The following is a 110,657-nucleotide window of genomic DNA, read 5'->3' on the forward strand; positions in this document are numbered from 1 at the left end:
AAGCCCAGCGCCACGGCGGTGGAGCGATAGATGCCCACCTTCTCCTTCAGCAGGATAACGGAGAGGATCACCGCGAAGATCGGCGCGGTGAAGCCGAAGGTGGTCGCTTCCGCCAGCGGCAGCATGATGAAGGCGCTGAAATTCAGCACCATGCCGATGGTGCCGTAAATGCCGCGCACGGCGTGGGTTCCGGGGCGATGAGTGCCCAGTTGGGCCAGCCCGCCGGTCGCCATGGCCCATGCCAGAATGATGGGAATGGTCAGCCCCTGCCGCCAGAACATGATTTCGGCGAGATGGACGCCATGCGCGGAGGCGAGCTTCACCAGCGCGGTCATGGTGGAGATCGCCGCGATCGCACCCAGCCTGATGAGCAGCGCCAGCAGCGGGCGATGCGGCGGAAGGGATGCTGGGCTGGCGGGGGCAGAGGGCATGTGCATCCGCCTTAGCCGCACTGGGCCGCCGATCAAGCCCGCGTTGCGGCTTGCCGCAGGGCAGACCCGCGCCCATATGGCCCGCACCATGCTGCATGAGCCTGATGCCCTGCGTTTCGCCAGCGACGCCACCCTGTTCGCCCTGTGGGGCGGGGCCTTGCTGTTGCTGGCGCTTGTCGCGATGTGGGCAGACATCCGTCGCGCCAAGCGCAAGCACATCGACAAGGTCGGCTGGATGCCGTGGACCAAGCTGTTCTTCGTCTGCGCACTGGTGGGCCTGACCCTGATCGGGCTGGCAGTGAAGGGCGGATAGGGCCGAGGAATGGCAGGGCGGCTTGTCTGGAGTGCTGGAAAGCCTATATTCTGAGTGAGCGCGGCGCTTGCCTGTCGCTCACCCATGGAGTGTGGATGTCCGAGCTTGTGTGATTTGGCTCTCTGAATTTCAGAGAGCCTTGTGAAACCGGAACCGCCGGATGTCGTGCATCCGGGCGTTTTTTCACGCCTTTCACACGAGACTTCCATGAATATCTCACGAAACGAACAGCGTGCGCTGCACGTTCTGGCCCTTGGCGGCCATATTCTGCATGAGCGGGGCGATGGCCCCAAGATCACTTCCGTCACCTGCTTCACCCGCGAGGGGTTGGTCCTGGCCGATTTCGACCTGACCCTCTTCAATCGGCTGCGGCGCAGGCGCCTGATCGTATCGCGATCCGGCAGCCCCTATCGCATATCGAAACGCGGCCTCGCCTCCGTGCGGGCACAACTCGACAATCGGGGGGCATGACATGCTGATCCGCAATGAAGCGCCGGGCGATGCCCCGGCCATCGCACAGGTGGTGACGGAGGCGATGCGCCTGCTGCCGCAAGCCACCGGCACCGAGGCCCGCATAGTGGACAGGCTGCGCCAAAGCGGCGCGCTCACCCTCTCGCTCGTCGCGGAGGATGGGGGCGTGGTCGTGGGCTATCTCGCTGCATCGGCGGCACGGATCGGGGAGCAAGGTGGCTGGGGGCTGATCGGCCCGCTGGCCGTTGCGCCTGAACGGCACCGGCAGGGGATCGGCTCGGCCCTGATGGCAGAAGCCATCCGCCGCTTGCGAGCGGACAGCCGGGGCGCGGCTCTGGTGGGCGATCCGGGCTATTACGGCCGGTTCGGCTTCCGGGCATTTCCCGGCCTGTTCGTGCCCGGCTGCCCGCCGGAAGTGGTGCAGGCCTTGCCCTTCGATGGAGAAGCGCCGCAGGGGGAACTGATCCACCATCCCGCCTTCGGGCTCGACCAGAAGGAATAAGGGATCAGGGCCGGGCCGCACCTTGCACGGGGCGGCCCGGCTTCGCCCCTTGCCAATCCGATCCACTCGCTGTAACTGCGCCCCGTCATCTGGGGAGTAGCCAGCCGCCGCAAGGCGGGCCTGCATGTCAACATACTTGGTCGAGAGGCCATGGTGTGCAGGGAACGGGGAACCACCGTTCGGGCGAGACCAATGGCACCGTTCCTCCGCTCGGCCGGGCGTGGGGAAGGGTGCTGTTGCTGTCTTGCTTACGCCCGGCCCCGGAGTTCTGCCTTGGAAGCCCTGCTTACATCCACCGCAGTGGTCGCTCTCGCCGAGATCGGCGACAAGACCCAATTGCTCGCCATCGTATTGGCCACCCGTTTCAGGCGGCCCGTGCCCATCATCATGGGCATTCTGGTGGCCACGCTGGCCAACCACTTCCTTGCCGCGCTGATCGGCGGGCAGGTTGCCTCGCTGCTTGACGGGCAGTGGTTCCGCTATGTCATCGCCGCATCCTTCATCGCCATGGCCGCATGGACACTGGTGCCTGACAAGCTGGACGAAGCCGAACAGAAGCCCCCGCGCTTCGGGGCATTCGTCTCCACCACCATTGCCTTCTTCCTGGTGGAAATGGGCGACAAGACGCAGGTGGCCACCATCGCCCTTGGCGCGCAGTACCAGAACGCGGTGCTCGTCACGCTCGGCACCACCATGGGCATGATGATCGCCAATGTCCCGGCGGTGTTGCTGGGCAACCAGCTGATCAAGCGCATTCCGCTGGCCACCGTGCGCATGATCGCGGCGCTGCTGTTCCTCGTGATCGGCGTCTGGGTGCTGTTGCAGACCGCGGGTTGGGTGTGATGCGGAACGCTTCATCGGGCGGACAGTTGGGGGGCTTTATGCCCCCCGCTGGAACGAGAAAGGTGATCCCCATGAAATCGCTCGCTTTGGCCAGCCTGTCGGCGCTTGCGGCCCCCTTCGGCGTCGCCGCTGCGGAGCCTTCGGAAGAACGCGGCGCCTATCGCTGCAAGGTGGAAACCATGCGCAATGTCAGCATGGCCAAGAACCTGCCGATTGCCGAGCCCGAGCGGGTGTTCGCGCTGGATCGCCTTGAGGATCGCGGCGGCCAGCTGGTGCTGGAAGAAGTGGTTGTGGACCCGCATAGCGAAAGCCTCGTCACTCACAGGATCGACCCGGCGACGGGGCATTATGAAGCGAGCGCCATGCTGTCCGACCATGCGATGGGCGAGCAGTATCAGATCGAGTCCACCGGAACCTGCGAGCGGGTTCCGGCCAGCGTGGAGAGTGAGCAATGAAGGCTTTGCCACTGGCCGCACTGGCGGGATTGCTGGCGTTGGGTGGCATTGCCCATGCCGAAGGCCAGGACGAATCCGCACTGGACGAAGGCCGCCAGATATTCCGCGATACGGGCTGCAACCAGTGCCACAAGCTGGCCGATGCCAATTCCGCTGCGACCTATGCCCCGTCACTGGATGGAAATCCGCATATGTCGCGCGAACTGGTGCTGGACCGGTTGACCAATGGGCGCGGGGACATGCCCAGCTTCACTGGCATCCTTACCGACGAACAGATCGCAACTCTGGCCGATTATGTCAGCCGCGTTGCCGTGCCTGCCGCCGGTGCCGGTAGCGATACGGGTGGCGCAGCCGCCCATTGATAGGGCATGATCGGTGCAGCCTTCGTTTGAGGAACCTGCACCGATGCCCGTGATGACCGCCATGCAGATCGACGGCCCCGGCCATCCGCCCCACCGGGTGGAACGGCCTGTGCCAAGCCCCGGCGCGGGCGAGATATTGGTGGAAGTATCGGCCTGCGGCGTGTGCCGCACGGACCTCCACGTGCTCGACGGCGAGGTGGAGGCGCATTATCCCGTCATCCCCGGCCACGAAATCGTCGGCCGGGTGGCGCAATTGGGGGAAGGGGTGACCGGCTTCTCCCTTGGCCAGCGGGTGGGCATTCCCTGGCTGGGCCATGCCTGCGGAACCTGTCCCTATTGCCGCGCGGGGCGTGAGAACCTGTGCGACAATCCACTGTTCACCGGGGCGACCCGCGATGGCGGCTATGCCACCCATGCCGTGGCCGATGCGCATTTCTGCTTCGCCTTGCCGGATCGCTTTTCCGATGTGGAGGCAGCCCCCTTGCTCTGCGCCGGGCTGATCGGCTGGCGCGCCCTGCGCATGGCAGGCGATGCGCCGGTGATCGGGCTGTATGGCTTCGGCGCGGCTGCCCATATCCTCGCCCAGATCGCCGCATGGCAGGGGCGGACGGTCTATGCCTTCACCCGCCCGGAGGATGCGGAAAGCCGTGCCTTTGCTCTCTCGCTTGGCTGCGCATGGGCTGGGGCATCCATGGATGCCCCGCCGCAGGACATGGACGCCGCGCTGATCTTCGCCCCGGTTGGCGAACTGGTGCCGGCGGCGCTCAAACACGTCCGCAAGGGCGGACGCGTGGTCTGCGCGGGCATCTATATGAGCGACATTCCCTCGTTCCCTTACGCGGATTTATGGGGCGAGCGCGAAATCCTCTCCGTCGCCAACCTCACGCGGGAAGACGGGACGAGCTTCTTCGAAGTGGCGGAAAAGGCCGATCTGCACGTGGCAACCGAGACTTTCCCTTTGGGAGAGGCGCCTTCGGCGCTGGCGAAATTACGCGCCGGGGCCTTGCAGGGCGCGGCGGTGCTGGTGCCTTGATTGAGTGCAGACTGTTTTGTGCCGCCCCATCCATTCACCTCCGCTCGTCCTGAGCCTGTCGAAGGACACGCGCTGCCGGTTGCCCCAAGACCGCACCTGAACCAGCATGGTGCACAACATCTGCTGCTTGATCTTCACAGCGGATCAAATGTTGTGCGTGTCCTTCGACAGGCTCAGGACGAGCGGGTGTTGGGCATAGAGGCATCCAGGCATCCAGGCATCTTCGGAACACAACCGAAATGGCGCGCTGCTCGATATGATGGAGAGGCCTGCCTAACCCTTTGGCCGCCGTTTCAACACCAGCAGCGCCGTAACATCTTGCAGATCTTCGGCGGACAGGACGTCCACCTTGAGCCATTTGCCGTCGCGGAAGGCTTCGGTCTCGTCGAACAGGCGTGAGAGCCGGGCGCTGAAACTGCTCCGCTGCGCCTCGAACTTCTCGCGCTCCGCCTCGCCCAACACGATGACGGCGGCAAACGAGCCATATTCGGGAAGCAGCGTGCAGAAGGCCCGGGATTTCTTGTAGCGCAGCGCCCAGCCGTGCTTCTTGCCGCCATAGATCCAGTCCGGGCTGAAGATGCCGGGATAGGTCTGGGCAATCCATGCCCGCAGGGCAGTCCAACGGGCGAAGGCATCAGCGCCGATCCAGTCCCGGACCCTCTCGTCATCCGGCACCACGGTCTTGTCGGTCAGCCGGTCTGCTGGGCGGGGTGCGGTGGCCATGCACTCTCTCCTGACGTCGGGTTCGCCGCGGAGGAGGCGCTGGTAGGCAGGGCTTGTCAAACACCTTTCCTACACGGTCGAAATCTGGCCTAACCTCGTGGATGGAACCGCGCCGGAAACGACCCTCCAAATGCCCCGCAAGGCAGCATGACGAAAAGTCACACTTCGCTGCGCGCGAAATGTCTCTGCATTGCGCCGATGCTGCAAATAAAACACGTGATTACAAAATCATGCCTCCGGCTTCGCGCAAGATGTCGAAGCCGAAGGTCACAGAGTTTCGCTGGTCGTTCCGTGTCACTTTCCCGCCAGGCAGCGGGGTGTGCAGCCTTAGAGGCAAGCCTCCAGATAGGCCTGATCGAAGCCGAACTGGCGGGCCTTTTCCAGCGTGTAGGGGCGCAGGCCCGAACTGCGGAATTCGCCCAGGATCTTCCCGTCCTCGCTCTCGTCGAGATATTCGAACTTGAAGAGTTCCTGCGTCACGATCACGTCGCCTTCCATCCCGATCACTTCCGTGATGTTGGTCGTGCGGCGCGAACCGTCGCGCAGGCGCTTTACCTGCACGATCAAATCCACCGATTCCGCGATCTGGCGGCTGATGGCTTCCTTGGGGATCTTGATGTCGCCCATCAGGATCATGTTTTCCATACGGCCAAGGCATTCACGCGGGCTGTTGGCGTGCAGGGTACACATGGAACCGTCGTGGCCGGTGTTCATGGCGGCCAGAAGGTCGAAACATTCCGCGCCACGAATTTCGCCCAGGATGATGCGGTCAGGGCGCATACGCAGGGCGTTCTTCACAAGGTCGCCGATGGTGATGGCGCCCTGGCCTTCAAGGTTCGGCGGGCGGGTTTCCAGCGGCAGCCAGTGCGGCTGCTGCAGGCGAAGTTCGGCCGCGTCTTCGATGGTCAGCACGCGCTCGCCCGGGTCGATCATCTTCGACAGGGCGTTGAGCATGGTCGTTTTACCCGAACCCGTACCGCCGGAGATGACCACATTCATGCGGCAGGCGCCCGCGATCTTCAGCGCGGTACACATCTTGTCGGACATCGAGCCGAAGTCCCGCAGCATATCGAGCGTGATCGGCTTCTCGGAAAACTTACGAATCGAGATCGCGGTGCCGCGCAGGGAGAGCGGGGGCACGATCACGTTGACGCGGCTGCCGTCCTTCAGACGGGCGTCGGCCAGCGGCGTGGTCTGGTCAACGCGGCGGCCGACCTGGTTCACGATGCGCTGCGCGATCTGGAACAGGTGCTGTTCGTCGCGGAACTGGATCGGGGCGAGCTGCAGCTTGCCCTTCTTTTCGATGTAGGTCTGGTTCGGTCCGTTGACCATGATATCGGACACGTCCGGATCGCCCAGCAGCTCTTCCAGCGGACCGAAGCCGAGCAATTCGTCGATCAGCACCTTTTCCAGCGCGAATTGTTCGCGGCGGTTGAGGGTGACCTTCAGCTCGGCCAGCACTTCCATGATGATCGGGCGGAATTCCTCGGAAAGTTCTTCCTTGGAAAGGGTGGCGGCCGCTTCCGGATCGACACGTTCGAGCAGGCGCGGGAGCACCTGTTCCTTGATCTTGTGGACGCTCGCTTCGAAGCCTTCGACCAGCGGGGAACTGTCGACAATCTGATTGGCGCGTTCCGAGAGGCGCGCCATCGCGTCGCTGGACTTGTGGCTCATCGAATGGCCGGACGGATCGCCCCCATGGCCATCGCCGGGCAAAGGTGGGAACTGATCGCCGCCGGTGGGTGCGGGCGAAGGCTTGCGATAGTCGCCGCCCTTCATCGGCTTGGCAACGCCGAAGCTCGGCCGGGCTCCGGGAGCCATGCCGCCTACGCCGTTCTTCCGTCCGAATGCACTCATTCCCCGCTCCTTGCGGCCTTTACTTTACCGATCCCGCCCCCATGCCATCGGAGCATTGTGCCAAACGGGGTCTGTCGAAGTTTGGTGAATAGATTACGAACCTTGAAATTGTCTAAATGCGGAGGGCAGGTGTTTCCGCGGTTGCGAGATAGTCTGCCGCGGGGCGCAAATGGCTGTTTTGCCTGCGGATCGCGCCGTCCCGAGCGGTTCTGAACACGACCTTCCGGCATGCCCGCTGCCGCGCCCCGCGCAATAAATTGTGGGGTCTGGCGCAAGACTGTGGGCGCCCCTATGGCAAAGTCAAAATCAGGGAGAGCCACCTCAATGTCAGCCCACCATCACGAACGCGCCGGCCTGCTATGGGCGCTTGCGGGGTTCTGTACGCTTTCCATCGGTGATGCGATCGTCAAGGGCATGGCCGGCCAATGGTCGCCTGTGGCGATGGCGGCCACGCGCTATCTCGTAGGCACGATCGGGTTGGCGATTCTCCTGGGTTCGCGTGAGGGGTGGCAGGCAATCCGGCTGCCTTCGGCAAAGCTGCAATGGTTGCGGGGGGTGGCGATCAGCTGTTCGGCAATCGGTATGTTCCTGGCGGTGTGGATCATGCCGCTGGCCGAGGCGACGACCATCGCTTTCACCCAGCCCATGATTACCGCGATGCTTGCCATGATCTTCCTGCGTGAACCGGCAAGGCCTGCCGCCTGGATTGCCACCGCCATTGCCTTTGTCGGCGTGATCATCGTGCTGCGTCCGAATTTCGAGGCATTGGGCTGGGGGGTCTTGTTCCCGCTGATCGGCGCCACGGGCATGGCGGTGACGATCATTGCGAACCGCGCGGTTTCGGGCACTGCAGGCGTGTTGGCCATGCAATATTACATGTCGGTCACGGCGATGATTTTCCTCATCGCGGCAACCACAGTCGGCCATTTCAGCGGGATCGAACGGTTCGAACTCGTCTGGCCGCATTGGAGCGTGGTGGCGCGCTGTGCCTTTATCGGCGTCAGCGCGACTTTCGCCCAATGGTTTATCTATATGGGCACGGTGAAGGCTGGCGCGGGCACCATCGCGCCGATGACGTATGGCCAGTTGCTGATGGCCGTGGGTCTCGGCTGGATTTTCTACAACGACATTCCCGATCCGGTGGCCCTGCTGGGCGCCGCGATCATCATCGGGGCCGGGCTGTTCCTGTGGTGGGACAGCCGCCGTCGTGCGCTGCGCGCGATGGCCGGGGCAAATTAGGAAAGCGGGGACTGAGTGAAGGGCAGCGAAAGATCGGGGCTGTTGATTGCACTGGCGGGCTTTGCCCTGTTCACTTGCGGCGACGCGGTGACCAAGAGCATTGCCGGTGCGTGGTCGCCCTTGGCCGTGGCGGCCCTGCGCTTCACTCTGGGCGCGCTGGTAACAGGCGTGCCGCTATATTTCCGCGAAGGGCGCTCGGCTTTCATTCCGCAGAATCCCTGGCTACAGCTGGCGCGCGGGCTTAGCCTTGGCACCGGCACGCTGGGCTTCTTCTGCGCCATCTTCCTGATGCCGTTGACCGTGGCGGTCTCCATTACCTTTGTGGCTCCGGCCATTGCCGCCCTGCTCAGCCGCCCCTTGCTGGGGGAACGGGTGCGCCCGCTCACCTGGGTTTCGGTGATCGTGGCCTTCACCGGCGTGCTGATCGTGCTGAGGCCCAATGTGCTGGCGCTGGGCTGGCCAGCCTTCCTGCCACTGCTGACTGCCCTGGGGATGAGCCTGCTGATCATTTCCAACCGCGCTTCTGCAGGGCAGGGCAGCGGGCTTTCCATGCAGTTCTTCGTGGCTGCAGGCGCCGCGGTTCTGCTGATCGTGGCCGCGCTGATCGGCAATGCCAGCGGCATCGCCATGCTGCATATCGGTTGGCCGGACTGGACGGTGATTGCGCGCGTCATCATTGTGACCGGTACCGGCACGATCGGGCACTGGATGGTCTATGTCGGCACTACGCGAGCGGGCGCCTCCACCATCGCGCCGGCGACCTATATCCAGTTGCTCGCTTCAACTACGCTGGGTTGGATATTCTTCGATAATCGCCCGGATCTGGTAACGCTGGCAGGTGCGGCCGTGATTATCTCTGCCGGGCTGTTGATGTGGTGGGATGCGCGGAGGCGTGTGAATGCTGCCCTGCGCGAGGCGAAGGCGCTGGGCGGCTGAGCCTGGCCGGACGTCGATTGGCAAGCGGGAGAGGGATTTTGCCTGAGGAGCAAGTACATCTTGCCTGCTGGCTCTGCGCCCGTCCGCTGGGCAGCGCGGTGCAGTGGCATCATACTGTGCCCAAGGCCAAAGGCGGGAGGGACACGGTGCCCGTCCATCCCATCTGCCACCGTGCGATCCATGCCAATTTCACCAATGCCCAGTTGCGCCGCATGGGCAGCGATCGCGCTGCCCTGCTGGCAAATGCGGAAGTGGCGAAATTCGTGGCCTGGGTGGCGGCCAAGCCACCCGATTTTTACGCCCCGACCCGGAAGTCTCGCTGAATTCCCTTGGATTTGCGCCAGTTTTGGATCTGCGACGGGCGGTGATTTTCCGGTGATGACGAAGTCAAATTGAGGTGTCACTATGTCCCCAGCCTAATAGGGCAGGGAGAGAGAGATTGCGGTATCACCTCGCTTGGGCGGCAGCCCTTGCCGTGGCGTTTGGCACCGTGCCGGCGCAGGCCCATCACAGCATGGCAATGTTCGACCAGGCCAAGGTCGTGACTGTCACTGGAACCGTGAAGGAATTCCAGTGGACCAACCCCCATTGTTACATCCAGCTGATGGTCAAGGACACCAAGGGCATTTCGAAGGAGTGGAGCATGGAGATGGGCGCGCCCATGTATCTCTATGCCAATGGCTGGCGGCCCAAATCGGTGAAGCCGGGCGATACGCTGAAGATATCGGTCAATCCGCTGCGCAATGGCGATCCCGGTGGGGTGGTGCTGGATGTGACGACGTCTGACGGCAAGAAGCTGGGGAAGAAGGCCTGATGCGGCGCGCCGGGCCTGTTCTGGCCGCCCTGCTGATCGCCGGGGCCGCCATTCCCGCCGCTGCCGAACCGGCTTCGCCCCAGCAGCGCGAGGCGGCCTTCGCCAGGTTGCCCTATTGGGATGGGCTGTGGCTGACTGAAGATGACGAGACGACCATCGGGGGGCTTTCCGCTGCGGCGCAGGAAGCGAAGGAATCCGGGGAAGCAAGCCCAACGCTAGACATCATGAAGCTGATCGGCTTCGACGCCCCCTGGAACGAGGAGGGCAAGCGCCGCCAGTCAGAGCGGATGAAGACCCAGGGCAATCGCAAGGCTGATGGCTGGGGCTATCCGATGATGATGAACGGCGCAGCGCCGATCCAGTTTCTCATCACGCCTGAAGAAGTGCTGATCATCAACGCCTATCGCGATGTCCGCCACGTCTACACGGACGGGCGCAACCATCCGGGTGAGGACGACATCTGGGCTACCGTATGGGGCGATGCCATCGGCCATTGGCAAGGCGATACGCTGGTGATCGACACGGTGGCGGTGAAGAACCCCAACAGCTTCTTCCACACCGCGCCGCCGCTTTCGGAAGAGGCCCACTATGTGGAGCGTATCCGTATGGTCTCGCCCGACAGGATCGAGGCGGAAATGACCATCGAAGATCCGGTTACTCTGGCGGCGCCCTGGAAAGTGAATCTGGCCTGGGTGCGGGCAGAAGGCTTCGACCGGATGATCCACGACAATTACGACAATGACCGCACTGGTTTCGACGGGGAATTCAATACGATCGAGCCGACTTCCGACGGACAGTGAGAAGTACGGCAGGGGGAGAAGAGCATGACAAAGCGCATCACCATGGCCCTTGCGGCTGTTCTCGCCATGGCTGCCGTGCCGGCACAGGCGCAATTGCTGGCGGGTGAGAAGGAAGCCTCCGTTGCCGCCATTCCCGGGGTAATTGCGGCCGGTGCGAAGTGGGAACTCGTCTGGGCAGACTTCATGACGGCGGACGGGATGACCGGTACGGAGGACGGCGGCATCCTCTTCGCGCAGGAACAGAGCAATTCGGTCCGCAAACTTGCACCGGACGGCAAGGCCTATGTCTGGATGCCCGATGTGGCGGGGGCAGGTGCCGTCTCCATCGATGCGGCGGGGCGTGTTTTCGCAGTGGAGCGGACCTGCACCGATCCCGGCCTGCACATGCCCTCCTGCCCGGAACTGACCCGCGTGGTGCAACTGGCGCCCGAGCGGCGGATGCTGGCCAACAGCTTCGCCGATGGACGCCCGCTGGGCCGCCTGAACGACCTGCTTGCGGACGGGCAGGGCGGGGCGTTTTTCACCCAGACGGGCCTGTTTCACGTCAGCGCAGCGGGAAAGGTGAGTGTGGTGGCAGAGAAGGTGGATTCCTTCACCAATGGGCTGGCGCTCAGCCCGGATGGGAAAGTGCTCTACGTCACGGACAAGGAGAAGGTGTTGGCCTTCGATGTCGGCAAGGATGGCACCACCGCAAACCGCCGTGTCTTCGCCACGCTTTCGGGCGAGGAGAAAGGCTTCGGCGGCGATGGGCTGGCCGTGGACGCGGAAGGGCGGCTTTACGTGACCGGCGATGCCGGCATCCATGTGCTGGACCGGGCCGGCAAGGCACTGGGCGTGATCCCCGTGCCGCGCCGGGCAATAACCGCGGCCTTTGCCGGGCCTGACCGCAAGACGCTGTATGTCGGGACGATGGGCGCGGTGGGGCCGGACGGGAAGGCGTGGACCACGCCGGAAGGTGTCCGCAATGTCGCCATGACGATCTATCGTGTGCCGATGCTGGCGGCAGGGCCTGCGGACCGGCCGAAATAGCCCTTGCGGAAGCTCAGGGCTGGCGCATCACGATCCGGACCATGCCGTGCATTGCCTCGGCCCGGACGAGCGGATTGCCGTCTGCATCGCTGACTGTGAAGGCTGGGCGGGAGGATGAGGGGGGCTGATCCTCGATCGCAAGGCCTGCATCGCGATAATATCCGCGCACACGGGCCATGGCGGCATCGGAATTGGCGAGCATGATATGCGCCTCGCAGGTGCGTTTGCCCTGCTCGTCATCATTCAGCTTGAGGTCGATCCTGGGTTCGCTCTCGTCGTGATGGAGCATGATCCAGTAATCGCCCGGCGCAGCTTCGGCATAGAAACCCTTGGCGACCCAGCCTTTCACCACTTCCGATGTGAGCAGGCCTTCATCGTCCAGCACCGTGCCCTGAATGAAGGAGGGGCAGATGTCGCCCAGCGCAATGTCCAGTGCCTCCGGTTCTTCGGCCATGGCGGAAGTGCTTAGGCCAATGGCGCTCAGGATGGCGAGGGGCAGGAGGCGCATGGGGATTTCCGGCATGTGGAGGCCCAGGGGGCGGGGCTTTGCCGGTCAGCCTAGGCAGGTGGAGGAATGCAGGCAAAGAAAAAGGGCGCCGCAGCGGGCGCCCTTTGATCTTTTCAGCGAAAGGCAGGATCAGCCTTCCACATGTTCCGCCAGAACGGTGAGGCCGTTCACGCCCACTTCGGCAAAGCCGCCGCGGACCTTGATTTCCTCAGGCTGGCCACCCGCAGTGCGATAGACCTGCACGGCCCCGTCGCGGATGGTGGACATGAAGGGTGCGTGCCCTTCAAGCACGCCGAATTCGCCTTCCTCGCCGGGGACGACCACCATGTGGACGTCCTCGGAAAGGACCAGCTTGGCCGGCGTGACGAGTTCGAAGTGCAGAGCCATCTGCTTAAGCGTCCTCAGCCAGCTTCTTGGCCTTGGCGACCGCCTCGTCGATGCCGCCGACCATGTAGAACGCGGCTTCCGGCAGATGGTCGTATTCGCCGTCCACCACAGCCTTGAACGACTTGATGGTGTCTTCCAGCTGCACGAACTTGCCCGGGATACCGGTGAACACTTCGGCCACGTGGAACGGCTGCGAGAGGAAGCGCTGGATCTTGCGGGCGCGAGCCACGATCAGCTTATCTTCTTCCGACAGTTCGTCCATGCCCAGAATGGCGATGATGTCCTGCAGCGACTTGTACTTCTGCAGGGTTTCCTGAACGCGGCGGGCGGTTTCGTAGTGTTCCTGACCGACGACGCGCGGTTCGAGAACGCGGCTGGTCGAGTCCAGCGGGTCCACGGCCGGGTAGATGCCCAGTTCCGAGATCGCGCGCGACAGGGTGGTCGTGGCGTCAAGGTGAGCGAAGGAGGTCGCCGGAGCAGGGTCGGTAAGGTCGTCCGCGGGAACGTAGATGGCCTGCACCGAGGTGATCGAACCCTTGGTGGTGGAGGTAATGCGTTCCTGCAGCTGGCCCATGTCGGTCGACAGGGTCGGCTGGTAACCCACGGCCGAAGGAATACGGCCGAGAAGAGCAGACACTTCGGCGCCTGCCTGGGTGAAGCGGAAGATGTTGTCCACGAAGAACAGCACGTCCTGGCCTTCTTCGTCGCGGAAATATTCCGCCATGGTCAGGCCCGAGAGAGCCACGCGAGCGCGGGCGCCCGGGGGTTCGTTCATCTGGCCGAACACGAGAGCAACCTTGGAACCTTCCGAGGTCGCATTGCCTTCGGCGTCCTTGGCGATAACGCCGGCGTCGAGGAATTCGTGATAGAGGTCGTTACCTTCGCGGGTACGTTCACCCACGCCGGCGAACACGGACACGCCGCCGTGACCCTTGGCGATGTTGTTGATCAGTTCCTGGATCAGCACGGTCTTGCCCACGCCGGCGCCGCCGAACAGGCCGATCTTGCCGCCCTTTGCATAAGGAGCGAGAAGGTCGATGACCTTGATGCCCGTCACCAGAATGCTGGCTTCGGTCGACTGGTCGATGAAGGCGGGGGCTTCGGCGTGGATCGGCGAGAACTTGTCGGCGCCAACCGGGCCCATGTCGTCGATCGGTTCGCCGACGACGTTCAGGATGCGGCCGAGCGTCTTGGGGCCGACCGGCACCGAAATCTGCTTGCCGGTGTTGACCACCGGCTGGCCGCGGGTCAGGCCGTCCGTGCCGTCCATGGCGATGCAGCGCACGGTGTTTTCACCCAGGTGCTGGGCAACTTCGAGCACCAGCTTGGTTTCGCCGTTCTGGGTTTCCAGAGCGGAGAGAATGGCAGGCAGTTCGCCTTCGAAGGTCACGTCGACGACGGCGCCGATAACCTGGCTGATCGTGCCGCCCGCGGTGATGTTGGGCTTGCTCTTGGTCTTGGCTGCGGTGGCCATGTTCGTTTCCTTGCCTTTGATCTTTTAGAGCGCTTCAGCGCCAGCAATGATTTCGACGAGTTCGGTGGTAATCGCGGCCTGGCGGCTGCGGTTGTACTGGATGGTCAGCTTCTGGATCAGCTCGCCCGCGTTACGGGTGGCGTTGTCCATGGCAGTCATCGACGCGCCCTGTTCGGACGCTGCGATTTCCAGCAGCGCACCGAAGAGCTGGGTCTTCAGGTAGCGCGGCAGCAGCTCGGCGAGGATGGCTTCCTCATCCGGCTCGTATTCCACGACCGCACCGCCGGTGGCAGCGGCAGGCGCCGCTTCAGGAGTGGGGACCGGCATGATCTGCTGTTCGGTCGGGTCCTGGGCGAGGGCGGACTTGAACTTCGCATAGACGAGATGGGCGACGTCGAACTTGCCGGCTTCGTACATCGAAACCAGTTCGGTGGCGATCTTCTCGGCTTCTTCATAGCCCGGCTGGCGGACGTCCGAAGTGTCGAAATGGGCGGCGATCGCATCGGGGAAGTTGCGGCGGATGGGCGCACGGCCCTTCTTGCCGACGAGGAAGAATTCGACCTTCTTCCCTTCCGCGATCAGCTTCTTCGCCTTGGCGATGGCAGCCTTGACGATGTTGGAGTTCAGGCCGCCGCACAGGCCCTTGTCGGTGTTCACTACCACCAGCAGGTGGCGCTGATCCGAACCGGTGCCGGCCAACAGCTTGGGGCTGCTTTCGCTCACGGTGATGCGCGAGGCGAGCGAGCCCATCACCGTTGCCAGACGCTCCGCATAGGGGCGGGCGGCTTCGGCAGCCGCCTGCGCCTTGCGCAGCTTGGCCGCGGCGACCATCTGCTTGGCCTTGGTGATCTTCTGGGTCGACTTGACCGAGTTGATGCGGCCCTTGAGTTCCTTAAGGCTGGCCATGACGGCTCCCTATTAGTCCCGTTGGGGCTCAGGCGAACTGCTTGGCGAAAGCGTCGAGCGCAGCGACGGTCTTTGCCTTTGCCTCGTCACCGAATTCCTTGGTGTCGCGGATCAGGCCGAGGACGTCGGCATGGCTCTGGCGCATGAAGCTTAGCATTTCGGCTTCGTAACGGGTCACGTCGGCAACGGGGATGCTGTCGAGATAGCCGTTGGTGCCGGCGAAGATCGAAACGGTCTGCTCTTCGAAGGGCAGCGGGCTGAACTGGGGCTGCTTGAGCAGCTCGGTCAGGCGCGCACCGCGGTTGAGCAACTTCTGCGTAGCGGCATCGAGGTCCGAGCCGAACTGCGCGAAGGCAGCCATTTCACGATACTGGGCCAGCTCCAGCTTGATCGAGCCGGCGACCTTCTTCATCGCCTTCGTCTGGGCCGAACCGCCCACGCGGGACACCGAGAGACCGACGTTGATCGCCGGACGGATGCCCTGGTAGAACAGGCCGGTTTCGAGGAAGATCTGGCCGTCGGTGATCGAGATCACGTTGGTCGGAATATAGGCCGACACGTCGCCCGCCTGCGTTTCGATGATCGGCAGGGCGGTCAGTGAACCGGCGCCGTTATCGTCGTTCATCTTCGCGGCGCGTTCGAGCAGTCGCGAGTGGAGATAGAACACGTCGCCCGGATAGGCTTCACGGCCCGGCGGGCGGCGGAGCAGCAGCGACATCTGGCGATAGGCAACGGCCTGCTTGGAAAGGTCGTCATACACGATCACGGCATGCATGCCGTTGTCGCGGAAGAATTCGCCCATGGCGGCGCCGGTGTAGGGCGCGAGATACTGGAGCGGAGCCGGTTCCGAAGCGGTAGCGGCCACCACGATGGAATATTCCATCGCGCCGTTTTCTTCGAGCTGGCGCACGATCTGGGCCACGGTGGAGCGCTTCTGACCCACGGCGACGTAGATGCAGTAGAGCTTCTTGGATTCGTCGGTGCCCTGGTTGACTTCCTTCTGGTTGATGAAGGTGTCGATGGCGACGGCGGTCTTGCCGGTCTGACGGTCACCGATGATCAGTTCGCGCTGGCCGCGGCCGACGGGCACGAGGGCGTCAATCGCCTTCAGGCCGGTCTGCACGGGTTCGTGCACCGACTTGCGGGGGATGATGCCAGGAGCCTTGGATTCGACGCGGGCACGCTTGTCGGCAACGATCGGGCCCTTGCCGTCGATCGGGTTGCCCAGCGCGTCGACCACGCGGCCCAGCAGGCCCTTGCCCACCGGAACGTCCACGATGGTGCCGGTGCGCTTGACGGTGTCGCCTTCCTTGATGTTGGCGTCCGAACCGAAGATCACGGCGCCGACATTGTCGGCTTCGAGGTTGAGGGCCATGCCCTGTACGCCATTGGCGAATTCGACCATTTCGCCAGCCTGAACGCTGTCGAGGCCGTGGATGCGGGCGATACCGTCACCGACCGAAAGGACGGAGCCGACTTCGCTGACCTGCGCTTCGGTGCCGAAATTGGCGATCTGGTCCTTGATGACCTTGGAGATTTCTGCGGCGCGGATTTCCATGTTCAGCCTTTCATCGCGTTCGCGAGGGAATTGAGACGGGTGCGGATCGAGCTGTCGATGCGCTTGGAACCGATCGTGACCACCAGGCCACCGAGCAGTTCAGGATCGACGCTGGTGCGGATCTTGACGTTGCGGCCTTCGCGGGCCTTGAGCTTCTTTTCCAGCGCATCCACCTGATCGGTGCTCAGCGCATGGGCGCTGGTCACTTCGGCAGTCACTTCGCCGCGCTGGGCGGAAGCGATCGCGTGGAAGGCGCGGATAATGGCGGGCAGTTCGCCAAGGCGGCGATTGGCGGCCAGAACGCCCATGAAATTGGCAGTGAGCTTGTCCAGCTTCATAGCCGCGGCGAGGGCGGCCATGGCCTTGCCCAGATCGCTGCGGCTCACTTCCGGGTTGCGGATGAGCGCGGCCAGTTCGGCCGATTCGTTGAGGGCGGCAGCCAGCGCATCAAGGTCGGATTCGACCGCGCTGATATTGCCTGCCTCCGACGAGAGGTCGAACAGGGCCGACGCATAACGCCCGGCGAGGCTAGCCTGAATTCCGGCGGAAATCTCCACTCGCGAAGGTCCTTTTGGGTCCGAAGAAACGGTAAACTATACCCAGCCCAAACGAGGCCCCCGAAGGTGCCCCCAGCTAGGTTGGCGCGCGACTAGCACCGGCATTCCTACAACGCAACCCGAGTCGACCCCCGTTTTAGACAGGCAGGGCAAGCTGCCCGTTTCGGGGTGCCTTATTGTGCCGGGTGGCAATCGTAGATCACGCGTTCATTCGGCTGGCCGGGCAGGAGAGAGAAGATCGCGGCCTGATTGTTGCCCAGCGCGGCAATCTCCTGCGGCGAGGCACCGCATTGCGGAGCTTCGAATTCCGCGCGCGCCTTGCGCAGGGCATCCATCGCATCGTGCGCCAGCAGATAGCGTTCCACTCTATATTCATGCGTGGCGGGATCGAATGAATTCACCGAGACGGCTGCCTCGTCATTGGGAACGAGGATGCGTGACCATTTGCCGTCGCGCTGGCCATATTGCGTGCGCCCGTTGACGCAGCCCTGATCGGTCCAGGTGAAGGGAATGTCATCGGTGGCGATGCTGGTGATGCGGCTGCGATCGACATTCACCACACAGACCAGCCGCGCGGCGCCTCCGGCGGTTCCCGTTACAGTGGCAGGCGTTTGCTTGCCCCGTTCGGCCATGGCTTCCTTATCCAGCACTGCGGCCACACGGTCTTCCACATCGGTAAAGGATGGGCGGCTGATCCAGGTGACCAGCGCCGCCGCCAGGGCCAGCGCCGAAGCGGCGGCGGCGATCTTCATCGGGCCGATCTTGCCTTCATCCCGCTCGCGCATGGTAACAAAGCCGCCGGCCACGCCGCAGATGATGAGCATGATCGTGAGCATGATCGCGTTTTCGCGTTCCGCGATGATCGCGAATTCCTGTTCGCGCTGCACTTCTTCGGATCGGGCGGCGAGGCGGGCGGCGCGGGCCTGTTGCTGCTGGACGGCGGCCAGCTTCTCTCGCTCTGCACGGGCTCGTTCCGCCGCGTCGAGTTCGGCCAGCGAGCGGCAGGGCAGGCCGTTGACCTGCGGAGTGATCCCGCTGTCGCGCAGGAAGGGCAGCAATTCGCGCGTGGAGACAGCGAAGTAGAATTCCGAATCGGTCCCGTCGCTTTCCGCGCCGAAACTGTTCACCCCTACAACTCGCCCGCAATTGTCGAGCAGCGGGCCGCCGCTGCTGCCCTTGCCGATGGGGGCGGTGTGCAGCAGCGTATCGAAATCGCGCGTGGGGCGCGCGCCCGAAAGGAAGCCGCGGCTCTTTACCGGGGGTTGTGCCTTGAAGATGTCGTTCACGCCAAGGCCCTGCGCGCGGTCCACGTTCATCGGATAGCCGACCGACGTTACCGGGCCGGAATCGGTGTCGATCGTGCCGGAGATGGTCAGCGGCGGCAGTTTGAGCGGAACGGTGGTGGACAGCAGGGCAAGATCGTTGCGCGGTGAGAAGGCCGTGATCTTGCCATAGACTACCTTGCCCCCGTCGGACGGGACGATGGCGATGGACAGGTCGCGATCGGCGCGGGCTTCTTCCACCACATGGGCGTTGGTGACGATCCGTTCCGGCGTAACCGCAAAGCCGGTGCCGTGGGAGACGGGGAAGGCCCCGCCATTATCGTCACCGATAATGATGACGCGCACCACGCCGCGCGAAGCAGCGTCAATATCGGCTGGGTCGGCATTGGCCGCGGTGGAGAGCTGGAGCAGCGTCAGCCCAAGGCATAGAGCCAGCGCATGGCGCAAAAAGCGGAGGGCGGACATAGAGTTAATTTCGCATTCGCTCCGCCGGGTTGCAAGGCGCTTTGACGGCTGACTTGTCGCCGGACGCGGATTATGTCGCATTCACCTGAACCGAAGAGGAACGGCTTAACCGTGAAACGCCTGCTGCCGCTGCTTGCCCTGCCTGTGCTCATCCTTCCCGCCGTGGCTTCCGCCCAGCAAGGCGCAGCGCGCTTTTCCATCGGCGAGCAGATGTTTCGCCTGCCCGTGCCGACCGGCTATTGCGCGCCGGAAGGGGAGATGAAGCAGCAGACCGAACAGGTGGCCGATGCGGATGTGGCGAACATCACCGTGGGCACCTGGCTGGCTTGCACGGGGGCGGGCATTTCCCAGCCGGTCGAACGCTATGCCATCGTCCGCTCCAGCCGCCGACTGTCGGACGATCTCTATGAGAAAGAGCCGACGCTGGCCGAATGGGAGGCGCTCTATCGCCGGATGGCCCAAAGCAGGGCGAATGCGCAGGCAATGGACGAGGCAGAGGCTGCTGGCGAGAAGGCACTCGGTCAGCGGACCGAGATGGAACTGGCCGATGCCAGTTTGATCGAGCGCGACGGAGATTGCGTCTATAATGGCGAAGCCGTGGGCGCTGGGCAGCCCGATGCCACGGCGCAGGGCATGATCATGACCTGCCTCACCGTGCGGGGACAGAAGATCTTCACTGTGACGTTGTATGATTTCAGTGGGTCGGGCAGTTTGGCGCCGATGAAGGATCGCGCTCGCGCCATCGCTTTGACGATTGAGCCGGTGACGCCCTGAGAGATTTCAGGCAGTTCGATTAGCATCAGGTCGTGTTCGCCCGGTTCGGCGATTCGCGGCAAAGGGGGACGAATTCATGAAATCGCTGCATCTGCTGGCTCTGGCCGCTTTCGCTGTCACTTCCTTGCCGGCCCATGCGGAAGAGGCCGGGCCGGTCACATCCTTCCGGATCGGGCTTGAACAGCTCGAAATGCCGATCCCGCAAGGCTATTGCCTGCCGCAAGGCAATGAGGAAGCGGCATCCCAGCTTCTTGCCGCAGCCGATTACGACAATGTCACGCTTGCGCATTTCCATGCCTGCGGGCGCAACCCGGCTGTGTCGGCTTACGACGACTATATTCTGCTCAAGACGCCGAAGGCCGTGCTGGCGCTCACTCTGCCTCGGGAAGAATTCCTCGATGTGCTGGATGCAGAATCGAACAAGCCGGGCGCCAATATATTCGACGCGGCGATGCGCGCCCAGGTCGAGGCGGAAATGGGCGAAGTTATGGGCACTGCGCCGAAACTGGCATTCGAGATCGAATATCTCGGGCGTGACGAGGATTGCGTCTATCTGATCGGGCATGGGGACGTCAGCATCGACGATGTCCAGACCAAGCGGGGCCTGATGGTCGCCTGCATGGCTGTGACGCAAGGCAAGATGTTTGCGGTCTATTCCTATCGGTTCGCTGCGGGCGATACCGTGGAAGGGCTGAAGGCGCAGACCCGTGCCATCGCCGTCTCGGTAAGGGCCAAGGCGGAATAGGCGGAGCGTATGCCGCAGGTTTGAGCGCAAGAAACGGGACGCATTCGCAGGGCCTCTGGCATAAGGTGCGTCCATGGAAATCACCGACGCTTCTTCCCTTGAGGCCATGCAGGCAGCCTTTGCCGCGCGCGACCGCTCGCAGGACGGCCGCTTCGTGGTCGCGGTGAAGAGCACGGGTATCTATTGCCGCCCAAGCTGCCCCGCGCGGCGCCCCCGACCGGAGAACACCAGCTTCTATCCTGACGAAGCGAGCGCCGAGGCTGCAGGCTTCCGCCCCTGCAAGCGGTGCAAGCCTGACGAGGCAGCGCGCGACGGGCGGGCGGTTCTGGCGGCTGTTGAGGCGATCCGGCAGGCGGATGTGCCGCCGGGCCTTGAGGCGCTGGGCAGGCTGACCGGCTATTCGCCCGCCCATTTCCAGCGCGTGTTCAAGCGGATGACTGGCCTGTCGCCCGCTGCCTATGCCCGCGCCTTGCGTGAGGAGCGTGCGCGAGAGGCGCTGACCGGCGGAGACCGGGTTGCCGATGCGATTTACGAAGCGGGGTTCGAAGCACCCTCGCGCTTCTATGATTCACTGAAGGGCAGGCTGGGCATGGCGCCATCGGCATGGAGCAAAGGCGGGGAAGGCGTGACGATCCGCTGGGCCGTGGTGGAAACGACGATTGCGCCCATGCTGGTCGCCGCGACGGACAAAGGCGTGTGCCGCCTGTCTTTCAACGAAGGCATGGCGGAACTGCGCGCGATCTTCCCGGCCGCCGATCTGGTGGAAGGCGGGGAGGAGTTTGCCGCATTGCTCGGCCGGGTGATTGCCGTGGTGGAGGCCCCGGGCGGCGGGCAGGACATTCCGCTGGACGTCAAAGGCACGGCCTTTCAGGAAGCCGTATGGCGGGAATTGCGCCGAATCCCGGCAGGCGAGACGCGGTCCTATGCCGAAATCGCCGCGGCTGCGGGCAATCCCAAGGCTGTACGCGCGGCGGGCGGGGCCAATGGGGCGAATAATGTTGCCGTGCTGATCCCCTGCCACCGCGTCGTGCGGACGGACGGCTCCATCGGCGGATATGCCTATGGCACGGCGATCAAACAGGAATTGCTGGCGCGCGAACGCGGTTGAGGCCGTGCGTTTCGCCTACACGAAGCTGTAGGGATCGATATCCACGCTCACCCGCACGCCGACGGGAAATTTGAGCGAGCCGAGCCATTCGCGGATCACGTCCTGCAACTGGGCTGAACGGCGCGCATTGATGAGCAGACGGTGGCGATAACGGCCCCTAAGGAGGCTCAAAGGCGCCGGAGCAGGGCCGAGGATCTGCACATCGGCCACATTGGGGCGGGTCGCGCCGATCTGCCTGGCGGCCTCGCGCGCTTCGTTTTCATCCTCGCTCGAAACGATGATCGCAGCCCAGCGGCCGAAGGGCGGGGCGCCGGCATGGCGACGGGCCTCTGCCTCTGCTTCGTAAAAGGCGTCGCGATCTCCGGCGGCGAGGGCGGCGATCACGGCAGCCTCTGGGTGGCGGGTCTGGATGATGACCTCGCCCCGCTTTTCCCCGCGCCCGGCACGCCCTGCCACCTGGGCGACTTGCTGATATGTCCGCTCCGCCGCGCGCAGATCGCCGCCTTCAAGGCCCAGATCGGCATCGACCACGCCCACCAGCGTCAGTTCCGGAAAGTGGAACCCCTTGGTGACGAGTTGGGTGCCAACGATGACGTCCACCGCGCCTTCTTCCACCGAACCGACGAAATTGGCGATCTTCTCGGGCGAGTTCAGCGTGTCGGAAGTGGCGATGGCTACGCGTGCTTCTGGCAGGATTTCCGCCACTTCATCGGCAATGCGTTCCACCCCCGGCCCGCAGGCGACAAGGCAATCCGGCTCCCCGCATTCGGGGCAGGCATCGGGCGTGGCGGTTTCATGCCCGCAATGGTGGCAGGCAAGGCGACGGGACAGGCGGTGCTCCACCAGCCAGGCGCTGCAATTGGGGCACTGGAAGCGATAGCCGCAATGTCGGCACAGGGTCAGCGGCGCATAGCCGCGCCGGTTGAGGAACAGCAGCGACTGTTCGCCCCGTTCCAGCCGTACCTTCAGTTCTTCCACCAGCCGGGGCGCCAGCCAGCGGCCGCGCTCTGGCGCTTCCTTCGTCAGGTCCAGCGTCTCGATATCCGGCAGTTCCGCCCCGCCGAAGCGGCTGGGCAGGTCCAGCTTCTCGTAAATCCCGGCCTCGGCCATCTGCAGGCTTTCCAGCGCGGGCGTGGCGCTGGCAAGGATGACCGGAATCTGCTCGAACCGGGCGCGCATCACGGCAACGTCGCGGGCATTATAGCGCACGCCATCATCCTGCTTGAAGCTCACCTCATGCGCCTCGTCCACCACGATCAGGCCGAGATTGGCATAGGGCAGGAACAGGGCGGAACGGGCGCCGACCACCACCTGCGCCGTGCCCGCCGCAATCGCCCGCCACGCCCGGCGGCGCTCGGTCGATTTCAGCGCGGAATGCCAGGTGATGGGAGGGGCACCGAAGCGATCCTCGAACCGCCGCAGGAAGGCCTCCGTCAGGGCGATTTCCGGCAGCAGCACCAGCACTTGCCGGCCCTTCTTCAGGGCTTCGGCCATGCCTTCGAAATAGGTTTCCGTCTTGCCCGATCCGGTCACGCCATCCAGCAGGAAGGGCGCGAAACCGCCTTCGCTCACAGCGCCCGCGAAACGGTCCGCCACTTCGCGCTGGGCGGGGGAAAGGGAGGGCAGATGGAAATCCGCATGGGCGCGCTCGAACGGCCGGTCGCAATCGACCTCCACAGGTTCCAGCACGCCCTGATTGACCAGGCCGCGCAGCACCCCTTCGGAAACACCCGCAATTCCCGCCAGTTCGCGGATCGTTGCCTGTTCGCCCTGCAGCGCGTCAATCGCGGCCTCGCGCTGGGGCGTCATCCGTTCCGGCGTCTGGTCGGTCAGGCGATATTCGGTCATCGTCGCCGGGCCTTTCAGGGCACCGCCACTGGAAAGCACCATCCGCGCGACCGAGGCGGGATGGGCGCAATAATAATCCGCCGTCCATTCGATGAGCCGCCGCAGGCTCTCCTTCAGCGGCGGTACGGGCAGCTTGCCCAGCAGCGGGCGCAGTTTTGCATCCGGCACCTCGTCGGCAGGCAGCCGGTCTTTCTCCCACACGATGCCGATGATCTGGCGCGGGCCAAGCGGGGCGGCCACCACCGTTCCGGGCGGCGCGTCCATTCCTTCGGGCAGCCGATAGTCCAGCGGGCCGAGAGCGGCGTTGAAGTGAAGAATTCTGACACGGTTCATGGTGGCGGAACTGTAATGGGCGTGGCAGGCTGTCACGGCAAGTAAGGTGAGGACGGGAAATGAGGACAAGGCTGGCAAGACGGGCATTTCTGGGCGGAACCGCGGCGGCGATGCTGCTGACATTGCCCGGCTGCGAAAGCATGCAGCGTTACAGTCTGGTGGAAGCCGTGCGGCGCCTGCTGTTCCTTGCGCAGGCCAACGCCTTTGCCCGGCTGATGGCGCCCGGCGGCTTCTGGGATAATCAGCTTACCCGACTGCCTCTGCCCGATGTGCTCGGCTCGCGCGGCAATATCCTCACCAGCATCCTCACTTCGGTGGTGTTCAAGGAACGCCTCCAGCGTGAATTCAACAAGGTGGCCGAACGCGGCGCCCGCCGTGCGGCGCCCATGGTGGCCGATGCTGTGAAGGTGATCGGCATCGCCAATGCCAAGGCCCTGCTGGAAGGCGGGCCGACCGCCGCCACCGGTTATCTGCGCGGGCAGATGGCGGGCAGCCTGATCGAGGCAATGTCGCCCGAACTGGCTGACGCCCTGCGCATCTCGCAGGAACCCTTGGTGGGCGAGGCGCTGGCCAAGCTGACCGGCGTGGACGTGGCAGGCGTGGCCCACCAGTTCGCGGGCGAGGTTGACGATGCGATCTGGGCCGAAATGGGCCGCGAGGAAGCCGCAATCCGCGCCGATCCGCGCAGCACGAAAGACCCGATGCTGATCGCTGTGCTGACGGCCACGTCGTAGAGATCAGGCGCTGACCTTCAAACTTCCAAACTTCGTCATTCCCGCGAAGGCGGGAATCCAGAGGCAACCGCTGGAACTGGATTCCCGCCTTCGCGGGAATGACGAGAGTGGGAGCATGGATAACCGGACGAGGTATCCGTCTTTGCGTCTGGATGGGTGGCCTAGCCAGCGCAGGAGGCATATAGCGCCTGCACGAGTCCCTGAGCCGTCTGGAACAAGACCATGAAATTCTTCGTCGATACCGCCGACACTGCCGAAATCGCCGATCTGGCCGCTACGGGCTTGCTGGACGGTGTCACCACCAATCCCAGCCTGATCGCCAAATCGGGCCGCGATTTCATGGAAGTGACGAAGGAAATCTGCGCCTTGGTGGATGGGCCGGTCAGCGCCGAAGTGGTCGCGCTGGATCACTCGACCATGATGAAGGAAGCGGAAGTCCTGCGCAAGATCGCGGATAATGTCTGCATCAAGGTGCCGCTGACCGTCGATGGGCTGAAGACCTGCAAGGCCCTGACGGACGATGGCGCGATGGTGAATGTCACCCTGTGCTTTTCGGCCAATCAGGCGCTGCTGGCTGCCAAGGCCGGGGCCACTTTCATTTCGCCTTTCGTCGGCCGTCATGACGATAATGGCTTCGACGGGCTGGACCTGCTGCGCGACATTCGCCTGATCTATGACAATTATAATTTCGAAACGGAAATCCTCGCCGCCTCGATCCGCCATCCCATCCATGTGCTGGAAAGCGCGCGGATCGGCGCCGATGTGGCGACCATGCCGCCGGCCGTGATCCGCGCCCTGTTCAAGCATGTGCTGACCGACAAGGGCATTGAAGGCTTCCTTGCCGATTGGGCCAAGACCGGGCAGACCATCCTCAAGTAAGACGGATTCCCCGTCGGAAGTTATTCAGTGGCCAACGAAACTCCCCTAGACCGCTTCAAGCAGGCTTTGACCGGCGCCGCGCGCGCGATTTCGCAGGATGCGGAAATCGATGTGACCTGGACGGCAGATGCCCCCGGCATCGTGGGGGATTCGATCAAGGTGCCCATGCCCGGCCGATCCCTGCCGCGCGAGCAGGCGCAGCAGGCGCGCGGCTTTGCCGACAGCTTTTCGCTGCGGATGAAGCACCACAATCAGGCGCTGCACAATCGCCACGCCCCGGTCGAGCCTTCGGCGCGGGCCTGTTACGATGCAGTGGAAGCCGTGCGCTACGAGGCACTGGGCGAGAATAATTACGACGGCATTCGCGGAAATCTGGCGGCATCGCTGGATATGCGCATGGCGTCCGATCCCATCTCGCGCGCCACCAGCGCCGACGAGGTTCCGATCCAGACCGCGCTGGCCCTGATGCTGCGGGAAAAGCTGACCGGCCAGCCGGTGCCGCGTTCCGCCGAGCAGGGCGTCAATTTCGTGCGCGAGTGGATCGACGAGAAGGCGGGCGGCGATTTCGACCGGCTGGCTCTGTCGATCGACGATCAGAAGGCGTTCCAGTCGCTCACGCTCGACATGCTGCGCCATCTGGAACTGACCCGCGCGGAAGAGATCGATCAGCCCTCCAACGAGGAAGGCGAGGATCAGGCGGGCGAACAGTCCGGCGAGGATGAGGGCGACGAGGATCAGCCCCAGAACGAACAGCGCAAGCAGCAGGACGTCGCCGCCGAAAGCGGCGAGGGCGAACAGGACGGCGAGAGCGACCAGCAAGTCGAGCAGGAACAGGAACTGACCGACGGCGACGTGGGCGAGGACGGGGAAGAGGGCATGATACCCGTCCGCCCGAACCGCCCCTGGACCGACGATCCCTCAACTTTCGACTACAAGATCTACACCGAGGAATTCGACGAGATCGTTTCTGCCGCGGATCTGTGCGACGAGGACGAGCTGACCCGCCTGCGCGCCTATCTCGACAGCCAGCTGACCGGGCTGCAGGGCGTGGTGACCAAGCTCGCCAATCGCCTCCAGCGCCGCCTGATGGCGCAGCAGAACCGCAGCTGGGACTTCGATCAGGAAGAAGGCCTGCTGGATGCCGCGCGGCTGGCCCGCGTGGTGATCAGCCCCGGCCAATCGCTGTCCTACAAGGTGGAGCAGGATCAGGAGTTCAAGGACACGATCGTCACTCTGCTGATCGACAATTCCGGCTCCATGCGGGGGCGCCCGATCTCCATCGCGGCGATCAGCGCGGACATCATGGCCCGCACGCTGGAACGCTGCGGGGTGAAGGTGGAAATCCTCGGCTTCACCACACGCGCGTGGAAGGGCGGGCAAAGCCGCGAGAAGTGGCTGGCCGAAGGCAAAGCCGCGCAACCGGGTCGCCTCAACGATCTGCGCCATATCGTCTACAAGAAGGCTGACGAGCCGATGCGCCGCGCGCGCAAGAATCTCGGCCTGATGATGCGCGAAGGGCTGCTGAAGGAAAATATCGACGGCGAGGCGCTGCTGTGGGCTCATACCCGCCTGCTCGCCCGGCCGGAAGATCGCCGCATCCTGATGGTGATTTCCGATGGCGCGCCGGTGGACGATTCCACCCTCAGTGTGAATTCCGCCGGTTATCTGGAACAGCATCTGCGCAAGGTGATCGACTGGATCGAGAAGCAAAGCCCGGTCCAGCTCGTCGCCATCGGCATCGGCCATGACGTGACCCGCTATTACAAGCGCGCCGTCACCATCATGGATGTGGAGCAGTTGGGCGGCACGATCATCGAACAGCTTGCCGGTTTGTTCGAAGTGGATTGATCCGATGAGGCCGGCCAGCAAAACTATGGCCGGTCCAAGCGGACATTGGTGGACCGGGGCAGGTTCCGGGCGTTAGCTCGCATCCACCATGCTCTGGATACCGATCACCATTGGCGCTGCCTTCACGCAGCTGATCCGCAATGCGCTCCAATCCGGGCTGACCGGAACGGTCGGCACGCTGGGCGCGACCATGGTGCGGTTCCTCTACGCGATCCCCTTCGCGCTGGCGGCCTATGCCGTGGCCATGCTGGTGCTGGGCCAGCCCATGCCCGGCCTTTCGCAACCCATGATCGGCTGTGTGCTGACCGGCGCGGTGGTACAGCTTGGCGCCACGGCCCTGATGCTCAAGGCCATGCATATGCGCGGCTTCGCGGTGGCCTATGCCTATATCAAGACGGAGCCGGTGCTGCTGGCCGTGGGCGGCTGGTGGCTGCTGGGCGACAGGCTGCCTCTGGGCGCATGGGCGGGCATATTGATCGCCACGCTGGGCGTGTTGTGGGCGGCCGTGCCGCGTGGCGGCGGGCTGGCGGCGTTCCGGGGAGAGGCCGCGCCTGTGCTGTTCGGCGTGACGAGCGGGGCGATGTTCGGCCTGTCCTCGCTCTCCTTCCGGGCGGCGATCCTTACCCTGCATGGCGCAGCGCCGTGGATGGCGGCGCTGCATGTGATGACCTGCGCGCTGATCGTGCAGAGCACGCTGCTGCTCGTATGGCTGGGGCTGACTGACAAGGACGTGATCGTCGCCACGTTGAAGGCATGGAAGCCCAGCCTTGGTGCGGGAGCCACGGGCATGCTGGCCACGCTGATGTGGTTCACCGGCCTTGCGCTGACGGCGGCGGCCAATGTCCGCACCCTGGGGCTGGTCGAGATGCCGCTGGCGGCCTTGCTCAACCGGCGGGTTTCGGGCCGTCATCTCGGGCGGCAGGAATGGACCGGCCTTGGATTGGTGGCCGTGGGCATTGGCGTGCTGCTTCAGGCCGTGGTCTGACTGCGTTCAGCTTGCGGGCGCTAAACGCCTGCGCCAAAGCTGCGCGGCCAGAAGTTGCGGCCAAGGAGAGGTAGCATGCGCAAGTTCATCGTGATCGGAGCCGTTCTTGTGGCCCTGTTGGCCGGTGCCTGGGCCGTCGCCTCGCCCTGGATTGCGATGGACAGCCTGCGCGACGCCGCACGTGAGGCGGATCGCGAAGCGCTGGAGCAGACGATCGACTTTCCGGCCCTGCGTTCGTCCCTCAAGGACCAGATGCGTGCCCAGATCAGGCAGGAAGCCGCGCGGCGCGGGCAGTCAGACCCGATGCAAGGCGCGGGCGCACTGCTGGCCAATGGCTTTATCGACGGGGTGGTGGACAGCGTCATCACGCCTGACGGCATGGCCGCCCTGCTGGTAACCGGCAGCCTGGTGCCCAAGCGCGATGGCCAGCCTGCCAAGGAAATCGACTGGGATGTGGAGCGCACCGGGCTTTCCAGCTTCCGTGCCGTGCCCAAGGGCGAGAACGGAGAGGCCTTTCCGGCGCTGGTGTTCACTCGCGATGGAATGTCGTGGAAACTGGCTGCAATCGACATTCCCGAGCCGGAGCTGGCGAAGGAGTAAGCGCCTGCCGCTTGACCAAATGCCGCCCTTCGGATCAAAGCCCCGCTCATGATCGAAGGTAAACCTCTTACGCTGTTCAACAGCCTCACCCGCCAGACGGAACATTTCACTCCGGTCCATGCCGGGGAGGCGCGGGTCTATAGCTGCGGGCCGACGGTCTATAATTACCCCCATATCGGCAATATGCGCGCCTATGTCTTCGCGGATGTGCTGGGCCGCACGCTGAGCTGGAAGGGCTTCAAGCTCACCCATGTGATCAACATCACCGATGTGGGCCACCTGACGGACGACGCCGATCAGGGCGAGGACAAGATGGAGAAGATGGCTGCGGAAAAGGCGCAGTCCATCTGGGAAATCGCCCGCCATTACACCGAAGCCTATTGGGCGGACATCAAGGCGCTGAACATCCGCCAGCCGGCCGACTGGTCCATCGCGACGAATTATATCGAGGACATGCTCGATTTCGCGAAGTCTATTGCGGACAAGCATTGTTACGAACTGCCTTCAGGCCTCTATTTTGACGTGTCCACCGTGGAGGATTACGGCAAGCTGGCCCGCGCCGCGACCGATGAGGGCGAGGGGCGGATCGAGGCGGTTGAAGGCAAGCGGCACGCGGCGGACTTCGCCATCTGGCGCAAGACGCCCGCGGGCGAGACGCGCCAGATGGAATGGGATTCGCCCTGGGGCAAGGGCGCGCCGGGCTGGCACCTCGAATGTTCAGTGATGAGCGGGAAGCTGCTCGGCTTCCCCTTCGACATTCACACCGGCGGCATCGACCACCGCGAAATCCACCATCCGAACGAGATCGCGCAGAATCAGGCCTTCTGCGGTTGCGGCAGCCTGTCCGAAGCGGCCAATTCCGGCGCGCGCATGTGGATGCACAATAACTTCCTGGTCGAACGCTCTGGAAAGATGAGTAAATCTTCCGGCGAGTTCCTCCGCCTGCAATTGCTGATCGACAAGGGTTATCACCCGCTGGCTTACCGTCTGCTGTGCCTTCAGGCGCAATATCGCAGCGAGCTGGAATTCAGCTGGGACGGGCTTGGCGCCGCACTTACCCGCCTCAAGCGGATGGTGCTGGCCGTGCAGGCCCTGAAGAAGCGCCATGCCGACAAGGGCCACGATCCGGTCGAGGCGCCGGAAGTGGGCTGGACCTTTGCCGAACTGCTGGACGGGATCGGCGGCACCCTGCGCCCGCTGGCCGTGCGTTTCGACGAGGCAATTTCCGACGATCTCAACACGCCCGTGGCGCTGACGGTGCTTGAGGAACTGCTTTCGCTCAAGAAAATGCCGACTGATGAATCCCTCGCTCTTCTGAGCGCGATGGATGCGGTTCTGGGCCTCGATCTGCTGGAGCTGGACCGCGCCGAGCTGCGGCTGCGGCCCAAGCATGCCGCTATTGAGGAAGCAGAGATCGATGCCGCGCTGGAACGCCGCAAGGCCGCCCGCGCGGAGAAGGATTTCGCGACGTCCGATGCGATCCGTGACGAGCTTGCGGCCAAGGGCGTGGATGTGATGGACGGCGATCCGCTAGGTTGGGAATGGAAACTGGCATGATGAAGATTCTGCGCGGCACGGTTCTGGCCCTCGCGGCCGTGGCTCTTCCTGTCAGCCCGGCATGGGCCGATGAGGATGACGATATTCTCGCTGCCGCTCAGGCCGCCTTCGCCCCCTATCAGAGCGAAGAGCCCTGGACCGGGCCGGACTGGGACATGCCGATTTTCTCCAGCGAGACAAAGGCGCTGGTTGACGAATGGAAGGCCGGGCTGAGCGACGAGGACGTCGAGGATCTCAACAGCTTCAGCTGGCTGTGCCAGTGTCAGGATTTTGATCCCAACAGCTTCCTGGTCGAGCTTGAAGTCAACCACGCCGAAGGCACCGACGTTTCCACAGTGGATGCCCGCGCCGGTTTCGGCCCGGATCGCAACGATCTGGCCGAAAGCGAGCTGTATATGTTGCGCGAGAATGGCCGCTGGACTCTGGACGACATCGTCTCCGAATCTTTCCCCAAGGGTCTGAAAGTGGAACTGGTCGCCGCGATTGCCGCGCATAAGGCACGTCCCGCCGAGGCGGATGAGGGCGCTGAATAGGCATGACCATTGCCGTTCTGCCCGGTCTTGCCCGCCCGATGCTTGAAGCGCGATTGCCCGACTGGATCGAGCCGCGCTGGTGGCATTCGGTCGAACAGCTTCACGCGCTCGCGCCGGAGGCGGAGATCGGCTGGTTCGACATGCATTACAAGCCGCCCTTGCTGGAGGCCGTGGCGCTGGCGAAAGGGCTGAAATGGCTCAATTCCGTCTATGCCGGGCTGGACTTCCTGCCGATGGACGAAATGCGCGAACGCGGCGTGCAGCTGACCAACGGCACCGGGCTGACCGATATTCAGGTGTCTGAATTCGCTGTGCTGGGCATGTTGGCGATCGCCAAGAACTATGCTGCCATCGTGCGCGCGCAGGACCGGCATGAATGGCTTTCTGCCGCACCGGGTATTCGCGATCTGGCGGGCAGCCGGGCGCTGATCCTCGGTTATGGCGCGATCGGGCGGAAGATCGGCGAGAAACTTGCCGGCTTCGGCGTGGAAGTGGTGCCCGTGCGGCGCCATGCTGCCGAAGGCGTGCTGACGCCGGACCAGTGGCGCGCCCGGATCGGGGAGTTCGACTGGATCGTGCTCACCGTGCCCGGCACGCCGGAGACCGAAGGCATGATCGGCGCTGCCGAAATTGCCGCGATGAAGCCTGAGGCTGTGCTGGTGAACTTTGCCCGTGCCAATGTGGTCGATCAGGAGGCGTTGGTTGCAGCACTGAAGGACCGGCGAATCTTTGCCGCCATGCTCGACGTGACCGACCCGGAACCGTTGCCGGCGGACCATGTTTTGTGGGATCTGGATAACGCGCATATCACCATGCACCTTTCGGGCATTCCCACGCCGCAGAGCATGCTGCGCGGGGCCATCCGCTTCGTGGAAAACTGCGAACGCTACCGGAAGGGCGAGCCGCTGGAGCCGCGCTTCGACCCGGTGCTGGGGTACTAGGCAAAGTTCTCGTCATTGAGAGGAACCGGTGGTTCCGAAGCAATCCAGAGCGTAACGAGTTGTGCCCTGGATTGGTTGGCCAAGGCCAGCTTCGCTTCCGCTTCGCTCGCAATGATGAATTGGCCTTCATCACGCATCCTCCAGCAGCAGCAATTCCACGCTGACCGCCAGGCGCGGTTCGGGCGTGAGGGCGTGGTCCACTTCGACGATGGCCGCATCGGCCACCAACTGGCGGGGAATGTCGAATTCGTAATCCGGCAGTTCGGCGATGAAATGCTCGCCTGCCTCCACCGCTTGCGCACCTTCGAACAGCAGCTCCAGCCGATGACGCGTGCCCGCAAAGGTGATGCTGGCCCAGGAGGTTTCCCGGTGGCTGGCGATTCGCGCATGGCCACAGGCAAGGCTTTGCACGGCGGCGCGCAGCCGGTCTGACGTGTTCATCCTGCCGCGGGTTACAGCGCGAGTGGGGCGGGGAAGGGTGGCGGGATCAGCCAGCATGGGTGGTTTCCTCATATATGTTCATGAAATGTTCCACGCACTTTTCCATGCGAGGGCGGGGCGTGCGGCCATTGCGCAAATCGAGCACGAAACGCGGATCGTGCACGGCCAGACGGCCGAATTTGGTCACCGGCATGCCGGTGCGGCGCAGGAATTTCTCGACCTTGCGAATCAGCATTGTCACTCCTCGTCAGACTTTTTGCGGCGCGGTGCGGGGCAGGGTGCCTGCATCGACCTGCATCGACTCGATGCGACTCTCCTCGCGCTTGAAATCCTACTTGTCTAGGAAAAATCCTACGTGTAGGATGCCTATATGGCAAATTCCCTAGATGCTCCCTCCGCTGACCCTCGCGAGCGCCTTGTTGCGCTGGCCAATGCGCGCGGGGTCAGCCTTGCTGCGCTCTCTCGCCTGATCGGGAAGAATGGCACATATCTGCAGCAATTCGTCACCAAGGGCAGCCCACGGCGCCTTGCCGAGGAAGATCGGCAGGTGCTGGCGCAGTTCTTCGGCGTAGCGGAGAGCGAGCTGGGCGGTGCGGCGGAAAAATCCTATGCGCACAAGGGCGGCGGCTGGGTGGACATACCCCGCCTGGCACTCGACGCTTCCGCCGGGCCGGGCAGTTTCAGTGCGCAGGAAGTGCCGTTCGACACGTTTCGTTTCTCGGCCCGCTGGTTGCGCGAGCAGGGGCTCGATCCCGCCATGCTCTCGGCCATTGCAGTGGCAGGCGATTCGATGGAGCCGGTGCTGCGCGACGGGGATGAGATTCTGGTGGACCGCACTCCGCGCCCCTTGCGTGAGGGTATCCATGTCGTTCGCCTGGGCGAGGCTTTGCATGTGAAGCGCATTCAGGTCGCTCGGCCCGGCATGCTCACTCTCATCAGCGCCAATCCGGCCTATCCCCCAGTGGAAGTGCCGCTGGCGGAAGTGGACGTGATCGGGCGCGTGGTGTGGAAGGGCGGGCGGATCTAGCCGGATGCTGCTTCTCGCTCGTCATTGCGAGCGGAGCGAAGCGAAGCTGGCCTTGGCCAACCAATCCAGCGGCCGAGCGCGCCGGACCCTGGATTGCTTCGGGCCTTGCCCTCGCAATGACGAAGGTTCTCTCGCTTGCATTCGCGCGGTCCACCGGCCACCTAAGCGCGATGTCCGATACCGATACTGCGCCCCAGAGCCCTCCCCAAAGCCCTCCAATGCGGGCCGCCATCATTCCCGTCACTCCGCTTGAGCAGAACTGCTCGCTCATCTGGTGCGCGAAGACGATGAAGGGCGCGCTGGTCGATCCGGGTGGCGATCTCGACAAGCTGAAGGATGCCGTGCGCCGGGCGGGCGTGACGCTGGAAAAGCTGCTCGTCACCCATGGCCATATCGACCATTGCGGGCAGACGGGCATTCTGGCGAAGGAACTGGGCCTGCCCATCGAAGGTCCGCATGAGGCGGACCGCTTCTGGATCGCCCGGCTGGACGAGGATGGCCGCCGCTGGGGCCTGCATGGCGAGATTTTCGAGCCGGATCGCTGGCTGCAGGATGGCGACAGGGTCACCGTGGGTGAGGTTGAGCTGGAAGTGATTCACTGCCCCGGCCACACGCCCGGCCATGTGGTGTTCTTCAACCGCCCCACGCGCTTTGCCATTGTGGGTGACGTGCTGTTTCGCGGCTCCATCGGGCGGACCGACTTCCCGCTGGGCAATCACGCCGATCTGATCGCCTCGATCACCCGGAAGCTCTGGCCGCTGGGCGATGTGACATTCATCCCCGGCCACGGCCCGGTCAGTACTTTCGGGCAGGAGCGGATCGACAATCCCTATGTCAGCGATGCCGCGGTGGCCGGCCAGGGCTCGGCCCGGCTGCCTTTGATCCGTTCGAAATAGAGCTTGCGGAAGGCCAGGGTTGGCTTGTCCGTGCGGACGGATTTCTCCACCCCGGCAGGCGGCACTTCGGACGGCTGCGAGCTTTCGAGAATCGCCTGATCTTCCAGCGCAATGCGCAGGTTCATCCGGCGGAATAGCGGGTTGAGCAGGCTCGATCGGGCGAAATCGCGCAGGGTGACGATAGTCAGCCGCGTCTGCCCCTGCTTCTCCGGGGTGCAGATGGCGAGCATTCGCAGCAATTTGCCCGGCGGATCGATGAACAGTTCCATCACATTGGGAAAACGGAAGTCCAGCCGGGCAGGGCGGTCTCGCCCTTCGATCACATTTTCGATCCGCGCACCGTAAGCGGTTTCGATCCAGTCGGTATCCATCCGGCCATGGCGGAACGGCGCGATGAAGCGGCCGATCGTTGCCTTGTGGACAAAGGGCAGGTGCGGGGAATCGAGCATGTTCTCCATCGCCCGCGTCCAGCGGATGTCCCACAGGGCCGATTGCGCGCTCAGCACCACGCCGGGGGCGCTCAGGCTTTCAGGGGGCATCGGCTCGGTATCGGGGCGAAATCCGGTGTAGAGCCACACCAGTCCGCCCGCCTCGCGCACTGGCAAGGCGAGGGCAGACAGCTTCTCGCATTTGGCATCCGGGTTCCACGGCACGGAGAGGCAGGCGCCGGTTCCGTCGAAGGTCCAGCCGTGGAATGGGCATTCGACGATTCCGTCGGCCAGCTTCCCCAGCGAAAGCGCGACTCCGCGATGGGGGCAGCGGTCGATCAGGGCGGAAAGCGTGCCATTCCGGCCACGGAACAGCACGATCCGTTCATCCGCCACGATGGCCGGATAGAGCTTCCCACTGCGGAAATCCGCGGAAAGCCCGATGATCACCCAGTGATTGGCGAAATCCGCGAACATGGCCGCCCGGTCAGACGATCTTGAGTGCAACCAGCAGGGCGTAGATCGCAAGGCCGATCAGCACGAGCAGAGTGGAGGCCATCCCGATCTTGCGAGTCACCGGGACGGATTCGCTGTCCATGCCCACCGCATGGGCCAGACGGCCGAGGAAATAGACTGCAGCGACATAGGAAAGCCAGATGTCCGCCTTGCCCGAAAGCTCGATTCCCGCGATCAGGATCAGCACCAGCGGCGTGTTTTCCGCATAATTGAGCTGGGCGCGCATGCGCCTCATCAGTGCATCATTATCGCCGTGGCCGTGGGCAACGCCGAATTTTGCGCGCAACTGGATGACCCGGAATGTCAGCCAGACACCGATGATCGCGGCCACTGCGGCCGAAGTGAGCGTAACGGTAAGGTGCATGTCGGATCGTCCCCTGTAATCTTGTGCTCGCCCTATATTCCCGGCGATGCTTGCAACGCACGCGAAAATCGCTATAGGCCGCGCCTTCACCGCCAGCCGCGATCCCGGCCTGCGCATAAGTGCCCCGCACTTGTGCATTGCCGGACCATCGCCTAGGGCGGCTTACGAAACCGATCTAGAATTTGCAGGAACAGGTGCCGCGATGGCTGTCCCCAAGAGAAAAACGACCCCCTCCCGCCGGGGTATGCGCCGTTCGCATGACGCGCTGAAGGTTGAAGCATTCCACGAATGCTCGAACTGTGGCGAACTCAAGCGCCCGCACAATCTGTGCACGCATTGCGGCCACTACAACGGGCGCGAGATCGTGGCCGTCGGGCTCTAAGCCCGGACTTACAGGGGTAAGCGCATGAATCTGCCGCGTATCGCCGTCGATGCGATGGGCGGCGATGAAGGCGTGCGCGTGATGGTCGAAGGCGCGGCGCTTGCTCGCCGTCGCCATGACCGTTTCAAATTCCTGCTGGTTGGGGATGAAGAGCGCATCAAACGTGCGCTCGATAATCACCCCAACCTGCGCGGGGCCTCCGAAATCCTGCATGCCGCAGATGTCGTGGCGGGCGATGAAAAGCCCACCCAGGCACTGCGTCGTGCCCGCACAACCTCCATGGGTCTGGCGATCAACGCCGTGAAACAGGGCGAGGCTGGCGGCGCGGTAAGCGGCGGCAACACCGGCGCGCTGATGGCCATGGCCAAGCTCGCCCTGCGCACCATGCCCGGAATCGACCGGCCCGCTCTGGCCGCGCTGATGCCCACACTGGGCGACAGCGATCTCGTCATGCTCGATCTTGGCGCCAATACCGATTGCGATGCCCGCAATCTGGTGCAGTTCGCGATCATGGGCGCTGCCTATTCGCGGATCGTCACCGGGCGCGAGGCGCCGCGCGTGCGCCTGCTGAATATCGGCACGGAAGAGAACAAGGGCACCGAACAGCTTCAGGAAGCCGCAGCCCGCTTGCGCGAGGCAACCGGCCTTTCGATGGAGTTCGAAGGTTTCGTGGAAGCCAACGGCCTGTCGCGCGGCGATGTGGACGTGGTGGTGACCGACGGATTTTCCGGCAATATCGCGTTGAAGGCAGTGGAAGGCACGGCCCGTTTCGTGGCCGATCTGCTGCGCCGCAGCTTCCAGAGCTCACTGCGATCCAAATTCGGATTCCTGGTCAGCCGTCCGGCAACGGATTTGCTGCGGCACCATCTGGACCCCAATAATCACAATGGCGCGGTTTTCCTGGGCCTCAATGGCGTGGTTGTGAAAAGCCATGGCAGCGCGACTGCCAATGGTGTGGCCAATGCCGTTGCGGTGACGGCGCGCCTGCTCGAGGCGAGCATTACCGAACGCATTGCTGCCGATCTTGCCGAACTGGGCGAGGAACGGTTGCGTCACAACGGCAATTCCTCCGCCGGAAACGGTCAAGATAAAGAGAACGCAGTATGATCCGTTCCGTGGTCAAGGGCACCGGCTCCGCCCTGCCGGCACGCGCAGTGACCAATGAAGAGCTCGCCAGCACTGTCGATACCAGCGACGAGTGGATCGTGGAGCGTACCGGCATTCGTTCGCGCCACATTGCCGACGAGACGGAGACGACCTCCAGCCTGGCCGCAGATGCAGGCCGCAAGGCATTGGCCGCGGCAGGCATCGAAGGTGCGGCTGTGGACCTGATTATCGTGGCCACCGCCACCCCGGATCAGACCTTCCCGGCGACCGCTACCAAGGTGCAGGACGCGCTTGGATGCAACGGGGGAATCGCCTTCGACGTTTCGGCGGTCTGTTCGGGATTCCTCTACGCGCTGGGTGTTGCCGATTCGCTACTCAAGACCGGAATGGCTAAGTGTGCGTTGGTTATCGGGGCGGAAACCTTCAGCCGGATTCTCGACTGGGAAGACCGTGCTACCTGCGTCCTTTTCGGGGACGGTGCAGGGGCTGTCGTGCTCGCGGCGGAGGACGTTGAAGAGGGCGGTCCGGGCGTGCTCGCCACCCGTCTTCATGCCGATGGCGCCCATAACGAACTACTGTTCACCGATGGTGGGCCTTCTTCCACCGGAACAGTGGGCAAGGTGCGTATGAAAGGCCGCGAAGTGTTCCGGCACGCCGTGGTCAATCTGGCAGAAGTTCTTGAGGAAGTGCTTGAAGAGGCTGGATTTACTGCAGCCGATCTGGACTGGGTCGTGCCCCATCAGGCCAATGCCCGCATTCTGGATGCCACGGCACGCAAGCTCGGTCTGGCAAACGAAAAGGTGATCGTAACCGTCGATCGCCATGCCAATACTTCGGCCGCATCGGTGCCTCTGGCGCTCGATTTTGCGGTGCGTGACGGGCGCATAAAACAGGGCGATCTGGTGATGCTGGAAGCCATGGGCGGAGGCTTCACCTGGGGTGCCAGCCTGCTGCGCATGTGATTTTCTGAAAACTTCGGCTATCCGAAAAATCCGCAGAAATGCGGGTTATATTGCCTTGTTCACACAAAGTGTTAGGTTGATCCCATTGGAACTGTCCAGGCAATCTGAACAGGGGACGGGAAGATGATGCGTTCGGTCGGCACGCTTACACGCGCAGATCTCGCTGAGGTGATCAATCGCAAGATGGGATTTTCCCGTGCGGAATCACTCGCGATGGTTGAGGCAATTCTCGATCACATGTGCCACGCGTTGGAGCGCGGTGAAAACGTTAAAATATCCGGTTTCGGAACTTTCTTGTTACGGGACAAGAATGAGCGTGTAGGCCGCAATCCCAAAACCGGGATCGAGGTGCCGATTACGCCGCGCCGCGTACTGACCTTTCGCGCCAGCCAGATCCTGAAAGACCGGGTTAGCCAGGGTTAAGAACAGGAAAGCAGGGGCAAAGTGGTAGTTGATCCGAGGTTCAGCGACGGCAAGGATGCCGACGCGCTGCGCACCATCGGCGAAGTCGCGCGCGCGCTGGGTATCAAGCAGCACGTCTTGCGATATTGGGAACAGCAATTTCCCATGCTCAAGCCGCTGAAACGCAGCGGCGGGCGGCGCTATTATCGTCCGGAAGACATCCGCATCGTCGATACGATCGATCGGCTGGTGAACCGGGAAGGCTATACGCTGAAAGGCGCGCGGCTGGCGCTGTCCGGCGGCAAGGCTGCGGCAGCGGAAGCACCGCCCGCTACGACGGCGCGTGGGGACGGCGATACGCATCCGGCAGGCGACATCGTTCCGCAATTGCGCGCGATCCGCAGCAGGCTGGCCGCCGCGCTGGAGCGTTGATTGGCCGCGGGGCGTAGGCCCCGGCCAGCCGTAATTGCTTTTCGTCATCGCGAGGGACTTAGTCTCGCGGCGATCCAAGGCAGTTATATCCGGCTCTGGATTGCCGCTTCGGCTTCGCCTCCTCGCAATGACAAGTGAGGCGAAAGGGATCAGCGGCTAACCGCGCCCTTCCGGCCCCAGTTCTGGATCGAGATCGCGCGGGCGGGCGAGGTGGATCAGGCGGCCGCAATTCGGCTCAAGCTCTGCCCAGTCGGCAATATCCAGTTCCAGCACGGCAAAGGTGGCGGTGGGGTATTTCTCGGCTGCGGCATCGAACAGCGCGTTTTCGGCATCGGGCGGAACCAGATCGAAGATCAGTTCCTGCAGGCCCGGATTATGCCCCGCCAGCAACACGCTGTCCGGGCTGCCTTCCACGGCGCGCAGCAGTTCGATCAGCGTGCTGGAACTGGCCAGATAGGCCCGGTCCTGCCAGTTGACGTGGCCGTCGATCCCGGCGGCTTCCAGTGTGCGCTTTACCCTTTCGGCAGGGCTGGCCAGCACCTGTTCCCACCTGATCCCGTGATCGCGGATGTGCTGGCCCATCAGGGCGGCGCCCTTGCGGCCACGATTGTTCAGCCCGCGATCGAAATCGCGCAGGCCCAGATCGTCCCAGTCGGATTTGGCATGGCGCAGGAGGCCGAGCAGTTTCACGAGGGCGTGGATCCTTCCAGCGGCGATGCCGGGGAGGCCGGAATCGCGTCGCTCGCCCCAGAAACACCGCTCGCGATGCGATGTAAAGCCTCATCGAGCGTCAGGCGGATGACAGGCGTGCCCTTGGGGAATGCGGCTGTCAGCCTCGTGGGGAAGGCAGCGGAAAGGACCACGAAATGGCCCTTGTCGTCCTTGCTGCGGATCAGGCGGCCGAAGGCCTGTGCCAGCCGCGCGCGGATGATCCGGTCATCGAAGGAACTGCCGCCCCCGGCCGCGCGGCGGGCGCGGTGGAGGATGGAGGGCTTGGGCCAGGGCACCTGTTCCATCACCACGCAGCGCAGCGATTCGCCCGGCACGTCCACCCCGTCGCGCAGGGCATCGGTGCCCAGCAGCGAGGCGCGCGGATCGTCGCGGAAGATGTCCACCAGCGTGCCGGTGTCGATCGGATCGACATGCTGGGCGTAAAGCGGCAGGCCTTCGCGCGCCAGCCGGTCGGCAATGCGGCCATGGACCGCGCGCAACCGGCGGATCGCGGTAAACAGGCCGAGCACGCCGCCCTTCGATGCCTCGATAATGCGGGCATAGGCGCCGGCCAGCGCGGCAATGTCGCCCTTTTTCACATCGGTGACGATCAGCACTTCGGCGTTGGAGGCATAGTCGAACGGGCTTTCATGCTCGCTCAGCATCGGGGCTGTATCGAGCCAGTTCGCGCCGGAGCGGGTGAGGGCGGCTTGCCATTCGCCGCCATCCTTCAGCGTCGCGCTGGTCAGCATCACGCCGTGAGCGGGTTCCAGAACGACCTGCGCGAAGGGCTTCATCGGATCGAGGAAGCGGCGGTGCAGGCCGATATCGTATTCGCGCGCGTCGGAACGGTCGACTGCGAGCCAGTCAACGAAATCCGGGTCCGCCGCGCCGCCCAGCCGGTCAAGCAGGGCCTCCCACGAGGCGAGCATGTCGATGCGCCATTTGAGCGAATAGCGCGCCCCTTCGATGCGGGCGCGGCCCTGGCCGTCCAGCCAGTCCGGCGGATCTTCCAGCAGAGCCTCAAGCCGGACGGAGAGCTTCATCAGCGGCGAGCGGATCGCCGCCAGCGCCTGCGCGGCCTGCTGGGCCAGTTCGATGAAATTGCCGTCCAGCTGGGCGGCCTCGGTCTCTATGCCATAGCCCGCTTCCTGCCCGCCGCTTTCGTCCCGCGCATAGGTAAGGGCGCGCACGCCTGCGAGCAGTTCTTCCAGCGGGCCGGAGGGCTGGTTTTCCGCCAGCCGTTGCAGCCAGCCTTCGCCGGGCAGCGCCTCTGCGGCGGTGACGGCATCGGCCACGGCCTTGCCGCCTGCCTCGTCATAAGAGGCGATGTCCGCCAGACGCGCGGCGAGGCCCCGGCGACGGCCTTTCGATCCGCGTTCCGGGCCGGTGATCCAGCGGCGCAATTCCACGCATTCCAGCCCGGTCAGTTCCGCCGCGAAAGTGGAATCGGCCGAATCGAATACGTGATGGCCTTCGTCGAACACGATGCGGGTGGGGCGCTGGGCATGGTCTCGCCCTCTGGCTGCATTGACCATCACCAGCGCGTGATTGGCGATCACCAGATCGGCCTGCGCGCTGGCCCGCGCGGCGCGTTCGATGAAGCATTTGCGGTAATGCGGGCAGCCTGCATAGACGCATTCGCCGCGCTGGTCGGTCAGGCTGCGGATCGCGCGGTTGCGGAACAATGTGCCCAGCCAGCCGGGCAGATCGCCACCGATCATGTCCCCATCCTGTGTGTAAGCCGCCCAGCGCGCCACAAGCTGGGCCAGCACTGCCGCCCGCCCGCCAAAGCCGCCTTGCAGCGCATCTTCCAGATTGAGCAGGCACAGGTAATTCTCGCGCCCCTTGCGCACCACTACAGGCTGGGTGCCGTCGGCGCGATTATTGGGCCACGCCCGGCGGCTTTCGCGGCGCAGTTGGCGCTGGAGGTTCTTGGTGAAGGTGGAAACCCACACAGTGCCGCCGGATTTTTCCGCCCAGAGCGAGGCCGGGGCGAGATAGCCCAGCGTCTTGCCGATGCCGGTGCCTGCCTGCGCCAGCAGCATATGCGGCACGCCGCGCCGGTCACGCGGGGAAAAGGCGCTGGCGGCCTCTGCGGCATAGGCGCGCTGGCTTTCGCGTTCCTCCGCGCCCGATCCGGTGAGCCGGGCAAGGCGGGCGCGCACTTCCTCCGGCGCAAGCGTGACCTGAGCGGGCTGGGGCCGTTCCGGCGTTTCTTCCCATTCGGGCAGTCGCGTGAACAGCCAGCGTTCGGCGCGCTGCGGCTGACGGATATGCGGGGCGATCACGTTCGCCCAGGGCCAGCGCAGCCGCATCAGCGACTGGAGCACGCTCCACGCGCCTTCGCGTTCCTGCCATTCCTCGCTTTCGCAGGTTTCCAGCAACCTGCCCGCCGCAAGCTGGAGCAGGGCAGGCACGCCATCGTCGCTGGCCGGTTCATCCAGCCCCAGCGCATGGGCAAGGCCCTTGGGCGTGGGCACGCAGAAGCGGGCGGGGTGGATGAAGGCGAAGAGTTCCAGCAGGTCCAGCCCGGAAAGGTCCGGATAGCCCAGCCGGGTGGCCACCAACGGGGCATTGAGGATCAGCAACGGTGTATCGGCCGCCGCCATGATCGCTTCCCCCTTGCCCACCGTGCGCGTGGCGCCATTGGCCGCGCGCAGCCAGCTGCCGGCATGGCTGGCATGCAACGCGGGAAGGGGAAGGGGCTGAGTCACGCCCCGACCCTAGAACGGACTAGGAACAGGCGGCAAGCGCGGCTGCGGCCTGTCCCCAGTTCAGGTAGGCTGGTTCTCCTGCCCGGCGGCAGGGGGCAACCCGGCATAAGTGTGCGTGACATGGGGATAGGGGATTTCGATCTTCGCATCGTCCAGCGCGCGCTTGATGGCGAAGACCACCTTGCTCTTCACGCCAAGGAAATCGTGCAGGCGCGAATCCGCCCACCAGCGCACGGTGAAGTCGATCGAACTGGCGCCGAATTCCTGCGCGTAAATCTCCACTGCCCGGTCCGACGCGACTTCCTCCACGCTTTCCACGGCCTTGCGGATGGTCGCTTCCGCCATGGGCAGGTCGGTATCGTAGGATACGCCCACCACCAGTTCGTTGCGGCGCAGGGCTATGTCCGTCACGATCTTCACCGGGTTCTTGAAGATCATCGAATTGGGCAGGATGGTCAGTTCGCCCGACAATTGGCGGATGTGGGTTTCGCGCAGGGTGATTTTCTCCACCTTGCCCAGAATGCCTTCCGCCTCGATCACGTCGCCGATCTGCATCTTGTCGCGCAGCAGGATCAGTACCCCGGCCAGGAAATTCTCAAAAATGTCCTGAAAGGCAAAGCCGATGGCCAGCGCGCCTACGCCAAGGCCGGCGACAAGGCTGGCGGGCGTCAGGCCGGGCATGACCACGGCGGCGGCGATCAGCAGGCCGGTGATCCACACGCCAAGCCGGGCGAAGGTGCGGAACAGTTGCTTCAGATCGTTGCGGATGCCGGTTTTCTCGACGATCCTTGTGGCAATGCGCGAGGCGAGCCGCGCGGCGAGCCAGGTGATGGCCACCACCACCAGCGCCACGGCGATGCTGGGCAGGGTCGCCACCGTGCCCATCACCATTGAATCCACCTGCTCCTGCAGGGTCTTGAGATAATCCAAGGGGATTTCTCCTTCTTTTCTTGCAATTACCGGGCAGTCCATAGCCCGCCTTTTCCGAACGTGGCCTGACCTGCAAGACGGTTCATCGGGCAATTGCAGGGCAATTGAGATGAGTTGACGGGATGAGGGGACAAGCCGTTTTGAGAACAGATTGGCGATGAAAAACGAAGGGTCGGCCTGTCGCAGCCGGAAATCGGCCCGCCTCAATCGAATGAGTGCTTCATCAAGGAAATCCGTGATTTTGTCATTTCACTGAACGGTGAATGAAGGAACGCTCAAATAGTCCTGCCCGTTTTATTTGGGCTATGGAAAAGACATTCATATCCGCTCGTTGCGCAACTGCCGCGATTGCCGCGGTACTTGCGCTTGGTTCAACCGGGCTTTCCGCCCAGACTGTTGCGCCTCAGGTAGACCCGCCTGTCGCGCCTCCGCCGGAAGTCTCTCCGCCGCTGGAGCCGGTGATCCCCGCGCCGCCGCCCAGCACGCAGGCTCCGGCCATTCCGCCCGCGACGCCTTCTGCCGCGCCCGCTGCCGCGCAGGCCCCTGTGATGCGCTCCATCCCCGTGATCCAGCCTATCCCCGAAAATGTGCCCAGCGAGGAACCGGCGGTTGCCGAGGCACCCGCACGGGCGGCAGCATCGCCTGTCCGCGAAAGCCGAGCCGCACCTGCTGAACGGGTCGCTCCCATGCCTATGGCGCAGAGCGTTCAGCCCATGGAAGAAGCGGCTCCGCCAGCTGCCAATAGCGACTATTTCCCGGCCGAGACGGTGCTTGCGGTGGACGATCCGGCGCTGGCCGAACCTGCCGCCGAACCCGTATCCAATCCGGTGATCGAAGCAGTTGACGCAATTGCCTGGGGTACGGCGGGCACCTTGCTGCTGCTGGCCCTGTTCGCCGGTCCGCTCCGTCGCCGCCGCCCCAAGGAGGCACCGCCTCAGGTGGTGAAGCCGCAGGTGCAGCAGCCGCCGGAGAAGGCTGTGGCTACTCCGGTTGCGATTGCCCCGACGGTTACTGGTCCTACAGCTACCGCGCCGGCCATTGCGGCAACGGCCACGCCTCTGACCATCCAGCCTTTGTTCGGTGCCGCGCGCCGCCGCCAGGATACCCCGGTCGATCTGCCGCGCAGGCTTCCCGCCCGGTTCGAGGAACGCAATGCGCTGCTGATGCGGATGCTGGATGCCCCGCCGGACAAGGCCAATCCGTTCCGTTCGCGCCGTGCCCGGCTGAAGCGCGCGCGCCTGATCCTGCAATCCATCGGCCGCAGGTTCGAACGGGCCGATCCGTGGATCGACCTTAGCGATTACCCGCATGTCTGGCCTGAACTGGCCCGGCGCAAGGTTCTGCAGGCGGCCTGACCTATGCCGACCTGTGGGGGGAGGCGGTCGTGTAAGCGGCCGCCTCTTTCCGCGCCTGTCCTACATGCGGCTAATCGGCTAGCACTTGTGCCATGAACCCTGCGCCCACCAATTTCCCGGAAGTTGACGCCTTGCCGGAAGGGGTGGGGGAAGCTTTCCTCTGTACAGTGTCAACTTTGTCAACTTCGGCGGAAATGCGGGCCATTTTCGGCCGGATCGAATCGCCGCACTTGCGAAATGCCGCGCGAGGCGCAATGGACCCGCGCCATGAGCAATGAAGCACTGATCGCCGCCGCCCAAACGTCCAAGTCCTGGCCTTTTCAGGAGGCGCAGCGTCTCGCCAAACGCTTTCCGGGCGGGAAGCGCGATGCGGACGGCAATCTCGTGCCCGTCATTTTCGAAACCGGCTATGGCCCCTCGGGCCTGCCGCATATCGGCACTTTCCAGGAAGTGTTGCGCACCACGCTGGTGCGCCGCGCCTATGAAGTGCTGACCGGCGGCCATCCCACGCGCCTGATCGCCTTTTCCGACGATATGGACGGGCTGCGCAAGGTGCCCGAAAACATCCCCAATGCCGAAGTGCTGCATGAGAATCTGCACAAGCCGCTGAGCCGCATTCCCGACCCGTTCGAGAAGGGGCATGCCAGCTTTGCCCATCACAATAATGCGATGCTGCGCGATTTCCTCGATCGCTTCGGCTTCGATTATGAATTCATCGCCGCATCGGATCGTTACGATTCCGGCGAGTTCGACGATGCGCTGAAGAATGTGCTGAAGCATTACGATGCCATCATGGGCGTGATGCTGCCCACTCTGCGCGAAGAGCGCCGCAAGACCTATTCGCCCGTGCTGCCGATCAGCGAGAAGACCGGCCATGTGCTGCAGGTACCCATCGAAGTGGTGGATGCCGAAGCCGGGATCGTCCGTTTCGAAGATGGCGGCGAAATGGTCGAGCAGTCGATCCTCGGCGGCAAGTCCAAGCTGCAGTGGAAGGTGGACTGGGCCATGCGCTGGGTCGCGCTGGGCGTGGATTATGAAATGTGCGGCAAGGATCTGACCGACAGCGTCACCCAGTCCGGCAAGATCGCGCATATCCTCGGCGGCCGTAAGCCCGAGGGCATGATCTACGAATTGTTCCTGGACGCCAATGGCGAGAAGATTTCCAAGTCCAAGGGCAATGGCCTGACCATCGAGGAATGGCTGACCTATGGCAGCGAGGAATCGCTGGGCTTCTATCTGTTCCGCGAACCCAAGAGCGCCAAGCAACTGCATGTCGGCGTGATCCCGCGCGCGGTGGATGAATATTGGCAGTTCCGCACCAAGATTCCCGAACAGCCGATCGAACAGCAGTTGGGCAACCCGGTTTGGAACCTGCTGCGCGCCAATGGCTACAAGGGCGGGGATGGCGACAGCCTGCCCGTGACCTATGGCCTGCTGCTCAATCTGGTGGGCGTGCTGGGCACTCATGCCACGCATGAGCAGGTGTGGAATTACCTGGGCAATTACATCCACGATGCCGATCCGGCGCATCACCCGGAACTGAACATCCTGGTTGACCGGGCGCTGGCCTATAATCGCGATTTCGTGGCCCCCACGCTGGTGCGCCGCGCGCCGGAAGCCAATGAGGCAGAGGCGCTGAAGGCGCTGGACGCCGTGCTGGCGAAGACGGCGGAAGATGCCTCTGCCGAAGATCTGCAGACCGAAGTCTACGAGATCGGCAAGGATGAACGCTTCGGCTTCGAAAGCCTGCGTGACTGGTTCAAGGCCCTGTATGAAACCCTGCTCGGTTCCAGCCAGGGGCCGCGCATGGGCAGCTTCATCGCCCTGTATGGCGTGGCCAATACCCGCCGGCTGATCGCGGAAGCTCTCGCCAAGTGACCGCGCCGGCCGATCCTCACAAGCTGGCCCGCGAATTGCTGGGCCGCGAGCTTGAGGATCTGGAGCCGGACGAACAGCGCGTGATCCAGCGTGTCGCCTCCGGAACGGTGTTCGTCGGCGACAGGGAAGAGATAAGCCAGATTCACGCCGGTTTCGGCGACCGGCTGGCTGACCGGGTTGCCGCCGTGGGCGGCAGCTGGGGCTTTATCGTGTGCTTCGGCCTGGTGTTGCTGGCATGGGTCATGCTGAACAGCGATGCCGTGGCGGCGCTGGGCTTCACGCCCTTCGACCGTTATCCCTTCATCTTCCTCAATCTGATGCTGTCCATGCTGGCCGCCGTGCAGGCGCCGATCATCATGATGAGCCAGAACCGGCAGGCCAAGAAGGACCGGATCGCGGCCCGCCACGATTACGAAGTGAATTTGCGCGCCCAGCTGGAACTGATCCGTCTTTCCCACAAGCTGGACCGGCTGGCCCGGCAGATGGGGCACGTCGAAGGTCAGGCTGCTGACAGCGCCAAGGAATAGTTTCGCTTGCCCCCCAGCGGCCTGGGAGTACCATCGCGGCGCGGGGAACAAGAGGAGACGGGACTATGACGCAGACACGCTATTCAGCCGTGGCGATGCTGCTCCATTGGGCGATTGCCATTGCCGTGATCGTCAATTGGCGGATCGCGGAATCGGCCGAAAATCTCGAAATTGCTGAAAAGATGCGAGTGATGGACCAGCACAAGGCGCTGGGCATGCTGATCCTGGCACTGACTGTGCTGCGCCTGTTGTGGCGTTTCGCCAAGTCGCCGCCGCCGCTGGCCTCCTCGCTCAAGCCGTGGGAAAAGACGGCGGCGAAGGCTGTGCACCTGCTGTTCTACGTGTTGCTGATCGGCCTGCCGCTGGGCGGCTGGCTGGGCCAGTCCTTCTATGCGCTGGCAATCGACGTCTATGGCGTGACCGTGCCCGCGCTGCCGGTGGGCAAGAACCCGGAACTGGGCCACTCGATCTTCGAGGCCCATGCCACGGGCGGAACGATCATGCTGGCGCTGATCGCCGTGCATATCCTCGGCGCGCTCAAGCACACATTCCTCGACAAGGACGGCAATATCTTCCGGATGCTGCCCTTCGGCACGGCCAAGGCCTGAACGAAGCAAGTCCCCCGCCCGAGGGAGGGGGACTTGCCCTGACTGCCGGACCACTCTTCCGGCAGCAGGAGGGTCACCAGAAGAAGTTGTGGATCACGTCCACCACTTCACCATTGTAAGTGTCTACCAGCAGGGCGTCGTCGTAATAACGTACCCAGCGATAGGGGCCGTAAGCGGGCGGCAGGCGGTAATACCAGGGATCGTTGATCCAGTAGCGATCGTTGTAGAACAGCGAGTCGAGGAAGAACCCGATGCTCAGCGGCCGGTAGTAATAGTTCCGGTAGGGCGCGTAATAGATCCCGATATGGAACCGGCTGCGGTTATTGCTGCGGTATTTCCGCCAGTCGTAGCGGTTGTCGTTCCGCCACTTGCGGTCCCAGTTACGGTGATCGCGGTCCCGCCCGTTGTAAGAGCCATTGCGGTTGCCGTCGCGATAGGAGCGATTGCGGTCATTATCGCGGTAGGAACCGTTGCGATCATTGTCGCGATAGGATCCGCCGCGATTGTCGTCGCGGTAATTGTCGCGCCGGTCATTGCCGTTGCGATTATTGTCGCGGTCGCGGTCGCGGTTATAGTCCCGATCCTGCACCCGGTTGTGCTCGCGCAGCTCCGCGCCGGTGGGGCGGCTATTGTTGGAACTGCGTACCGAATTCGGCGTGTTGGCGCCCTGGCCACGATTGCCGTCGCCCTGGCGATAATTGCTGCCTTGCGACGGAGCGGGGCGGTTTGCCTGCTGCGGGGCGGGACGTGCGCTGGGCTGCTGGGCAGGGCGCGAACTGGCTTGCGGGGCAGGCTGGGGCCGCTGCTGGGAGGAATTACGATCCGAACCGCGATCCGATCCACGATTGTCATTCCCGTCATTCCCGCGGGATGAAGACCAGTTGCGCGATTCCGAACCGCGATTGCTGGAACTGCGCGATCCGCGATCGTCCGATCCGCGGTTGTTGTTCGAACCGCGCGACCAGCCGGAGTTCGAATTATTGTCGCCGGGCTTTGCGAAAACCTCGGCGGGAAGCGCTGTCACCGCCATGGCGGTGGCGAGCGCTGCGAGTCCGCTCGAACGGAGCAGTCCTCTGATAGTCATTGCGGCATCTCCTTCCGTCATGCCGCTGAGTGGTTGGCGGCCCTGTCTGAAAGGGGATTTAAGCGAGTCGCGCTGACGGGAAACTGAACCGGTCTGGATGCCTCCCGTTCAGGTTTCTCTGCCCTAACATTAAAATTCGGCGTAAAATCAGGCGACGCCCAATTCGCCCATCATGCGGGTGTAGATGCGCCGGGCAAGCCGATTTGCGCCGAAGTGGGCAGCAAGGGCGGATGGCACGATGCGCGTCCAATAAAGCCTGAGCGCGGCCTGCTGGTCCGATCCGAGCGCGCGGGCGATCGCTGGGGCCTCGCGGTAATAGCGTGCGATGTCTTCCGCGCCGCCTTCCTGCCATGCCAGCCAGCCATCGCGGAATTGGCGCAGCGTGGTGAGTTCCCAGCAATCGTCCTCCAGCCCCACGGTCTTGCAGGTGGCCGTCGTCAGGAAGCAGCCCCAGTCGGTCGCATCGTCATAGATGCTGTCAAAGATGCTGTCGGGATCGGCGCCGATCTGCTGCCTGACGGTGCATTCGCCCTTGTTCGCATAATCGACCAGCGCGTTGAACACTTGGGGAGCGATCTCGAAGGCCTGTTTCGCATCGCCCGCCGGATAGGTGAAGGTGACGTTCGGCTCATTCTTTGATGTGTTTCTGAACATCACCGTCGGATCGGCCGTAACCGTCGGCAGGGCATCGCCGCCTTGCCAGTCCTTCACCTCAAGCCATTCCAGGGTGGGGGAAGCGAACAGGGCCGTATGCCCCGCGCCATTGATGGTGAGGAACACTTCCCGGTTGTCGGTGACGGTCTCCCCTTCCTTGTAGAAGGGATTGTGCACGGCCATCTGATATTGCCGCGTGGTCGAAGGGGTCCACTGATACCAGACTGCGAGCGTGCCGGTCTGCGCATCCTGCCCACCGGTGGCGGAGGTGGGGATCAGCTGGACACGGTAGAGCGCGTGAAAATCCGTCTCGCTGTTCACCCGATAGACTTCGCCATCCACGACAGCGTTCGGGGTGACATTATGCGTCAGTATGCAGGGCGGCTTCGCCTCTTCTGCATTGGCCGCCCCGACGGGGGAGAGGCCGGTGGCCAGCGCGAGCAAGGCCCGCACCCGTTTTGCAAAAGGACTGGCTGCCGACTTGCTCATGTGAATTGCCCCCACGCAGATGTGGGCAATCCATACTCTGCCCGCCCGGGATGCGCATTCGCAAACTTGTGAAAAATCCCGTCATCATTCGGGGCGGAATGCAGGGCGCGAAGGGTTGGCCTTGGCGGCCGGGGCCGCTAGGGAGGCGGCTATGCAGGCAATCCGGCAGATTGGGCAGTGGCTGAAAGGCGTGGCCCGAGACGAAGATCTCGAGCTGCCGCAATGGCGCCGCCGCCTTGCCACATTGATCGGCGCACTGCTGGTGGGGCTGGTAGCCCTGCTGTTCGCCCGCGCTGGCGATTTCGCGCAGAAGGCCTTTAACGGCGTTTCCGCCTCCCATCCCTGGATGCCGCTGCTGATTACTCCGGCCATTTTCGCAGTCGTCGCCTGGCTGACCGGCAAGATCGCGCTGGAAGCGCGCGGTTCCGGCATTCCGCAGGTGATTGCCGCCGCGCGTGACCCGGAAGGGCAGGAAGAACAGGGCTTGATCTCTCTGCGGGCAGGCATTGCCAAGCTGGTGCTTACCGTGGGCGCCATGTTCGGCGGGGCCTCTGTCGGGCGTGAAGGGCCTACGGTTCAACTCGGCGCAGCGATCATGGTGGCGGCGCACAAGCTGCTGCGCGTGCGGGTGACGCCGGGCGTGCTGATTGCAGGCGGTGCGGCCGGCGTGGCTGCCGCGTTCAATACTCCGCTGGCCGGGATTGCCTTTGCTATCGAGGAACTGGCCGTCGCCTATGAACAGCGCGTGGCCGTGCTGGCCATGGGCGCGGTGATGATCGCGGGCCTTACCAGTCAGGGTATTGCCGGGGACTATGTCTATTTCGGCCATGTCGCAGCGGATTTGCCGCTGCTCACGGTGCTCTGGGCAGCGCCCCTGATCGGCATCGCGGGCGGGATTGCTGGCGGGATTTTTTCGCAATTGTTCCTGATGCTGCGCGGCCCGGGTGGCCGCTGGACGGCAATCCTGCGCAAGCGGCCCGTGTTCACTTCCATGCTGTGCGGCGTCGTGGTGGGCGTGATCGGTTTCGCCACCAGCGGTGCGACCTGGGGCACAGGATACGAACCCACGCGAGAAATGCTGGCAGGGGCAGGCGGTGAGTTCTGGTTTGGCCCGGCAAAGCTGGTCGCCACTCTGGCCACCAGCGCCAGCGCCATTCCGGGCGGCATTTTCGCGCCGTCTCTTGCTGTAGGCGCAGGGCTGGGCGAGTTGCTGACCCCGCTCTTCGCACCGCAAGATGCCGGCGCCATCGTGCTGCTGGGCATGGTGGGCTATTTCGTGGGCGTGGTGCGCGCGCCGCTGACCGCGGTGATCATCCTTGCCGAAACCACCAGCAGCACCAGCATGATCCTGCCTCTGTTCGCCACGGCGCTGATCGCGGATTGGGCGGGCGCCAAGGTCTGCAAGCAGCGGCTGTATCACACGCTGGCCAAGGGCTTCATGCCTCAGCCCCGGGCGGAAAATCCCGCAGGGCAGGAAACTGCCGAACCATCCAAAGGAAGCAATTGACGCGAAATGCGTTTTTCCATCAACTGAGCCGTCATCAGTTTGAGGAAACAGCATGTCCTTGCCCCTTCGTGTGGCCCTGATCCTGTCGCTTGCCTGTTCGGGCGTTCCCGCGCTGGCAGCATTTCCATCGGAGGTTGAAGGCTGGACCATCACCCGGCGGGGCGACATATGCCGGGCGGGCATTCAGGATGTCTGGCTCGAATCGCGCCCGTTTGACGGAACGCAGATCTATATCGGCCTGAGCAATTCCAGCGCTCTGCTGGGCGGAAGCATGCGCAAGGCCTATGCCTTCGGCGCGGGCGAGGCGGAATATTCGGGGTTCGTGCTGAAGGAAGGCGCAAAGCCGCGTGCGGGCGATGTGTCGCTGCTGATGCGCAGCAGCAAATCGGCCCCGGATGCGATCCTGCAGGGCAGGGTGCCGGACAATTCGGTGCTCGATGAATTGCAGCGCTCGCCCCGCATGCTGGCGGCCCCCGAGGGGACACATCAGGCGACGATCGAAATCCCCGTGTCGGCAGCCCCCGTGTCGGCAGCCATGGTGGGCGCCCTTAAGCAATGCCTGTCAGACGCCAGCCAGCCCAACCGCCCGGTCGAACTGGCAAGGAAGCCGCTGAAACTGGATATATTCGATCAGGCCGGCCAACTGCCGTCCGGTGCCGTGCTGGCGCCGTCATCCTTCACGCTGGAAGTGCATGGCGACAGCCGGGTGCGTAGCTGCATCGTGCAGAAATCGACCGGCTATGCGGCGGCGGACAGGCTGATCTGTGCCGATATGCAGAATACGACCGGCCGGTTTTACCCGGCAACGGACCGGGAAGGGCGCGCCGTTACGGCGAATTACACCCTGGAGGTTCCCCGGATCGCCATGCCGTGAAGCAGCGGGCGATCCGGAGCATGGCCATCAGCGCGTGAGCTTCTTGTAAGCCAGGCGCGTCGGGCGGTCCGCAGCGTCGCCCAGACGGCGGCGGCGGTCTTCTTCATAGGCTTCGAAGTTGCCTTCGAACCATTCCACATGGCTGTTGCCTTCAAAGGCCAGGATGTGGGTGGCCAGACGGTCGAGGAAGAAGCGGTCGTGGCTGATGACCACGGCGCAGCCCGCGAAGTTTTCAATCGCGTCTTCCAGCGCGGCCAGCGTTTCCACGTCGAGGTCGTTGGTCGGTTCGTCCAGCAGCAGCACGTTGCCGCCCTGCTTCAGCATCTTGGCCATGTGGACGCGGTTGCGTTCACCGCCCGAGAGCTTGCCGACATTCTTCTGCTGGTCCGGCCCCTTGAAGTTGAACGCGCCGACATAGGCACGGGTGCTCATGTCGTGACCGTTGACCTTCATGTAATCCAGCCCGTCGGAGATTTCCTCCCATACGTTCTTGGAACCGTCGAGGTGGTCGCGGCTCTGGTCCACATAGCCCAGGCGCACGGTCTCGCCGATTTCGATAGAGCCGCTATCGGGCGTTTCCTGCCCGGTGATCAGCTTGAACAGGGTGGACTTACCCGCACCGTTCGGCCCGATCACGCCCACGATGCCGCCCGGGGGCAGCATGAAGGACAGGTCTTCGAACAGCAGCTTGTCGCCATAGGCCTTGGAGATGCCCTTGGCCTCGATAACCTTGCCGCCCAGACGCTCGGGCACCTGGATGACGATCTGGGCCTTGCCGGGACGGCGGCCGTCCTGCGCTTCCTGCAACTGCTCGAACTTGCGGATACGGGCCTTGCTCTTGGTCTGGCGCGCTGCCGGGGTCTGCCGGATCCACTCAAGTTCTTCCTTGAGGGCCTTCTGGCGGCCGCTTTCCTCGCGCTCTTCCTGTTCGAGGCGCTTGGCCTTCTTTTCCAGATAGGTCGAGTAATTGCCTTCGTAGGGGAAGTACTTGCCCCGGTCGAGTTCGAGGATCCAGCCCACCACATTGTCGAGGAAGTAGCGGTCGTGGGTGATCATCAGCACCGCACCGGCATATTCCTTGAGGTGGTTTTCCAGCCATTCGACGCTTTCGGCATCGAGGTGGTTGGTCGGTTCGTCCAGCAGCAGGATGGAAGGCTTCTGGATCAGCAGGCGGGTGAGGGCGATACGGCGCTTTTCACCGCCCGAAAGGCTGCTGACAGGCCAGTCGCCGGGAGGGCAACGCAGGGCTTCCATCGCCACTTCGAGCTGGTTGTCCAGCGTCCAGCCGTCCACCGCGTCGATCTTTTCCTGCAGCGTGCCCATTTCTTCCATCAGGGCATCGAAGTCGGTCTCGTCCGTGGGATCGCCCATTTCGGCGCTGATCGCGTTGAAACGGTCGACCATGTCGGCCACTTCGCGCGCGCCGTCCTTGACGTTTTCCAGCACGGTCTTGTTCGGGTCCAGTTCCGGCTCCTGCGCCAGATAGCCCACAGTGATGTGCTCGCCGGGCCAGGCTTCGCCGGTGTAATCGGTGTCGATCCCGGCCATGATCTTCATCAGCGTGGACTTACCCACGCCGTTCGGCCCGACGATGCCGATCTTGGCACCCTGATAGAACTGCAGGTTGATGTTGTTCAGCACCGGCTTCTGCGCGCCGGGGAAGGTCTTCGTCATGTTCTTCATGACGTATGCGTATTGGGCGGCCATGATGGTCCTTCGGGGAAGCGGAAATGTCTTTGGAGTTGCTCGGCAGATAGGGATTGCGGGCCATTGGGGCAAGCAGGGAAACTATCCGGCCGCGCATGCAGTGCGACAGATACGCGCACCTGTCGCCCGCATCGCCTATAAAGGGGCCCAAATCGGGAAAAGCGGGCGATTCCCGTTTGTCATATCCCTGTCATTCCCCTAGCGGGGCGGCGCGCGGGGCTCAGGAAAGGAAAAGTGCGACATGGCGGAAAGGCAGATTGCCGTATTGCCCTATCGCACGGATTCCCCCGCTGTGGACGCGCCGATCAGCATTCTGCTGGTCACCACCAGGGGCACCGGTCGCTGGGTGATCCCCAAGGGCGGGATCGAAAACAAGCTGCCGCCCCATGCCAGTGCCGCGAAAGAGGCGGAGGAAGAGGCTGGCGTGCTTGGCTCTGCCTGCCCCACGTCCATCGGATCGTTCCGCTATCGCAAGAAGCGCGCTTCGGGCGCCACGGTGTGGACCGATGTGGACGTGTTTCCCTTCTCGGTAACCGAAGAGCTGGAAAGCTGGAAGGAACAGCACGAGCGGGAACGGCGCTGGTTCACTTTGACCGAAGCCGCCGATGCGGTGGACGAGCCGGATCTCCGGGCTTTGATCCGCAGTTTCGGTGCCCGCGAATTCCGCGCCGCCACTCAGGGGCGCCTCATCATCAATACGATCAGTACGGTCGGTAAAAGAACGGGACTATCTGCCATGTTCGGCTGGATTCAGAAGCTGCTGCCCCAGCAGGGGAACTTCTTCGACCTCTTCGAGCAGCACGCCGCGACGCTTGTTGCCGGGGCCGACGCACTGGCGCGGCTGGCGCAGGGCGGGCCGAACAAGGCCGAACATATTCGCGAGATCGAAGAACGCGAGCACGATGCGGACGAGATCACGCGCGAAGTGCTGCACACTGTGCGCCGCACCTTCCTCACCCCGTTCGACCGGGGAGCGATCACCGATCTGATCGGCGCGATGGACGATGCGATCGACGAGATGCAGCAGACTGCCGGTGCGGTGGACCTGTATGAGATTGACGAGTTCGAGCCTGAAATGCGCGACATGTGCGCAATCATCGTCGATGCAGCCCGGCTGACGGCCGAAGCGATCCCGCTGCTGCGCCGGATTGTCGATAACGGCCACCGCCTGCACGAACTGACCGAGCGGCTGGTGCGCATGGAAGGCCATGCCGACGAGATCCACGCTGCGGGCCTGAAGCGTATCTTCAAGCAGATGGGCAAGAAAGACCCGATCCAGTTCGTGGTCCGCCAGGAAATGTTCAAGCGGCTGGAACGCGTGGTCGACAGGTTCGAGGATGTCGCGAACGAGATCGACGGCCTCGTGATCGACCATTCCTGACGGCAGGCCAGGCCGATGGAAACCACGCTCGCATTGCCGCTGCTGGTGGGGCTGATCGCCCTCGCGCTGGCGTTCGACTTCCTCAACGGGCTGCACGATGCGGCCAATGCCATTGCCACGGTGGTTTCCACCCGGCTGCTGTCGCCCTTTGCCGCCGTGTTGTTCGCGGCTCTGGGGAATTTCGCGGCCTATTGGCTGGTGGGGCTGCATGTGGCCGAAACAGTGGGCAAGGGGATTGTCGACAAGGACGTGGTCACGCCCGCCGTGGTGTTCGGCGCACTGGTGGGGGCGATGTTCTGGAATGTCGTCACCTGGATCAAGGGTATCCCCTCCTCCTCCAGCCATGCGCTGATCGGCGGGTTGCTGGGGGCAGGTATCGCCCATGCCGGGCCGGGCGTGGTGGAATCCGAAGGCACGGTGAAAACCGTGGCCGCGATCTTCCTTTCGCCCATGATCGGCTTCGTCATCGCCATGGCGCTGATGGTGCTGACCAGCTGGATTTTCAAAGGCACCGCGCCGCGCCGGGCGGACGGCATGTTCAAGGGCCTGCACCTGATTTCGTCAGCAGCCTATTCGATCAGCCATGGCGGGAACGATGCGCAGAAGACCATGGGGATCATCACCGTGCTGCTCTATTCCACGGGCCATCTGGGCGGGGAATTCCACGTGCCTGAATGGGTGGTGCTGTCTTGCTATTGCGCCATTGCGCTGGGCACCATGTCGGGCGGCTGGAAGATCATCAAGACGATGGGAACGGGGCTGACCAAGCTCAACCATCATTCCGGCTTCTGTGCCTCCACCGCCGGTTCTCTGGTGGTGTTCGGGGCCAGCGCGATGGGCATTCCCGTTTCCACCACCCATGCCATCACCGGCAGCGTGGTGGGCACGGGTGCGGCGCGCCGGGCCAGTGCGGTTCGCTGGTCGGTTGCAAGCCGCGTGATCGTGGCCTGGTTCATCACCATCCCGGCCAGCGCCGGGGTGGGCGCGGCATTCTATCTGCTCACTCGCCTCTGGTAAGCCTGCTAGGTCGACGCGGGCAGAGTGCGCCCATCCTGCATTTCCCAGTGCTCGACCGTGTCGGACACTTCGATCAGGAATTCGTCGTCGAAATAGTAACTGCGCGCTCGCTCGATCTCCTCGCCCGCGAACAGCTTTACCGCGTCCCAGCTTTCCCAATGGCTCACCAGCCTGATGCGAGTGATGTCGCCCTCGTGCCGGTGCAGGCACCATGCGCCGTGATTGCCGGGAGAAGCCCGATAATCACGCAGCGTTTCCTCACGCATCAGGCGCAGATATTCGGGTGATTTATAATTGGGAACACGGCCTTCCCAAATTCGAATTATCATTGGCCCAGTCCCCGAACAGTTTTCTCTGGCAACCGTTACCCTTCTATGGGGCATTAACCATACGCGCAAATGCTGATGGGGAACGGGCCATAGGTATCTTGAAAAGCTTGGAAAAATTGTTGGGGAGGGGGGATTCGACCCTGACGTTCCGGCAGATGCCGGCGATCGTTCCGGTTCTCTGGACAGGGTGTTAAGCCACTCCCGACCTGAAGGAATGGTACGGTACAGAGACGACGGGAAAGCACTGCAGCGCAGATTTCAGGGCGCAGGTTCCCAATGGATTGAATAGGGACAGACGCTGTGTCGCCTGCAGGACTATCGCAGGGCGGAGCCGGCAGATAGGCGCTCAGAGTTTCTGCCTGACTGTCTGCTCGATGGCCCCGAAGACGGCATTTCCGCCGGCTGACAGTGCTTCCATTCTGCATACATCGCCGAAATGCATGAACTGGGTGGAAGGCACTCCGTCGGCAATGATCTCGATCGCGCGACGTTCGGAAATGCAGCTTGAGCCGACATGGGCGTAATCGCTACTGGCGACGGTGCCCGATCCGATGATCGTGCCGGCCACCAGGTCGCGTGTCGCCGCGGCATGGGCGACCAGTTCGTGAAAGCCGAAGCTCATTTCACGGCCATTCGCGGCGCCGAAACGTTCGCCGTTCCAATCGATCACAAGATCGAGGCAAACGCGCCCGTCTTGCCAGCCATCGCCCAATTCGTCCGGGCTGGCGGCGAATGGCGCCATAGAGCAGGCGGGTTTGGCATGGATCCAGCCGAAGCCGGTCTTCATTTCGGGCACGGCCAGCGCGCGTAGCGACCAGTCGTTGATCTGCACCACCAGCCTGATGTGCGCCATGGCGTCCGCCGCGCAGGTGCCCATCGGCACGGCGTCCACAATCACGCCGAATTCGCCTTCGAAGTCGATCCCGTCCGCTTCGCTGCGGAAGGGAACGGGATCGGAGGGGCCGTAGAACCGGTCGGAAAGGCCCTGATACATCAGCGGCTTGTCATGCTCGATCGGGTCGGTGCCGAATGCGACTTGCATCAAATCCGCATGGGTCTGGAAGGCCGAACCGTCGAGCCATTGCCATGAACGGGGTAGCGGTGCGCGCAGCGTCGCATGGTCGAGCGCCTCGCCTTCGCCTGCATCCAGTCGGGTGGCCAGTGTGCGCAGATCGTGTTCGGCCACGCTCCACATCCCTATCGCGGCGAGCAGGCTTGGCCATTTCTCGCCCGCGGGAAGGCAGCGCGCGGCGTCTGGCGAAACGACCACGAGTTCGCCGTCGGGCGTGCCGTTGGCGCGGGTCGCCAGCCTCATTGCCCGAGTCCGTCCTCATAGGCGCCGTCGATCAGCACGAAACAGATGCGGCAGGGCTTGCCCGAGCGGTTGGCCCAGCCGTGATTGGTGCCCCGCTGGATCACTATGTCGCCAGGGCGGATCACCGTTTCGCCCTTATCCATGATCAGGGTGAGCTCGCCTTCGAGCATGATGCCGTAATCGACCGTCTCGGTCCGGTGCATGAAGGCATGGCGCGCGCCCGATTGGGCGTGCGACGAGGCTTCGCCTGCGCCGACTTCGGCGAAATGGGCGGCGACCTGTTCGCCAGTCAGTTCGGCCAGGCCAGGATCGTCGGGCGGGATGTCGAGAATGCGGATACGGGTGCCGTTCCTGGGCGGGGCAAGCTGGATGCTCTGCTCCGGCGGTTCGCCCGAGGCGCGGTCGATCCGCGCCGGCGTCTCGCGCGTATTCCAGATCTCGTGGAACAGCGGGCCGATCTCCCCGCCGATCCGCGCCACGCGCGGCGGCGGGCCATCTTCCTGGATGATCGCATTGCCAGCGACATCATGCCCGGTGACGATCCGGCGCACGGTGGCCTCGGTCATATGTCTCTCCCTCAATTCGTATGCCCGCCGAGCACTTCGGCGAACCAGTCCGCGATATAGTCACGGGCATAGCTCATGTTGTCGGCCCCGACATGCTCCACACCGCCTTCGCGCTCGGTGAAGATCTTCAGTTCGCGCAGTGGCGAGTTGACCAATGCGTCATAGCTCTGCTGCGCATATTCGAGCGCGATCTGCCGGTCCTTCGCCCCATGAGTGACGAGGAAGGGCACGCGGATGCGCTCCATCACGCCTTCGAGCGTCATTTCGGCCGACCGATCGAGGAAATCGTCCATGTCGCGCGCGCCGAAGGCCCACATCACATGCCCCCAGTAATGCGGGACAGGGTTCTCGCCTTCGCGTTTCAGCCGCCTGTCTTGCACTTCGCGCCAATTGTGGTTCGCGCCCCACACCGCGCCCGCCGAAAAGCGCGGCTCGAACGCCACCGCGCGCGGTGCAAAATGCCCGCCCAGCGAAATGCCGCTCATCCCGATACGCGCGGGATCGACATCGGGTTGCACCGCCAGCCAATCGACCGCCTTCGAGGCCCAGTTCTCACTATGAGGATCGACCGGCAGGCCCTGCAACCGCAGCGCTTCGCCGCTGCCCGGCTGGTCGACGCACAGGGTGGATATGCCGCGGCGCGCCAGCGCTTCGGGCAGGCGCGACCAATAGAGCAGTTCTTTGCAGCTATCGAGCCCATTGCAATAGACCACCACCGGGCACCGCTCTTGCCCCGCCGCGCGGGTGTAGAGCGCAGGCATCGTGCCGCTTGTCAGCGGGATTTCCAGGCGCTCGCGGTTGATCCTGCCGAGCCGGGTGGAACGGTCGAAGGCAGCGCGGGCGCGTGCATAGGTCTCCTGGCGCCCGCCCGATCCATGGGCCTGCATGCGCTCTGCCACCAGTAGATAGAGCGCGGCACGTTCGAGCTTGTTCGAAGCGGAGAAATCACGCCCCCGCGCCTCGTCTTCATCGGCGAGGTCGACTAGTTCGTCCGCCACGCGGACCCATTGCTGCATGAACTCCTGTGTGCCTGCATCGGCGCCGCTCTGTGCCGCGTCGAGCAACGGCCGGCACATGTCCATCAACTCGCCGATCTGAGCGCCGCTTTCCATCGCCATGGCAACCGAGAGGTTCCAGACATAGTTCGGGAAGTATTCGAACAGTGCCATGGGACTATACCCCTGCCGGCTGGAACAGGCGCGGGTCGGGCACGGCGTGTGGCATGGTCTGCGGCCCGCCCACGCCGATCCCCCACTGGTCCATAATGCGCGGACCGGGCGCGTGTACCTGCGGGCTGTGGCTCTCGAAGTCGACCTCTTCGAGCTCGGCGGTATATTCCACCGCGAAGCCGCAAGGCGTGACGAAATAGCTGAAAGTGTTGTCGCCGGCAGTGTGCCGACCGGGGCCCCAGCGGACATCGACATCATACTGCTTGAGGCGCGAAATGCCGCGCATCATCCCGTCCACGCCGGTCATGTCATAGGCGACATGGTTGAGGCAGGGTGGGCCGGGCAGGATCGCCAGGCGGTGATGGGCTGAATTGCAGCGCAGAAAACACATGAAATCGCCCAGCCAGTCGGAAACGCGGAAGCCCAGCACATCGGTGAAGAAGCGCACCGCCGCCTGATGATCGGGCGAATGGAGAACGATGTGACTGATCCGCACCGGGATGCCTTCCCAGCGCGCGACCGGGCGGCTCTCGCCGCGCGCGACGTCGCTCGAAATCTCGAACGGCAGCCCGTCCGGGCTGAAGAAGCGGAAGCCGTAACCGCCGCCCGGCGCGTCGAGGCCTTGCGGCGCATGGACGATCCGGCAGCCGGCTTCGACGACCTTGCCATGCAGGGCATCGACATCGGCCCGGCTGGCGGCGGCCAGCGAGATCACATCGACATGATTGGCGTCAGACGCGCGCAGGCGGACCACGTGATGTTCGGCGCTGCCCGAGGCCTTGAACCAGGCCATGCCGTCTTCGGCGGCGACCTCTTCAAGCCCCCAATTCCCGGCATAGAAGGCGCGTTCGGCCTCGAACTCGGCCACGCCATAGCCGACATAGCGGATTTCAGTGACACGGCTCACGGTTCGTTCCCTTCAAGTGCAATCAGTTTCTGCAAAATCCGGCGCGCGCGGGTGCCGCCGGCATCGATGCCCAGGAATGCCGGCTGCAGATCCCAGAAGTCTGCGCCGCACAGATTGGCATATGCCGCCTCGATCACCGGCTTGTCTTCCTGCACGAAGGCTTCGTTCATCAGGGCATGCAGGATGGCATCGCCTTGCTCGGATGGAGGGCCGGTGCGGGTGGTGGCCCAAAAATAGTGTGTCTCGCCGTCATTCGCCGGGCTGAGGATATGTGCCTGGTGGGCAATGACCCCTTCCGCGCGCTTTCCTTGGTGCGGGCAGGCGCCAATCTGCAGATACATGGATGCAGGCGCATTCCAGCGCATTTCCAGCCAGTGATCGCAGCGCAGGTCCGGGTCGTAATGGCCAAGGGTGTGCGGCGGTGCGGGGACATCGGTCATCCACCAGTCGGAATGGAGAGTCTCGTCGTTCTCCTTGACGCTATGAGTCCCCGCGAAGATGACGCCGCGCCCTGCAAAGCTGCCCTTGTGGACAAATTCAATGTGGCTGAGGTCCATCAGGTTGTCCGTGCCGCATTGGTAATTGGCCTGCATGGACATGTGACCGCAGATCGGCCCGGGATGCCCTTCCACGAAGAGCATGGAGAAGTCGGGAACGTCGGCGGGATCGGCCTTTGCAGGATCGCCGGGCCACAGCCAGACAATGCCATCACGTTCGATCAACGGGAAGGTTCGGATCGTGGCGCCTTTGGGCAGGCTCTCGGAAAAAGGATTGGCAACACAGTGGCCTTGGGCATCGAAAGCAAGGCCGTGGTAGGGGCAGGTTATGCAATCGCCGTCCCGCGTCCCCATAGACAGGGGCGCGAAACGGTGCGGACATCTGTCCACCATGGCGGCAGGCGTGCCATCTGCCTTGCGGAACAGCAGCACATATTCGCCAAGCAATTGCCGCCGGAGAAGTTCGTGGCCGATCTCGTCGCTCCAGCCGGCCATATACCAGGCGTTTTGAAGGAACCCGCTCATATCGGCTTCGCGGTGAGCTGGAACATCTCGGCGGTGGCCTTCGCATTATCGACTGGCGGGCCCTTGCCGAGCTGGCCCATGCAAATGGCGAGGCTGGCCCGCACGATGGAGGCGCAGCGCTCGAAGCGGCGCGCTCGATAAGCGGCAAAGGCGCTTGCCACAGTGCCGTGACGGGCCAGTTCCTCGGCCAGCACCAGGCTGTCCTCGATCGCCATGCCCGCGCCCTGGCCGAGATGCGGCGTGGTGGCGTGGACGGCGTCGCCCAGCAGCACCACGCGCCCCATGTGCCACGGCCCTTCGACCAGCATCCCTTCGAGCGGGCGATAGACCACTCCCTTGTCATCGGTGATCTGCTGCGCCAGCTCGCTGATCGCAGGGGCGCAATCCGCGAGGCGGTCGCGCATGGCTGCGGCCAGCCCGGCGCGCGGATGGCGCGGGTTGCCGGGCTCGGGCGTCGTCGCATAGATATACATCAGCGTATCGCTGATCGGCACGAGGCCCACCCCGGTCCGGCCATTATAGGCGTGGAGCGCATCGAGTGAGGCGGGGCGCGGCAGGTTGTAGCGCCACACGGCCTGACCGGTGAATTGCGGCATTTCCGCTTCGGGCAAGATCGTCGCGCGGGTCTGCGAATAGACCCCGTCAGCCCCGATCACGATGTCGTAAGCACCCTCGCTGCCGTCGGAAAAGCGGACCTGAACAGCATCGCCCCTATCCTCGATCTCCGTGGCGGTGACGCCCAGACGAATCTCCGCCCCCGCGGCGAGTGCGGCTTCTCCCAACACCTTGTGCAGGGCGGGGCGGCTGATGCCGAGATTGGCGGGGTAGCCTTCGAGCAGGCGCGGCGAGGGCACGCGCGCGATTCGGATGCCGTCTGGCGCGTAGACCTCCACAGCGTCGAACCCGACCCCGGCGTCGACATAGTCTTGAAGGATGCCCAACTGGTCCACTGCACGCAGTACATTGCCCTGCTGGATGATCCCCACGCCATAGACGGACCATTGGGGATCCTTTTCGATCACCGTCACGCCGAAGCCACGCTGGCGCAGGGCAATGGCCGAGGTCAGACCGCCAATGCCGCCGCCGATGATGAGGATGTCGAGCTGAACCATGACGCGAAGGTGCAACGCCGAATGTGATAAGTGAAATCGATTGTTTTAATTCAATTCCATAATCATAGGTTATTCGAATGCGGTTCAAGGGCCTCGATCTCAATCTGCTCGTCGCGCTCGACGTGCTGCTTCAAGAACGCAGCGTGTCCCGCGCCGCCGAAAGGCTGAACCTTTCGCAGCCCGCCTTGAGCGCGGCCCTGGCGAAACTGCGCGACTTCTTCGGGGATCCGCTGCTGGTGGCGCAGGGCCGACGGATGATCCCGACGGCGGAGGCTCTGGCGATGCAGGCGGAACTTGAGAGCATTCTGGGGCGGGTGAACGAAATGGTGGTGCGCTCCACCAGCTTCGCGCCCGCCACATCGCGGCGCATCTTCCGCATCTGCGCATCCGATTATCTCGTCGCGGTGCTCTTTCCGGGACTGGTCGCGGCGATCCAGCAAGTCGCCCCTTCGGTAGGGCTGGACCTTGTCCCTCCTTCCGAGGAGGCGCAGATTGCGCTCGAACGCGGCGAGCTTGATCTGTTGGTGACGCCCGAGGAGCATTGCGTTCACGGTCACCCGGCCGAGTTCCTGTTCGAAGAGCGCCATGTCGTGGCCGGTTGGAGCGAAAACCCGCTGCTTGCCACGCGACTGACCGAGCAGAATTTCTTCGAAGCAGGCCATGTCGCGGTGAAGATCGGCCAAGCCAACCGCGCATCCTTCGCCGAGAGCCATCTCGACAGCCTCGCTCGAAAGCGGCGAATCGAAATCACGACCACCTCTTTCACTACCGTGCCCGACCTGCTGGTTGGCACGCATCGGCTGGCTGTGATGCATGAACGGCTGGCCAGCTTGATGGCGCAGCGTCTGCCGATCGGTTGGCAGGAACTGCCCTTTGCCTTCCCGGCGATGAAGGAAATGATCCAGTTCAACCGCGCGCGATGCGAGGATGAAGGGCTGTTGTGGCTGATAGGTCAGCTCAGAGCGACGCTCGAGAGGCATCCGTGATCGGCGTTTGATGCAGTCGTTCAGGGAGCGACCATCGGTGCTCACCGCCAAGCTGCCGTCAGCAATTTCAAGGATTTGTAGGAAACTGGTCGGGGAGACAGGATTCGAACCTGCGACATCCTGCTCCCAAAGCAGGCGCGCTACCGGACTGCGCCACTCCCCGACACAAATTTCGCCGCGGCGTTGGTGGGCCCGGCAGGATTCGAACCCGCGACCTAGCCGTTATGAGCGGCCAGCTCTAACCGCTGAGCTACAGGCCCCCTCTGCCGAACGTGAGGCGCGACCTAGCCGGTTCGCCGCCGCAACACAAGCGGGGCGCAAGCTAAGTTCAAACCACTACCGCATCCATGATCTGGCCCGCGCTGCACGGCTTCACGCCGCGGTGTTCTAGATAGGCGAAAATCCGCCGCCACCAGTCATACAGGGCATCGAGATCCTGATCGTTGCGGACGTAGGGCGTGTGTCCGGCACGCAGCGATGGGCTGTGGAAAGAGAACACCAGCAAAGGCAATCCATCGTCCAGCGCCATGTCGATGCCACGGATTGCCTCTTCCACCGAAATGCCTTCCGGGGTGAGGGGAATACGCTCCAGCAGGCCAAGACGCGACAGCACGCCGCGCAGTACGGGCGCGCGCCACATCAGCGGGTAGAGCAGGTCGCCCTGGCGGCGCAGCATGCCCCAGAACAGTGTGGTGAGCGGCAGTTCCAGCACTGTATGTTCAGCATCGAGCCAATAGGGCTTCAGCGGATGCTTGCGAAAATCCACGCCGCCTTCGGCCGAATAATCGAACTTGGTGCGCACGGAACTGTCCATGGCAATGCCGCCTTCGCGCAGCATTTCAGCCGTCTTCGGCCCCACGCCATAGCGCCCCGCACGATACATTTTCGGGACGGCCCCGAAATTCGCCTCGATCGCGGAACGCAGGCGCGAGAACTTGGCGTGTTCCAGGTCGGGGGGAAGGTTGCCGGCGAAGCTGTTGCGGGGGGTGACGTCCTCGTCGAAAGGCGGGTTGACCCATGGGTGAAGCTGCACCCCCACCTCCGCGCGGCCCTTCGATACAGCATCGCCCAGAATATCGGCCGCAAGTGCCGATGTCGCAATCGGCCAGTCGATCAGATAGATCGGGCAGACGCCTTCATTCTCGCAGAATTGCTGGAATTTGGCGATGCTGGGCAGGTGATCCAGCCCGAAGCCTTCGCGCTGGATCGGCCGGGTCCAGTCGAACTCCTCTTCCGTATCGACAGTGACGATGAAGCGTTGTCCGAAGTCCGGGTGGAACCTCGCTTCGTCGATCCTTGCCGGCGGTTCGGTGATCGAACGCATGGCCCCTGACGTCCCCCCTCAGTTAACCTTCGATAGTGGCTAATGCCCCCGCGCCGTGTCGGCCATCCGGCGCTCCAAGTCCACATTGTTATTGAGCAAATCGGTCCGAACTGCAGTAGAAAGCGGCAGCGTCAGCACCAGCAGGTCTTCTTCGCGGCGCAAGTCGCCTCCGGCTGCGCGCGCTTCCGCCCGCGCCAGCCTGAGCGTGAAGCCCGCGCCGAACATGCCCGCGCTGACGGCCTGGGACTGGGCCGGGGCTGTGCTTTCGAACAGGTCGTCCCGCCCGGCCAGCGATGCGGGCAGGTCGATCTCAAGGCCCGTCTGGCGCCCGTTCTGGGCCATGACGGCCTGAAGTTCTTCTCCGGGGCTTACGGCACCCGCCAGCGTGGCGAGGATGCGCCACACGAGCATCTCCGCATCGTTGCGAGCCAAGGGGACCGGGCAGGCATTGCCGGTGGCAAGGAGGCTGAGCGCAGCGCTGCGCGCGCGCAGAACCTGATCGAGCTGCGCGGTCGTGCCCGCCACGATGGCGTTGAGATCGGATACGCCCTCATCCAGTTCCAGTGCGCCACTTTCCAGCTTCACCAGCCGGTCCAGCTCCTCGAAACCGGCCAGCATGCGCGCCGCATCGCCGGCAATGGCAGCGGCAAGGGCGCGATATTCATTGGGCGTGGGGCCGAAGAGCTGCTGCTGGATGATTTCGGCGAAGCCCTGAATGGCGTTCACCGGAGTGCGCAATTCGTGGATCACCTGCCGCATCCGGTCGGCATGGCTATCCCGCGCTTGGGGGGCACTTTCCGCCGTGGGCACGATGGTGGGGCGCCGCATCCTGCCGCGATAGCCCGAGAACCGGCCGCCACTGGTGGAGAATACCGGCATGGCATCCATGCGCCAGTGCCCGGCAATGGCGGGGGCGCCTTCCAGCACCAGCTTGCCGCCGCGCACAGGCTGGCGGCGGCGCATGGCGGCTAGAGTGGCCGCGTCGGCGCGGGCAGGGGCGTCGGCCTTGCGACCGGCGAGCGCCATGCCCACCGTCATCGGCGCGACGGAGGCATCCGCCCAGGCTATCCGGCCGTCGGCATCGGTCGTGAAGTCGAAGCTCTGCGGCGCGTCAGGCAGTTCATCGTCATGCTGTTCACCCAGCGGCAAGCGCGGGGCATCGGGCGAGGGCGTGGCAGGTGCAGAGGCGCGGGCGCGCTGGAATGCCTCGATCCGGCGGACGAGCGCGCCGATTCCTCCGTTGCCATCTTCACTTGCAAGGGCAAGGGCGGGGTCCAGATCAAGTATCGGCTCGTTTTCCAGCAGGACAATCTCGATCGGATCGACATGTTCCGGCTCGGCCGCGACCGGCGCGGGCTTAGGCCTGGCCCGGACGGTCTGAGGCTGGTCGATAATGGTCGGGCTGTCAGCGGGCTGAGGCAGCACAAGGTCGCGCACGCCCAGCAGGGCCAGCAAATCGCGCGTGGCCTGCGGCAGGTCTGCCCTTTGGCGCAGATGGGCGCGGATCGCCGTGGGCAGGGCCGGGATCAGCGCTTCCCACTGATCTTCGGTCAGCTGCGCATTGTTCATGGCCGCGATGGCCACGGGTGTTTCCTGCGATGCCAGATAGGCCACAAAGGCCGGATTACGCAGCCGCAGCCCCGGCTCGCGCACCATCATGGCGCGAATCTCTGCCGGAATTTCGGCGGAAAGCATGCTCAGCCGCTCATAGGCGGTTTCGAGCTGGGCATCGTCCGCCCCTTCCGGCGCGCTGCCGGCAAGGTCCAGCAACTGGCGGAACTGCGTGTGCGCCGCCCGCACGCTGCCCGTCTGCATCCGCAGAACAGTGGCAAGGCGGTCGTCGAACTGCATCGAATCTCCGAAAGGCGGGGCCACGAGATTGGCCGGAATAGCGCCAAAAGTCCTACCAGTTTCCGGCTTTGCGTGAATCAGCGCAGCTAAGGCGTTGCAAAGCGGGACATCTCAGGGCAAAAATAACAATATTACTGGTCGCAGAGCACAATCGTGCTAATCCTTGCCCTTACAAGGGGCACTTACTTCGCGCGCAAGGCGTAGGGGTTTTCGATTATGGCGAATCTCGACGCGATCGACCGGCGGCTGCTTGCCGAATTGCAGGCCGAGGGCCGGGTTACCAATGTCGAACTGGCGCAGCGTGTCGGGCTGACGGCGCCGCCGTGCCTGCGGCGCGTGCGTGCGCTGGAAGAGGACGGGGTGATCCGTGGCTATCATGCGGACCTCGATCCCTCGAAGCTGGGCTTTGCCATCACCGTCTTCGCGATGGTCAGCCTGAAGAGCCAGGCGGAAGAAGATTTGCGCGCCTTCGAACAGCACATGCGCGACCTGCCCGAAGTGCGTGAGTGCCATATGCTGAATGGCGAGATCGACTTCATCCTGAAGATCGTCAGCCGCGATCTGCAGAGCTTCCAGGAATTCCTGACCAGCAAGCTGACGCCGGCGCCCAATGTGGCCAGCGTGAAGACTTCCCTCACCATCCGCACCGCCAAGCAGGAACCGGGCGTTCCGCTGGATTGACGGCCTGCCCGAAAGGGCCAGCCATTTCCGATCATGCCAGCCGCGCCTGCTTGTCCTGCTTGCGCAGCATGGCCGGGATAGCCTGCGCAGGCAGGGCCTCGGCATAAAGGAACCCCTGGCCGGTATCGCAGCCCACCGTGGCCAGGAAGGCTTCCTGCGCGCGGGTTTCCACCCCTTCGGCGATCACTTCCATGCCCAGGCAGTGGCCCAGGTTGATGACCGTGGTGGAGATTGCTTCTGCATCGGGATTGCAGCCGATTTCGCCCACGAAGGAACGGTCGATCTTCAGCAGGTCCACCGGGAACTGGTTGAGATGCGACAGCGAGGCATAGCCGGTGCCGAAATCGTCCAGCGCGATGCGCACGCCGCGCTCGCTGAGGCGCTTGAGCGCTTCTTCGACATAGCCTGCGCCGCGGCCGAGGAAGACGGTTTCGGTCACTTCGATCTGGATGCAGCACGCCGGCAGCCCGTGCGCTTCCAGCCGATCGAACAGCCGTTCCGCGAAATTGCCCCGGCGGAAGTCCGCAGCGGTGACATTGATCGCCACATGGCCGAAATCCAGCCCTTGATCCATCCAGTCGCGGATGTCGTCCAGCACGCCGCTGAGCATCCGGTCGCTCAGCGGGGCGCTGAGGGCGGGATCGTCGAAGGCGGCCTTCAGCACGTCCGGCCCGCGCATGTTGCCGTGCTGGTCACGCCAGCGCAACAGCGCCTCGAAGCCCACGATCCGCGAACTGCGCAGCGAGACCTTGGGCTGGTAATGCGGGATGATGGCATTGCGTTGCAGCGCGCGGCGGGCCGATGCGATCATGGTCTGGTGGCGTTCCACTTCCACCATCATCGCCGGTTCGAACAGCTTCAGGCGCGCACGTCCGCCCGCCTTGGCGGCATAGAGCGCAATGTCGGCGGCCTTCATGATTTCGGAGCGGCTGTTGCCGTCGCGCGGGATCAGGCTGGCGCCGATGCTGGCACCGCATTCCAGCAGGCGGCCTTCATGGCAGAAGGGTTCGCGCAGCTGGTCGAAGATCCTGTCGGCCGCTGAATGAACATCCTGTTCTGTTGAGGCGTGGACGATAATGGCGAATTCGTCGCCCCCGGTGCGTGCGACGAGTTCGCGTTCGCCCGTCGCGGCGCGCAGGCGGTTGGCGAAGGTGCACAGCAACGCATCGCCGGCATCGTGGCCCAGCGTGTCGTTGATCGTCTTGAAATTGTCGACGTCGAGGATCAGCAGTGCGCTGGCCTGCGTATCGCCCAGATCGCCAAGGATGGCGTCCAGCCGGTCCTGCAGCAGGGCACGATTGGGCAGGGAAGTAAGGGCATCGTGATGCGCCATCCACAGGGCGCGTTCTTCCGATTTCTTCTGATGGGTGATGTCGCGCGCCACCACGATCAGGCGGCCGGAGCCGTCATTGATCCGGTTCACGATTACGTCGAACCAGTCATACTGGCCACTGCCGTCTATATGATGCGTCAGGACATTGCCCTGTTGGCCTTTCTCGGCTGCGGCGAGTGCCGCCAGCGCCCCGGCGCGATCGTAATCGGGCAGCAGTTCCAGCCAGGAAAAGCCCACGCATTCGCCAATCTGCGGTGCGCTTTCCGGCCGGTTGCAGAACAGGACGCGGTAATCGCTATCGAGGATGAGCGTGTAATCCGGGCTGGATTTCAGGATCGTCTCGTTCAGGCTTTCGCTGCGCTGCAGCTCGCGCAGGGCCGATGTGCGCGAAACCACCAGCCCGTGCAGGGCAAAGGTGGCCGAATAGATGGCCCCGATATAGACCGGCAATTGCAGGCCGATGATGCGGAAAAGAGGTTCGTCGGTCAGGAAACCGGCGACTGCACAGGGCGCCAGCACGATGAACACCATCAGCGCGGCAAGGCGCGGCGTGCCGTAATTGCGCAGCACGATTCCGCAGACCATGGCCGATGCCGAAAGGCAGGCGATCACGGCCATCACCCAGTCCCCGCTGAGTAGCACGGCCACGGTGCCGAAGCCGACCGATCCGGCCCACAGGCAGGCAAGCAGCGCTGACAACAGGCGTGGGGGTGTTCGCCCGGCGGCCATTGCCCTGCGGCCGTGGATCAGCACGCCCACGCGCACCGCGCCAAGAGCAACTTCGAACAGGAACCAGGAAATGAACACGGCAAAGGGCAGACGCCATGCCGCCAGACCGGCAACAAGCGCCGTGTTCAGCACGCCGCCCAGGAAGATCGGAAGCGAACCGAACAGGCCCCGCGTCAGTTCTGCATGGATGGGCGCCGACACCGGTGTGCGGGCGCCCAGCAGCCAGCCTGCAAGGCCATCCTTTGCATTGCCACGCATGGTCATCGTTAGCGAAGCCCCCTTATTTCAGGAGCATGCTAAGCGCCAATGGTTAACAACAATCGCTGGAAAATGGACCTAATTTCTCAATTCGGCGTATTTTTCCGAGGGATAGCACCCTTAGCTGTCACGCTTCTCAAGCCACTCTTCCAGCCACTTGATCGAATAGTCGCCATTCAGAATGTCGGGCTGATCGAGCAGGGCTTCGTGGAGAGGGATAGTGGTCTTCACGCCTTCGATCACCATTTCGTCCAGCGCGCGCTTCAGGCGCATGATGCAGCCTTCGCGCGTGCGGCCATAGACGATCAGCTTGGCGATCATGGAATCGTAATAAGGCGGGATCGAATAGCCTGCATAAAGCCCGCTATCCACGCGCACATGCATACCGCCCGCTGCGTGATAGGCCTTAACCTTGCCCGGCGAGGGGGCGAAGGTCCACGGATCTTCCGCATTGATGCGGCATTCGATGGCGTGGCCCTTGAATTCCAGCTCGTCCTGCGTGACCGACAGCGGCTTGCCATCGGCAATGCGGATCTGTTCGCGCACCAGATCGACGCCGGTGATCGCTTCGGTAACGGGATGTTCCACCTGCAGGCGGGTGTTCATCTCGATGAAGTAGAACTCGCCATCTTCCCACAGGAACTCGATCGTGCCCGCGCCGCGATAGCCCATTTCGGCCATGGCCTTGGCCACGATGCCGCCCATCCGCTCACGATCCTCGGAAGAGAGGACGGGCGAGGGGGCTTCCTCGATCACCTTCTGGTGGCGGCGCTGCAGCGAACAGTCACGCTCGCCCAGATGGATGGCATTGCCGTTGCCGTCACCGAATACCTGGAATTCGATGTGGCGCGGATTGCCGAGATATTTTTCGAGATAGACGGTGTCGTCACCGAAGGCGGCCTTCGCCTCGCTGCCGGCCTGCTTCATCAGCGTTTCGAGCTGGTCGGGGCTGGGGCATACTTTCATGCCGCGCCCGCCGCCGCCCGATGCGGCCTTGATGATTACCGGATAGCCGATTTCCTCGGCGATCTTGGCAGCCACAACCGGATCGCTGATCGCCCCGTCCGAACCGGGAACAAGCGGCAGGCCCAGCGCACCGGCCGTGCGCTTGGCTTCCACCTTGTCGCCCATGGTGCGGATATGTTCGGGCTTCGGCCCGATCCATGTAATGCCGTGAGCTTCCACGATTTCCGCGAACTTGGCGTTCTCGGACAGGAAGCCGTAACCCGGATGGATCGCATCCGCGCCCGAAATTTCCGCCGCCGAAATGATCGCCGCGATATTCAGATAGGAATCTGTCGCGGAAGGCGGGCCGATGCAGATCGCCTGATCCGCCAGCCGCACATGCATCGCATCCGCATCGGCGGTGGAATGCACCGCCACGGTTTCGATGCCCATTTCATGAGCCGCGCGATGAATGCGCAGGGCGATTTCGCCGCGATTGGCGATCAGCAGGCGGGTAATCGGCATGGCGGCGCGGCCCTTACGCGATCACGACCAGCGGCTGGTCATATTCGACCGGCTGCGCGTTCTCGACAAGGATAGCCTTTACGGTGCCGGCGGCAGTGGCAGTGATGGGGTTCATCACCTTCATTGCTTCCACGATCAGCAGCGTATCGCCCACCTTCACCGTGTCGCCCACCTTGATGAAGGACGGCGAACCGGGTTCGGAAGAAAGATAGGCCGTGCCCACCATGGGGGATTTCACCGCATTGGCATGATCGGCCGGTGCGCTTTCGGCAGGTGCCGCAACCGCGGCGGCCGGAGCGGCAGCCGGGGCAGCGGCGGCAACAGCCACCGGAGCGGCGGCGACGGCGGCAACAGCCCCGCGCGAGACGCGGATCTTGCGATCGCCGTCTTCCACCTCGATTTCGGTAAGACCGGTATCGGCCAGCATTTCAGCCAGCTCACGAACCATATCGGTATCGACATTCATCCGGCCGGTACGGCCCGATGCGCCCTTGCTTTCGCCCATTCGTTCCTCGTGGGTATCCTGTTTTGCGGCCGCTATGCGCAGACAATGCCGGGCTGGCAAGGGGTGACGGCCGGATTTCCCCTTGGGGTTGGTGCCCCGCGGCGTGCCTTACAGCGTTGCCGCGTGTTCCAGGGCGACCAGATAACTCTTTGTACCAAGGCCCTTTACGGTCTTCACCGCTGCCATGCCGATATAAGAGATATGGCGAAATTCCTCGCGCTGCTCGGGATCGGAAAGATGCACTTCGATCACCGGCGTCTTGATGGATTTTGCCGCATCCAGCAGCGCGATGGAGGTGTGGGTATAGGCGCCGGGGTTGATGAGGATGGCCTTGGCCCCTTCGGCCTGCGCCTCATGCATCCAGTCGATCAGATGGCCTTCATGGTTGGACTGGCGCATGTCAATCTCCAGCCCCAGTTCCCGCGCCCGGTCTTCCAGCATGCCCGCGACATCGTCCAGCGTCTCGGTGCCGTAAATCTCCGGCTCGCGCATGCCGAGCAGGTTCAGGTTCGGGCCGTTGAGGACATAGACGGTGGTGGCGGTGGGGGTGGCGGACATGAGTGCTTCTCCTTGGAGGCGCGACATAGCGGGAAGGGGGGCGGGTGGGTGGGAAGGCAGTGTGGGAGGGGCTGATTACCTCTCCACTCCCTTGACCTTTCCCCATTGGCGCGCGGCGGTGTAGCCGAGATAGCCGGTGCCGAAGAGGGCATAGAGCGGCTCCGGCAGCCCGTTGAGATAGGCGTTCATGCCGCCGGCGATGTCGCGCGCCACTTCGGGGCGGAAAGCGGCGATCAGCCCCATGGGAATCGCCCACAGCAGCAGGACATAGATCACATAGAGGAAACTGGGCCGGGCGCGGCTGGTCCATGGGTCTTTCGAATTGGCTTCAGCCACGATGGCGGAAAGCTGGGCCTGGATCAGTTCCATTTCTTGCGTGCCTTCCAGCTTCATCAATTCCAGCCGGGCCTTTTCCCGCGCGGCCTTGTCGGGAATCACCTTGTCGATGATCGAGGAAATCGGGCCGATCAGCACGTCGAGGATTGCCATGGGTCTGCTCCTGTGAATTGCGATTCGCAGGATGAAGTAACCAAAATGGTTCGTGTAGGAAAATGGAAAATCCGATGTGGCGCGTTGACTCGGCGCGGCCCGCCTCCGGTTCCCTTTTGTTGCCGTTCTGCCTCCTTCTGCCTGCCTTGTGTGCTTCCTCGGTCGCCTTGTGGTCGCTCTCGGGTTAGGAGGCGCGAAGGCCCCTGAAAGAGAGGATTTCGCATGAAGCTCGCACGGTTCGAGATTGCCGGACAGACCGACATCGGCGTGGTGGAGGATGAAGGCGTCATCAGCCTGGCCGCCGCCGGATGCCAGTTCCCCGATATGCTCTCGATCATCGCCGGGGGTGAGGCTGCGCTGCAGGAAATCCGCGAGCTGACCGATGTGATCGCCCCGCATCACCGGCTGCAGGACGTGCGCCTGCTCGCCCCGCTGCGGCCGGGCAAATATATCGCCATCGGGATGAATTACGCCAAGCATGTCGCGGAAATGGGACGCGATTCCACGCCTGCCCACCAATATTGGTTCAACAAGCAGACCAGCTGCATTTCCGGCCCCTTCGATTCCATCGACCCCGGCGTTTCGGAAATGGTCGATTACGAAGTGGAACTTGGCGTGGTGATCGGCGCACCGGCCAAAGGCGTAAGTGCGGACGAGGCGCTGTCCCACATCTTCGGCTATGTCGTGGCGAACGACGTTTCCGCGCGCGACTGGCAGAAGCACACGCCCACTTTCACCATGGGCAAGAGTTTCGACACACATGGCCCCATCGGCCCGTGGATCGTCACGGCGGACGAGATTGCCGACCCTCAGGCCCTGGCCCTGCGCTGTTTCGTGAATGGCGAAAAACGGCAGGAAAGCACCACTGCCAACATGATTCACCCGATCGCGAAGCAGATCGAATATCTCTCCACCGCCTTCACGCTTGAGCCGGGTGACCTGATCGCCACGGGCACGCCGGAAGGCGTCGGGATGGGCATGGACCCCAGGCAATTCCTGCAGGAAGGTGACGTAGTGCGCTGCGAGATCGACGGCATCGGAGCGATCGAGAACCGCGTTGCCCGTGCGACCTGACGCCCGGCTTAAAGCCGGGGCCGCGTCTGACGATTTTGGGGTGAGTTAAGTCCACTGGTCGGGACGAGAGGATTCGAACCTCCGACCCCCACACCCCCAGTGTGATGCGCTACCAGGCTGCGCTACGTCCCGACAGTGGAGGCGCGCCCTATAGGCAGGTGTCTGCGATCATGCAAGCGCCGTTCCGGCCTTTTGGATCGAAGCTGTGCGGAATGGCGAAAGGGGGCAGGCGCGTTGCACCCCCATGGCTTTGCTGCTAGGCGCGCAACCTGTTTGCCGGAGCCTTGAAATCCAACATTCCGGCACCAACTGAACGCGAAAATTTCCGCCGATGATGAGGGGCGTGCCTGATGCTTGATTACCTTTCCGCCAGCGCCGGAGCCAGCGGCACGCAGCAGTTGATGGGCTTCCTGCCCATCGTCGGCATGATCGTGATCTTCTGGTTCCTGATCCTTCGCCCGCAGATGAAGCGACAGAAGGAACACCAGCAGAAAGTGCAGGGCGTGAAGCGCGGGGACCAGGTGGTTACCGGCGGCGGCCTTGTCGGCAAGATCGTCAAGGTCGACGATGTCTATGTCGAAGTCGAACTCGCCCAGGGCGTGAAGGTGAAGGCGGTCAAGCAGACCATCACCGATGTGCTGACGCCCGGCGGCACCCCCGCCAACGACTGATCGGACAAGCGCGATGCTCGATTTTCCCGGTTGGAAAAAGGTCTGGCTCTGGTTCCTGACGCTGACGGCGGTTGCCGCTGCGTTGCCGACCATCGCTTCGCTCAGCGGCGTGAAATGGCCGGAGGCCCTTCCGGGGCCGCAGGTCAATCTGGGGCTGGACCTTGCCGGTGGCAGCCAGATCCTGCTGGAGGCGAATACTTCGCAGGTCGCCCGCCAGCGTCTGGAAAGCATGGAAGAAGACGTGCGCCGCGTGCTGCGTCAGGCTTCGCCGGCCATCCGCATCGGCGATCTTTCCAGCAGCAATGGCCGGATCAGCTTCCTGCTCGACGATGCCACTCAGGTGGACCGCGCGCGGGAAGAACTGCTGCCGCTCGTCAATGGCAGCGGCCCGGTGCGGGAATGGAACCTTGAAGTGGTGGATGGCAGCCGTTTCGTGCTGACCCCCACCAAGAACGGCCTCGAACAGGCGATTTCCAACGCGATGGATACGGCGACCGAAGTGGTCCGCAAGCGTATCGACGCGCTGGGCACGCGCGAGCCGACCATTATCCGCGAAGGCGATACCCGCATTTCCGTGCAGGTTCCCGGCCTCAGCGATCCCGAAGCGCTCAAGTCGCTGCTGGGCCAGACCGCCAAGCTGGAATTCAAGCTGGTGGACGTCACCGCGCTGCAATCTGACATCGTGCAGGGCATTGCCCCTCCGGGTAGCGAAATCGTTCCCTATGCGCCGGGCACTCCGCTGGCGGGCACTTCAATTGCCGTGAAGCGCCTTGGCGGCATTCGCGGGGATTCGCTCACCAACGCCCAGCAGAGCTTCGAACAGCGCAGCAATCAGGCGGTGGTGGACATCACCTTCGATCAGGCGGGCGGCAAGAAGTTCGCCGACCTGACCGCGCAGAATGTCGGCAAGCCCTTCGCCATCATCCTTGACGGCCAGGTGCTTTCCGCTCCGAACATCAACGAGCCGATCCTTGGCGGCAAGGCGCAGATTTCCGGCAGCTTCACGGCGGAAAGCGCCAACCAACTCGCCATTTCGCTGCGTTCGGGTGCGCTGCCGGTCGACCTGACCGTGATCCAGCAGGGCACCGTCGGCCCCGAACTGGGCGCTGACTCGATCCGCAAGGGCCTACTGGCCATGAGCATCGGCTCGCTCGCGGTGCTCATGCTGATGGGCTTCACCTATGGCCGGCTGGGCCTCTACGCCAATGCCGCGCTGGTGGTGAACGTGCTGATGCTGCTGGGCGTGATGGCGGCGTTCAAGACCACGCTGACCCTGCCGGGCATCGCCGGTTTCGTGCTGACCATCGGTGCGGCGGTGGACGCCAACGTGCTGATCAACGAACGCATACGCGAAGAGAGAAAGCGCGGGCGCCGTGTCGTCGCGGCCATCGAAACCGGCTATAAGGAAGCGAGCCGCGCGATCTTCGACGCGAACATCACCAACGTGATCGCCGCCGTGCTGCTCTTCGCCTTCGGCTCCGGCCCGGTGCGCGGTTTCGCTGTGGTGCTGATGATCGGCATCGTGACATCCGTGTTCACGGCCGTGACCATGACCCGCCTGTGGGTCGCCGGCTGGCTGCGCAAGGCGCGGCCGCAGGAACTCAACATCTAAGCAAGGGGCGGACAAAGATGCGACTGCTCAAACTCGTCCCTGACGATACGAATATTCACTTCCTCAAGTGGCGCGTGCCGTTCTACTCGTTCAGCACCCTGCTGATCGTGGCAAGTATCGCGCTCGTGCTGATCCGGGGCCTCAATCTCGGCGTCGATTTTGTCGGCGGCCAGCAGATTCTCGTCACCTTCACGCAGAGCAAGGAGGCGCCGGTCGCCGAACTGCGCGAGCAGGTGGCAGGCCTCGGTTATGGCGAGCCGGTGATCCAGATCGCGGGCGCACAGAACGAAGTTTCGATCCGCTTCCCATTGCCCGAAGAAGTGGCCAAGAATCCGGCCGCGTCCGATGCGATGACCACCAAGATCGTGAAATCGATCGAGGCCGAGTTCAAGGATGCTCGGATCGACGACCTTACCTCGGTTTCGGGCAAGGTTTCTGGCGAGCTGTTCAGCACGGCCATGTATGCGCTCGGCTTCGCCATGCTGGCGATTTCGATCTATATCTGGGTGCGTTTCGAATGGCAGTTCGGCGTGGGCGCGCTGTTCGCGCTGGTCCATGACGTGTCGCTCACGTTGGGGATGTTCGCGCTCTTCCAGATCGAGTTCGACCTGAAGATCGTGGCCGCGATCCTGACCATCATCGGCTATTCGCTGAACGATACGATTGTGGTCTATGACCGTATCCGCGAGAACATGAAGAAATACCGCAAGATGCAGCTGCCGGAGATTCTCGATCTCTCGGTCAACGAAACGCTGGCGCGCACGGTGATGACCTCGCTCACCATCCTGATCGTGCTGGTAGCGCTGCTGCTGATGGGCCCGGCGAGCCTGTTCGGCTTCACCGCCGCGATCACGCTGGGCATCTTCGTGGGGACATACAGCTCGGTCTATATGGCCGCGCCGATCCTGATCTGGCTGGGCGTCGATTCGCACAGCTTCGTTCCGGAAGAAAACGTGGGCGACAAGGCCGACGCTCTGGCGCGCGGCGAGGCCTGATCCGTCGACTGACCGCCCGCGCATCGGGGTAATCCCGGCGCGGGCGTGTCAGCGGGCCAGTAAGCCTTCGTAATAATCCGCCAGGGCGGCCGCATTGGCTTCCCAGCTGAAGGCGGCGGCATTGGCGATCACGGCCTGCTGTGCGGGCGGATTGGCCAGAAGGGCGCGAATGCCCTGAGCAACGGCTGCGCCATTGCGCTCCACGATCACTCCGGCCGACGCATCGCGGACAAGTTCGCGCGCGCCGCCTGCATCGCAGATCACCAGCGGCGCACCGCAGGCCAGTGCTTCCACCCATGCATTGGCGAGGCCTTCGCTGGCGGACGGAAGCACCATCGCATCGGCGGCCGACAGGATGACCGGCAGACGGTCATGGTCGACACTGCCGAGGAAATGCACCCGGGCTGCCAGGCCCAGCTTCGCGGCGAGCTGCCGCAGGCTTTCCTCGTCCGGCCCCTTGCCGACCAGCACCAGCAACGTGTCGTCCAGCGCCTTCAGTGCCTCGATCACATAGGCCTGCCCCTTGCGCGGGATCAGCGCGCCGACACTGGCCAGCAGCCTCTGCCCCGGCGCGATGCGCAGGCCATAGGCGGCTGACAGGGCCTGACGCGCAGCCTCCCGGCCCAGTGGATGAAACCGCGCATGGTCCAGCCCGGTTCTGTGGATGGTGATCTTCGCACGCTCCATCCCCAGCGCTTCCATATCGGTTGCCAGAGCTTCGGAGACCGCCAGAAGCCCGGCCGCCTGTTCGCTGGCTTCCAGCATCGCGAGATGCGCCCGGTCTTTCATGCCCCAATAGTGAATATCCGCGCCGCGTGCCTTGATCGACAGGGGCAGGCCCAGCGATTTGGCAATCCGCGCGGCGGCGGGGCCGTCGGGATAGAAGAATTGGGCATCCACGATGTCGAAGGGGCGCTGCGCATGCAGATCGCGCGCCAGCGGCAGAACGGCGCGGGCGATGGCCGCCGGGTTCAGCCAGGCGCCGATCTTCGGCAGCAAGGCAAAGCGTATCCGGCGAACATCCACGCCGCCTTCCACGCCGCTGGTCAGCACCCGCGTAAGGGTGCGGTAGCGGCCGAATGCGATCGGCGGGATGCCGATGGGATTGATAAGGGTCACGTCCCAGTCGCCGCGCGCGGCCAGCGCTTCCATCTGGCGGGCGACGAAAGTGCCGAAGCGGGGCTTGGCTGAATTGGGATAAAGCGTGGCGATCGAAAGGACTCGCCGCACCGGGCGTGTCACAGCTTGCGGACCAGCATTTCCGCCATTGCCAGCCATTCGGGATTTTCCACCACGATCTGCCGCTGGCCGGAGCCGGGCGGCAGGATGCCTACCATGTTGCCCTGCCGGTCTATCAGGCGCCCGAAGGCGAAGCGGCCGCCCTTGCGGGGCACCAGCACATCGCGATTGATCATGCGCGGGGCTTCTTCCGGCGGAAGCTGGCGCAGCCAGATCTGATCGCCGGGGCGATATTCGCCCGCGCCGCTTTCCACCGAGAGGCAGACCAGGGGGGCGCTGCTTTCCAGCTCTGTCGGCAGGATGGCGTCGCGCGGGGAACCCAGCGGTTCGGCCCCTGCCTCGGTCAGGCGGGCGATGACCTGCGGCTGGGCGGCGGCTTCGCTGCGCACCAGCATTTCCGGTTCCACATCCAGCGCGGCGGCGATGCGGTTCATCCAGGTGAGCGAGAGGTTGCGCATGCCGGTTTCGAGCCGGCCGATGGTCTGCGCTGTGGTTGCCGGCACGCAGGCGGCGGCAACATCGGCCAGGGTCATGCCCTTTTCCTTTCGGATGTCCCGAATGCGATTGATCATGGCCGACAACTCCCCTCAGATAACCAAATCGGTGTTTTTCTCTTTCCTACAAGAACCCAACCTTGGCAAGGCCTTTCACTCCCAGCCAGCCGCAAGAGAGGATGACGCCATGAAACCCCAGCTCGCCGAGCGTGAACTGACCAGCGAAGGCCCTCGTCGCGAGCGCGCAGCCGCTCCGCGCCGTCGCCGTGTGACCGTGAATCAGGCTGAAAGCCCGCTCAGCTGGCTCCATGCGCGTGGCCATCTGACAGACCGGTTGTTTGTTGCAGGTGAATGCCTGCGTGCAGACTATGAACGCGCTGCAATCGGCCCACGCGTAACCATGAGGTGGGAACCCCTGCGCGGGGGCGGTGCTTCGGGCGGCGGCCTTGCCCCGAGCGAGCGGCAGATCGCGGCGCGGCAGCGTTTCGATGGCGCGCTCGCCATGGCGGGCAGCGGCCTGTCCGACATACTGTGGCGAGTCGTGTGTGCATGTGAAAGCCTGCCGGACGCGGAAAAAGCACTCGAATGGCCATCCCGCAGCGGCAAGCTGGTGCTGCGACTGGCGCTGGAAAGGGTGGCGGATTTCTATCGTGTCCCGTGATTGGACAGGCGGACGGGGCAATCGGCGGGATATCCACAGAAGCCTTAGCGTTAACCGGGCATAGAGGATCAAATTTCAGAACCCGGTAACCGCGTAACTTCACGATCCTGCCCGTGTTCCGCAAAAGCTTCACGGCGCTGTTCTTTCTCGTCGCTTATTGCGGCCTGGCACTGATTGCCCTGCCGCCCCAAGGCAGCGCGACAGGGCCCATGCTGTTGTGGCCGGCAGCGGGTTTGCTGATCGCCATTCTGCTCCATGCGCCGCGCCAGCAATGGGCCAGATTCCTCGCACTAGCGGGGGTCGGCAGCGGTGCGGCGGCCTTGCTGGCGGGAGAAGGCCCCTATTTCGCGGCTGCCTGTGTGGCGGCCCATGTGGTGGAAGCATGGGTGGCGGCCCGGCTGCTCACCCGGCGCAAGCGGCAGGGCAGTGAATTGCTGAGCGAATGGCTGGCAGATGCGGCGTCCATCGGGCTGGTGGCGCCTGTCGTCGGCGGGCTGCTGCTGGCAACGGCGATGTATGGCGTCGCCGGATGGCCGTGGCTCGATCACTTCGGGAAATATGTCTTCGCCCATTCGCTGGGGATCATGGCCTTCTTCCCCATGTTCAGCTTGGTGGTGGGCGGCAGCCTTGGCCGCTGGCTGGAGCGCCAGACGCCCGCGCGGCTGCTGGAAATGGGTGCCTTCCTCACGCTGATCGCCGTCACCATGTGCGGCGCCATGTGGCAGCCATGGAGCGGGGCCTATCTGGTGCCGGTGCTGGTGGCGATGATCGCCACTTGCCGTTTCGGCATGACGGCGGCGTCGATGGGGATCTTCGTGCTGGCAGTGGCCGCATGGGGCACGGAAGAGGCCGGAACGCTGGTGCAGCCCATCCTGCCGATGGCCCTTTCGGGCGACACCCAGTTCCTGCAGTTCTATTTCGCGGTGGCAGTGATCTGCCTTCAGCCGCTGGCAGGCCATATCACCCAGAACCGACGACTGTCGAAGGCGCTGCAGGAACAGGGCAGGGCTTCCGCTTCGGTGGAGATGTCGCTGGAGGCGAAGGACTTCGCCATCCATGAGAGCCAGGGCATGTACCGCCTGCTGGCCGAGAATATGAGCGATATCATCATCAAGACGGACCGGGAAGGAGGCATCCTCTATGCCTCGCCCAGCGTCGAGAAGATGACCGAGATGCATCCGGTGGAATTGCTGGGCCGCAATGTGCTGGACCTGATCCACCCTTCCTATATCGCTTCGTTCCAGTCGGAATTGCATGCCGTGATTTCCGACGGCTCGCCGGCTTCGGCGTGGAATGAATTCCTCGGTTTTACCGATGCCGGCGGGGAACGCTGGTTCGATACCAAGATCAGGGGCTGGCGCGATGATGGCCGGCAGGTGGCAGGGGCGATCATCACCCTGCGCAGTATCGAGGAACGCAAGGCGCTGGAACAGCAGCTTTTCGCCGCGATCCTGACCGATCCACTGACCAAGCTGACCAATCGCCGCGCCTTCAATTCGATGCTGCAATATCATCTGGAAGCGCCGATCGACGGGTGTCTGGCGATCTTCGACATTGACGATTTCCGCTCCATCAATCGCGATTACGGCCATGATGTGGGGGACAAGGTGCTGACCACCGTGGCCCGCCTGCTGCGCAGCCTGATGCGCAAGAACGACATCATCTCGCGCATCGGCGGGGAACGCTTCGCCGTTCTGCTGTCCGGCGCCAGCCCGGAACAGGCAGAGGCCCTGTGTCAGCGCGTGGTGCTGACCCTGTCCGACATCAGCGGCCCGGAAGGGCTGGGCGGCCCACGGGCCACGGTGAGTGCGGGGGTTGCGCGGATCAAGGATACGCTGGACGAGACGATGAAGCGGGCAGACGCCGCCGTGGTTCTGGCCAAGGCCAAGGGGCGCAACCGGCTGGAAATGGCCGTGAACGGCACCCAGCGCTGGGCGCCGGGCGAAGTGCCCTGGATCGAGAACTAGTCGCCCAGAGCCTTCCCGACCGCTGCGCGCAATTGCGGCAGTACCTCGGCTTCGAACCACGGATTTTGGCGCATGAAGATCGTGCTGCGCCATGACGGATGCGGCAGGGGGAAGTAGCGCGGGCCGAATTCGGCGAAGCACTGCACCCGCTCCGCCATGGTCAGCCTGCGCGCCTGGGGCAGGTAGCGGGCCTGCGCATGTATTCCGACCAGCAAGGTCAGGCGGACGTCGTCCAGCTCTGCCAGCAGGCGCTCATGCCACAAGGGCGCGCATTCGGGGCGAGGGGGCAGGTCGCCGCTTTTGCCCTTGCCGGGATAGCAGAAGCCCATCGGCATGATCGCAACCCTTGCGGGATCGTGCAATTGGGCGTTGGTCAGCCCGGTCCATTCGCACAATCGCGCGCCGCTGGCATCGTCCCACGGAACGCCGCTGGCGTGGACCTTGGTGCCCGGCGCCTGCCCGACGATCAGCAGGCGCGACGTGGCCGAAAACTGCACGACCGGCCGGGGGCCGAGCGGCAGGTGCGGGGTGCAGAGGGTGCAGTCGGCGATCTCCCGGTGGAGATCGCTCACCCTTCGACCTGTTCGGCCAGTTCCAGCCAGCGCATCTCGGCCGCATCCTTCTCGTCGCGCGCCTTGGCGATTGCGTCGGACAGCTTGGCAAAACGCGCCGGATCGCGCGTGTAGAGGCTGGGATCGTGCATCGCCTCTTCATCGCGGGCAATGGCGGCTTCCAGTTCCTCGATCCGCTTGGGAAGCAACTCGTAATCGCGCTGGTCCTTGTAGGACAGCTTGGTGCGCTTCGGCGGTGGGGGCGGGGGCGGTGCGGAAGCAGCCCCGTCCGCCTTGGGCTTTGCCTTGGCGGGTGCGCTGCGCTGTTTGCGCTTGGCTTCCCAGTCGGCATAGCCGCCCGCCACGATGTCCACCGCGCCGCTGCCATCCAGCCCGAGAGTGACAGTTACGGTGCGGTCCAGAAAGTCGCGATCGTGGCTGACGATCAGCACCGTGCCGTCATAATCGGCGATCACTTCCTGCAGCAGGTCCAGCGTTTCCAGATCGAGATCGTTGGTCGGCTCGTCCAGCACCAGCAGGTTGGATTCGCGCGCGAATTCGCGAGCCAGCAGCAGGCGCGACCGTTCGCCGCCGGACAGCACGCCCACTTTCATGTCGACAATGGCGGGGTCGAACAGGAATTCCTTGAGATAGCCCTGCACATGCTTGCGCACGCCGCGCACATCCACCCAGTCGCCACCTTCGGCGATGATCTGGCGCACGGTCTTGTCGGGGCTGAGCAGGCTGCGCTGCTGGTCGATCATCACGCCGCTGAGCGTCTTGGCGAGCGTGATCTTGCCTTCATCGGGCTGCATCTCGCCGGTCAGCAGCTTGAGCAATGTAGTCTTGCCCGCGCCGTTGGAACCGACAAGGCCGATCCGGTCGCCACGCTGGATGCGCAGGTTGAAATCGCGGATGATCGTGCGATCGCCGAACCTTTTCGTGACGTGTTCCGCCACGATCACGGATTTGGTCTTGGTATCGTCTGCCTTCAGCGCCAGCTTGGCCGTGCCGCCCGGCGTCAGCATGGCAGCGCGCTGGGCGCGCATTTCCCATAGCTTTTCCAGACGGCCCTGATTGCGCTTGCGGCGCGCAGTCACGCCGCGTTCCAGCCAGTGCGCTTCCAGCTTCAGCTTCGCATCCAGCTTTTCGGCCGCGCGCGCTTCCTCGGCATAGACCTGTTCTTCCCATGCCTCATACCCGCCGAAGCCCACGTCCTTGCGGCGCAGGCTGCCCCGGTCGAGCCACATGGTCGCGCGGGTAAGGCGGGTGAGGAAGGTACGGTCATGGCTGATGACCACGAAGGCGCCGCGATAGCGGTTCAGCCAGTCTTCCAGCCAGTCGATCGCGGCAAGGTCCAGATGGTTGGTCGGCTCGTCCAGCAGCAGCAGGTCGGGTTCGCTGGCCAGCGCGCGGCACAGGGCGGCACGGCGCTTCTCGCCGCCGCTGGCGCTCTGCGCCGTGCGCGAAAGGTCGATGCCGATCTGGTCGGCAATCGCTTCCACTTCGTGCCGCTGCGGGGCATTCGGGCCGGACAGGGCATAGTCCATCAGCGTCTCGTGAGACGTGAAGTCAGGTTCCTGCTCCAGCATCACCACACGGGTGCCGGGCCTAACGGTGCGCTTGCCCCGGTCTGCGTCGATAAGGTTGTCGATCAGCTTGAGCAGGGTGGTCTTGCCCGCGCCATTGCGCCCGATCAGGGCAATCCGGTCGCGCGGGCCGATATGCAGGTCGATGCCGCCGGTTTCGGGGTTTCCGAAAAGCCAGCCGCTGCCCTGGATCAGGCCCAGTCCTTCCCAGCTCAAGATCGGTGGTTCTGCCATGGCGCGCCCCTAGCGGGGCACTGCCGCCGCGTCCAGCATGGCAGGCGGCAGGATGGGGCAGCGTGGCAGGTTTGGCACGGTACGGCAGGGATCGCAGCCGGGGGCTTGCGGTAAGGCGTGGCGGGCTGCATTGCCGTGGGCACTCCACACGCCGGGGATGCCATTCGCCCGGAACCTTATCTGAACGCCACAGTTTCGCCTCATTCACACCTCGTTCAAAGCCCCCTTTCTAGGTACAGCTCCACGATGTTCAGGCTGATTGCTCCCGTTCTGGCCCCGCTTGCACTTGGCGCGCTGACCGCGTCGAGCGCGGTTGCGCCCGTGGCTTTTGCCCAGACGCAGAACCGCGACGAGCAGGGCGCCGCCCGCAAGGAAATGCGCGCCGGCAATGTGTTGCCGCTGAAAGAGATCGAACGCCGGATCGTGCCGCAGATGGGCGATATGCAATATCTCGGCCCGGCCTATGATTCGGTGGCGAAGGCTTACCGGTTGAAATTCATCAGGAACGGCAAGGTCGTATTCGTAGACGTGGATGCGCGCTCCGGCCGCGTGCTTTCCCGCAGCGAATAGGCAGGTAGTTCCGTCTCTTGGTTGACGCATTCCGCACAAGGAACCAAAGCAAGGCTCAGCACTTGCGCCGCCCGGTCTCCGGGCGGACCAGACAGGGAATGAGGCGATGCGGATCCTGATCGTCGAGGACGAACCCACTCTCGGCCAGCAGCTCAAGAACACGCTGGAACAGAACGGCTATGCCGTGGACCTTTCCACCGATGGTGAGGATGGCCACTTTATGGGCAGTACGGAGGATTACGATGCCGTGATCCTCGACCTCGGCCTGCCGGAGATTGACGGGCTGACCGTGCTGGGCATGTGGCGCAAGGAAGGCCGCGGCTTTCCGGTGCTGGTGTTGACCGCGCGCGACAGCTGGTCGGACAAGGTGGCCGGGCTGGATGCAGGGGCGGATGATTACCTCGCCAAGCCGTTCCAGACCGAAGAACTGATTGCCCGCCTGCGCGCGCTTATCCGCCGCGCTTCGGGCAATGCCTCTTCCGAACTGACTGCGGGCGACGTCCGGCTGGATACGCGTTCCGGCCGCGTGACGCTGGCCGGAGAGCCGGTGAAGCTCACCGCGCAGGAATACAAGTTGCTGTCCTACCTGATGCACCACAAGGGCAAGGTGGTCAGCCGCACCGAACTGATCGAACATATTTACGATCAGGATTTTGACCGCGATTCGAACACGATCGAGGTCTTTGTCACCCGCATTCGCAAGAAGCTGGGTGCAGATGTGATTACCACCATCCGTGGCCTCGGATACAGCCTCGACGATCCCGCAGACGCTCCGCGCGAATGACACCCCCGCGATGATGACGGCGCCTGCCGCGGGCGCCGCTTCGGAGGAGGGTGCCGTCGCTGCGGAAGCGGTTTCGCGCGACGTGCCGCATACGGGCAGCCTGGCCCGCCGCATGATGTTCATTGCCGCGGGGTGGATCACCATCCTGCTGCTGCTGGGCGGTATCGCGCTGGATCGCACGCTGGCCGGGCTGGTTACGCGCAATTTCGACGAACAGCTCGATTACATGCTCACCGCCATGGTCGGCTCGGCCGAGATCGGCGGGGACGGGGAAGTATTCTTCAACCGCCCGCTGGGCGATCAGCGCTTTCTGGAACCCAATAGCGGCCTTTACTGGCAGATCACCGGCAAGGGGCATGATGATTTCGCCTCGCGCTCGCTGTGGGATCGCTCGCTGAAAGTCGATTCCACGCAGTTCCTCGCCGCGCCGCATATTTACGATAGCGACCAGTTCCCGGGCGAGAAGCTGCGCGTGATGGAACGCACCATCCTGCTGCCCGGCAGCGACACCGAATGGTGGTTCGTCGTCGCCGCCAGCCGAGACGATCTGGACGCGCAGATCACCCGCATCCGCTCGATCCTGTTCTGGAGCTTCGTGGTGCTGGGTATGGGCCTGTTCCTGATGGCTGGCCTGCAGACATGGTATGGCCTTGGCCCCCTGCGCCGCGTGCGGCTGGCGATCAAGCGCATGCGCACTACCGGCGCCAATCGCGTGGCCGATCCGCTGCCGCTGGAAGTGCAGCCGCTGGTGGAGGAACTCAACGCGCTGCTGGCCCATTCGGAAAAGCAGGCGGAAGAGGCGCGCACCCATGCGGGCAACCTTGCCCATGCGCTCAAGACCCCGCTGACCGTGGTGATGAACGCGGCCACCGCCAAGGCACCCGATCTGGCCGATACTGTGATCCGCGAGGCAGCCGTGATGCGCCGTCAGGTGGACCATCACCTCGCCCGCGCTCGCGCTGTGGGCCGCCGCGCGGTGGGCCTTTCGCGCGCCAATGTGGGCGAGAGCGTGGAGGCAGTGCTGCGCGCGGTCACCCGCCTTTACGACACGACCCGTTTCGATCTTGCCGGCAATCGGAATGCGCGCGTGGCCATAGAGCGGCAGGATCTGGACGAAATTCTTGGCAATCTGATCGAGAACGCGGCCAAATATGGCGGCGGCAGTGTGTTCGTGACTATCGATGCCGATCCGAAATCGCCGGATTGCCTGATCCAGGTGGAAGATGACGGCATGGGCATTCCCGAGAGCGAGCGCATCCGCATCTTCGATCGCGGCGCGCGGCTGGATACGGGCAAGCCCGGAACCGGCCTTGGCCTGGCCATCGTGCGCGATGTCGCGGAAATCTACGGCGGCAGCGTCACTCTGGGTGAGAGCGAGGATCTGGGCGGTCTGCTGGTGGAACTGCGCCTGCCGCGAGTGGGTTAGGGCTCAAGTGGCCCCTATAGGCCCCAATACCAACGCCCGTTCATCCTGAGCTTGTCGAAGGACACGGGAAAGTTGCTGATCCTGGGGTAACCCACAGTGCGTGGCCTTCGACAGGCTCAGCCTGAGCGGGGTAGTGCTGTTGGGCGGGAAACTTACTTCCCGTTCTTCGCCTGCATATGGTGGCGGATCACCTCGTCGATCACGAAGCGGATGAACTTCTCGCTGAATTCTGGATCGAGATCGGCTTCCGTCGCCAGCGTGCGCAGGCGGGCGATTTGGCGTTCCTCGCGGCCCGGATCGCTCGCGGGCAGATTGGTCGTCGCCTTGTATTCGCCCACCGCCTTGGTGATGCGGAAGCGTTCGGCCAGCATGTGAATCAACGCGGCATCGATATTGTCGATGCTCTTGCGGAAGCCGGCGAGGACGGGGTCGGGTGAGGTCTGGTTGGTCATCGCTGTCGCTGATTGGGACGGATTACAGGCGGAACAGGCAGGCCCTAGCACACATTCCACGCTTGCCAAGCGGCCTGTCTGCTTCCATGGGCACCTCGCATGAGCGCAGAGGTTATTCCGCTTCCCCGCAAGGAGCCGTCGCTGGCCCCGATCCTGTCTCTCACCGCCACGGCAATGAACGCCGTCAACGCAGTGATCCTGGATCGGATGCAGAGTGAAATCCCGCTGATTCCGGCGCTTGCCGGCCATCTCATTTCCGGCGGCGGCAAGCGGATGCGTCCGATGCTCACGCTCGCCGGGGCGGAACTGATCGGCTATCAGGGCACGCGCCATCACAAGCTGGCCGCCGCTGTGGAATTCATCCACACCGCCACCTTGCTGCATGACGATGTGGTTGACGGGTCAGACATGCGCCGGGGCAAGGCTGCGGCGAACATCATTTTCGGCAATCCGGCCACGGTGCTGGTGGGCGATTTCCTCTTCACCCGTTCCTTCGAACTGATGGTGGAAGACGGCAGCCTCAAGGTTCTGAAAATCCTGTCCAACGCCTCTTCGGTCATTTCCGAGGGCGAAGTGGACCAGCTGACCGCCCAGCGCCAGATCGAGACGAGCGAGGAACGCTATCTCTCGATCATCAGCTCCAAGACGGCAGCGCTCTTTGCCGCCGCCAGCCGCATTGCCGCCGTGGTGGCGGAACGCAGCGAAGCGGAAGAACAGGCGCTGGACGATTATGGCCGCAATCTGGGCATTGCCTTCCAGCTGGTGGACGATGCACTGGATTATTCCTCCGACGCGTCCGAAATGGGCAAGGACCGGGGCGACGATTTCCGCGAAGGCAAGATGACCCTGCCGGTGATCCTGGCCTATGCGCGCGGCAATGAGGAAGAACGCAGCTTCTGGCGCGCCGCCATTGCCGGGCACCGCACGTCCGATGCGGACCTCGCCCATGCGGTGGAGCTGATCCAGAGCCATGACGCCGTGAACGCCACACGCGAACGCGCCCGCCATTTCGCTCAGCGCGCTATCGATGCCCTGTCCATCTTCCCCGCCACCAAGGCGCGCGAAGCGATGGTGGAAGCAGCCCAGTTCGCGGTTTCGCGGGGGTATTAAAATTTAACGCAGTTGGCGGGTCATTTACTGACCCGTCTGCCCTGAGCTTGTCGAAGGGCCGTTTTTCTTTCTAAGCACGGCGCCGAAAGGAAGAACTGTGCTTCGACAGGCTCAGCACGGACGGAATGGAGATGGCTGAGCAACTGCCCATCCATGTCGTCCTGCCGGAACTTCTCGGCGCCCTGCGGGCGCGCAGTTCCGCCGTGCTGATCGCCCCGCCGGGCGCGGGCAAGACCACTTCCGTCGCTCCCGCGCTGCTGGGTGAGGGATGGTGCAGTGGCAAGGTGATCCTGCTTTCCCCCCGCCGCGTGGCCGCGCGTGCTGCTGCCGAACGCATGGCGGAACTGCTGGGGGAGAAGCCCGGCGAAACCGTGGGTTATCTGACGCGTCTGGACAGCAGGATGTCCGGCAAGACGCGGATCGTCGTGATGACGGAGGCGATCTTCGTCGCGCAGATACTCGACGATCCCGAGCTTTCGGGCATTTCTGCCGTGCTGTTCGACGAAGCGCATGAGCGACATCTGGACAGCGACCTTGGCCTTGCCCTCGCGGTGGAAAGCCAGCAAGTGCTGCGCGACGATCTGCGCCTGATCGTCATGTCCGCCACGATTGACGGCACGCGCTTTGCGGGCTTGCTGGGCGATGCACGTGTGGTGGAGAGCGAGGGCAAGGCCCATCCGCTGCGGATCGAATGGCTGGGCAGTCGCCCGGAATTGCGTGTCGAGGATGCGATGACATCCGCCATCCTCACCGCATGGCGGCAGGAGCAGGGCGATATCCTCGCCTTCCTGCCCGGTGTGGGCGAGATCGAGCGCACAAGGGAACGGTTGGCCGAGAAGCTGCCCAATGTCCCGATCCTGCCGCTGCACGGGCAAGTGGACCCGCAGGGTCAGCGTATCGCGATCAAGCGCGATGCCGAAGGGCGCCGCCGTATCGTGCTGGCCACCTCCATCGCGGAAACCTCGCTCACGCTGGATGGCGTGTCGGTAGTGGTGGATAGCGGATTGGCCCGGCGGGCGGAGTTCGATCTGGCGGCAGGGGTGACGCATCTCGTCACCACGCGGGCCAGCCAGGCATCCGCCGCCCAGCGCGCAGGCCGCGCGGCGCGTCAGGGGCCGGGCGTCGCCTATCGCCTCTGGGAAGAAGGCGCCCATGCCGGTCGGCCTGCCTTCGATCCGCCGGAAATGCTGACGGCAGACCTTGCGCCGCTGATGCTGGCGCTGGCCCAATGGGGGGCGGGCGATCCGGCGGCGATGGCGTGGATCGATCCGCCGCCCGCCGCTGCACTTTCTGCCGCGCGCGGGCGGCTTGCGGCGCTGGGCGCGCTCGATGGGGAAGGGCGGATCACGGATTTCGGCCGCAAGCTGGCCCAATTGCCGATGGAGCCGCCGCTTGCCGCCATGGTGCTGTTCGGTGCCGAGGCTGGCGATGCACGCGGCGCGGCACGGCTGGCGCTGCTGCTGCAGGAACGCGGGCTGGGTGGGCGCAGCGAGGATTTGTCGCAAAGGCTTTCCCGCTGGGACGGCGATCGATCCTCGCGCGCGGAGGCATCGCGCAAGCTGGCCGATGGCTGGGCGAAGCGGGCGACTGGCCTTGCCAAAACCACACCCGCTCAGCCTGAGCCTGTCGAAGGCCACGGGAAAGCGCTTGATCTTGGGGGCACCCACAGCGCGCGTCCTTCGACAGGCTCAGGACGAGCGGATGCGGTGGACTTGGGCGCCCTCCTCGCCCGCGCCTTGCCGGACAATCTCGCCCGCCGCCGCGATGCTTCTGGCGAAAGCTGGATCAGCGCGGGCGGACGGGGTTACACGCTCGACCCCACCTCGCCGCTGGCGCGCGCCGAATGGCTGGCCATTGGCGACGCACAGGGCAGGGCACAGGCCGCGCGGATCACCGCCGCATGGCCGCTCACTGCCGAGGAAGTGGAACGCGACCTTGCCCGTCTGATCGAGCGGCGCTCCGTCCTCAACTGGAACGCGGCGGAAGGCCGGGTGGAGGCGCGGCTGGAACGGCGGCTGGGTGCGATCACGCTCGCCAGCGGCCCCGATCCCAAGCCGGACCCGGTGGCAGTCACGGCGCTGCTTGTGGATAAGGCTAGGGAAAAGCTGGCGGATATCCTGCCGAAAACCCTGATGGCCCGCGCGCGCCATGCCGGGCTGGAGGCGCTTTCGCTGGAATCTCTGGCTGAGGAAGCAGAAGACTGGCTCGCTCCGCTGCTCGAAAAACGCCGCGATCTCGATCTGCCGAAAGGTCCGCTGACCGAGGCGCTGCTGAACCGGCTGGACTGGGATTCGCGCCAGAAGCTCGACCGGCTGGCTCCGCGCGAATGGACCAGCCCGGCGGGCACGCATCATGCCATCGATTATGACGCGGATGGCGGCCCAAGCGTGGAAGTGCGGGTGCAGGCCCTGTTCGGGCTGGACCGGCACCCGATGATCGGGCAGCCGCCACAGCCGCTGCTGCTCCAGCTTACCAGCCCCGGCGGGCGCCCGGTTCAGGCCACGCGCGACCTGCCGGCCTTCTGGCGCGGCAGCTGGCGCGACGTGGTGAAGGACATGAAGGGCCGCTATCCCAAGCACCGCTGGCCCGAGGAACCATGGACCGAGGCGCCGAGCCTGAAAACGAAGAACGCGTTCAACGCGTCAACGCGCACTTGATTCGACTCGCGCTTTTGACGAAAGGCTCTTTTCCATGAGCGCACGCATCTACCAACGCCCGAAGAATGCCATGCAGTCCGGCAAGGCCCTGCTTGGCCAGTGGATTCTCGAATTCGATCCGGCGGAGGCGAAGAAGCCCGATCCGCTGATGGGCTGGGCTGGCAGCGGCGACACGCAGCAGCAGGTGCAGCTGAAGTTCCCCACCAAGGAAGAGGCGCAGGCCTATGCCGCCAAACACGGCATTCCTGCCCGCGTCCATGCGACCCCGCCGCGCGCCCTCAAGATTCAGGCTTACGCGGATAATTTCCGGTAAGTGATTGTCCCTCCTCTTCAGAGGAGGGACAGCGAGACTTCTGCGTGCCTGAAGCGCGAAGCCTCTGACCAGTTCGTCATCGCTTCGTCATTGCGAGGGCCATAGGCCCGAAGCAATCCACAGCCCGGCGTGTTTCGCCCTGGATTGCCGCGCGGCTGCGCCGCTCGCAATGACGTTAGATGTTGGGCAGGGCGTCCGGCATGGCTGCATTGAGCCGGTTCTGGTCGCCGCAGGGTGCGTGCCCAACCCCCTCCTCTGAAGAGGAGGGGGCTAGCAGGTTGCAATTTCGCGAATCCCCCGCCATATGCCCGCCCGGGAGTCGGTCGGACGTTTGCGTCCGCCAACCTGGTCAGGTCCGGAAGGAAGCAGCCACAACGGTCAGCGGCGGGTCGGCCGGCTCCTTTGCAAGATGCGGCACCAACCCGCGCCCCCACCCGGCCTCCCAAAGCATACCTCTGATTGGGTGGCCGGGTGGGGGCGCGGGCCGGAGCGGCCTTCCAGCCAAAGCGCCCGGCTCCTTTTTCACTGACAATTCGGCGCCGACCCCCTACCTAGGGCCCATGGTCGATTCACCCCACATCGACGGCGAGGAAGAGACGCAGCCCTCCGCTGCGGAGCTTGAGGCCGCGGGCCAATCCGCGCTGTTTGGCGGGCCGGTCGATTCCGGGCCGGAGAAGCCTGCGCCGGTGGCTGCCGCAGCGGCTCCCGCTCCCGCCGCACCCAAATCCGTCGCCGCGCAGCCCTATCGCGTGCTGGCCCGCAAATATCGCCCGCAGACCTTTGCCGAGCTGATCGGGCAGGATGCGATGGTGAAGACGCTGGCCAATGCCATCGCGCGGGACCGGCTGGCCCATGCCTTTTTGATGACCGGCGTGCGCGGGGTGGGCAAGACCTCCACCGCGCGCCTGATCGCCAAGGCACTCAACTGCGTCGGGCCGGACGGGCAGGGCGGGCCGACCATCTCGCCATGCGGCCAGTGCGAACCCTGCACGGCGATTGCCGAAGGCCGCCATATCGACGTGATCGAGATGGACGCCGCCAGCCATACGGGCGTGGACGATGTGCGCGAGATCATCGAGGCCGTGCGCTATGCCGCCGTATCGGCGCGCTACAAGATCTACATTATCGACGAAGTTCACATGCTTTCCCGCAATGCTTTCAATGCGTTGCTGAAAACTCTTGAGGAACCGCCTGCACATGTGAAGTTCCTCTTCGCCACCACCGAAGTGGACAAGCTGCCGGTCACGGTGCTCTCCCGCTGCCAGCGTTTCGACCTGCGGCGCATTCCCACGCCTCTGCTGAAGGATCACTTCGCGGGCATCTGCGTGAAGGAAGGCGTCGAGGCGGAAGACGATGCGCTGGCCATGGTTGCCGGCGCTGCCGAAGGCTCGGTGCGAGACGGGCTGTCGATCCTCGATCAGGCGATTGCCCATGCCGATCTCGATACGGGCGGCAAGGTCACGGGCGAGCGTGTGCGCGACATGCTGGGCCTGGCAGACCGCAGCGCCCTGCGCACGCTGTTTGCCGCACTGCTCAATGGCGATCCGCAAGGCCTGCTGGCTCTGGTGGACAATCAATATTCGCTCGGTGTCGAGCCGCTGGCCCTGATGCGTTCGCTGATGGACATCTGCCACCGGATCACGGTGGCGCAGGTGGGCCGCAGCGGCGGCGAGGCGGCGACGGCGGAAGAGCGTGCGCTGATCGAGGAATGGGCGGAAAAGCTCAGTGCCGGCCAGCTTCATCGCCTGTGGCAATTGCTGCTGAAGGGCCATGACGAAGTGCGCCAGGCGCCCGATCCGCTGGTGGCAGCGCAGATGGCGCTGCTGCGCGTGATGCATGCCGCCGACATGCCCGATCCGGGCACTCTGGCGAAGAAGCTGGAAGATATGGCGGCCAGCGGCGCCTTTGCCGGTGCGCCTGCCTCATCCGGCACTTCCGGGGGCGAGGGCGCCCCGCAGGCACGGGTAGTGGTTCCGGCCGTCAATTGGGCCGATCTGGTCGACCGGGTGGAGCATTCCGGCCTGCCGGGCCATATGACCTTGGCCAACAAGATGAAGCTGCAGGTGCGCGTGGCCGATATCGCGCCCGGCAAGCTGGTCTATTCGCTGGCGCCGCCTTTCAAGGAAGATCTGTCCGCCGAATTGCGCGACGCGTTCCTGAAGATCACCGGGGAGCGCTGGGAAGTGGAACGCGTGGAGCAGGGCGGGGAATCCACCCTTGTCGAGACGGTGGAGAACGCGAAGTCCAATGAAATCCGCCGCATCCGCGAGGCACCGCTGGTCAAGGCCGCCTTCGAGGCCTTCCCCGCCGCCGAACTGGTGGAGGAAGAGGCTCAGCCTTCGGGTGGGCAGCGCCAATGGGGCCGCCGCTGAATTAACAATCTGATTGAATATCCAAGGGTATTATCATGAAATCTATGGAAGAAATGCTCAAGGCCGCGCAGCAGGCGGCCGAGACGATCCAGAAGCAGATGAACGATGCGCAGGTCACGCTCGATAATATCGAGGTGGAAGGCGTGTCTGGCGGCGGGCTGGTGAAAATCCGTTGCAGTGCCAAGGGCCGCATTCTGGGCGTGTCGATCGACGACAGCCTGATCGTTCCGGAAGACAAGCAGATGCTGGAAGACCTTATCACCGCGGCCTTCAACGATGCCCGCAGCAAGGCCGATCAGGCCGCCAATGCGGAAATGCAGAAGATCCAGGGCAGCATGGGCCTGCCGCCGGGCTTCAACCTGCCCGGCATGGGCTGAGGCGCTTCGTAATTCTTTGGAAAAAGGGCCCGCCCGGCATGGATTGCCGGGCGGTTCCGTTTCAGCCTTCGGTTGCTTCCGACGCGAGCAGATAGCGCCAGATAAGCGCACCCAGCGCGCCGCCGATCAGCGGGGCCACCCAGAATAGCCAGAGCTGGCCGAGTGCCGCCGTTTCGGCAAACAGCGCCACCCCGGTGGAGCGGGCCGGATTGACCGAAGTATTGGTCACCGGAATGGAAACGAGGTGGATCAGCGTCAGCGCCAGCCCGATGGCCAGTCCGCCGAACCCGGCCGGTGCCGCCTTGGACGTCGCGCCCAGGATCACGATCAGGAAACCTGCGGTCAGCACCACTTCCACCAGCAGCGCGGCCTGCATGGAATATTCGCCGGGTGAGAGATTATCGAAGCCGTTGGAGGCAAATCCGCCCGCTTCAAAGCCCGGCTTGCCGCTGGCGATGGCATAGAGCACGGCGCCCGCAATCGCAGCGCCCACCACCTGGGCGATCCAGTAGGGGATCAGGTCTTTCCAGGCGAAGCGGTTGGCCACGGCCAGCCCCAGTAAAACCGCCGGGTTGAAATGGCCGCCGGAAATGCCGCCCAGCGCATAGGCCATGGTCAGCACGGTAAGGCCGAATGCCAGCGCCACGCCCGCAAAGCCGATCCCCAGTTCGGGGTAGGCCGCTGCCAGCACGGCCGATCCGCATCCGCCGAAAACCAGCCAGAATGTGCCGATCAGTTCGGCGGTGAGTTTTCTGGTCATGCCCATATCTCCTCTCCTGTTGAGGGGGGAGGGTAACCCTGCGGGCAGTCAGGTGCGAAACGAAATCTTCACCATAAGGGCGCGGAAGGGGGGGGAGCGGGGCCTATCGCCTGCTCTTGCCCTGCGCAGCCCGGTTGCGTGCGTGCCGTTCCACGGCCTGAAACAGCGCGTCGAGATCGTCGGCATCGACGTCCAGCAATTCGTCCCATTCTTCCAGCACGGCATCCAGATCTTCGCGCTGGTAGAGCGCGGCATTTGCCGGGGCGGGCGGTGTGGGCATGACATGGGGCCAGGCATGGCCGGTGAGATTGTTGTAGAGCCAGCCGACCAGCACCAGCACGCCGACATTGGCCGCAATCGGGATCATATGGGCATAGCCCCAATGCTCCGGCCCAGTGGCGCCCAGCGCGCAGAGCAGGGCGCAGGCACCGCCCGGCGGATGGAGGCAGCGGGTCAGCGTCATCACCGCGATGGCCGTGCCCACCGCTGTGCCCGCCGCGATCCATGGCGTGCCGAACAGATGGCCCGCCGCGAGGCCGACCAGCGCGGAAAGCAGATCTCCACCGATAACCGGCCATGGCTGGGCCAGAGGACTGGCGGGGACGCAGAATACCAGCACGGCCGATGCGCCGAGCGGCGCGACCAGCCAGGGCAGGGTGCCCATATCCGCGATTCCGCCCGCAAGTCTGACAATGGCAAAGGTCGCCGCACCTGCCAGAAAGATGCCCAGCGCCGCCCCCAACGCCCCGCGCAGCCAGCCGAGATGGCCGAGAGCGGGCTGGCGCCCAAGCGCTGCCGTGCTGCGGAGAATTTGGGAAAGCATGGAGGAAACCCGAGGAAAAATCGCGCGGGCCGTAACGCGGCTGCTGCCCGCGTCAAGTTTGGCGTCCGTCAGTTCACGGCCTGTTCCAACGGGAAGGGCGCGTGGCCCAATATCGTTTTCCTACACCGCCGCAATCTGCCACTGCCCTGCCATGCCCAGCAATTCCGCCAGATTCCGCGCGTTCCGGCCCTCCGGCCAGCGCGATTGCAAGGGGGCAGAGTTTTCGCTCAGGACAGTGTCAACCTTGTCAACTTCGACAGAAAACGGACCGGGAGGATGAACGCCCAGGCCAGTGGCAGCCGCCCATTGCGGCGGGCGGGAATGCTACCCATATTCCCGGTTAAATGATGGGAAATCCTTCCCTGCGCCCTATGCGGCGCGCCAGAAATTTGGATATACCGGCGTAATGAACCTTTACCCCCTGCTTCCCCTGCGCGACATCGTCGTCTTTCCCGGCAGTGTCGTTCCCCTGTTCGTCGGGCGTGAGAAGTCGGTCGCGGCGCTTGAAGAAGCGATGGCCGGCAGCAAGGACATCTTCCTTGTCGCCCAGCTTGACCCCGGCTGCGACGATCCGGAGCGTGACGATCTCTACGATATGGGCGTGGTCGCCCAGGTGCTTCAGCTGCTCAAGCTGCCCGACGGCACGGTGCGCGTGCTGGTGGAAGGCCAGCAGCGTGCCAGGCTGGAAAGCCTGCGCGAGGAAAGCGGCTTTGTGGTGGCGCAGGTCGAACATCTCGACCCCGAATTTGCCGGCGGCACGGAAGTTGCCGCGATGATGCGCAGCGTGGTCGAGCAGTTTGCCGAATATGCCAAGCTCAACAAGAAGGTGCCCGAAGAGCTCGAGCAGGAACTGGCCGAGATCGACGATGCCTCGCGTCTGGCCGACATGGTGGCGCATAATCTCAACGCCAAGGTTGCCGACAAGCAGGCCCTGCTGACCGAGCGCGATCCGATGAAGCGGCTGGAAATGGCCTATGGCTTCATGGAAGGCGAATTGTCCGTCCTGCAGGTGGAGCGCAAGATCCGCGGGCGCGTGAAGCGCCAGATGGAGAAGACGCAGCGCGAATATTACCTCAACGAACAGCTCAAGGCGATCCAGAGCGAGCTGGGCGGCGATGGCGAGGAAGCCAACGAAGTCGCCGAACTGCAGGACAAGATCGAGAAGCTCAAGCTTTTCAAGGAAGCGCGCGCCAAGGCACTGGGGGAGCTGAAGAAGCTCAAGACCATGCAGCCGATGAGCGCCGAGGCGACCGTGGTGCGCAATTATCTCGATGTGCTGCTGGGCCTGCCCTGGGGCAAGAAGTCCAAGCTGAAGAAGGATCTGGGCCGGGCACAGGCGGTGCTCGATCAGGATCACTATGCGCTGGACAAGGTGAAGGACCGGATCGTCGAATATCTGGCGGTGCAGGCCCGTTCCAACAAGCTGAAGGGGCCGATCCTGTGCCTCGTTGGCCCTCCGGGCGTGGGCAAGACCAGCCTCGGCAAGTCGATCGCCAAGGCGACCGGGCGCGAATTCATCCGCCAGTCGCTGGGCGGCGTGCGTGACGAGGCCGAAATTCGCGGCCACCGCCGCACCTATATCGGCTCGCTGCCGGGCAAGATCGTGTCGAACCTGAAGAAGGCAGGCACGTCCAACCCGCTGTTCCTGCTCGATGAGATCGACAAGCTGGGCCAGGATTTCCGGGGCGATCCCTCGGCGGCGCTGCTTGAAGTGCTCGATCCGGAACAGAACGCCAAGTTCCAGGACCATTATCTGGAAGTCGATATCGACCTTTCGGACATCATGTTCGTCTGCACGGCGAACAGCCTGAACCTGCCGCAGCCGCTGCTGGACCGCATGGAGATCATCCGGCTGGAAGGCTATACGGAAGACGAAAAGGTCGAGATCGCCGAACGGCACCTGATCGAAAAGCAGGTGAAGGCCCATGGCCTGAAGAAGGGCGAGTTCACGCTCACTCAGGAAGGCCTGCGCGACCTGATCCGTTACTACACCCGCGAGGCGGGCGTGCGTACGCTGGAGCGTGAAATCGCCCGGCTGGCGCGCAAGAGCCTGCGTGCGATCCTTGAAGGCAAGGCCACCAGCGTCACTATCACGCCGGAAAACCTCGCCGATTATGCGGGCGTGCGCAAATATCGCCACGGCGTCTCTGATGAAGAGGCACAGGTGGGTGCGGTGACGGGCCTTGCCTGGACCGAAGTGGGCGGCGAATTGCTGACCATCGAAAGCGTGACCACGCCCGGCAAGGGCGAGGTGCGGACCACCGGCAAGCTGGGCGAAGTGATGACGGAATCGGTGCAGGCCGCTTTCAGCTTCGTGAAGGCACGGGCGCCGGCCTATGGCATCAAGCCCTCGATCTTCCAGCGCAAGAACATCCACATTCACTTGCCCGAAGGGGCAGTGCCCAAGGATGGCCCTTCGGCGGGGATCGGCATGGTCACGTCAATTGTTTCCTCGCTCACGGGTATTCCCGTGCGCCCGGATGTGGCGATGACCGGCGAAGTCACCCTGCGCGGGCGGGTGCTAGCGATCGGCGGGTTGAAGGAAAAGCTGCTTGCGGCCCTGCGCGGCGGCATCAAGACCGTGCTGATCCCGGAAGAGAACAGCAAGGATCTGGCCGAGATTCCCGAAAACGTGAAGCAGGGGCTGGAAATCATTCCGGTCAGCCATGTGGATCAGGTTCTGGAACGGGCGCTGACCGTGAAACCGCAAGCCATTGAGTGGAGCGAGGAAGACGATCTGGCCAGCCAGCCGAGTCCCGCTCCGGTAGGGGCCAGCCCCTCGGCCACAGCTCACTGAGATTCGCCCGGAAACGGCGATTCGAGGCGATTTTCCCCCGTCATGTCATGGACGTGACGGGGAGCAGCCGCATTTGTGACGCGAACTTGTCCTCAACTCGCCGCAATCCGTGCTGAAATTGTGAAAAAACCGCGCTTTTGCGTGTGTTTTGCCTTTGACAGGACCACCAAAAATCGCTCAATTCACGCCCACCCGAGAGGCGATTCAAAACCATAGTCAAATCCGGCACATCTCAGAGGGGGTTCCTTTACGATGAACAAGAACGAACTGATCGGCGCAGTTGCCGATGCCAGCGGCCTTTCCCGCAGTGACGCAACCAAGGCAGTGGAAGGCGTGTTCGACACGATCACTGCTGCGCTCGCCAAGGGCGATGAAGTCCGTCTGGTGGGCTTCGGCACCTTCTCGGTTGCCAAGCGCAAGGCTTCTACCGGTCGCAACCCGCGCACCGGCGAGCCGATGACTATCAAGGCTTCCAGCCAGCCGAAGTTCAAGGCGGGCAAGGGTCTGAAGGACTCCGTCAACTAAGCGAACTTCGCTGCGGCTGCCACGCCTCGTGGCCGCAAGAAAAAGCCGCGTCTGCCATATGGCGGGCGCGGCTTTCTTCTTGTCTAGGCTCCGCGTGCCGCGCCGGGCTTGCCCGGCACGACCGGTTGGCGAAATCAGTTGGCGATCTGGATCAGGGCCATCGGCGCATTGGTTGTGCGGCGGCTGATCTTCCAGACAAGCTGCTGCCCCTTGGGCGAAGCCTGCGGGCCTTCATCGGTGTTGTTGGCCAGGATCGCGGCATCGGTGGTGATGGTGAAAGTGCCGTTCAGCTCGGGAATCTTGGGCGCGCCATCCGGCGGCGATCCATCGGTGCCATAGAGCGAAGCGGCCTGCAGCAACCCGCTCGACGAACTGGGCGAACTGGACTGCACGGCAAAGCCGGGTGCATCGACCCGCACCACGCCCCCGTCGCGCAGATTGGCGATCACGAAATTATTGGTCAGCGCCGATCCTTCCAGAACCGGGAAGGTGAAATCGTGCGCCAGCTTGCTGGTGACGGAGAAGTCCACCAGATACAGGCCATCGCCCTTATATTCCACGCTGTTCCAGCCGTGTTGGCGGCGCAGGCTGGCGGCCAGATCCTCGGCCGCTGCCGGATCGGTCGGGTCGATCCCGCCGAACAGGGTGCCGAACGCCTTGGCGTTGCGCGAATCCTCTTCCTTCTTGCTGGCCTGCTGTGCGTCCCATTCTTCGCGCTGCTGCCGGATATCTTCGGCAGTGCAGGCGCGCTCTTCATAATCGTCATTATAGCAGGGCATTTCCTCGAACGTCGGAGCGCCCACGTCATTGCCGATTTCGGCCAGCTTGCTGAGGCCGAGAACATAGATCTCGCCCTTGTAGCTGAAGGTGAAGCTGCCATCCTTGCGCACATCCAGTGCCGAATCGAACTTGCCGGGCGAAAGGAAGCACCCCGTCAGCAGCAGTGCCAGGCCCACAGCCAGCACGGCCGAGCGTGCAGTTCTGCCGAAATTTGTCATTGCCGTCATTGCCCTGCTCCTTCGGATTCAGTCGATTTCGCGCGACGCGACCGCATAAAGCGCGATTGCAGCGGCATTGGACACGTTCAGGCTTTCCATCTGGTTGCTGATCGGCAGTCGGGCGAGGGCATCGCAATGGGCAGCCACATTGGAGCGCAGCCCTTCGCCTTCCGCACCCAGCACCAGCGCGACCGGGCCGGATGGCAGCACCTGCGCCAGAGTCGCCTCCGTCTCGCCGGCAAGGCCGATGCGCCAATATCCGGCCTCGGCAGCTTCTTCCAATGCGCGCGACAGGTTCACCACGCGCACCCACGGCACGACTTCCAGCGCGCCGGATGCGGATTTGGCCACCACACCGGATTCGGGCGGGGCATGCCGGTCCTGCGTCACCACGGCGCAGGCATTGAAGGCGGCGGCAGAGCGCAGAATCGCGCCGACATTATGCGGGTCGGTAACCTGATCCAGCACCACCAGGGGCCGGGCAGGGTCGCCGTCCAGCACTTCGTCGAGATGCAGATCTTCCAGCGGCTCGCATTCCAGCACCAGCCCCTGATGCGGCGCATCGCGGGCGACAAGCCGCGCCAGATCCTGCACATCGGCATATTCCAGCGGGAAATCGGCTGGCAGTTCGCCGTCGAGCGATTCGATGCCTTCACGCGTCGCCCACAGCTTGCGGTGGCGCCGTTCGGGGTTCTTCAGAGCGGCTTCCACCGCATGGCGGCCCCATAGACGGACATAACCCTGCGATGCCCGGCCACTTCCTCGCCCGCCCTGCATGCGTCCCGCACGCCCGCGCAACGCCCGCTTTTCCCCACGCTTTGCCATCTTTACTCCCTGTTCGGCGCCTTTCGCCGAAATCTTCCACGCGCTCCTGCCAGTCGCCCCATTGACAGGCAAGCGTCGCTTCGCCATTGGGGCGCCTCTCGGCCGGACCGGCCCCTTCTCGGAGGGGCAAAATTCCGGGGTGACCCGGCACCGGCAATGGTGTGGACAGGTGGCCGAGTGGTTAAAGGCAGCAGACTGTAAATCTGCCCGTGCAAGCGTACGCTGGTTCGAATCCAGCCCTGTCCACCACCGCCGCCCTCTCGATCAGAGCCGCAATGCCAGCCCTTCGGGGCTGGCTGTTGTGCAGCCTCTATTGGCAAGTTCTTCATCTCGTTCAGACAAGGGTACCTCAGCGGCCATCATGGGTTGTAGGGCTGCGCGCTAACCCGTAGGAGGCGTCCATGGCCGGAGAAATATTGGACAATAAGGGCCGGGGCGAAGCTGCGTGGGGTTGGCCCGCAATTCACCCCGAGGGTCGCAAATTCGGGCTGATCGCCGCAGTGATCAGCCTTGTGTTCCTGATCGGGCTCGATTGGGAGATTGTCGGCTGGCCGCTCGTCCTGCTGACGCTGGGCGTATTCGCTTTCTTCCGCGATCCCGAACGCGTGGTGCCGCAGGATGACAGTTACATTGTCGCCCCTGCAGACGGGCTGATCACGCTGATTCAGGAAGTCGAGCCGCCGATTGAGCTGCAGATGGACGACGGCAGCGGTTCGCGCGGGCTGGGCGGGGCCACGGTCACTCGCGTCTCGATCTTCATGTCGGTGTTCGACGTTCACATCAATCGTGCGCCCGTGGGCGGTACGGTGCGCCGGGTGATCTATATTCCCGGCAAGTTCATGAATGCCGATCTCGACAAGGCGAGCGAGGAAAATGAACGCCAGCACATCCTGATCGAGCGGGCCGACGGCCTGCAGATCGGCTTTACTCAGATCGCCGGGCTGGTTGCGCGGCGAATCGTTCCCTTCGTGAAGCCGGGCGATATGCTCGCCGTCGGGCAGCGCGTCGGCCTGATCCGCTTTGGCAGCCGTGTGGACGTCTATCTTCCGGTCGGAACCGATCCTAAAGTTCTTATGGGCCAGAAGGTGATCGCAGGCGAAACCGTGTTGGCCGAAATCGGTAAGCGCCAGCTGATTGAGGGCGTCAGCCAGTGAGCGGGCCGGGCGACAGCGATTCGCTCGAGCCGGTCGGCCCCAAGGCTTCGGAAGCGGAGCGTCCTTTGCTGGTTCAGCGCCGCCCGGCCGGGCTGACCCTGCGTGCCGTATTGCCTAACGCCATTACTGCCGCCGCATTGTGCGCGGGGCTTACCGGCGTGCGCTTTGCCATCAACGGCGATTGGGAGCGGGCGGTATTCGCGGTGGTGCTTGCCGGCTTGCTCGACGGGATCGACGGGCGCATTGCCCGCCTGCTCAAGGCGCAGTCGCGCTTCGGCGCGGAGCTGGACAGCCTGTCCGATTCGCTGTCCTTCGGCATGGCGCCCGCGTTGATTCTCTATCTCTGGTCGTTGCAGGGCCTGCCGCGCTTCGGCTGGTTCGCGGCACTGTTTTTCGCCCTGTGCTGCGCCTTGCGTCTGGCGCGTTTCAACGCGCGCATCGACATGGACGATCAGCCACACAAATCCGCCGGTTTCCTGACAGGCGTTCCGGCGCCGGTGGGGGCAGGGCTGGCCTTCGTTCCGCTCTATCTGTGGATGGCAAGTGGCGAAGAGATTTTCCGCAACCCGATTCTGATCGCCTTGTGGGTGGCGGCGATGGGCTTCCTGATGATTTCCAGCATCGCCACGCTGAGCTGGACTTCGCTTCGACCGCGCCGCAGCGTTCGCCTGGGTGTTATCGCACTGGTGGGGATCACCTTTGCCGCGTTGTTGACTGAACCGTGGTGGACCCTTGCGGCGATCTGCCTGGTCTATCTTGCGCTGATGCCCTGGGGCATCGTGAGCTATAGCCGGATCAAGCGGCAGCGAGCAGCTCGTCAAGCCGCTGAACGGGAGGCTGCCGCTCAGCAAGGCTGACGGCGGCCGAACCGGCCTTCGCGGAATTGACGAGACGCAGCCGGGCCGGGCGGTGTTCGATCACCCGCAGGCGGGCGACCACCACATCTTCGCAATTCGCCAGCGCACACCGCAGAGTGGTGAAGGCCGCGAAACCGCGAGCATAGGCCTGCGCCAGAACGGCGAGGGAAACGAGGCCGGCGGTTGCGAACAGCAGGGCAAGGGCAATAACCGTCATCGAAACCGCTCCATTCATGGTTCCAGAGCCGGGAAAGGGCTGTGGAAGGCTTGTGGATAACCCGTGGAGAGTGGTAGAAAGATTGAGTCGCACCCCTCTCCGGGTTCGATAGGGCTAATGTTCCCTATTTGTTCCAGCATGTCAAGCGCGTTTCGCGCATCCTGTCTGATCCCGCATACGCGGGCGGGTTAGGATTTGCGGGATTCATGCTGGCTTTTGTTGGAAATCGGAGCTAAGGGCCGCCCCGTTCAGACAAGAAATGGCGGATTTTCGCTGCTTTGCGTCGGGGCAAATTCACATGGAAGGCGCACATACCGGTGCCGTTGGCGGGAGCTCCGCCCGGTTCCAGCCTTCCAGCGGAACAACCGGAAAGGAATTACCTATGGCGGCTCCTACCGTCACCATGCAGCAATTGATCGAGGCCGGCGCACACTTCGGCCACCAGACCCACCGCTGGAACCCGCGGATGAAGCCGTATATTTTCGGCGCCCGCAACGGTGTTCACATCATCGACCTGTCGCAGACCGTGCCCCTGATGGCGCGTGCGCTTGAATTCGTTTCGGCGACCGTCCGCAATGGCGGCAAGGTGCTGTTCGTCGGCACCAAGCGTCAGGCTCAGGATCCGATTGCCGATGCTGCCCGCGCCAGCGGCCAGTATTACGTCAACCACCGCTGGCTGGGCGGCATGCTCACCAACTGGAAGACGATCAGCCAGTCGATCAAGAAGATGAAGACGATCGAGGAACAGCTCTCGGGCGACACTTCGGGTCTCACCAAGAAGGAAATCCTCGACCTTACCCGCAAGCACGAGAAGCTGCAGCTTTCGCTGGGCGGCATCCGTGACATGGGCGGCATTCCGGACGTGATGTTCGTGATCGACGCCAATGTCGAACAGCTTGCGATCAAGGAAGCCAACGTGCTGGGTATCCCGGTCGTGGCCGTGCTTGACACCAATGTCGATCCTTCGGGCATCGCTTTCCCGATCCCGGGCAACGATGACGCCAGCCGTGCCGTGCGCCTCTATTGCGACGCGATCGCTCAGGCGGCGACCAAGGGCAACAACGAAGGCGTTGTCGATTCGGGCCGTGACATCGGCGCGATGGACGTTCCGCCGGCTGAAGAAGTTGCCGTGGAAGCGGACGCCGGCGTCGAAGCGACTGCCTGAGCGTAACCGAACTGGCATAATTGCCGTTTAGCGCGCCGGGCCAGTCGATTGGCCCGGTGCCATCGGCACATATTCAAGAGGACAGAACAATGGCTGCTTATTCCGCCGCTGACGTGAAGGCCCTGCGCGAACGCTCGGGCGCCGGCATGATGGACTGCAAGAAGGCTCTCGACGAGACCAATGGCGACATCGAAGCTGCCGTCGACGCTCTGCGCGCCAAGGGCCTGGCTGCTGCCGCCAAGAAGTCGAGCCGTACCGCGGCCGAAGGTCTGGTCGGCGTTGCCGTTGAAGGCACTCGCGGCGTTGCCGTGGAAGTGAACTCGGAAACGGACTTCGTTGCCAAGAACGACCAGTTCCAGGACTTCGTCCGCAAGACCACTCAGGTTGCGCTGGGCGTGGACGGCGACGATGTCGAAGCGCTGAAGGCCGCTGCCTATCCCGACGGTGGCACGGTTGGCGAAAAGCTGACCAACAATGTCGCCACCATCGGTGAAAACCAGCAGGTCCGTCGCCTCAAGACCGTTTCGGTCAGCGAAGGCGTGATCGTGCCTTACATGCACAATGCGGTTGCTCCGAGCCTCGGCAAGATCGGCGTGCTGGTCGCGCTCGAAAGCTCGGCTCCGGCCGACGTTCTCGAAGGCTTGGGCAAGCAGCTGGCGATGCACATCGCGGCCGCCTTCCCGCTGGCGCTGAACGCTGACGGCCTCGATCAGGAACTGATCGCCCGTGAACGCGCGATCGCTGAGGAAAAGGCTGCCGAAAGCGGCAAGCCCGCCGAAGTGCAGGCCAAGATGGTCGATGGCGCGATTGCCAAGTTCGCCAAAGAAAACGCTCTGCTGTCGCAGGTCTTCGTCATGGACAACAAGACCCCGATCCAGCAGGTCGTCGATCAGGCTGGCAAGGAAGCCGGCGCCAAGATCGTTCTGAAGGACTATGTCCGCTTCCAGCTCGGTGAAGGCATCGAGAAGGAAGTCAGCGATTTCGCAGCCGAAGTCGCCGCCGCAGTCGCAGGCTAAACGCCTCACTGTGAAGAGATTGTCCCCGCGCGGCCGGTGCCGCGCGGGGATTTTCATACCCGGCCAAGGCGTGCCCACCCCTTGGCAGCGCCCCCTGTCGCTCTATAAGAGCGGCGCCCAGGCAATTTGCGAGTTTCCGATCCCATGTCCAAACCCGGCTTCAAACGTGTCCTTCTGAAGCTTTCGGGCGAAGTGCTGATGGGTAATCAGCAATTCGGGATAGATCCTTCCTTCGTGCTGGAACTGGCCAAGGAAGTGAAGGCGGCCAAGGAAACCGGGCTGGAAATTTGCCTGGTGATCGGCGGCGGTAATATTTTCCGCGGTATGGCTGGCGCAGCGCAGGGCATGGACCGCGCGCAGGCCGATTATATGGGCATGCTGGCCACGGTGATGAATGCGCTGGCAATGCAGAGCGCGCTCGAACAGGTCGGCGTTCACACCCGCGTCCAGTCTGCGGTGCAGATGGATCAGGTGTGCGAGCCGGTGATCCGCCGCCGGGCCGAACGGCATCTGGAAAAGGGTCGGATCGTTATCTTCGCCGCAGGCGTCGGCAGCCCGTTCTTCACCACCGACAGCGGCGCAGCTTTGCGCGCGGCGGAAATGAAGTGCGATGCGCTGCTGAAGGGAACCAGCGTGGACGGGGTCTACGATTCCGATCCCAAGACCAATCCCGACGCGGTACGTTTCGACACGGTCAGCTATGACAAGGTGCTGGCCGACAATCTCAAGGTGATGGACGCCTCTGCCGTGGCCCTGTGCCGCGACAATAATATCCCGATCGTGGTCTTCTCGATCCGCGAACAGGGCAATCTCGCGCGCGTTTTGGCGGGCGAGGGCGTACAGACCACGGTGCAATGAGTAATCTGGGGAAGCCCTGACAATGGCTAAGTACGACAAGGCAGATCTCGAACGGCGCATGGCTGGCGCAGTGGAATCGCTCAAGGGCGACCTCGCAGGCCTGCGCACCGGCCGCGCCAATACGGCGCTGCTCGATCCGATCCATGTGGAAGTCTATGGCGCGATGATGCCGCTCAACCAGGTGGCCACCGTTTCCGCGCCCGAACCGCGCATGCTGAGCGTGCAGGTGTGGGACCGGTCCAACATGACTCCGGTGGAAAAGGCGATCGCCAAGGCGGGCCTGGGCCTCAACCCGATGATCGACGGGCAGACGATCCGTCTGCCGATCCCCGATCTGACCGAAGAACGCCGCAAGGAACTGGCCAAGCTGGCCGGGCAATATTCGGAAAAGGCCAAGATCGCGATCCGCAACGTCCGCCGCGACGGGATGGAAGCCCTGAAGGAAGACGAGAAGAAGAAGGAAATCGGTGAGGACGAGCGCAAGCGGTCCGAAGACGATGTCCAGAAGCTGACCGATCAGTACATCAAGCAGACTGACGATGTTGCGGCCCAGAAGGAAAAGGAAATCCTCGGCCAGTGACGGACCAGTCCTCCTCTCCATTCGCCGCGAGCGAGGGCGAGAGGCGCGATGGCGAGGGTTTTGCTGTGGCCCCGTCCGGCACGGACGGGCCGCGCGCCGCGCATGGCGCACGCCATGTGGCGATTATCATGGACGGCAATGGCCGCTGGGCGAAGAAGCGCCACCTTCCGCGCGCGGTGGGTCACCAGCGCGGCGTGGAATCGGTGCGGCGCCTTGTGCGCGCGGCCCGTTCCATGGGGCTGGATTGCCTGACGCTTTATGCCTTCTCGTCTGAGAACTGGAAGCGTCCGCAGGACGAGATCTCGGACCTGATGGGTCTGCTGCGCCGCTTCATCAAGGGCGACTTGCCTGAATTCATCGCCAATGACGTGCGGTTGAAGATCATCGGCGATTACAAGGCGTTGGAGCCTGATATTGTCGCCATGCTCGAAGATGCGCTCGATCAGACAAGGCATGGCACAATCACGCTGGCGGTGGCGTTGAACTACGGATCGCAGCAGGAAATCGCCCGTGCGGCGGCGCAGGCCGCTGCCGAAGGCGACGTGAGCGTGGAAAGCATCGCGGCCCATCTCGATACTGCCGATCTGCCGCCGCTCGACCTTCTGATCCGCACATCCGGTGAAGTGCGCCTGTCCAACTTCCTGCTGTGGCAGGCCGCCTATGCGGAGATGTATTTCACCGACATCCTGTGGCCCGATTTCACTCCTGCCCATCTGGAAGAGGCGCTGGCCGCCTTTGCCGGTCGGGAACGGCGTTTTGGCGGACGGTGACGTGACCGGAGAGGGTATGGAGCCGCAAGCCGCCAAGCCGAAGGCTGACCTCAGGGTCAGGGTGATCTCGGCGCTTGTGATGCTGCTCGTGGCCGGGGTTGCGTTCTGGCTCGGCGGAACGGTGCTCGACCTGTTCATTGCGGCTGTATCGTTTCTGACGCTGATCGAATTGATGAAGCTGGTGGAACTTGCGACGGAAAGCCCGGTGCGCCGCATTCTGGGGACGATTGCCGGTGTCATCTATGTGGGCGCGGCGGCAGTTTCCCTTATCGTGCTGCCCCCTTTTCTGGTGGGTGTCGTGGTCGGGATCGTGATCTGCACCGATACCGGGGCCTATTTTGCCGGACGCCGTTTCGGCAAGCGCAAGATCGCCCCTGCGATCAGCCCATCCAAAACCTGGGAAGGGCTGATGGGCGGCATGGCCGCCGCAGGCCTGTTCGCGTCCATGGCGCTGGGCTTCATCGTACTCGTCGCATCGGCCCTTTCTCCGGAGAGGCCCGGCATTCCCTGGCCCGCCATGCTGGCCGGTGCCGGAATCGGCGCGATATTGGCAATTGCTGCGCAGGCTGGCGATTTTCTTGAAAGTTGGCTCAAGCGCAAGGCAGGGGTAAAGGATTCCGGCACGCTCATTCCCGGCCATGGCGGGGTGTTTGATCGGGTGGACGGCCTGTTGCCAGTGGCGATCATCGCCGGGCTTGGTTCGCTGATTTATGCCGCGGTGATGATGTGATGCGCTCAATCACCATCCTCGGGGCGACCGGTTCTATTGGCGCCTCCACACTGGATCTGATCCGGCGCGAGAAGGGCAAGTGGCGGGTTGTGGCGCTCACCGCAAATGGCAAGGCGGCGGAACTCGCGGCTCTGGCCATTGAATTCAGTGCCGAAGTGGCAGTGGTGGCGGACGAGGCGCGCCTGCCTGAACTGCGTGAAGCCCTCGCGGGAACCGGGATCGCGGCGGCAGCCGGCGCGGAAGCACTGTGCGAGGCTGCCGCACGCGGCGCTGACGTTACCGTTGCCGGGATCGTGGGCTGCGCGGGCCTTGCGCCTACCATGGCGGCGATCCGGCAGGGCGGGGTGGTCGCGCTCGCCAATAAGGAAGCACTGGTTTCCGCCGGGGACATCCTGCTGGCCGAAGTTGAGAAGCATGGTGCCACCCTGCTTCCGACGGATTCTGAGCATAATGCGATCTTCCAGTGCCTGCAGGGCAATCGCATCGAGGATGTGACCTGGATCACGCTCACGGCCAGCGGGGGGCCATTCCGCGACTGGTCGATGGAGCAACTACGCGCCGCAACGCCGCAGCAGGCGCTCAAGCACCCCAACTGGTCCATGGGGGCGAAGATCACCATCGATTCCGCCACCATGATGAACAAGGGCCTGGAATTCATCGAGGCGCATCATCTGTTCCCGGTGGGGCTGGAAAAATTGCGGATCGTGGTCCACCCGCAAAGCGTGATCCATTCGATGGTCGAATATCGCGACGGGTCGACTTTGGCGCAGCTTGGCCCCTCTGACATGCGCGTGCCGATTGCATCATGCCTCGCATGGCCACAGCGAATGGATACGGCCTGCAAGCCGCTCGATCTTCCCTCCATTGGCCAACTCACCTTTTTCGCCCCGGATGAGGAGCGTTTTCCAGCTACCCGCCTTGCGCGAGAGGCGGCTGAGGCAGGTGGTGCGGCGCCGGCAGTGCTCAATGCGGCGAATGAAATTGCGGTCGAGGCATTTCTTGCCGGTCAGATAGCGTTCACCGAAATTTCGGCAAAGGTGGACAGGATGCTATCACGCGCTATCCCTGCTGCACCCGCCACGCTGGAGGAAGTGCTGGCAGTAGACGCCGAAACCCGTGCGATTGCGCGCGAAATGCTGGAGCATGCTTGAATAATGGCTTCCCCGCCTTTCTGGATGTGGATCGTCGGCTTCCTTCTGGTGCTGGGGCCGCTGGTCACGCTCCATGAACTTGGCCACTATCTGGTCGGTCGCTGGTGCGGGGTTAAGGCGGATGTCTTTTCGATTGGCTTCGGCAGGGAACTAACCGGCTGGACCGACCGGCGCGGCACGCGTTGGCGGATTTCCGCGCTGCCGCTGGGCGGTTATGTCCAGTTTGCGGGCGATATGAACCCCGCCAGCCAGCCCAGTGCGGAATGGCTGGCGCTTCCCTATGAGGAACGGCGCAAGACCTTCCAGGCCAAGGCCCTGTGGCAGCGTGCGCTGATCGTGGCTGCTGGCCCGGTGACCAATCTGCTGGTTGCCGTGGCGATCTTTGCCGCGTTCTTTCTGGCCTATGGCAAGCCGGTTCCGGCCGATCCCGCCCAGTCCAATGTTGTCCAGAACTTTGCCCCGCAATCGCCTGCCCGCGATGCCGGGCTGCGTATCGGGGACCGGATCGTCGAGATCGACGGGTCGAAGGTCGTCCAGTTTCAGGACATTCTGGACCGGGTGGCCCTCTATCCGAACAAGCGGATTGTCGTTGGTGTGGAGCGCGATGGCGATCTTCTAAGGTTTCCAGTCACCATCGCGGCGAGCAAGGAAGCTGACAGCTTCGGCAATATTGCACTGGTCGGGCGGATCGGTGTCTTTTCCAGCCGCTTCGCGTTCGAGCCTGTGGGATTTGGCGAATCCCTTACGCTTGCTGCCGGGCAGAGCGTGGATGTCATCCGGATGATGGTGATTGGCCTTGGCCAGATCTTCACCAGAGATCGGCCCGTTTCGGACCTTGGAGGCCCGATCAAGATCGCCAAGTTCGCGGGTGAACAGCTCAGCCTTGGGCCACTCGCCTTCGTCAACTTCGTGGCGATGATCTCAATTAATTTGGCATTCATCAACCTGTTGCCAATTCCGGCACTCGACGGCGGGCACCTGGCTTTCTACGCGGCTGAAGCGGTCCGTCGTAAGCCTATCGGCCCGCGCAGTCAGGAATGGGCGTTCCGCACCGGCGTGGCCTTTGTGCTCGCGCTGATGCTGTTCGTGACCATCAACGATATCGCTTCGCTTCCCCTGTTTGGAAGTTGAGCGGGGAAAGGACGGCGGGTCAGCCCATTTCACCGGACATTTGCTTGATTGGCGGCACGGCATCAGGCAAGGGCGGCGGTCATATGCCGCTGGGTAACCTAACGGCAATTGGCGGTGATTGGCCGCCAGGGGACGAGAAACACCGTGTCGAAGATTGGACGGGACATGGGCCTTAAGGGCAAGAAACTTTCTGCACCGAAAATCGCTGCGGCGCTGCTCGGAGGAACTATCCTGGCTGGTCACCCCGTGGTGGCTTCTGCGCAAGATCAGGACGTTCCGGCAATTCCTGCCCCGGCTGCGGCATCGCAGCCTGTCGGGGAA

At 63.7% G+C, this 110,657-nt stretch carries 114 protein-coding genes, 4 tRNA genes, 1 other RNA gene and 1 riboswitch (2 of these 120 only partly in view); of the genes, 70 read left to right on the forward strand and 49 right to left on the reverse strand.

Annotated elements, in window-relative coordinates:
* Positions 1–431 carry the start of a DMT family transporter gene (locus SZ64_RS02650; protein ID WP_054529413.1) on the reverse strand. It extends 514 nt beyond the left edge of the window, so the window shows 431 of its 945 coding nt (coding positions 1–431); the start codon lies at positions 429–431; the stop codon falls past the left edge of the window.
* Between SZ64_RS02650 and SZ64_RS02655 the strand changes: the two genes are divergently transcribed.
* From SZ64_RS02655 to SZ64_RS02685, 7 genes are all read left to right on the forward strand, one after another.
* Positions 430–744, forward strand: coding sequence for a hypothetical protein (locus SZ64_RS02655; RefSeq protein WP_241772968.1), 315 nt, complete (start codon positions 430–432; stop codon positions 742–744). The two genes, SZ64_RS02650 and SZ64_RS02655, sit on opposite strands and share 2 nt — an antisense overlap.
* A 207-nt stretch (positions 745–951) precedes the next feature.
* Positions 952–1,215, forward strand: coding sequence for a YjhX family toxin (locus SZ64_RS02660; RefSeq protein WP_082384704.1), 264 nt, complete (start codon positions 952–954; stop codon positions 1,213–1,215).
* Position 1,216: 1 nt separating this feature from the next.
* Positions 1,217–1,717 (forward strand): N-acetyltransferase, encoded by a 501-nt coding sequence (locus tag SZ64_RS02665; protein ID WP_054529415.1) that lies wholly within the window; start codon positions 1,217–1,219, stop codon positions 1,715–1,717.
* 78 nt (positions 1,718–1,795) lie between these two features.
* Positions 1,796–1,987: riboswitch (yybP-ykoY riboswitch) on the forward strand.
* Positions 1,988–1,990: 3 nt separating this feature from the next.
* Positions 1,991–2,560, forward strand: coding sequence for a TMEM165/GDT1 family protein (locus SZ64_RS02670; protein ID WP_054529416.1), 570 nt, complete (start codon positions 1,991–1,993; stop codon positions 2,558–2,560).
* Between the two features lie 71 nt (positions 2,561–2,631).
* Positions 2,632–3,015, forward strand: a complete 384-nt coding sequence (locus SZ64_RS02675) for a hypothetical protein (protein ID WP_054529417.1) — start codon at positions 2,632–2,634, stop codon at positions 3,013–3,015.
* Positions 3,012–3,377, forward strand: coding sequence for a cytochrome c (locus tag SZ64_RS02680; RefSeq protein ID WP_054529418.1), 366 nt, complete (start codon positions 3,012–3,014; stop codon positions 3,375–3,377). Before SZ64_RS02675 ends, SZ64_RS02680 begins: the two co-directional genes overlap by 4 nt.
* Before the next feature lie 43 nt (positions 3,378–3,420).
* Positions 3,421–4,410, forward strand: coding sequence for a zinc-dependent alcohol dehydrogenase family protein (locus tag SZ64_RS02685; RefSeq protein ID WP_054529419.1), 990 nt, complete (start codon positions 3,421–3,423; stop codon positions 4,408–4,410).
* Between the two features lie 273 nt (positions 4,411–4,683).
* On the opposite strand, the gene SZ64_RS02690 is transcribed toward SZ64_RS02685, so the two are convergent.
* Together SZ64_RS02690 and SZ64_RS02695 are read right to left on the reverse strand one after the other, a co-directional pair.
* Positions 4,684–5,133, reverse strand: coding sequence for a DUF3788 domain-containing protein (locus tag SZ64_RS02690; RefSeq protein WP_054529420.1), 450 nt, complete (start codon positions 5,131–5,133; stop codon positions 4,684–4,686).
* 327 nt (positions 5,134–5,460) lie between these two features.
* Positions 5,461–6,990: a CpaF family protein gene (locus SZ64_RS02695; protein ID WP_193391506.1), complete on the reverse strand. Its 1,530-nt coding sequence runs from the start codon at positions 6,988–6,990 to the stop codon at positions 5,461–5,463.
* A 324-nt stretch (positions 6,991–7,314) separates the two neighbouring features.
* On the opposite strand from SZ64_RS02695, the gene SZ64_RS02700 reads away from it, so the two are divergent.
* From SZ64_RS02700 to SZ64_RS02725, 6 genes are all read left to right on the forward strand, one after another.
* The gene (locus SZ64_RS02700; RefSeq protein ID WP_054529422.1) at positions 7,315–8,229 is read left to right on the forward strand and encodes a DMT family transporter; all 915 of its coding nucleotides are present in this window, start codon (positions 7,315–7,317) and stop codon (positions 8,227–8,229) included.
* 15 nt (positions 8,230–8,244) lie between these two features.
* On the forward strand, positions 8,245–9,165 hold the full coding sequence (locus SZ64_RS02705) for a DMT family transporter (RefSeq protein WP_054529423.1): 921 nt from the start codon (positions 8,245–8,247) through the stop codon (positions 9,163–9,165).
* A 35-nt stretch (positions 9,166–9,200) separates the two neighbouring features.
* On the forward strand, positions 9,201–9,488 hold the full coding sequence (locus tag SZ64_RS02710; RefSeq protein WP_156313692.1) for an HNH endonuclease: 288 nt from the start codon (positions 9,201–9,203) through the stop codon (positions 9,486–9,488).
* A gap of 152 nt (positions 9,489–9,640) precedes the next feature.
* A complete protein-coding gene (locus SZ64_RS02715; protein ID WP_054529425.1) occupies positions 9,641–9,979 on the forward strand; it encodes a DUF6152 family protein in 339 nt (112 codons plus the stop codon).
* Positions 9,979–10,779, forward strand: a complete 801-nt coding sequence (locus SZ64_RS02720) for a hypothetical protein (RefSeq protein WP_054529426.1) — start codon at positions 9,979–9,981, stop codon at positions 10,777–10,779. Before SZ64_RS02715 ends, SZ64_RS02720 begins: the two co-directional genes overlap by 1 nt.
* A 24-nt stretch (positions 10,780–10,803) precedes the next feature.
* Complete coding sequence (locus SZ64_RS02725) at positions 10,804–11,808, forward strand: SMP-30/gluconolactonase/LRE family protein (RefSeq protein ID WP_054529427.1); 1,005 nt, start codon at positions 10,804–10,806, stop codon at positions 11,806–11,808.
* Between the two features lie 13 nt (positions 11,809–11,821).
* On the opposite strand, the gene SZ64_RS02730 is transcribed toward SZ64_RS02725, so the two are convergent.
* From SZ64_RS02730 to SZ64_RS02760, 7 genes are all read right to left on the reverse strand, one after another.
* Positions 11,822–12,316: a hypothetical protein gene (locus SZ64_RS02730; RefSeq protein WP_054529428.1), complete on the reverse strand. Its 495-nt coding sequence runs from the start codon at positions 12,314–12,316 to the stop codon at positions 11,822–11,824.
* 129 nt (positions 12,317–12,445) lie between these two features.
* Positions 12,446–12,703 carry an ATP synthase F1 subunit epsilon gene (locus SZ64_RS02735; RefSeq protein WP_054529429.1) on the reverse strand — a complete coding sequence of 86 codons (258 nt, stop codon included), beginning with the start codon at positions 12,701–12,703 and terminating at the stop codon, positions 12,446–12,448.
* Between the two features lie 4 nt (positions 12,704–12,707).
* Complete coding sequence (gene atpD / locus SZ64_RS02740) at positions 12,708–14,177, reverse strand: F0F1 ATP synthase subunit beta (protein WP_054529430.1); 1,470 nt, start codon at positions 14,175–14,177, stop codon at positions 12,708–12,710.
* Between the two features lie 24 nt (positions 14,178–14,201).
* A complete protein-coding gene (locus SZ64_RS02745) occupies positions 14,202–15,083 on the reverse strand; it encodes a F0F1 ATP synthase subunit gamma (protein WP_054529431.1) in 882 nt (293 codons plus the stop codon).
* A 28-nt stretch (positions 15,084–15,111) separates the two neighbouring features.
* On the reverse strand, positions 15,112–16,641 hold the full coding sequence (gene atpA / locus SZ64_RS02750; protein ID WP_054529432.1) for a F0F1 ATP synthase subunit alpha: 1,530 nt from the start codon (positions 16,639–16,641) through the stop codon (positions 15,112–15,114).
* 2 nt (positions 16,642–16,643) lie between these two features.
* Entirely contained in the window at positions 16,644–17,198 is a 555-nt protein-coding gene (locus SZ64_RS02755; protein WP_054529433.1) for a F0F1 ATP synthase subunit delta, read from the reverse strand.
* 173 nt (positions 17,199–17,371) lie between these two features.
* Entirely contained in the window at positions 17,372–18,946 is a 1,575-nt protein-coding gene (locus tag SZ64_RS02760; protein WP_082384413.1) for a serine protease, read from the reverse strand.
* Positions 18,947–19,057: 111 nt separating this feature from the next.
* Between SZ64_RS02760 and SZ64_RS02765 the strand changes: the two genes are divergently transcribed.
* The 3 genes from SZ64_RS02765 to SZ64_RS02775 all read left to right on the forward strand — a co-directional run bounded on the left by SZ64_RS02765 (position 19,058) and on the right by SZ64_RS02775 (position 21,573).
* Positions 19,058–19,720, forward strand: coding sequence for a hypothetical protein (locus SZ64_RS02765; protein WP_054529434.1), 663 nt, complete (start codon positions 19,058–19,060; stop codon positions 19,718–19,720).
* A 76-nt stretch (positions 19,721–19,796) separates the two neighbouring features.
* Positions 19,797–20,465 (forward strand): hypothetical protein, encoded by a 669-nt coding sequence (locus SZ64_RS02770; protein WP_054529435.1) that lies wholly within the window; start codon positions 19,797–19,799, stop codon positions 20,463–20,465.
* 73 nt (positions 20,466–20,538) lie between these two features.
* Positions 20,539–21,573, forward strand: a complete 1,035-nt coding sequence (locus tag SZ64_RS02775; RefSeq protein WP_054529436.1) for a methylated-DNA--[protein]-cysteine S-methyltransferase — start codon at positions 20,539–20,541, stop codon at positions 21,571–21,573.
* Between the two features lie 15 nt (positions 21,574–21,588).
* Here SZ64_RS02775 and SZ64_RS02780 read toward each other — a convergent pair whose 3' ends face one another.
* Positions 21,589–23,754: a primosomal protein N' gene (locus tag SZ64_RS02780; protein ID WP_054529437.1), complete on the reverse strand. Its 2,166-nt coding sequence runs from the start codon at positions 23,752–23,754 to the stop codon at positions 21,589–21,591.
* Positions 23,755–23,813: 59 nt separating this feature from the next.
* Here SZ64_RS02780 and SZ64_RS02785 point away from each other — a divergent pair, with 59 nt between their 5' ends.
* The 8 genes from SZ64_RS02785 to SZ64_RS02820 all read left to right on the forward strand — a co-directional run bounded on the left by SZ64_RS02785 (position 23,814) and on the right by SZ64_RS02820 (position 31,831).
* On the forward strand, positions 23,814–24,488 hold the full coding sequence (locus SZ64_RS02785) for a DUF4197 domain-containing protein (protein WP_054529438.1): 675 nt from the start codon (positions 23,814–23,816) through the stop codon (positions 24,486–24,488).
* A gap of 222 nt (positions 24,489–24,710) precedes the next feature.
* Positions 24,711–25,367 carry a fructose-6-phosphate aldolase gene (gene fsa, locus SZ64_RS02790; protein WP_054529439.1) on the forward strand — a complete coding sequence of 219 codons (657 nt, stop codon included), beginning with the start codon at positions 24,711–24,713 and terminating at the stop codon, positions 25,365–25,367.
* 27 nt (positions 25,368–25,394) lie between these two features.
* Positions 25,395–27,215, forward strand: a complete 1,821-nt coding sequence (gene cobT / locus SZ64_RS02795) for a cobaltochelatase subunit CobT (RefSeq protein ID WP_054529440.1) — start codon at positions 25,395–25,397, stop codon at positions 27,213–27,215.
* 88 nt (positions 27,216–27,303) lie between these two features.
* The gene (locus tag SZ64_RS02800) at positions 27,304–28,200 is read left to right on the forward strand and encodes a DMT family transporter (RefSeq protein WP_054529441.1); all 897 of its coding nucleotides are present in this window, start codon (positions 27,304–27,306) and stop codon (positions 28,198–28,200) included.
* Positions 28,201–28,275: 75 nt separating this feature from the next.
* Positions 28,276–28,800, forward strand: coding sequence for a DUF2939 domain-containing protein (locus SZ64_RS02805; protein ID WP_054529442.1), 525 nt, complete (start codon positions 28,276–28,278; stop codon positions 28,798–28,800).
* Between the two features lie 48 nt (positions 28,801–28,848).
* Entirely contained in the window at positions 28,849–30,357 is a 1,509-nt protein-coding gene (gene cysS / locus SZ64_RS02810) for a cysteine--tRNA ligase (protein ID WP_054529443.1), read from the forward strand.
* Positions 30,354–30,890: a DUF3828 domain-containing protein gene (locus SZ64_RS02815; protein ID WP_054529444.1), complete on the forward strand. Its 537-nt coding sequence runs from the start codon at positions 30,354–30,356 to the stop codon at positions 30,888–30,890. The genes cysS and SZ64_RS02815 overlap by 4 nt, the downstream gene beginning before the upstream one ends.
* A 2-nt stretch (positions 30,891–30,892) precedes the next feature.
* Positions 30,893–31,831, forward strand: a complete 939-nt coding sequence (locus tag SZ64_RS02820) for a D-2-hydroxyacid dehydrogenase (protein WP_054529445.1) — start codon at positions 30,893–30,895, stop codon at positions 31,829–31,831.
* Between the two features lie 129 nt (positions 31,832–31,960).
* Here the strand turns inward: SZ64_RS02820 and SZ64_RS02825 are convergent, their stop codons facing one another.
* On the reverse strand, positions 31,961–32,329 hold the full coding sequence (locus tag SZ64_RS02825) for a hypothetical protein (protein ID WP_054529446.1): 369 nt from the start codon (positions 32,327–32,329) through the stop codon (positions 31,961–31,963).
* Entirely contained in the window at positions 32,319–32,507 is a 189-nt protein-coding gene (locus SZ64_RS02830) for a hypothetical protein (protein ID WP_054529447.1), read from the reverse strand. The genes SZ64_RS02825 and SZ64_RS02830 overlap by 11 nt, the downstream gene beginning before the upstream one ends.
* A 135-nt stretch (positions 32,508–32,642) precedes the next feature.
* On the opposite strand from SZ64_RS02830, the gene SZ64_RS02835 reads away from it, so the two are divergent.
* Together SZ64_RS02835 and SZ64_RS02840 are read left to right on the forward strand one after the other, a co-directional pair.
* Entirely contained in the window at positions 32,643–33,299 is a 657-nt protein-coding gene (locus tag SZ64_RS02835; RefSeq protein ID WP_054529448.1) for a S24 family peptidase, read from the forward strand.
* 218 nt (positions 33,300–33,517) lie between these two features.
* Positions 33,518–34,195, forward strand: coding sequence for an MBL fold metallo-hydrolase (locus SZ64_RS02840; RefSeq protein ID WP_054529449.1), 678 nt, complete (start codon positions 33,518–33,520; stop codon positions 34,193–34,195).
* Here SZ64_RS02840 and SZ64_RS02845 read toward each other — a convergent pair.
* The gene (locus SZ64_RS02845) at positions 34,129–35,100 is read right to left on the reverse strand and encodes an aromatic ring-hydroxylating dioxygenase subunit alpha (RefSeq protein WP_054529450.1); all 972 of its coding nucleotides are present in this window, start codon (positions 35,098–35,100) and stop codon (positions 34,129–34,131) included. The two genes, SZ64_RS02840 and SZ64_RS02845, sit on opposite strands and share 67 nt — an antisense overlap.
* Positions 35,101–35,110: 10 nt before the next feature.
* The gene (locus SZ64_RS02850; protein WP_054529451.1) at positions 35,111–35,503 is read right to left on the reverse strand and encodes an MAPEG family protein; all 393 of its coding nucleotides are present in this window, start codon (positions 35,501–35,503) and stop codon (positions 35,111–35,113) included.
* 202 nt (positions 35,504–35,705) lie between these two features.
* Between SZ64_RS02850 and rpmF the strand changes: the two genes are divergently transcribed.
* The 5 genes from rpmF to SZ64_RS02875 all read left to right on the forward strand — a co-directional run bounded on the left by rpmF (position 35,706) and on the right by SZ64_RS02875 (position 38,788).
* Positions 35,706–35,885 carry a 50S ribosomal protein L32 gene (gene rpmF / locus SZ64_RS02855; RefSeq protein ID WP_054529452.1) on the forward strand — a complete coding sequence of 60 codons (180 nt, stop codon included), beginning with the start codon at positions 35,706–35,708 and terminating at the stop codon, positions 35,883–35,885.
* A 24-nt stretch (positions 35,886–35,909) separates the two neighbouring features.
* Positions 35,910–36,992 carry a phosphate acyltransferase PlsX gene (gene plsX / locus SZ64_RS02860; RefSeq protein ID WP_054529453.1) on the forward strand — a complete coding sequence of 361 codons (1,083 nt, stop codon included), beginning with the start codon at positions 35,910–35,912 and terminating at the stop codon, positions 36,990–36,992.
* Complete coding sequence (locus SZ64_RS02865) at positions 36,989–37,954, forward strand: beta-ketoacyl-ACP synthase III (RefSeq protein WP_054529454.1); 966 nt, start codon at positions 36,989–36,991, stop codon at positions 37,952–37,954. The genes plsX and SZ64_RS02865 overlap by 4 nt, the downstream gene beginning before the upstream one ends.
* 123 nt (positions 37,955–38,077) lie before the next feature.
* Positions 38,078–38,377: an integration host factor subunit alpha gene (locus SZ64_RS02870; RefSeq protein WP_193391507.1), complete on the forward strand. Its 300-nt coding sequence runs from the start codon at positions 38,078–38,080 to the stop codon at positions 38,375–38,377.
* Positions 38,378–38,398: 21 nt separating this feature from the next.
* Entirely contained in the window at positions 38,399–38,788 is a 390-nt protein-coding gene (locus SZ64_RS02875; protein WP_054529455.1) for a MerR family transcriptional regulator, read from the forward strand.
* A 156-nt stretch (positions 38,789–38,944) separates the two neighbouring features.
* On the opposite strand, the gene SZ64_RS02880 is transcribed toward SZ64_RS02875, so the two are convergent.
* From SZ64_RS02880 to SZ64_RS18715, 4 genes are all read right to left on the reverse strand, one after another.
* On the reverse strand, positions 38,945–39,478 hold the full coding sequence (locus tag SZ64_RS02880; RefSeq protein ID WP_054529456.1) for a histidine phosphatase family protein: 534 nt from the start codon (positions 39,476–39,478) through the stop codon (positions 38,945–38,947).
* Positions 39,475–42,216 (reverse strand): ATP-dependent DNA helicase, encoded by a 2,742-nt coding sequence (locus SZ64_RS02885; RefSeq protein ID WP_054529457.1) that lies wholly within the window; start codon positions 42,214–42,216, stop codon positions 39,475–39,477. Before SZ64_RS02885 ends, SZ64_RS02880 begins: the two co-directional genes overlap by 4 nt.
* Before the next feature lie 60 nt (positions 42,217–42,276).
* On the reverse strand, positions 42,277–43,146 hold the full coding sequence (locus SZ64_RS02890; protein WP_054529458.1) for a mechanosensitive ion channel: 870 nt from the start codon (positions 43,144–43,146) through the stop codon (positions 42,277–42,279).
* Between the two features lie 403 nt (positions 43,147–43,549).
* On the reverse strand, positions 43,550–43,705 hold the full coding sequence (locus SZ64_RS18715; protein WP_162225068.1) for a hypothetical protein: 156 nt from the start codon (positions 43,703–43,705) through the stop codon (positions 43,550–43,552).
* Here SZ64_RS18715 and SZ64_RS18465 point away from each other — a divergent pair.
* The 4 genes from SZ64_RS18465 to SZ64_RS02910 all read left to right on the forward strand — a co-directional run bounded on the left by SZ64_RS18465 (position 43,695) and on the right by SZ64_RS02910 (position 47,514).
* Complete coding sequence (locus SZ64_RS18465; RefSeq protein ID WP_162225069.1) at positions 43,695–44,501, forward strand: hypothetical protein; 807 nt, start codon at positions 43,695–43,697, stop codon at positions 44,499–44,501. The two genes, SZ64_RS18715 and SZ64_RS18465, sit on opposite strands and share 11 nt — an antisense overlap.
* 267 nt (positions 44,502–44,768) lie before the next feature.
* Positions 44,769–46,379, forward strand: coding sequence for a lysine--tRNA ligase (locus SZ64_RS02900; RefSeq protein WP_156313447.1), 1,611 nt, complete (start codon positions 44,769–44,771; stop codon positions 46,377–46,379).
* Positions 46,376–46,906: a DUF1003 domain-containing protein gene (locus tag SZ64_RS02905; RefSeq protein ID WP_054529461.1), complete on the forward strand. Its 531-nt coding sequence runs from the start codon at positions 46,376–46,378 to the stop codon at positions 46,904–46,906. The genes SZ64_RS02900 and SZ64_RS02905 overlap by 4 nt, the downstream gene beginning before the upstream one ends.
* A 65-nt stretch (positions 46,907–46,971) precedes the next feature.
* Positions 46,972–47,514, forward strand: coding sequence for a cytochrome b (locus SZ64_RS02910; protein WP_054529462.1), 543 nt, complete (start codon positions 46,972–46,974; stop codon positions 47,512–47,514).
* A gap of 73 nt (positions 47,515–47,587) precedes the next feature.
* Here SZ64_RS02910 and SZ64_RS02915 read toward each other — a convergent pair whose 3' ends face one another.
* Positions 47,588–48,598 (reverse strand): RcnB family protein, encoded by a 1,011-nt coding sequence (locus SZ64_RS02915; RefSeq protein ID WP_054529463.1) that lies wholly within the window; start codon positions 48,596–48,598, stop codon positions 47,588–47,590.
* A 147-nt stretch (positions 48,599–48,745) separates the two neighbouring features.
* Entirely contained in the window at positions 48,746–49,741 is a 996-nt protein-coding gene (locus tag SZ64_RS02920; protein ID WP_054529464.1) for a CFI-box-CTERM domain-containing protein, read from the reverse strand.
* A gap of 151 nt (positions 49,742–49,892) precedes the next feature.
* Here SZ64_RS02920 and SZ64_RS02925 point away from each other — a divergent pair, with 151 nt between their 5' ends.
* Entirely contained in the window at positions 49,893–51,248 is a 1,356-nt protein-coding gene (locus SZ64_RS02925; protein WP_054529465.1) for a chloride channel protein, read from the forward strand.
* 52 nt (positions 51,249–51,300) lie between these two features.
* A complete protein-coding gene (locus SZ64_RS02930; protein WP_054529466.1) occupies positions 51,301–52,122 on the forward strand; it encodes a hypothetical protein in 822 nt (273 codons plus the stop codon).
* Positions 52,123–52,149: 27 nt separating this feature from the next.
* Here the strand turns inward: SZ64_RS02930 and ettA are convergent, their stop codons facing one another.
* Entirely contained in the window at positions 52,150–53,829 is a 1,680-nt protein-coding gene (gene ettA / locus SZ64_RS02935; RefSeq protein WP_054529467.1) for an energy-dependent translational throttle protein EttA, read from the reverse strand.
* 241 nt (positions 53,830–54,070) lie between these two features.
* On the opposite strand from ettA, the gene SZ64_RS02940 reads away from it, so the two are divergent.
* Together SZ64_RS02940 and SZ64_RS02945 are read left to right on the forward strand one after the other, a co-directional pair.
* Positions 54,071–55,210, forward strand: a complete 1,140-nt coding sequence (locus SZ64_RS02940) for a DUF47 family protein (RefSeq protein WP_193391509.1) — start codon at positions 54,071–54,073, stop codon at positions 55,208–55,210.
* A gap of 15 nt (positions 55,211–55,225) precedes the next feature.
* Positions 55,226–56,227: an inorganic phosphate transporter gene (locus tag SZ64_RS02945; RefSeq protein WP_054529468.1), complete on the forward strand. Its 1,002-nt coding sequence runs from the start codon at positions 55,226–55,228 to the stop codon at positions 56,225–56,227.
* Between the two features lie 5 nt (positions 56,228–56,232).
* Here SZ64_RS02945 and SZ64_RS02950 read toward each other — a convergent pair whose 3' ends face one another.
* From SZ64_RS02950 to SZ64_RS02980, 7 genes are all read right to left on the reverse strand, one after another.
* Positions 56,233–56,556 (reverse strand): hypothetical protein, encoded by a 324-nt coding sequence (locus SZ64_RS02950; RefSeq protein WP_054529469.1) that lies wholly within the window; start codon positions 56,554–56,556, stop codon positions 56,233–56,235.
* A 346-nt stretch (positions 56,557–56,902) separates the two neighbouring features.
* Positions 56,903–57,871 carry a fumarylacetoacetate hydrolase family protein gene (locus SZ64_RS02955; RefSeq protein WP_054529470.1) on the reverse strand — a complete coding sequence of 323 codons (969 nt, stop codon included), beginning with the start codon at positions 57,869–57,871 and terminating at the stop codon, positions 56,903–56,905.
* Positions 57,868–58,437 carry a cupin domain-containing protein gene (locus tag SZ64_RS02960; RefSeq protein WP_054529471.1) on the reverse strand — a complete coding sequence of 190 codons (570 nt, stop codon included), beginning with the start codon at positions 58,435–58,437 and terminating at the stop codon, positions 57,868–57,870. Before SZ64_RS02960 ends, SZ64_RS02955 begins: the two co-directional genes overlap by 4 nt.
* 11 nt (positions 58,438–58,448) lie before the next feature.
* Positions 58,449–59,606, reverse strand: coding sequence for an alpha/beta fold hydrolase (locus SZ64_RS02965; RefSeq protein ID WP_054529472.1), 1,158 nt, complete (start codon positions 59,604–59,606; stop codon positions 58,449–58,451).
* A gap of 4 nt (positions 59,607–59,610) precedes the next feature.
* The gene (locus SZ64_RS02970; RefSeq protein WP_054529473.1) at positions 59,611–60,513 is read right to left on the reverse strand and encodes a VOC family protein; all 903 of its coding nucleotides are present in this window, start codon (positions 60,511–60,513) and stop codon (positions 59,611–59,613) included.
* Positions 60,510–61,535 (reverse strand): aromatic ring-hydroxylating dioxygenase subunit alpha, encoded by a 1,026-nt coding sequence (locus SZ64_RS02975; protein ID WP_082384416.1) that lies wholly within the window; start codon positions 61,533–61,535, stop codon positions 60,510–60,512. Before SZ64_RS02975 ends, SZ64_RS02970 begins: the two co-directional genes overlap by 4 nt.
* The gene (locus SZ64_RS02980) at positions 61,532–62,647 is read right to left on the reverse strand and encodes an FAD-dependent oxidoreductase (protein ID WP_054529474.1); all 1,116 of its coding nucleotides are present in this window, start codon (positions 62,645–62,647) and stop codon (positions 61,532–61,534) included. The genes SZ64_RS02975 and SZ64_RS02980 overlap by 4 nt, the downstream gene beginning before the upstream one ends.
* A gap of 77 nt (positions 62,648–62,724) precedes the next feature.
* On the opposite strand from SZ64_RS02980, the gene SZ64_RS02985 reads away from it, so the two are divergent.
* On the forward strand, positions 62,725–63,633 hold the full coding sequence (locus SZ64_RS02985; RefSeq protein WP_054529475.1) for a LysR family transcriptional regulator: 909 nt from the start codon (positions 62,725–62,727) through the stop codon (positions 63,631–63,633).
* Between the two features lie 86 nt (positions 63,634–63,719).
* Here the strand turns inward: SZ64_RS02985 and SZ64_RS02990 are convergent.
* From SZ64_RS02990 to SZ64_RS03005, 4 genes are all read right to left on the reverse strand, one after another.
* Positions 63,720–63,796 (reverse strand) — tRNA-Pro (locus SZ64_RS02990).
* Positions 63,797–63,817: 21 nt separating this feature from the next.
* Positions 63,818–63,893, reverse strand: a tRNA-Ile gene (locus tag SZ64_RS02995).
* Positions 63,894–63,961: 68 nt separating this feature from the next.
* The gene (locus tag SZ64_RS03000) at positions 63,962–64,957 is read right to left on the reverse strand and encodes a polysaccharide deacetylase family protein (protein ID WP_054529476.1); all 996 of its coding nucleotides are present in this window, start codon (positions 64,955–64,957) and stop codon (positions 63,962–63,964) included.
* 39 nt (positions 64,958–64,996) lie between these two features.
* On the reverse strand, positions 64,997–66,808 hold the full coding sequence (locus SZ64_RS03005; protein WP_054529477.1) for a histidine kinase dimerization/phospho-acceptor domain-containing protein: 1,812 nt from the start codon (positions 66,806–66,808) through the stop codon (positions 64,997–64,999).
* A gap of 216 nt (positions 66,809–67,024) precedes the next feature.
* On the opposite strand from SZ64_RS03005, the gene SZ64_RS03010 reads away from it, so the two are divergent.
* Positions 67,025–67,489: an Lrp/AsnC family transcriptional regulator gene (locus SZ64_RS03010; RefSeq protein WP_054529478.1), complete on the forward strand. Its 465-nt coding sequence runs from the start codon at positions 67,025–67,027 to the stop codon at positions 67,487–67,489.
* A gap of 31 nt (positions 67,490–67,520) precedes the next feature.
* On the opposite strand, the gene SZ64_RS03015 is transcribed toward SZ64_RS03010, so the two are convergent.
* The 5 genes from SZ64_RS03015 to SZ64_RS03035 form a co-directional block, all read right to left on the reverse strand.
* Entirely contained in the window at positions 67,521–69,815 is a 2,295-nt protein-coding gene (locus SZ64_RS03015; protein ID WP_054529479.1) for an EAL domain-containing protein, read from the reverse strand.
* A 114-nt stretch (positions 69,816–69,929) separates the two neighbouring features.
* Positions 69,930–71,279: an acetyl-CoA carboxylase biotin carboxylase subunit gene (accC, locus tag SZ64_RS03020; RefSeq protein ID WP_054529480.1), complete on the reverse strand. Its 1,350-nt coding sequence runs from the start codon at positions 71,277–71,279 to the stop codon at positions 69,930–69,932.
* Positions 71,280–71,292: 13 nt separating this feature from the next.
* Positions 71,293–71,784 carry an acetyl-CoA carboxylase biotin carboxyl carrier protein gene (accB, locus tag SZ64_RS03025; RefSeq protein WP_054529481.1) on the reverse strand — a complete coding sequence of 164 codons (492 nt, stop codon included), beginning with the start codon at positions 71,782–71,784 and terminating at the stop codon, positions 71,293–71,295.
* A gap of 108 nt (positions 71,785–71,892) precedes the next feature.
* Positions 71,893–72,342, reverse strand: coding sequence for a type II 3-dehydroquinate dehydratase (gene aroQ / locus SZ64_RS03030; RefSeq protein ID WP_054529482.1), 450 nt, complete (start codon positions 72,340–72,342; stop codon positions 71,893–71,895).
* Positions 72,343–72,417: 75 nt separating this feature from the next.
* The gene (locus SZ64_RS03035) at positions 72,418–72,831 is read right to left on the reverse strand and encodes a holin family protein (protein WP_054529483.1); all 414 of its coding nucleotides are present in this window, start codon (positions 72,829–72,831) and stop codon (positions 72,418–72,420) included.
* A 222-nt stretch (positions 72,832–73,053) separates the two neighbouring features.
* On the opposite strand from SZ64_RS03035, the gene SZ64_RS03040 reads away from it, so the two are divergent.
* Positions 73,054–73,905: a fumarylacetoacetate hydrolase family protein gene (locus SZ64_RS03040; RefSeq protein ID WP_054529484.1), complete on the forward strand. Its 852-nt coding sequence runs from the start codon at positions 73,054–73,056 to the stop codon at positions 73,903–73,905.
* 55 nt (positions 73,906–73,960) lie between these two features.
* Here SZ64_RS03040 and SZ64_RS03045 read toward each other — a convergent pair.
* Positions 73,961–74,037: transfer RNA gene (locus SZ64_RS03045), tRNA-Pro, on the reverse strand.
* A 218-nt stretch (positions 74,038–74,255) separates the two neighbouring features.
* Here SZ64_RS03045 and yajC point away from each other — a divergent pair.
* From yajC to secF, 3 genes are read left to right on the forward strand one after another with little or no spacing between them, the layout of a single operon-like run.
* Complete coding sequence (yajC, locus tag SZ64_RS03050; protein ID WP_054529485.1) at positions 74,256–74,576, forward strand: preprotein translocase subunit YajC; 321 nt, start codon at positions 74,256–74,258, stop codon at positions 74,574–74,576.
* 13 nt (positions 74,577–74,589) lie between these two features.
* The gene (gene secD / locus SZ64_RS03055) at positions 74,590–76,188 is read left to right on the forward strand and encodes a protein translocase subunit SecD (RefSeq protein WP_054529486.1); all 1,599 of its coding nucleotides are present in this window, start codon (positions 74,590–74,592) and stop codon (positions 76,186–76,188) included.
* 17 nt (positions 76,189–76,205) lie between these two features.
* Positions 76,206–77,183 (forward strand): protein translocase subunit SecF, encoded by a 978-nt coding sequence (gene secF / locus SZ64_RS03060; RefSeq protein WP_054529487.1) that lies wholly within the window; start codon positions 76,206–76,208, stop codon positions 77,181–77,183.
* 48 nt (positions 77,184–77,231) lie between these two features.
* Here secF and SZ64_RS03065 read toward each other — a convergent pair whose 3' ends face one another.
* Both SZ64_RS03065 and SZ64_RS03070 read right to left on the reverse strand, forming a co-directional pair.
* Positions 77,232–78,461: a glycosyltransferase gene (locus SZ64_RS03065; protein ID WP_054529488.1), complete on the reverse strand. Its 1,230-nt coding sequence runs from the start codon at positions 78,459–78,461 to the stop codon at positions 77,232–77,234.
* Complete coding sequence (locus SZ64_RS03070; protein ID WP_054532061.1) at positions 78,422–78,994, reverse strand: helix-turn-helix transcriptional regulator; 573 nt, start codon at positions 78,992–78,994, stop codon at positions 78,422–78,424. The genes SZ64_RS03065 and SZ64_RS03070 overlap by 40 nt, the downstream gene beginning before the upstream one ends.
* Positions 78,995–79,103: 109 nt before the next feature.
* Here SZ64_RS03070 and SZ64_RS03075 point away from each other — a divergent pair, with 109 nt between their 5' ends.
* Positions 79,104–79,577 carry a DUF6456 domain-containing protein gene (locus SZ64_RS03075; RefSeq protein WP_054529489.1) on the forward strand — a complete coding sequence of 158 codons (474 nt, stop codon included), beginning with the start codon at positions 79,104–79,106 and terminating at the stop codon, positions 79,575–79,577.
* A gap of 209 nt (positions 79,578–79,786) precedes the next feature.
* Complete coding sequence (locus SZ64_RS03080; RefSeq protein WP_156313452.1) at positions 79,787–81,544, forward strand: diguanylate cyclase; 1,758 nt, start codon at positions 79,787–79,789, stop codon at positions 81,542–81,544.
* Here the strand turns inward: SZ64_RS03080 and SZ64_RS03085 are convergent.
* Positions 81,541–82,116: a uracil-DNA glycosylase family protein gene (locus SZ64_RS03085; protein WP_156313454.1), complete on the reverse strand. Its 576-nt coding sequence runs from the start codon at positions 82,114–82,116 to the stop codon at positions 81,541–81,543. The genes SZ64_RS03080 and SZ64_RS03085 overlap by 4 nt on opposite strands.
* Positions 82,113–83,918, reverse strand: coding sequence for an ATP-binding cassette domain-containing protein (locus SZ64_RS03090; RefSeq protein ID WP_054529492.1), 1,806 nt, complete (start codon positions 83,916–83,918; stop codon positions 82,113–82,115). The genes SZ64_RS03085 and SZ64_RS03090 overlap by 4 nt, the downstream gene beginning before the upstream one ends.
* Positions 83,919–84,164: 246 nt before the next feature.
* Here SZ64_RS03090 and SZ64_RS03095 point away from each other — a divergent pair, with 246 nt between their 5' ends.
* The 3 genes from SZ64_RS03095 to SZ64_RS03105 all read left to right on the forward strand — a co-directional run bounded on the left by SZ64_RS03095 (position 84,165) and on the right by SZ64_RS03105 (position 86,698).
* Positions 84,165–84,488 (forward strand): PepSY domain-containing protein, encoded by a 324-nt coding sequence (locus SZ64_RS03095; RefSeq protein ID WP_054529493.1) that lies wholly within the window; start codon positions 84,165–84,167, stop codon positions 84,486–84,488.
* A 106-nt stretch (positions 84,489–84,594) separates the two neighbouring features.
* Positions 84,595–85,272, forward strand: coding sequence for a response regulator transcription factor (locus SZ64_RS03100; protein WP_054529494.1), 678 nt, complete (start codon positions 84,595–84,597; stop codon positions 85,270–85,272).
* A 112-nt stretch (positions 85,273–85,384) separates the two neighbouring features.
* Positions 85,385–86,698: a HAMP domain-containing sensor histidine kinase gene (locus tag SZ64_RS03105; RefSeq protein WP_241773086.1), complete on the forward strand. Its 1,314-nt coding sequence runs from the start codon at positions 85,385–85,387 to the stop codon at positions 86,696–86,698.
* Positions 86,699–86,850: 152 nt separating this feature from the next.
* On the opposite strand, the gene SZ64_RS03110 is transcribed toward SZ64_RS03105, so the two are convergent.
* Positions 86,851–87,150 carry a chorismate mutase gene (locus tag SZ64_RS03110; RefSeq protein ID WP_054529495.1) on the reverse strand — a complete coding sequence of 100 codons (300 nt, stop codon included), beginning with the start codon at positions 87,148–87,150 and terminating at the stop codon, positions 86,851–86,853.
* 99 nt (positions 87,151–87,249) lie between these two features.
* On the opposite strand from SZ64_RS03110, the gene SZ64_RS03115 reads away from it, so the two are divergent.
* The 6 genes from SZ64_RS03115 (at position 87,250) to SZ64_RS03135 (ending at position 93,979) form a co-directional block, all read left to right on the forward strand.
* Complete coding sequence (locus SZ64_RS03115) at positions 87,250–88,260, forward strand: polyprenyl synthetase family protein (protein ID WP_054529496.1); 1,011 nt, start codon at positions 87,250–87,252, stop codon at positions 88,258–88,260.
* Positions 88,261–88,391: 131 nt separating this feature from the next.
* Complete coding sequence (gene hrpB / locus SZ64_RS03120) at positions 88,392–90,917, forward strand: ATP-dependent helicase HrpB (protein WP_054529497.1); 2,526 nt, start codon at positions 88,392–88,394, stop codon at positions 90,915–90,917.
* A 34-nt stretch (positions 90,918–90,951) separates the two neighbouring features.
* Positions 90,952–91,230 (forward strand): ETC complex I subunit, encoded by a 279-nt coding sequence (locus tag SZ64_RS03125; RefSeq protein ID WP_054529498.1) that lies wholly within the window; start codon positions 90,952–90,954, stop codon positions 91,228–91,230.
* Positions 91,231–91,542: 312 nt separating this feature from the next.
* An RNA gene (gene ffs, locus SZ64_RS18140) (signal recognition particle sRNA small type) lies at positions 91,543–91,637 on the forward strand.
* Positions 91,638–91,790: 153 nt separating this feature from the next.
* Positions 91,791–93,602: a DNA polymerase III subunit gamma/tau gene (locus SZ64_RS03130; RefSeq protein ID WP_054529499.1), complete on the forward strand. Its 1,812-nt coding sequence runs from the start codon at positions 91,791–91,793 to the stop codon at positions 93,600–93,602.
* Positions 93,603–93,637: 35 nt separating this feature from the next.
* Positions 93,638–93,979, forward strand: a complete 342-nt coding sequence (locus SZ64_RS03135) for a YbaB/EbfC family nucleoid-associated protein (protein ID WP_054529500.1) — start codon at positions 93,638–93,640, stop codon at positions 93,977–93,979.
* 61 nt (positions 93,980–94,040) lie between these two features.
* Here the strand turns inward: SZ64_RS03135 and aqpZ are convergent, their stop codons facing one another.
* Positions 94,041–94,739, reverse strand: coding sequence for an aquaporin Z (gene aqpZ, locus SZ64_RS03140; RefSeq protein ID WP_054532063.1), 699 nt, complete (start codon positions 94,737–94,739; stop codon positions 94,041–94,043).
* A 103-nt stretch (positions 94,740–94,842) separates the two neighbouring features.
* Positions 94,843–95,562 (reverse strand): HPP family protein, encoded by a 720-nt coding sequence (locus tag SZ64_RS03145; RefSeq protein ID WP_054529501.1) that lies wholly within the window; start codon positions 95,560–95,562, stop codon positions 94,843–94,845.
* Between the two features lie 406 nt (positions 95,563–95,968).
* On the opposite strand from SZ64_RS03145, the gene lon reads away from it, so the two are divergent.
* Positions 95,969–98,359 carry an endopeptidase La gene (gene lon / locus SZ64_RS03150; RefSeq protein ID WP_054529502.1) on the forward strand — a complete coding sequence of 797 codons (2,391 nt, stop codon included), beginning with the start codon at positions 95,969–95,971 and terminating at the stop codon, positions 98,357–98,359.
* Positions 98,360–98,611: 252 nt separating this feature from the next.
* Positions 98,612–98,884, forward strand: coding sequence for an HU family DNA-binding protein (locus SZ64_RS03155; protein WP_054529503.1), 273 nt, complete (start codon positions 98,612–98,614; stop codon positions 98,882–98,884).
* Positions 98,885–99,018: 134 nt separating this feature from the next.
* Here SZ64_RS03155 and SZ64_RS03160 read toward each other — a convergent pair whose 3' ends face one another.
* Both SZ64_RS03160 and rlmB read right to left on the reverse strand, forming a co-directional pair.
* On the reverse strand, positions 99,019–99,891 hold the full coding sequence (locus SZ64_RS03160; RefSeq protein WP_054529504.1) for a hypothetical protein: 873 nt from the start codon (positions 99,889–99,891) through the stop codon (positions 99,019–99,021).
* A gap of 18 nt (positions 99,892–99,909) precedes the next feature.
* Positions 99,910–100,707, reverse strand: a complete 798-nt coding sequence (rlmB, locus tag SZ64_RS03165) for a 23S rRNA (guanosine(2251)-2'-O)-methyltransferase RlmB (protein ID WP_054529505.1) — start codon at positions 100,705–100,707, stop codon at positions 99,910–99,912.
* 163 nt (positions 100,708–100,870) lie between these two features.
* Between rlmB and SZ64_RS03170 the strand changes: the two genes are divergently transcribed.
* From SZ64_RS03170 to SZ64_RS03180, 3 genes are all read left to right on the forward strand, one after another.
* Positions 100,871–100,956 (forward strand) — tRNA-Tyr (locus SZ64_RS03170).
* A 152-nt stretch (positions 100,957–101,108) separates the two neighbouring features.
* Entirely contained in the window at positions 101,109–101,861 is a 753-nt protein-coding gene (locus tag SZ64_RS03175; RefSeq protein ID WP_054529506.1) for a phosphatidylserine decarboxylase, read from the forward strand.
* Between the two features lie 65 nt (positions 101,862–101,926).
* The gene (locus SZ64_RS03180) at positions 101,927–102,718 is read left to right on the forward strand and encodes a phosphatidylcholine/phosphatidylserine synthase (RefSeq protein ID WP_054532064.1); all 792 of its coding nucleotides are present in this window, start codon (positions 101,927–101,929) and stop codon (positions 102,716–102,718) included.
* On the opposite strand, the gene SZ64_RS03185 is transcribed toward SZ64_RS03180, so the two are convergent.
* On the reverse strand, positions 102,657–102,935 hold the full coding sequence (locus SZ64_RS03185) for a hypothetical protein (RefSeq protein WP_054529507.1): 279 nt from the start codon (positions 102,933–102,935) through the stop codon (positions 102,657–102,659). The genes SZ64_RS03180 and SZ64_RS03185 overlap by 62 nt on opposite strands.
* A gap of 382 nt (positions 102,936–103,317) precedes the next feature.
* Between SZ64_RS03185 and rpsB the strand changes: the two genes are divergently transcribed.
* From rpsB to bamA, 9 genes are all read left to right on the forward strand, one after another.
* On the forward strand, positions 103,318–104,100 hold the full coding sequence (gene rpsB / locus SZ64_RS03190; protein ID WP_054529508.1) for a 30S ribosomal protein S2: 783 nt from the start codon (positions 103,318–103,320) through the stop codon (positions 104,098–104,100).
* Between the two features lie 89 nt (positions 104,101–104,189).
* A complete protein-coding gene (tsf, locus tag SZ64_RS03195; RefSeq protein WP_054529509.1) occupies positions 104,190–105,116 on the forward strand; it encodes a translation elongation factor Ts in 927 nt (308 codons plus the stop codon).
* A gap of 144 nt (positions 105,117–105,260) precedes the next feature.
* The gene (gene pyrH, locus SZ64_RS03200) at positions 105,261–105,974 is read left to right on the forward strand and encodes a UMP kinase (protein WP_054529510.1); all 714 of its coding nucleotides are present in this window, start codon (positions 105,261–105,263) and stop codon (positions 105,972–105,974) included.
* A gap of 22 nt (positions 105,975–105,996) precedes the next feature.
* Complete coding sequence (gene frr / locus SZ64_RS03205; protein ID WP_054529511.1) at positions 105,997–106,554, forward strand: ribosome recycling factor; 558 nt, start codon at positions 105,997–105,999, stop codon at positions 106,552–106,554.
* A gap of 65 nt (positions 106,555–106,619) precedes the next feature.
* Positions 106,620–107,324 carry a polyprenyl diphosphate synthase gene (gene uppS / locus SZ64_RS03210; RefSeq protein WP_277813746.1) on the forward strand — a complete coding sequence of 235 codons (705 nt, stop codon included), beginning with the start codon at positions 106,620–106,622 and terminating at the stop codon, positions 107,322–107,324.
* 1 nt (position 107,325) lies between these two features.
* Positions 107,326–108,054 carry a phosphatidate cytidylyltransferase gene (locus SZ64_RS03215; RefSeq protein ID WP_241772970.1) on the forward strand — a complete coding sequence of 243 codons (729 nt, stop codon included), beginning with the start codon at positions 107,326–107,328 and terminating at the stop codon, positions 108,052–108,054.
* Entirely contained in the window at positions 108,054–109,205 is a 1,152-nt protein-coding gene (locus tag SZ64_RS03220) for a 1-deoxy-D-xylulose-5-phosphate reductoisomerase (protein WP_054529513.1), read from the forward strand. The genes SZ64_RS03215 and SZ64_RS03220 overlap by 1 nt, the downstream gene beginning before the upstream one ends.
* A gap of 3 nt (positions 109,206–109,208) precedes the next feature.
* The gene (gene rseP / locus SZ64_RS03225; RefSeq protein ID WP_241772971.1) at positions 109,209–110,336 is read left to right on the forward strand and encodes an RIP metalloprotease RseP; all 1,128 of its coding nucleotides are present in this window, start codon (positions 109,209–109,211) and stop codon (positions 110,334–110,336) included.
* Between the two features lie 165 nt (positions 110,337–110,501).
* Positions 110,502–110,657 carry the start of an outer membrane protein assembly factor BamA gene (bamA, locus tag SZ64_RS03230; RefSeq protein WP_054529514.1) on the forward strand. Its footprint extends 2,616 nt past the window's final position, so only the first 156 of its 2,772 coding nucleotides appear in the window; the start codon lies at positions 110,502–110,504; the stop codon falls past the right edge of the window.

Source organism: Erythrobacter sp. SG61-1L (assembly GCF_001305965.1).
Classification (GTDB): domain Bacteria; phylum Pseudomonadota; class Alphaproteobacteria; order Sphingomonadales; family Sphingomonadaceae; genus Andeanibacterium.

What these genes read in the sequence shown, in the direction of transcription:
- SZ64_RS02925 (WP_054529465.1), top strand. Translation starts at nt 49,893, where the DNA reads ATGCAGGCAATCCGGCAGATTGGGCAGTGGCTGAAAGGCGTGGCCCGA.
- SZ64_RS03015 (WP_054529479.1), bottom strand. Translation starts at nt 69,815, where the DNA reads ATGACCATGCGTGGCAATGCAAAGGATGGCCTTGCAGGCTGGCTGCTG.
- SZ64_RS02870 (WP_193391507.1), top strand. Translation starts at nt 38,078, where the DNA reads ATGATGCGTTCGGTCGGCACGCTTACACGCGCAGATCTCGCTGAGGTG.
- SZ64_RS03000 (WP_054529476.1), bottom strand. Translation starts at nt 64,957, where the DNA reads ATGCGTTCGATCACCGAACCGCCGGCAAGGATCGACGAAGCGAGGTTC.
- SZ64_RS02690 (WP_054529420.1), bottom strand. Translation starts at nt 5,133, where the DNA reads ATGGCCACCGCACCCCGCCCAGCAGACCGGCTGACCGACAAGACCGTG.
- SZ64_RS02805 (WP_054529442.1), top strand. Translation starts at nt 28,276, where the DNA reads ATGCGCAAGTTCATCGTGATCGGAGCCGTTCTTGTGGCCCTGTTGGCC.
- tsf (WP_054529509.1), top strand. Translation starts at nt 104,190, where the DNA reads ATGGCTGCTTATTCCGCCGCTGACGTGAAGGCCCTGCGCGAACGCTCG.
- SZ64_RS02950 (WP_054529469.1), bottom strand. Translation starts at nt 56,556, where the DNA reads ATGATAATTCGAATTTGGGAAGGCCGTGTTCCCAATTATAAATCACCC.
- SZ64_RS02785 (WP_054529438.1), top strand. Translation starts at nt 23,814, where the DNA reads ATGAGGACAAGGCTGGCAAGACGGGCATTTCTGGGCGGAACCGCGGCG.
- SZ64_RS03100 (WP_054529494.1), top strand. Translation starts at nt 84,595, where the DNA reads ATGCGGATCCTGATCGTCGAGGACGAACCCACTCTCGGCCAGCAGCTC.
- SZ64_RS02985 (WP_054529475.1), top strand. Translation starts at nt 62,725, where the DNA reads ATGCGGTTCAAGGGCCTCGATCTCAATCTGCTCGTCGCGCTCGACGTG.
- ettA (WP_054529467.1), bottom strand. Translation starts at nt 53,829, where the DNA reads ATGGCCGCCCAATACGCATACGTCATGAAGAACATGACGAAGACCTTC.
- SZ64_RS02680 (WP_054529418.1), top strand. Translation starts at nt 3,012, where the DNA reads ATGAAGGCTTTGCCACTGGCCGCACTGGCGGGATTGCTGGCGTTGGGT.
- SZ64_RS02820 (WP_054529445.1), top strand. Translation starts at nt 30,893, where the DNA reads ATGACCATTGCCGTTCTGCCCGGTCTTGCCCGCCCGATGCTTGAAGCG.
- yajC (WP_054529485.1), top strand. Translation starts at nt 74,256, where the DNA reads ATGCTTGATTACCTTTCCGCCAGCGCCGGAGCCAGCGGCACGCAGCAG.
- SZ64_RS03125 (WP_054529498.1), top strand. Translation starts at nt 90,952, where the DNA reads ATGAGCGCACGCATCTACCAACGCCCGAAGAATGCCATGCAGTCCGGC.
- SZ64_RS03095 (WP_054529493.1), top strand. Translation starts at nt 84,165, where the DNA reads ATGTTCAGGCTGATTGCTCCCGTTCTGGCCCCGCTTGCACTTGGCGCG.
- fsa (WP_054529439.1), top strand. Translation starts at nt 24,711, where the DNA reads ATGAAATTCTTCGTCGATACCGCCGACACTGCCGAAATCGCCGATCTG.
- atpA (WP_054529432.1), bottom strand. Translation starts at nt 16,641, where the DNA reads ATGGAAATCCGCGCCGCAGAAATCTCCAAGGTCATCAAGGACCAGATC.
- SZ64_RS02840 (WP_054529449.1), top strand. Translation starts at nt 33,518, where the DNA reads ATGCGGGCCGCCATCATTCCCGTCACTCCGCTTGAGCAGAACTGCTCG.
- SZ64_RS02815 (WP_054529444.1), top strand. Translation starts at nt 30,354, where the DNA reads ATGATGAAGATTCTGCGCGGCACGGTTCTGGCCCTCGCGGCCGTGGCT.
- SZ64_RS03115 (WP_054529496.1), top strand. Translation starts at nt 87,250, where the DNA reads ATGAGCGCAGAGGTTATTCCGCTTCCCCGCAAGGAGCCGTCGCTGGCC.
- SZ64_RS03070 (WP_054532061.1), bottom strand. Translation starts at nt 78,994, where the DNA reads ATGATCAATCGCATTCGGGACATCCGAAAGGAAAAGGGCATGACCCTG.
- SZ64_RS02685 (WP_054529419.1), top strand. Translation starts at nt 3,421, where the DNA reads ATGCCCGTGATGACCGCCATGCAGATCGACGGCCCCGGCCATCCGCCC.
- atpD (WP_054529430.1), bottom strand. Translation starts at nt 14,177, where the DNA reads ATGGCCACCGCAGCCAAGACCAAGAGCAAGCCCAACATCACCGCGGGC.
- SZ64_RS02930 (WP_054529466.1), top strand. Translation starts at nt 51,301, where the DNA reads ATGTCCTTGCCCCTTCGTGTGGCCCTGATCCTGTCGCTTGCCTGTTCG.
- SZ64_RS02695 (WP_193391506.1), bottom strand. Translation starts at nt 6,990, where the DNA reads ATGAGTGCATTCGGACGGAAGAACGGCGTAGGCGGCATGGCTCCCGGA.
- secF (WP_054529487.1), top strand. Translation starts at nt 76,206, where the DNA reads ATGCGACTGCTCAAACTCGTCCCTGACGATACGAATATTCACTTCCTC.
- SZ64_RS03135 (WP_054529500.1), top strand. Translation starts at nt 93,638, where the DNA reads ATGAAATCTATGGAAGAAATGCTCAAGGCCGCGCAGCAGGCGGCCGAG.
- SZ64_RS02980 (WP_054529474.1), bottom strand. Translation starts at nt 62,647, where the DNA reads ATGGTTCAGCTCGACATCCTCATCATCGGCGGCGGCATTGGCGGTCTG.
- SZ64_RS02735 (WP_054529429.1), bottom strand. Translation starts at nt 12,703, where the DNA reads ATGGCTCTGCACTTCGAACTCGTCACGCCGGCCAAGCTGGTCCTTTCC.
- SZ64_RS03035 (WP_054529483.1), bottom strand. Translation starts at nt 72,831, where the DNA reads ATGGCAATCCTCGACGTGCTGATCGGCCCGATTTCCTCGATCATCGAC.
- SZ64_RS03220 (WP_054529513.1), top strand. Translation starts at nt 108,054, where the DNA reads ATGCGCTCAATCACCATCCTCGGGGCGACCGGTTCTATTGGCGCCTCC.
- SZ64_RS02915 (WP_054529463.1), bottom strand. Translation starts at nt 48,598, where the DNA reads ATGACTATCAGAGGACTGCTCCGTTCGAGCGGACTCGCAGCGCTCGCC.
- secD (WP_054529486.1), top strand. Translation starts at nt 74,590, where the DNA reads ATGCTCGATTTTCCCGGTTGGAAAAAGGTCTGGCTCTGGTTCCTGACG.
- SZ64_RS02975 (WP_082384416.1), bottom strand. Translation starts at nt 61,535, where the DNA reads ATGAGCGGGTTCCTTCAAAACGCCTGGTATATGGCCGGCTGGAGCGAC.
- cysS (WP_054529443.1), top strand. Translation starts at nt 28,849, where the DNA reads ATGATCGAAGGTAAACCTCTTACGCTGTTCAACAGCCTCACCCGCCAG.
- aroQ (WP_054529482.1), bottom strand. Translation starts at nt 72,342, where the DNA reads ATGTCCGCCACCCCCACCGCCACCACCGTCTATGTCCTCAACGGCCCG.
- SZ64_RS03090 (WP_054529492.1), bottom strand. Translation starts at nt 83,918, where the DNA reads ATGGCAGAACCACCGATCTTGAGCTGGGAAGGACTGGGCCTGATCCAG.
- SZ64_RS02700 (WP_054529422.1), top strand. Translation starts at nt 7,315, where the DNA reads ATGTCAGCCCACCATCACGAACGCGCCGGCCTGCTATGGGCGCTTGCG.
- rpmF (WP_054529452.1), top strand. Translation starts at nt 35,706, where the DNA reads ATGGCTGTCCCCAAGAGAAAAACGACCCCCTCCCGCCGGGGTATGCGC.
- SZ64_RS02775 (WP_054529436.1), top strand. Translation starts at nt 20,539, where the DNA reads ATGGAAATCACCGACGCTTCTTCCCTTGAGGCCATGCAGGCAGCCTTT.
- hrpB (WP_054529497.1), top strand. Translation starts at nt 88,392, where the DNA reads ATGGCTGAGCAACTGCCCATCCATGTCGTCCTGCCGGAACTTCTCGGC.
- SZ64_RS02800 (WP_054529441.1), top strand. Translation starts at nt 27,304, where the DNA reads ATGCTCTGGATACCGATCACCATTGGCGCTGCCTTCACGCAGCTGATC.
- SZ64_RS02965 (WP_054529472.1), bottom strand. Translation starts at nt 59,606, where the DNA reads ATGGCACTGTTCGAATACTTCCCGAACTATGTCTGGAACCTCTCGGTT.
- SZ64_RS03175 (WP_054529506.1), top strand. Translation starts at nt 101,109, where the DNA reads ATGGCCGGAGAAATATTGGACAATAAGGGCCGGGGCGAAGCTGCGTGG.
- rlmB (WP_054529505.1), bottom strand. Translation starts at nt 100,707, where the DNA reads ATGGCAAAGCGTGGGGAAAAGCGGGCGTTGCGCGGGCGTGCGGGACGC.
- SZ64_RS02940 (WP_193391509.1), top strand. Translation starts at nt 54,071, where the DNA reads ATGGCGGAAAGGCAGATTGCCGTATTGCCCTATCGCACGGATTCCCCC.
- SZ64_RS02910 (WP_054529462.1), top strand. Translation starts at nt 46,972, where the DNA reads ATGACGCAGACACGCTATTCAGCCGTGGCGATGCTGCTCCATTGGGCG.
- SZ64_RS02865 (WP_054529454.1), top strand. Translation starts at nt 36,989, where the DNA reads ATGATCCGTTCCGTGGTCAAGGGCACCGGCTCCGCCCTGCCGGCACGC.
- SZ64_RS02845 (WP_054529450.1), bottom strand. Translation starts at nt 35,100, where the DNA reads ATGTTCGCGGATTTCGCCAATCACTGGGTGATCATCGGGCTTTCCGCG.
- SZ64_RS02675 (WP_054529417.1), top strand. Translation starts at nt 2,632, where the DNA reads ATGAAATCGCTCGCTTTGGCCAGCCTGTCGGCGCTTGCGGCCCCCTTC.
- SZ64_RS03005 (WP_054529477.1), bottom strand. Translation starts at nt 66,808, where the DNA reads ATGCAGTTCGACGACCGCCTTGCCACTGTTCTGCGGATGCAGACGGGC.
- SZ64_RS02770 (WP_054529435.1), top strand. Translation starts at nt 19,797, where the DNA reads ATGAAATCGCTGCATCTGCTGGCTCTGGCCGCTTTCGCTGTCACTTCC.
- SZ64_RS02850 (WP_054529451.1), bottom strand. Translation starts at nt 35,503, where the DNA reads ATGCACCTTACCGTTACGCTCACTTCGGCCGCAGTGGCCGCGATCATC.
- SZ64_RS03080 (WP_156313452.1), top strand. Translation starts at nt 79,787, where the DNA reads ATGCTGTTGTGGCCGGCAGCGGGTTTGCTGATCGCCATTCTGCTCCAT.
- SZ64_RS02760 (WP_082384413.1), bottom strand. Translation starts at nt 18,946, where the DNA reads ATGTCCGCCCTCCGCTTTTTGCGCCATGCGCTGGCTCTATGCCTTGGG.
- SZ64_RS02725 (WP_054529427.1), top strand. Translation starts at nt 10,804, where the DNA reads ATGACAAAGCGCATCACCATGGCCCTTGCGGCTGTTCTCGCCATGGCT.
- SZ64_RS03110 (WP_054529495.1), bottom strand. Translation starts at nt 87,150, where the DNA reads ATGACCAACCAGACCTCACCCGACCCCGTCCTCGCCGGCTTCCGCAAG.
- SZ64_RS02655 (WP_241772968.1), top strand. Translation starts at nt 430, where the DNA reads ATGTGCATCCGCCTTAGCCGCACTGGGCCGCCGATCAAGCCCGCGTTG.
- accB (WP_054529481.1), bottom strand. Translation starts at nt 71,784, where the DNA reads ATGGGCGAAAGCAAGGGCGCATCGGGCCGTACCGGCCGGATGAATGTC.
- SZ64_RS02730 (WP_054529428.1), bottom strand. Translation starts at nt 12,316, where the DNA reads ATGCGCCTCCTGCCCCTCGCCATCCTGAGCGCCATTGGCCTAAGCACT.
- aqpZ (WP_054532063.1), bottom strand. Translation starts at nt 94,739, where the DNA reads ATGACCAGAAAACTCACCGCCGAACTGATCGGCACATTCTGGCTGGTT.
- SZ64_RS02660 (WP_082384704.1), top strand. Translation starts at nt 952, where the DNA reads ATGAATATCTCACGAAACGAACAGCGTGCGCTGCACGTTCTGGCCCTT.
- accC (WP_054529480.1), bottom strand. Translation starts at nt 71,279, where the DNA reads ATGCCGATTACCCGCCTGCTGATCGCCAATCGCGGCGAAATCGCCCTG.
- SZ64_RS03105 (WP_241773086.1), top strand. Translation starts at nt 85,385, where the DNA reads ATGATGTTCATTGCCGCGGGGTGGATCACCATCCTGCTGCTGCTGGGC.
- SZ64_RS02830 (WP_054529447.1), bottom strand. Translation starts at nt 32,507, where the DNA reads ATGCTGATTCGCAAGGTCGAGAAATTCCTGCGCCGCACCGGCATGCCG.
- SZ64_RS03130 (WP_054529499.1), top strand. Translation starts at nt 91,791, where the DNA reads ATGGTCGATTCACCCCACATCGACGGCGAGGAAGAGACGCAGCCCTCC.
- SZ64_RS03160 (WP_054529504.1), bottom strand. Translation starts at nt 99,891, where the DNA reads ATGACGGCAATGACAAATTTCGGCAGAACTGCACGCTCGGCCGTGCTG.
- SZ64_RS18715 (WP_162225068.1), bottom strand. Translation starts at nt 43,705, where the DNA reads ATGGAGCGCATCACAGGGGCCTGCGCGGCAGCGGGCGCGGCAGAAGGC.
- SZ64_RS02955 (WP_054529470.1), bottom strand. Translation starts at nt 57,871, where the DNA reads ATGAGGCTGGCGACCCGCGCCAACGGCACGCCCGACGGCGAACTCGTG.
- SZ64_RS02780 (WP_054529437.1), bottom strand. Translation starts at nt 23,754, where the DNA reads ATGAACCGTGTCAGAATTCTTCACTTCAACGCCGCTCTCGGCCCGCTG.
- SZ64_RS18465 (WP_162225069.1), top strand. Translation starts at nt 43,695, where the DNA reads ATGCGCTCCATCCCCGTGATCCAGCCTATCCCCGAAAATGTGCCCAGC.
- SZ64_RS03010 (WP_054529478.1), top strand. Translation starts at nt 67,025, where the DNA reads ATGGCGAATCTCGACGCGATCGACCGGCGGCTGCTTGCCGAATTGCAG.
- SZ64_RS03040 (WP_054529484.1), top strand. Translation starts at nt 73,054, where the DNA reads ATGAAGCTCGCACGGTTCGAGATTGCCGGACAGACCGACATCGGCGTG.
- SZ64_RS02825 (WP_054529446.1), bottom strand. Translation starts at nt 32,329, where the DNA reads ATGCTGGCTGATCCCGCCACCCTTCCCCGCCCCACTCGCGCTGTAACC.
- plsX (WP_054529453.1), top strand. Translation starts at nt 35,910, where the DNA reads ATGAATCTGCCGCGTATCGCCGTCGATGCGATGGGCGGCGATGAAGGC.
- SZ64_RS03065 (WP_054529488.1), bottom strand. Translation starts at nt 78,461, where the DNA reads ATGGCTGGCAATGGCGGAAATGCTGGTCCGCAAGCTGTGACACGCCCG.
- rseP (WP_241772971.1), top strand. Translation starts at nt 109,209, where the DNA reads ATGGCTTCCCCGCCTTTCTGGATGTGGATCGTCGGCTTCCTTCTGGTG.
- lon (WP_054529502.1), top strand. Translation starts at nt 95,969, where the DNA reads ATGAACCTTTACCCCCTGCTTCCCCTGCGCGACATCGTCGTCTTTCCC.
- SZ64_RS03155 (WP_054529503.1), top strand. Translation starts at nt 98,612, where the DNA reads ATGAACAAGAACGAACTGATCGGCGCAGTTGCCGATGCCAGCGGCCTT.
- SZ64_RS02720 (WP_054529426.1), top strand. Translation starts at nt 9,979, where the DNA reads ATGCGGCGCGCCGGGCCTGTTCTGGCCGCCCTGCTGATCGCCGGGGCC.
- SZ64_RS02745 (WP_054529431.1), bottom strand. Translation starts at nt 15,083, where the DNA reads ATGGCCAGCCTTAAGGAACTCAAGGGCCGCATCAACTCGGTCAAGTCG.
- SZ64_RS02900 (WP_156313447.1), top strand. Translation starts at nt 44,769, where the DNA reads ATGAGCAATGAAGCACTGATCGCCGCCGCCCAAACGTCCAAGTCCTGG.
- SZ64_RS03075 (WP_054529489.1), top strand. Translation starts at nt 79,104, where the DNA reads ATGAAACCCCAGCTCGCCGAGCGTGAACTGACCAGCGAAGGCCCTCGT.
- SZ64_RS02960 (WP_054529471.1), bottom strand. Translation starts at nt 58,437, where the DNA reads ATGACCGAGGCCACCGTGCGCCGGATCGTCACCGGGCATGATGTCGCT.
- SZ64_RS03145 (WP_054529501.1), bottom strand. Translation starts at nt 95,562, where the DNA reads ATGCTTTCCCAAATTCTCCGCAGCACGGCAGCGCTTGGGCGCCAGCCC.
- rpsB (WP_054529508.1), top strand. Translation starts at nt 103,318, where the DNA reads ATGGCGGCTCCTACCGTCACCATGCAGCAATTGATCGAGGCCGGCGCA.
- frr (WP_054529511.1), top strand. Translation starts at nt 105,997, where the DNA reads ATGGCTAAGTACGACAAGGCAGATCTCGAACGGCGCATGGCTGGCGCA.
- SZ64_RS02665 (WP_054529415.1), top strand. Translation starts at nt 1,217, where the DNA reads ATGCTGATCCGCAATGAAGCGCCGGGCGATGCCCCGGCCATCGCACAG.
- SZ64_RS02945 (WP_054529468.1), top strand. Translation starts at nt 55,226, where the DNA reads ATGGAAACCACGCTCGCATTGCCGCTGCTGGTGGGGCTGATCGCCCTC.
- SZ64_RS02920 (WP_054529464.1), bottom strand. Translation starts at nt 49,741, where the DNA reads ATGAGCAAGTCGGCAGCCAGTCCTTTTGCAAAACGGGTGCGGGCCTTG.
- SZ64_RS03185 (WP_054529507.1), bottom strand. Translation starts at nt 102,935, where the DNA reads ATGACGGTTATTGCCCTTGCCCTGCTGTTCGCAACCGCCGGCCTCGTT.
- SZ64_RS02835 (WP_054529448.1), top strand. Translation starts at nt 32,643, where the DNA reads ATGGCAAATTCCCTAGATGCTCCCTCCGCTGACCCTCGCGAGCGCCTT.
- pyrH (WP_054529510.1), top strand. Translation starts at nt 105,261, where the DNA reads ATGTCCAAACCCGGCTTCAAACGTGTCCTTCTGAAGCTTTCGGGCGAA.